108 protein-coding genes (2 of these 108 running past the window's edge) are annotated in these 115,343 nt (G+C 51.9%); 46 read left to right on the plus strand and 62 right to left on the minus strand.

All coding sequences use genetic code 11. From position 1 onward, the window contains the following. Positions 1 to 1,143: the 3' portion of a D-lactate dehydrogenase gene (dld, locus tag ACT6RZ_RS02390; protein ID WP_444700592.1), read on the plus strand. Its footprint begins 558 nt before the window's first position; 1,143 of the gene's 1,701 nt are visible here — the last part of the coding sequence; its start codon lies beyond the left edge, outside the window; its stop codon occupies positions 1,141 to 1,143. An 89-nt stretch (positions 1,144 to 1,232) separates the two neighbouring features. Here the strand turns inward: dld and serA are convergent, their stop codons facing one another. Further along, positions 1,233 to 2,456 (minus strand): phosphoglycerate dehydrogenase, encoded by a 1,224-nt coding sequence (gene serA / locus ACT6RZ_RS02395; protein WP_444700593.1) that lies wholly within the window; start codon positions 2,454 to 2,456, stop codon positions 1,233 to 1,235. Positions 2,457 to 2,745: 289 nt separating this feature from the next. Continuing rightward, positions 2,746 to 2,868 carry a DUF3149 domain-containing protein gene (locus ACT6RZ_RS02400; protein WP_444700594.1) on the minus strand — a complete coding sequence of 41 codons (123 nt, stop codon included), beginning with the start codon at positions 2,866 to 2,868 and terminating at the stop codon, positions 2,746 to 2,748. Positions 2,869 to 3,022: 154 nt separating this feature from the next. On the opposite strand from ACT6RZ_RS02400, the gene ACT6RZ_RS02405 reads away from it, so the two are divergent. Both ACT6RZ_RS02405 and ACT6RZ_RS02410 read left to right on the plus strand, forming a co-directional pair. Continuing rightward, positions 3,023 to 4,039, plus strand: a complete 1,017-nt coding sequence (locus tag ACT6RZ_RS02405; RefSeq protein ID WP_444700595.1) for a quinone-dependent dihydroorotate dehydrogenase — start codon at positions 3,023 to 3,025, stop codon at positions 4,037 to 4,039. Then, on the plus strand, positions 4,039 to 4,653 hold the full coding sequence (locus tag ACT6RZ_RS02410) for a glutathione S-transferase (RefSeq protein ID WP_444700596.1): 615 nt from the start codon (positions 4,039 to 4,041) through the stop codon (positions 4,651 to 4,653). The genes ACT6RZ_RS02405 and ACT6RZ_RS02410 overlap by 1 nt, the downstream gene beginning before the upstream one ends. A 1,107-nt stretch (positions 4,654 to 5,760) precedes the next feature. Here the strand turns inward: ACT6RZ_RS02410 and hemW are convergent. The 3 genes from hemW to ACT6RZ_RS02425 are packed head-to-tail and all read right to left on the minus strand — an operon-like array spanning position 5,761 to position 10,244. Beyond that, positions 5,761 to 6,972, minus strand: coding sequence for a radical SAM family heme chaperone HemW (hemW, locus tag ACT6RZ_RS02415; RefSeq protein WP_444700597.1), 1,212 nt, complete (start codon positions 6,970 to 6,972; stop codon positions 5,761 to 5,763). Positions 6,973 to 7,010: 38 nt separating this feature from the next. Then, positions 7,011 to 9,521, minus strand: coding sequence for an ABC transporter permease (locus tag ACT6RZ_RS02420; protein ID WP_444700598.1), 2,511 nt, complete (start codon positions 9,519 to 9,521; stop codon positions 7,011 to 7,013). After that, entirely contained in the window at positions 9,522 to 10,244 is a 723-nt protein-coding gene (locus ACT6RZ_RS02425) for an ABC transporter ATP-binding protein (protein ID WP_444700599.1), read from the minus strand. A gap of 47 nt (positions 10,245 to 10,291) precedes the next feature. On the opposite strand from ACT6RZ_RS02425, the gene ACT6RZ_RS02430 reads away from it, so the two are divergent. After that, positions 10,292 to 10,894: an arylesterase gene (locus ACT6RZ_RS02430; RefSeq protein ID WP_444700600.1), complete on the plus strand. Its 603-nt coding sequence runs from the start codon at positions 10,292 to 10,294 to the stop codon at positions 10,892 to 10,894. A 21-nt stretch (positions 10,895 to 10,915) separates the two neighbouring features. On the opposite strand, the gene ACT6RZ_RS02435 is transcribed toward ACT6RZ_RS02430, so the two are convergent. From ACT6RZ_RS02435 to ACT6RZ_RS02470, 8 genes are all read right to left on the minus strand, one after another. After that, positions 10,916 to 11,530: a hypothetical protein gene (locus ACT6RZ_RS02435; protein ID WP_444700601.1), complete on the minus strand. Its 615-nt coding sequence runs from the start codon at positions 11,528 to 11,530 to the stop codon at positions 10,916 to 10,918. A gap of 2 nt (positions 11,531 to 11,532) precedes the next feature. Next, positions 11,533 to 12,447 (minus strand): hypothetical protein, encoded by a 915-nt coding sequence (locus tag ACT6RZ_RS02440; RefSeq protein WP_444700602.1) that lies wholly within the window; start codon positions 12,445 to 12,447, stop codon positions 11,533 to 11,535. Between the two features lie 87 nt (positions 12,448 to 12,534). Next, positions 12,535 to 14,361 carry a DNA helicase RecQ gene (recQ, locus tag ACT6RZ_RS02445; RefSeq protein WP_444700603.1) on the minus strand — a complete coding sequence of 609 codons (1,827 nt, stop codon included), beginning with the start codon at positions 14,359 to 14,361 and terminating at the stop codon, positions 12,535 to 12,537. A gap of 10 nt (positions 14,362 to 14,371) precedes the next feature. After that, complete coding sequence (locus ACT6RZ_RS02450) at positions 14,372 to 14,587, minus strand: hypothetical protein (protein ID WP_444700604.1); 216 nt, start codon at positions 14,585 to 14,587, stop codon at positions 14,372 to 14,374. Positions 14,588 to 14,614: 27 nt separating this feature from the next. Further along, on the minus strand, positions 14,615 to 15,235 hold the full coding sequence (gene rdgB, locus ACT6RZ_RS02455) for an RdgB/HAM1 family non-canonical purine NTP pyrophosphatase (protein ID WP_444700605.1): 621 nt from the start codon (positions 15,233 to 15,235) through the stop codon (positions 14,615 to 14,617). 1 nt (position 15,236) lies between these two features. Then, the gene (rph, locus tag ACT6RZ_RS02460) at positions 15,237 to 15,956 is read right to left on the minus strand and encodes a ribonuclease PH (RefSeq protein ID WP_444700606.1); all 720 of its coding nucleotides are present in this window, start codon (positions 15,954 to 15,956) and stop codon (positions 15,237 to 15,239) included. 3 nt (positions 15,957 to 15,959) lie between these two features. Then, positions 15,960 to 16,889: a PP2C family protein-serine/threonine phosphatase gene (locus tag ACT6RZ_RS02465; RefSeq protein ID WP_444700607.1), complete on the minus strand. Its 930-nt coding sequence runs from the start codon at positions 16,887 to 16,889 to the stop codon at positions 15,960 to 15,962. A gap of 25 nt (positions 16,890 to 16,914) precedes the next feature. Next, positions 16,915 to 17,850, minus strand: a complete 936-nt coding sequence (locus ACT6RZ_RS02470) for a serine/threonine protein kinase (protein WP_444700608.1) — start codon at positions 17,848 to 17,850, stop codon at positions 16,915 to 16,917. A 257-nt stretch (positions 17,851 to 18,107) separates the two neighbouring features. Here ACT6RZ_RS02470 and ACT6RZ_RS02475 point away from each other — a divergent pair, with 257 nt between their 5' ends. The 10 genes from ACT6RZ_RS02475 (at position 18,108) to recG (ending at position 29,177) form a co-directional block, all read left to right on the plus strand. Next, complete coding sequence (locus ACT6RZ_RS02475) at positions 18,108 to 19,001, plus strand: YicC/YloC family endoribonuclease (RefSeq protein ID WP_444700609.1); 894 nt, start codon at positions 18,108 to 18,110, stop codon at positions 18,999 to 19,001. A 108-nt stretch (positions 19,002 to 19,109) separates the two neighbouring features. Continuing rightward, complete coding sequence (locus ACT6RZ_RS02480; RefSeq protein WP_444700610.1) at positions 19,110 to 19,628, plus strand: hypothetical protein; 519 nt, start codon at positions 19,110 to 19,112, stop codon at positions 19,626 to 19,628. 182 nt (positions 19,629 to 19,810) lie between these two features. Next, a complete protein-coding gene (locus ACT6RZ_RS02485; RefSeq protein ID WP_444700611.1) occupies positions 19,811 to 21,304 on the plus strand; it encodes a circularly permuted type 2 ATP-grasp protein in 1,494 nt (497 codons plus the stop codon). Beyond that, positions 21,298 to 22,242 (plus strand): alpha-E domain-containing protein, encoded by a 945-nt coding sequence (locus ACT6RZ_RS02490; RefSeq protein WP_444700612.1) that lies wholly within the window; start codon positions 21,298 to 21,300, stop codon positions 22,240 to 22,242. The genes ACT6RZ_RS02485 and ACT6RZ_RS02490 overlap by 7 nt, the downstream gene beginning before the upstream one ends. Positions 22,243 to 22,333: 91 nt before the next feature. After that, entirely contained in the window at positions 22,334 to 23,179 is an 846-nt protein-coding gene (locus ACT6RZ_RS02495) for a transglutaminase family protein (RefSeq protein ID WP_444700613.1), read from the plus strand. A gap of 86 nt (positions 23,180 to 23,265) precedes the next feature. Continuing rightward, positions 23,266 to 24,003: a peptidase gene (locus ACT6RZ_RS02500; protein ID WP_444700614.1), complete on the plus strand. Its 738-nt coding sequence runs from the start codon at positions 23,266 to 23,268 to the stop codon at positions 24,001 to 24,003. Then, a complete protein-coding gene (gene gmk / locus ACT6RZ_RS02505; RefSeq protein WP_444700615.1) occupies positions 24,003 to 24,614 on the plus strand; it encodes a guanylate kinase in 612 nt (203 codons plus the stop codon). The genes ACT6RZ_RS02500 and gmk overlap by 1 nt, the downstream gene beginning before the upstream one ends. Before the next feature lie 52 nt (positions 24,615 to 24,666). After that, entirely contained in the window at positions 24,667 to 24,882 is a 216-nt protein-coding gene (rpoZ, locus tag ACT6RZ_RS02510; RefSeq protein WP_055830603.1) for a DNA-directed RNA polymerase subunit omega, read from the plus strand. A 6-nt stretch (positions 24,883 to 24,888) separates the two neighbouring features. After that, positions 24,889 to 27,105 carry a RelA/SpoT family protein gene (locus ACT6RZ_RS02515; protein WP_444700616.1) on the plus strand — a complete coding sequence of 739 codons (2,217 nt, stop codon included), beginning with the start codon at positions 24,889 to 24,891 and terminating at the stop codon, positions 27,103 to 27,105. Positions 27,106 to 27,125: 20 nt separating this feature from the next. Then, positions 27,126 to 29,177, plus strand: coding sequence for an ATP-dependent DNA helicase RecG (gene recG, locus ACT6RZ_RS02520; protein ID WP_444700617.1), 2,052 nt, complete (start codon positions 27,126 to 27,128; stop codon positions 29,175 to 29,177). Between the two features lie 10 nt (positions 29,178 to 29,187). Here the strand turns inward: recG and ACT6RZ_RS02525 are convergent, their stop codons facing one another. From ACT6RZ_RS02525 to ACT6RZ_RS02535, 3 genes are all read right to left on the minus strand, one after another. After that, on the minus strand, positions 29,188 to 31,125 hold the full coding sequence (locus ACT6RZ_RS02525) for a putative bifunctional diguanylate cyclase/phosphodiesterase (RefSeq protein WP_444700618.1): 1,938 nt from the start codon (positions 31,123 to 31,125) through the stop codon (positions 29,188 to 29,190). A 221-nt stretch (positions 31,126 to 31,346) separates the two neighbouring features. Beyond that, positions 31,347 to 31,922: an antibiotic biosynthesis monooxygenase gene (locus ACT6RZ_RS02530; RefSeq protein ID WP_444700619.1), complete on the minus strand. Its 576-nt coding sequence runs from the start codon at positions 31,920 to 31,922 to the stop codon at positions 31,347 to 31,349. Positions 31,923 to 31,994: 72 nt separating this feature from the next. Beyond that, positions 31,995 to 32,891 carry a LysR family transcriptional regulator gene (locus ACT6RZ_RS02535; RefSeq protein WP_444700620.1) on the minus strand — a complete coding sequence of 299 codons (897 nt, stop codon included), beginning with the start codon at positions 32,889 to 32,891 and terminating at the stop codon, positions 31,995 to 31,997. A gap of 113 nt (positions 32,892 to 33,004) precedes the next feature. Between ACT6RZ_RS02535 and ACT6RZ_RS02540 the strand changes: the two genes are divergently transcribed. The 4 genes from ACT6RZ_RS02540 to ACT6RZ_RS02555 all read left to right on the plus strand — a co-directional run bounded on the left by ACT6RZ_RS02540 (position 33,005) and on the right by ACT6RZ_RS02555 (position 36,394). Further along, positions 33,005 to 33,865: a pirin family protein gene (locus tag ACT6RZ_RS02540; protein WP_444700621.1), complete on the plus strand. Its 861-nt coding sequence runs from the start codon at positions 33,005 to 33,007 to the stop codon at positions 33,863 to 33,865. Positions 33,866 to 33,922: 57 nt separating this feature from the next. Beyond that, complete coding sequence (ycaC, locus tag ACT6RZ_RS02545) at positions 33,923 to 34,549, plus strand: isochorismate family cysteine hydrolase YcaC (protein ID WP_444700622.1); 627 nt, start codon at positions 33,923 to 33,925, stop codon at positions 34,547 to 34,549. Positions 34,550 to 34,928: 379 nt separating this feature from the next. Next, positions 34,929 to 35,084, plus strand: a complete 156-nt coding sequence (locus tag ACT6RZ_RS02550; protein WP_444700623.1) for a hypothetical protein — start codon at positions 34,929 to 34,931, stop codon at positions 35,082 to 35,084. 173 nt (positions 35,085 to 35,257) lie between these two features. Beyond that, entirely contained in the window at positions 35,258 to 36,394 is a 1,137-nt protein-coding gene (locus tag ACT6RZ_RS02555) for a catalase family protein (protein ID WP_444700624.1), read from the plus strand. Between the two features lie 98 nt (positions 36,395 to 36,492). Here ACT6RZ_RS02555 and ACT6RZ_RS02560 read toward each other — a convergent pair whose 3' ends face one another. The 6 genes from ACT6RZ_RS02560 to ACT6RZ_RS02585 are packed head-to-tail and all read right to left on the minus strand — an operon-like array spanning position 36,493 to position 41,984. After that, positions 36,493 to 37,461 (minus strand): vWA domain-containing protein, encoded by a 969-nt coding sequence (locus ACT6RZ_RS02560; protein WP_444700625.1) that lies wholly within the window; start codon positions 37,459 to 37,461, stop codon positions 36,493 to 36,495. After that, on the minus strand, positions 37,458 to 38,021 hold the full coding sequence (locus ACT6RZ_RS02565; RefSeq protein WP_444700626.1) for a hypothetical protein: 564 nt from the start codon (positions 38,019 to 38,021) through the stop codon (positions 37,458 to 37,460). Before ACT6RZ_RS02565 ends, ACT6RZ_RS02560 begins: the two co-directional genes overlap by 4 nt. Beyond that, positions 38,018 to 38,983, minus strand: coding sequence for a vWA domain-containing protein (locus ACT6RZ_RS02570; RefSeq protein ID WP_444700627.1), 966 nt, complete (start codon positions 38,981 to 38,983; stop codon positions 38,018 to 38,020). Before ACT6RZ_RS02570 ends, ACT6RZ_RS02565 begins: the two co-directional genes overlap by 4 nt. Beyond that, positions 38,980 to 39,960 (minus strand): hypothetical protein, encoded by a 981-nt coding sequence (locus ACT6RZ_RS02575; protein ID WP_444700628.1) that lies wholly within the window; start codon positions 39,958 to 39,960, stop codon positions 38,980 to 38,982. Before ACT6RZ_RS02575 ends, ACT6RZ_RS02570 begins: the two co-directional genes overlap by 4 nt. A 59-nt stretch (positions 39,961 to 40,019) precedes the next feature. Continuing rightward, the gene (locus ACT6RZ_RS02580) at positions 40,020 to 40,925 is read right to left on the minus strand and encodes a DUF58 domain-containing protein (protein ID WP_444700629.1); all 906 of its coding nucleotides are present in this window, start codon (positions 40,923 to 40,925) and stop codon (positions 40,020 to 40,022) included. 9 nt (positions 40,926 to 40,934) lie between these two features. After that, positions 40,935 to 41,984, minus strand: a complete 1,050-nt coding sequence (locus tag ACT6RZ_RS02585; RefSeq protein WP_444700630.1) for an AAA family ATPase — start codon at positions 41,982 to 41,984, stop codon at positions 40,935 to 40,937. 205 nt (positions 41,985 to 42,189) lie between these two features. On the opposite strand from ACT6RZ_RS02585, the gene pdxR reads away from it, so the two are divergent. Beyond that, on the plus strand, positions 42,190 to 43,653 hold the full coding sequence (gene pdxR, locus ACT6RZ_RS02590) for a MocR-like pyridoxine biosynthesis transcription factor PdxR (RefSeq protein WP_444700631.1): 1,464 nt from the start codon (positions 42,190 to 42,192) through the stop codon (positions 43,651 to 43,653). A gap of 73 nt (positions 43,654 to 43,726) precedes the next feature. Here pdxR and ACT6RZ_RS02595 read toward each other — a convergent pair whose 3' ends face one another. The 3 genes from ACT6RZ_RS02595 to ACT6RZ_RS02605 form a co-directional block, all read right to left on the minus strand. Continuing rightward, positions 43,727 to 45,160, minus strand: coding sequence for an aminotransferase-like domain-containing protein (locus ACT6RZ_RS02595; RefSeq protein WP_444700632.1), 1,434 nt, complete (start codon positions 45,158 to 45,160; stop codon positions 43,727 to 43,729). A 91-nt stretch (positions 45,161 to 45,251) separates the two neighbouring features. Next, positions 45,252 to 45,584, minus strand: a complete 333-nt coding sequence (locus ACT6RZ_RS02600; protein ID WP_444700633.1) for a hypothetical protein — start codon at positions 45,582 to 45,584, stop codon at positions 45,252 to 45,254. Next, a complete protein-coding gene (locus tag ACT6RZ_RS02605) occupies positions 45,574 to 47,898 on the minus strand; it encodes an FdhF/YdeP family oxidoreductase (protein ID WP_444700634.1) in 2,325 nt (774 codons plus the stop codon). The genes ACT6RZ_RS02600 and ACT6RZ_RS02605 overlap by 11 nt, the downstream gene beginning before the upstream one ends. 341 nt (positions 47,899 to 48,239) lie before the next feature. Between ACT6RZ_RS02605 and ACT6RZ_RS02610 the strand changes: the two genes are divergently transcribed. Then, positions 48,240 to 50,309 carry a sensor domain-containing protein gene (locus ACT6RZ_RS02610; protein ID WP_444700635.1) on the plus strand — a complete coding sequence of 690 codons (2,070 nt, stop codon included), beginning with the start codon at positions 48,240 to 48,242 and terminating at the stop codon, positions 50,307 to 50,309. 6 nt (positions 50,310 to 50,315) lie between these two features. On the opposite strand, the gene ACT6RZ_RS02615 is transcribed toward ACT6RZ_RS02610, so the two are convergent. The 7 genes from ACT6RZ_RS02615 to ACT6RZ_RS02645 form a co-directional block, all read right to left on the minus strand. Beyond that, positions 50,316 to 51,017, minus strand: coding sequence for a M48 family metallopeptidase (locus tag ACT6RZ_RS02615; RefSeq protein WP_444700636.1), 702 nt, complete (start codon positions 51,015 to 51,017; stop codon positions 50,316 to 50,318). After that, a complete protein-coding gene (locus ACT6RZ_RS02620; protein ID WP_444700637.1) occupies positions 51,017 to 54,067 on the minus strand; it encodes a type I restriction endonuclease subunit R in 3,051 nt (1,016 codons plus the stop codon). Before ACT6RZ_RS02620 ends, ACT6RZ_RS02615 begins: the two co-directional genes overlap by 1 nt. Before the next feature lies 1 nt (position 54,068). After that, positions 54,069 to 54,995: an endonuclease NucS domain-containing protein gene (locus ACT6RZ_RS02625; protein ID WP_444700638.1), complete on the minus strand. Its 927-nt coding sequence runs from the start codon at positions 54,993 to 54,995 to the stop codon at positions 54,069 to 54,071. Continuing rightward, complete coding sequence (locus ACT6RZ_RS02630) at positions 54,992 to 56,254, minus strand: restriction endonuclease subunit S (protein ID WP_444700639.1); 1,263 nt, start codon at positions 56,252 to 56,254, stop codon at positions 54,992 to 54,994. Before ACT6RZ_RS02630 ends, ACT6RZ_RS02625 begins: the two co-directional genes overlap by 4 nt. After that, positions 56,245 to 58,650 (minus strand): type I restriction-modification system subunit M, encoded by a 2,406-nt coding sequence (locus ACT6RZ_RS02635; RefSeq protein WP_444700640.1) that lies wholly within the window; start codon positions 58,648 to 58,650, stop codon positions 56,245 to 56,247. The genes ACT6RZ_RS02630 and ACT6RZ_RS02635 overlap by 10 nt, the downstream gene beginning before the upstream one ends. 71 nt (positions 58,651 to 58,721) lie before the next feature. After that, entirely contained in the window at positions 58,722 to 59,168 is a 447-nt protein-coding gene (locus ACT6RZ_RS02640) for a YiiD C-terminal domain-containing protein (RefSeq protein WP_444700641.1), read from the minus strand. Between the two features lie 98 nt (positions 59,169 to 59,266). Continuing rightward, positions 59,267 to 59,455 carry a hypothetical protein gene (locus ACT6RZ_RS02645; protein ID WP_444700642.1) on the minus strand — a complete coding sequence of 63 codons (189 nt, stop codon included), beginning with the start codon at positions 59,453 to 59,455 and terminating at the stop codon, positions 59,267 to 59,269. Between the two features lie 145 nt (positions 59,456 to 59,600). Between ACT6RZ_RS02645 and ACT6RZ_RS02650 the strand changes: the two genes are divergently transcribed. After that, a complete protein-coding gene (locus tag ACT6RZ_RS02650; RefSeq protein WP_444700643.1) occupies positions 59,601 to 60,515 on the plus strand; it encodes a DNA-3-methyladenine glycosylase family protein in 915 nt (304 codons plus the stop codon). A 33-nt stretch (positions 60,516 to 60,548) separates the two neighbouring features. On the opposite strand, the gene ACT6RZ_RS02655 is transcribed toward ACT6RZ_RS02650, so the two are convergent. The 9 genes from ACT6RZ_RS02655 to ACT6RZ_RS02695 all read right to left on the minus strand — a co-directional run bounded on the left by ACT6RZ_RS02655 (position 60,549) and on the right by ACT6RZ_RS02695 (position 69,156). Further along, positions 60,549 to 61,133: a hypothetical protein gene (locus ACT6RZ_RS02655; protein ID WP_444700644.1), complete on the minus strand. Its 585-nt coding sequence runs from the start codon at positions 61,131 to 61,133 to the stop codon at positions 60,549 to 60,551. A 77-nt stretch (positions 61,134 to 61,210) separates the two neighbouring features. Then, entirely contained in the window at positions 61,211 to 61,582 is a 372-nt protein-coding gene (locus tag ACT6RZ_RS02660; protein WP_444700645.1) for a hypothetical protein, read from the minus strand. A 162-nt stretch (positions 61,583 to 61,744) separates the two neighbouring features. Further along, a complete protein-coding gene (locus tag ACT6RZ_RS02665) occupies positions 61,745 to 62,068 on the minus strand; it encodes a thioredoxin family protein (RefSeq protein WP_444700646.1) in 324 nt (107 codons plus the stop codon). Positions 62,069 to 62,096: 28 nt separating this feature from the next. After that, a complete protein-coding gene (locus ACT6RZ_RS02670) occupies positions 62,097 to 62,717 on the minus strand; it encodes a hypothetical protein (RefSeq protein WP_444700647.1) in 621 nt (206 codons plus the stop codon). 2 nt (positions 62,718 to 62,719) lie between these two features. Next, on the minus strand, positions 62,720 to 63,076 hold the full coding sequence (locus ACT6RZ_RS02675; RefSeq protein WP_444700648.1) for a response regulator: 357 nt from the start codon (positions 63,074 to 63,076) through the stop codon (positions 62,720 to 62,722). Next, the gene (locus ACT6RZ_RS02680; RefSeq protein WP_444700649.1) at positions 63,073 to 64,272 is read right to left on the minus strand and encodes a hybrid sensor histidine kinase/response regulator; all 1,200 of its coding nucleotides are present in this window, start codon (positions 64,270 to 64,272) and stop codon (positions 63,073 to 63,075) included. Before ACT6RZ_RS02680 ends, ACT6RZ_RS02675 begins: the two co-directional genes overlap by 4 nt. After that, positions 64,259 to 64,867 (minus strand): chemotaxis protein CheB, encoded by a 609-nt coding sequence (locus ACT6RZ_RS02685; RefSeq protein WP_444700650.1) that lies wholly within the window; start codon positions 64,865 to 64,867, stop codon positions 64,259 to 64,261. Before ACT6RZ_RS02685 ends, ACT6RZ_RS02680 begins: the two co-directional genes overlap by 14 nt. A 3-nt stretch (positions 64,868 to 64,870) precedes the next feature. After that, positions 64,871 to 65,689 carry a CheR family methyltransferase gene (locus ACT6RZ_RS02690; RefSeq protein WP_444700651.1) on the minus strand — a complete coding sequence of 273 codons (819 nt, stop codon included), beginning with the start codon at positions 65,687 to 65,689 and terminating at the stop codon, positions 64,871 to 64,873. Between the two features lie 2 nt (positions 65,690 to 65,691). Continuing rightward, a complete protein-coding gene (locus ACT6RZ_RS02695) occupies positions 65,692 to 69,156 on the minus strand; it encodes a response regulator (protein WP_444700652.1) in 3,465 nt (1,154 codons plus the stop codon). Positions 69,157 to 69,509: 353 nt separating this feature from the next. Here ACT6RZ_RS02695 and ACT6RZ_RS02700 point away from each other — a divergent pair, with 353 nt between their 5' ends. Further along, positions 69,510 to 71,276 (plus strand): monovalent cation:proton antiporter-2 (CPA2) family protein, encoded by a 1,767-nt coding sequence (locus tag ACT6RZ_RS02700; protein ID WP_444700653.1) that lies wholly within the window; start codon positions 69,510 to 69,512, stop codon positions 71,274 to 71,276. A 178-nt stretch (positions 71,277 to 71,454) separates the two neighbouring features. After that, complete coding sequence (locus ACT6RZ_RS02705; RefSeq protein ID WP_444700654.1) at positions 71,455 to 71,685, plus strand: hypothetical protein; 231 nt, start codon at positions 71,455 to 71,457, stop codon at positions 71,683 to 71,685. Between the two features lie 80 nt (positions 71,686 to 71,765). Here ACT6RZ_RS02705 and ACT6RZ_RS02710 read toward each other — a convergent pair whose 3' ends face one another. Together ACT6RZ_RS02710 and ACT6RZ_RS02715 are read right to left on the minus strand one after the other, a co-directional pair. After that, positions 71,766 to 73,283, minus strand: coding sequence for a TIGR03915 family putative DNA repair protein (locus ACT6RZ_RS02710; protein ID WP_444700655.1), 1,518 nt, complete (start codon positions 73,281 to 73,283; stop codon positions 71,766 to 71,768). A 4-nt stretch (positions 73,284 to 73,287) separates the two neighbouring features. Then, positions 73,288 to 74,541: a putative DNA modification/repair radical SAM protein gene (locus tag ACT6RZ_RS02715; RefSeq protein WP_444700656.1), complete on the minus strand. Its 1,254-nt coding sequence runs from the start codon at positions 74,539 to 74,541 to the stop codon at positions 73,288 to 73,290. 137 nt (positions 74,542 to 74,678) lie between these two features. Between ACT6RZ_RS02715 and ACT6RZ_RS02720 the strand changes: the two genes are divergently transcribed. The 8 genes from ACT6RZ_RS02720 (at position 74,679) to ACT6RZ_RS02755 (ending at position 85,939) form a co-directional block, all read left to right on the plus strand. Continuing rightward, positions 74,679 to 75,299 carry a LexA family protein gene (locus ACT6RZ_RS02720; RefSeq protein ID WP_444700657.1) on the plus strand — a complete coding sequence of 207 codons (621 nt, stop codon included), beginning with the start codon at positions 74,679 to 74,681 and terminating at the stop codon, positions 75,297 to 75,299. Between the two features lie 2 nt (positions 75,300 to 75,301). Continuing rightward, the gene (locus ACT6RZ_RS02725; protein ID WP_444700658.1) at positions 75,302 to 76,180 is read left to right on the plus strand and encodes an alpha/beta fold hydrolase; all 879 of its coding nucleotides are present in this window, start codon (positions 75,302 to 75,304) and stop codon (positions 76,178 to 76,180) included. Positions 76,181 to 76,477: 297 nt separating this feature from the next. Beyond that, the gene (locus tag ACT6RZ_RS02730; RefSeq protein WP_444700659.1) at positions 76,478 to 77,575 is read left to right on the plus strand and encodes a porin; all 1,098 of its coding nucleotides are present in this window, start codon (positions 76,478 to 76,480) and stop codon (positions 77,573 to 77,575) included. Between the two features lie 273 nt (positions 77,576 to 77,848). After that, positions 77,849 to 79,639, plus strand: coding sequence for a potassium-transporting ATPase subunit KdpA (kdpA, locus tag ACT6RZ_RS02735; protein WP_444700660.1), 1,791 nt, complete (start codon positions 77,849 to 77,851; stop codon positions 79,637 to 79,639). A gap of 44 nt (positions 79,640 to 79,683) precedes the next feature. Next, positions 79,684 to 81,738: a potassium-transporting ATPase subunit KdpB gene (gene kdpB / locus ACT6RZ_RS02740; RefSeq protein ID WP_444700776.1), complete on the plus strand. Its 2,055-nt coding sequence runs from the start codon at positions 79,684 to 79,686 to the stop codon at positions 81,736 to 81,738. A gap of 36 nt (positions 81,739 to 81,774) precedes the next feature. After that, complete coding sequence (gene kdpC, locus ACT6RZ_RS02745; protein ID WP_444700661.1) at positions 81,775 to 82,356, plus strand: potassium-transporting ATPase subunit KdpC; 582 nt, start codon at positions 81,775 to 81,777, stop codon at positions 82,354 to 82,356. Positions 82,357 to 82,490: 134 nt separating this feature from the next. Beyond that, positions 82,491 to 85,235 (plus strand): DUF4118 domain-containing protein, encoded by a 2,745-nt coding sequence (locus ACT6RZ_RS02750; RefSeq protein WP_444700662.1) that lies wholly within the window; start codon positions 82,491 to 82,493, stop codon positions 85,233 to 85,235. 2 nt (positions 85,236 to 85,237) lie between these two features. Then, positions 85,238 to 85,939 (plus strand): response regulator, encoded by a 702-nt coding sequence (locus ACT6RZ_RS02755; RefSeq protein ID WP_444700663.1) that lies wholly within the window; start codon positions 85,238 to 85,240, stop codon positions 85,937 to 85,939. A gap of 53 nt (positions 85,940 to 85,992) precedes the next feature. On the opposite strand, the gene ACT6RZ_RS02760 is transcribed toward ACT6RZ_RS02755, so the two are convergent. The 11 genes from ACT6RZ_RS02760 to ACT6RZ_RS02810 form a co-directional block, all read right to left on the minus strand. Then, positions 85,993 to 86,340: a c-type cytochrome gene (locus ACT6RZ_RS02760; protein WP_444700664.1), complete on the minus strand. Its 348-nt coding sequence runs from the start codon at positions 86,338 to 86,340 to the stop codon at positions 85,993 to 85,995. A gap of 129 nt (positions 86,341 to 86,469) precedes the next feature. Then, a complete protein-coding gene (napH, locus tag ACT6RZ_RS02765) occupies positions 86,470 to 87,321 on the minus strand; it encodes a quinol dehydrogenase ferredoxin subunit NapH (RefSeq protein WP_444700665.1) in 852 nt (283 codons plus the stop codon). 10 nt (positions 87,322 to 87,331) lie between these two features. Beyond that, positions 87,332 to 88,012, minus strand: a complete 681-nt coding sequence (napG, locus tag ACT6RZ_RS02770) for a ferredoxin-type protein NapG (RefSeq protein ID WP_444700666.1) — start codon at positions 88,010 to 88,012, stop codon at positions 87,332 to 87,334. Then, positions 87,969 to 88,475, minus strand: a complete 507-nt coding sequence (locus tag ACT6RZ_RS02775) for a methylamine utilization protein (protein WP_444700667.1) — start codon at positions 88,473 to 88,475, stop codon at positions 87,969 to 87,971. The genes napG and ACT6RZ_RS02775 overlap by 44 nt, the downstream gene beginning before the upstream one ends. 25 nt (positions 88,476 to 88,500) lie before the next feature. Next, positions 88,501 to 89,469 carry a tryptophan tryptophylquinone biosynthesis enzyme MauG gene (gene mauG / locus ACT6RZ_RS02780; protein ID WP_444700668.1) on the minus strand — a complete coding sequence of 323 codons (969 nt, stop codon included), beginning with the start codon at positions 89,467 to 89,469 and terminating at the stop codon, positions 88,501 to 88,503. Positions 89,470 to 89,550: 81 nt separating this feature from the next. Further along, positions 89,551 to 90,114 carry a methylamine dehydrogenase (amicyanin) small subunit gene (gene mauA / locus ACT6RZ_RS02785; RefSeq protein WP_442585502.1) on the minus strand — a complete coding sequence of 188 codons (564 nt, stop codon included), beginning with the start codon at positions 90,112 to 90,114 and terminating at the stop codon, positions 89,551 to 89,553. 37 nt (positions 90,115 to 90,151) lie between these two features. Next, entirely contained in the window at positions 90,152 to 90,787 is a 636-nt protein-coding gene (gene mauD / locus ACT6RZ_RS02790; protein ID WP_442585501.1) for a methylamine dehydrogenase accessory protein MauD, read from the minus strand. Next, positions 90,780 to 91,352: a MauE/DoxX family redox-associated membrane protein gene (locus ACT6RZ_RS02795; protein WP_444700669.1), complete on the minus strand. Its 573-nt coding sequence runs from the start codon at positions 91,350 to 91,352 to the stop codon at positions 90,780 to 90,782. The genes mauD and ACT6RZ_RS02795 overlap by 8 nt, the downstream gene beginning before the upstream one ends. A gap of 7 nt (positions 91,353 to 91,359) precedes the next feature. Then, positions 91,360 to 92,580 (minus strand): methylamine dehydrogenase (amicyanin) large subunit, encoded by a 1,221-nt coding sequence (mauB, locus tag ACT6RZ_RS02800; RefSeq protein ID WP_444700670.1) that lies wholly within the window; start codon positions 92,578 to 92,580, stop codon positions 91,360 to 91,362. 53 nt (positions 92,581 to 92,633) lie between these two features. After that, on the minus strand, positions 92,634 to 93,542 hold the full coding sequence (locus tag ACT6RZ_RS02805; protein ID WP_444700671.1) for a methylamine utilization protein MauF: 909 nt from the start codon (positions 93,540 to 93,542) through the stop codon (positions 92,634 to 92,636). A 238-nt stretch (positions 93,543 to 93,780) separates the two neighbouring features. Further along, positions 93,781 to 94,620, minus strand: a complete 840-nt coding sequence (locus tag ACT6RZ_RS02810; RefSeq protein ID WP_444700672.1) for a TorF family putative porin — start codon at positions 94,618 to 94,620, stop codon at positions 93,781 to 93,783. 728 nt (positions 94,621 to 95,348) lie between these two features. On the opposite strand from ACT6RZ_RS02810, the gene ACT6RZ_RS02815 reads away from it, so the two are divergent. Next, positions 95,349 to 96,155 (plus strand): helix-turn-helix domain-containing protein, encoded by an 807-nt coding sequence (locus tag ACT6RZ_RS02815; protein WP_444700673.1) that lies wholly within the window; start codon positions 95,349 to 95,351, stop codon positions 96,153 to 96,155. Between the two features lie 3 nt (positions 96,156 to 96,158). Here the strand turns inward: ACT6RZ_RS02815 and tatC are convergent, their stop codons facing one another. From tatC to dnaA, 6 genes are all read right to left on the minus strand, one after another. Next, a complete protein-coding gene (gene tatC / locus ACT6RZ_RS02820; protein WP_444700674.1) occupies positions 96,159 to 96,914 on the minus strand; it encodes a twin-arginine translocase subunit TatC in 756 nt (251 codons plus the stop codon). A gap of 10 nt (positions 96,915 to 96,924) precedes the next feature. After that, entirely contained in the window at positions 96,925 to 97,245 is a 321-nt protein-coding gene (tatB, locus tag ACT6RZ_RS02825) for a Sec-independent protein translocase protein TatB (RefSeq protein WP_444700675.1), read from the minus strand. Continuing rightward, the gene (gene tatA, locus ACT6RZ_RS02830) at positions 97,238 to 97,411 is read right to left on the minus strand and encodes a Sec-independent protein translocase subunit TatA (RefSeq protein ID WP_444700676.1); all 174 of its coding nucleotides are present in this window, start codon (positions 97,409 to 97,411) and stop codon (positions 97,238 to 97,240) included. Before tatA ends, tatB begins: the two co-directional genes overlap by 8 nt. Before the next feature lie 301 nt (positions 97,412 to 97,712). Next, positions 97,713 to 100,118: a DNA topoisomerase (ATP-hydrolyzing) subunit B gene (gene gyrB, locus ACT6RZ_RS02835; protein ID WP_444700677.1), complete on the minus strand. Its 2,406-nt coding sequence runs from the start codon at positions 100,116 to 100,118 to the stop codon at positions 97,713 to 97,715. A 95-nt stretch (positions 100,119 to 100,213) separates the two neighbouring features. After that, positions 100,214 to 101,317, minus strand: a complete 1,104-nt coding sequence (dnaN, locus tag ACT6RZ_RS02840; protein ID WP_444700678.1) for a DNA polymerase III subunit beta — start codon at positions 101,315 to 101,317, stop codon at positions 100,214 to 100,216. A 256-nt stretch (positions 101,318 to 101,573) separates the two neighbouring features. Then, positions 101,574 to 102,998 (minus strand): chromosomal replication initiator protein DnaA, encoded by a 1,425-nt coding sequence (dnaA, locus tag ACT6RZ_RS02845; protein WP_444700679.1) that lies wholly within the window; start codon positions 102,996 to 102,998, stop codon positions 101,574 to 101,576. 341 nt (positions 102,999 to 103,339) lie between these two features. Here dnaA and rpmH point away from each other — a divergent pair, with 341 nt between their 5' ends. From rpmH to mnmE, 5 genes are read left to right on the plus strand one after another with little or no spacing between them, the layout of a single operon-like run. Then, complete coding sequence (gene rpmH / locus ACT6RZ_RS02850) at positions 103,340 to 103,474, plus strand: 50S ribosomal protein L34 (RefSeq protein WP_018987191.1); 135 nt, start codon at positions 103,340 to 103,342, stop codon at positions 103,472 to 103,474. A 25-nt stretch (positions 103,475 to 103,499) separates the two neighbouring features. Then, positions 103,500 to 103,865, plus strand: coding sequence for a ribonuclease P protein component (gene rnpA, locus ACT6RZ_RS02855; protein WP_444700680.1), 366 nt, complete (start codon positions 103,500 to 103,502; stop codon positions 103,863 to 103,865). Positions 103,866 to 103,876: 11 nt separating this feature from the next. After that, on the plus strand, positions 103,877 to 104,080 hold the full coding sequence (gene yidD, locus ACT6RZ_RS02860; protein WP_444700681.1) for a membrane protein insertion efficiency factor YidD: 204 nt from the start codon (positions 103,877 to 103,879) through the stop codon (positions 104,078 to 104,080). Between the two features lie 19 nt (positions 104,081 to 104,099). Then, entirely contained in the window at positions 104,100 to 105,707 is a 1,608-nt protein-coding gene (gene yidC, locus ACT6RZ_RS02865; RefSeq protein WP_444700682.1) for a membrane protein insertase YidC, read from the plus strand. Continuing rightward, positions 105,670 to 107,106, plus strand: coding sequence for a tRNA uridine-5-carboxymethylaminomethyl(34) synthesis GTPase MnmE (gene mnmE / locus ACT6RZ_RS02870; protein ID WP_444700683.1), 1,437 nt, complete (start codon positions 105,670 to 105,672; stop codon positions 107,104 to 107,106). The genes yidC and mnmE overlap by 38 nt, the downstream gene beginning before the upstream one ends. A 9-nt stretch (positions 107,107 to 107,115) precedes the next feature. Here mnmE and ACT6RZ_RS02875 read toward each other — a convergent pair whose 3' ends face one another. Together ACT6RZ_RS02875 and ACT6RZ_RS02880 are read right to left on the minus strand one after the other, a co-directional pair. Beyond that, the gene (locus tag ACT6RZ_RS02875; protein ID WP_444700684.1) at positions 107,116 to 107,703 is read right to left on the minus strand and encodes a cytochrome b/b6 domain-containing protein; all 588 of its coding nucleotides are present in this window, start codon (positions 107,701 to 107,703) and stop codon (positions 107,116 to 107,118) included. Between the two features lie 7 nt (positions 107,704 to 107,710). Beyond that, a complete protein-coding gene (locus ACT6RZ_RS02880; RefSeq protein WP_444700685.1) occupies positions 107,711 to 108,145 on the minus strand; it encodes a DUF1924 domain-containing protein in 435 nt (144 codons plus the stop codon). Between the two features lie 222 nt (positions 108,146 to 108,367). Here ACT6RZ_RS02880 and mnmG point away from each other — a divergent pair, with 222 nt between their 5' ends. From mnmG to ACT6RZ_RS02925, 9 genes are all read left to right on the plus strand, one after another. Further along, positions 108,368 to 110,305, plus strand: coding sequence for a tRNA uridine-5-carboxymethylaminomethyl(34) synthesis enzyme MnmG (gene mnmG / locus ACT6RZ_RS02885; protein ID WP_444700777.1), 1,938 nt, complete (start codon positions 108,368 to 108,370; stop codon positions 110,303 to 110,305). Then, complete coding sequence (gene rsmG / locus ACT6RZ_RS02890; protein WP_444700686.1) at positions 110,302 to 110,928, plus strand: 16S rRNA (guanine(527)-N(7))-methyltransferase RsmG; 627 nt, start codon at positions 110,302 to 110,304, stop codon at positions 110,926 to 110,928. Before mnmG ends, rsmG begins: the two co-directional genes overlap by 4 nt. Continuing rightward, entirely contained in the window at positions 110,928 to 111,686 is a 759-nt protein-coding gene (locus tag ACT6RZ_RS02895; RefSeq protein ID WP_444700687.1) for a ParA family protein, read from the plus strand. The genes rsmG and ACT6RZ_RS02895 overlap by 1 nt, the downstream gene beginning before the upstream one ends. A 49-nt stretch (positions 111,687 to 111,735) precedes the next feature. After that, positions 111,736 to 112,584, plus strand: coding sequence for a ParB/RepB/Spo0J family partition protein (locus tag ACT6RZ_RS02900; RefSeq protein ID WP_444700688.1), 849 nt, complete (start codon positions 111,736 to 111,738; stop codon positions 112,582 to 112,584). Positions 112,585 to 112,680: 96 nt separating this feature from the next. Further along, complete coding sequence (locus ACT6RZ_RS02905; protein ID WP_444700689.1) at positions 112,681 to 113,136, plus strand: ATP synthase subunit I; 456 nt, start codon at positions 112,681 to 112,683, stop codon at positions 113,134 to 113,136. A 28-nt stretch (positions 113,137 to 113,164) separates the two neighbouring features. Beyond that, positions 113,165 to 114,052 (plus strand): F0F1 ATP synthase subunit A, encoded by an 888-nt coding sequence (gene atpB / locus ACT6RZ_RS02910; protein ID WP_444700690.1) that lies wholly within the window; start codon positions 113,165 to 113,167, stop codon positions 114,050 to 114,052. 60 nt (positions 114,053 to 114,112) lie between these two features. Next, positions 114,113 to 114,379, plus strand: coding sequence for a F0F1 ATP synthase subunit C (gene atpE, locus ACT6RZ_RS02915; protein WP_055830697.1), 267 nt, complete (start codon positions 114,113 to 114,115; stop codon positions 114,377 to 114,379). A 65-nt stretch (positions 114,380 to 114,444) separates the two neighbouring features. Beyond that, positions 114,445 to 114,915: a F0F1 ATP synthase subunit B gene (locus ACT6RZ_RS02920; protein WP_444700691.1), complete on the plus strand. Its 471-nt coding sequence runs from the start codon at positions 114,445 to 114,447 to the stop codon at positions 114,913 to 114,915. Positions 114,916 to 114,924: 9 nt separating this feature from the next. Continuing rightward, positions 114,925 to 115,343: the 5' portion of a F0F1 ATP synthase subunit delta gene (locus ACT6RZ_RS02925; RefSeq protein WP_444700692.1), read on the plus strand. Its footprint extends 118 nt past the window's final position; 419 of the gene's 537 nt are visible here — the first part of the coding sequence; it begins with the start codon at positions 114,925 to 114,927; its stop codon lies off the right edge, out of view.

The following is a 115,343-nucleotide window of genomic DNA, read 5'->3' on the forward strand; positions in this document are numbered from 1 at the left end:
CATTTAGGCATACAGTTAGGGGATACCCCTGAACAGATACTCACTAATCTGCAGCACAAGCATTATCGTCAGGCAGATATCGAGCATCCAGACAAGCTGGCCTCGGATAATGTCTATCACGAGCGCGTACGCGAAGTCGATGCCGATACGCCGGCGCGTTTTAACAATGACGGCCGCCGCCTGCATGAATCATCTGGTTGCGCCGGCAAACTGGCGGTATTCGCCGTGCGCCTGGACACATACCCTATCCAAAAACAACAGGTGTTTTATGTAGGCACCAATGATGCGCAAGTGCTGGCGACCATGCGCCGCGAGATACTGACCCAATTCAAGACACTGCCAGTCTCGGGTGAGTACCTGCACCGCGACTGTTATGCAGTGACCAAAAAATACGGCAAAGACACTTTCTGGGTGATCAACACGCTAGGTTCCAAAGTGATCCCCAGCCTGTTCAGCATGAAGCGCACCATAGACCGCTTTGCCAGCAATTTCAGGTTCTTGCCCGCCAAGTTGTCTGAGGTCATCATGCAATGGTTCAGCTACTTGCTGCCCAGCCACCTGCCTAGCCGCATGGAAGCCTATCATCAGCAGTACCAGCACCACTGGATCCTGGAAATGAGCGGTGAAGGCATAGAAGAGGCGCGTGCCTATCTCAAGCAGTTTTTTGCATCACAGCAGGGTGATTACTTCGAATGCACGCAAGAAGAAGGCGATAAAGCCATCTTGCATAGATTTGTCGCCGGTGGAGCGATAGGACGCTATCATGCCTTGCATAAGGAATCGCTGGGCGCGATGATGACGGTGGACGTGGCGCTACGCAGAAACGAAGCCAAGTGGTTTGAAGAGCTGCCGCAAGAGATCGATGACCTGATCTCCGACAAGTTTTATTACGGCCATTTATTCTGCCATGTCATGCACCAGAACTACGTGCTGAAAAAAGGCGTAGATGCCAAAGCTTTAAAGCAGAAGATATTAAGCTCGTTTGATGCGCGTGGCGCGGAATATCCGGCCGAACACAATGTCGGGCACGAATATATCGCCAAAGAGCCGCTGAGGAAATTCTATCGTGTGCTGGACCCGACCAACAGTTTTAACCCCGGCATAGGTAAAACCAGCAAGTTGAAGGGCTGGGCTGAACGCTGATGTTTGCTGGCGTGCATGCGGCGCGCCATCACTAAATAAAAAAAGCCTTGCACGCATGCAAGGCTTTTTTATTATTGCCAGAAAGCTGATTAGTAAAGCAATCTCAAGCGTATGGTACCGGCGACTTTATCCAGTTGCTCAAACGCCAGTTTGGAGTCTACATCAGCCACATCCATGACCAGGTAACCAATATCATTACTTGTCATCAGGCTCTGCGCCACGATGTTGATGTTCTGCTCGGCGAATAATTTGTTGATATTGGACAACACGCCAGGCTGGTTGTGGTGAATATGCAGCAAGCGGTGCGTATTCGGCTGCTGCTGCATGGCGATCTGCGGGAAGTTGACGGCAGAAACCGTGTTACCCGCGCCAGCAAACTGCACGAATTTCTCAGCCACTTCAATGCCGATATTGGCTTGCGCTTCTTCAGTAGAACCACCGACGTGTGGCGTCAAAATCACGTTATCCAGACCGCGCAATGGAGATTCCAGCGGCTCGTCATTGGATTTTGGCTCGGTCGGGAACACATCAATCGCCGCGCCGCGCAGCTTGCCATTTTTCAGGACCACGGCCAGGGCTTCAATATCGACACAAGTACCGCGAGCGGCATTCATAAAGATGGAACCAGGCTTCATTTCGTCAAACTCGGCAGTCGACATCATGTTCTTGGTGGTCTCAAGCTCAGGCACGTGCAAAGACACCACGTCAGACTGGTTGAGCAACTCTTTCATGGTGCCTACCTGGCGCGCATTACCTAACGGCAGTTTGGTGATCACATCAAAGTAGATGACCTTCATGCCCAGGCTTTCCGCCAATACGGATAACTGGGAACCGATACTGCCGTAGCCGACGATACCCAGTGTCTTGCCGCGCGCCTCATTCGAGTTCGCCGCTGTTTTAGGCCATGAGCCCTGATGCACGGCAACACTTTTTCTCGGGATGTCGCGCAGCAATAAAATGATTTGACCAATGATCAATTCAGCCACAGAACGAGTGTTTGAATAAGGAGCATTGAATACCGGGATACCTTTGTCACGTGCAGCGTCCAGGTCGACCTGGTTGGTGCCTATGCAGAAGCAGCCGATCGCGGCCAGCCTGTCGGCAGCTTCCAGTACGCGTTTGGTGATTTGCGTGCGTGAGCGAAGACCGACAAAGCGTGCGCCTTTGATCCTTTCGATCAAGGCATCTTCGTCCAGAGCGGTCTTGACATAGTCAATGTTGGTGTAGCCTGCATTGTTCAGTGTATCAATGGCGTTTTGATGCACACCTTCTAACAATAAAAACCGGGCAGATTCTTTAATATTTGATTCCATACGCTACCTAAAGAAATGAATCAGTGGAGGAAAAATAAGCTCGTGAGTATAGCATAAATGAAATGCTGTTATTGGGTAAAAGCAGGTTAACGCGGCCGATTATTCGCGCTCGGAGGCAAAGGTGGCGGGCATGGCAGATTGTTTGCCAGCGTGCTGTAGAGCGCCAGCATGCTTAGAGGATGCCAGTATCCAGGCGGGCTGCTATAATTCAAATGCAAGCCCTGCAGGTGCAGGGCTTAAAAGCGTTATAAACGACAAGGTGATTGTTTTTATATGTAAAAAAGCCGGATCACTTTCTTGATTTGACGTAAACATATATCCCTGCCCATGTCATGACGATGGTGATGGCAGCAATAACGATCAGGCTCATCAAACCATAGTCAGTAGAAAATAAATCAATCAGAATTTTCATCGTATGTCCTCCTGTAAGTATCAGCATTTGCAAACTACATAGCTGATGATTATTTTGAGCTGTGACATACAGATGGTTTTTGATATAACGCAAACCTTATGCATGCAGCATGCTGTGAAATCATCTTTCACGCGCCGATAACAGGAAATAGTTGATGAATGTGTACCCCTTATTAAAACCGCTACTGTTCAGGCTGGATGCCGAACAAGCGCATGACCTGACGCTGAAATCGCTTAAACGCGCAGAGCAGCTGGGTCTATTGGCGTGGATGGGCGGGCGCCTGCCTGATCAACCCAGGCAAGTGATGGGGCTGCATTTCCCTAACCCGGTAGGGCTGGCCGCTGGTCTGGATAAGAATGCCATGGTAATAGACGGGATGGCTGCGCTAGGTTTTGGCTTTCTTGAGGTCGGCACGGTGACCCCGCGTCCGCAACCCGGCAACCCGCAACCGCGCTTGTTCCGATTGCCCGAGGCCGAAGCCATTATCAACCGTTTTGGCTTTAATAACCTGGGGGTAGACCAGCTGGTGCAGAATGTGAAAGCAGCCAAGTTCAAAGGGGTGCTGGGCATCAATATCGGCAAGAACTTTGATACGCCAAACGAACGTGCGGCAGAGGATTACCTGACCTGCATGCGCAAAGTGTATGCACATGCCAGCTATATCACGGTGAATATCTCATCCCCCAATACCAAGAACCTGCGTGCCTTGCAGGAAAAAGATGCGCTCAGCCAGTTGCTGGCCACCTTAAAGGCCGAGCAGAATATCCTGGCACAAGTGCATGGCAAATATGTGCCGGTCGCATTGAAGATCGCCCCCGATTTAAACAGCGAGCAGGTTGAGGAGATCGCCGGATTGCTGATGCAGCACAGGATAGATGGCGTGATCGCAACCAATACCACCCTGGCGCGTACGGCAGTCGCCGGCCTTGCGCATGCAGACGAAGCCGGTGGCTTATCCGGCACGCCGGTGAGAGATAGTTCTACCCAGGTGATACGCACATTGGCTGCATGCCTGCAAAACAGTTTGCCTATCATAGGCGTAGGCGGCATTCTCAATGGCGAAGACGCCAAACAGAAGATCGCCGCCGGTGCGAGCCTGGTGCAGCTGTACAGTGGCCTGATCTACAAAGGCCCGCAATTGGTTAAGGATTGCCGCAAAGCGCTGCTGTGATGGCGTTGCCTATCCTTTATTCCTACCGCCGCTGCCCTTATGCCATGCGGGCGCGCATGGCCTTGTGGGCCGCTCGAGTCCAGGTCGAACTACGCGAAGTCTCCCTGCGCGAAAAACCGCAGCATCTGTTACAGATATCCCCCAAAGCCACGGTGCCGGTATTGCAATTGCCAGATGGCGCGGTGCTGGAGCAAAGCCTGGATATCATGTATTGGGCCTTGCAGCAGAATGATGCGCAGGGGTGGCTGCAGGCCGATGCACAAGCTGCCAGTGCGCTGATCAGTATGAATGATGGCGAGTTCAAGCAAGCTTTGGATCGCTATAAATACCCTGATCGCTACCCTGAGCGATCACAATTGTTCTACCGCGAGCAGGGAGAGCAGTTTTTGCAAAAACTGGAAACTGCGCTGCTAGCGCAACGCTATCTGCTGGGGGAGGTTGCAAGTATTGCGGATGTGGCTATTTTTCCGTTTATCCGCCAGTTTGCGGCGGTGGATAGTGAGTGGTTTTCGCAGAGTGTTTATGGTAATTTGAGGGTGTGGTTGGCGGGATGGGTGGAGAGTGCTTTGTTTGATGAGGTGATGCAGAAGGTTGCGGCTTATGTTGAGGGGTGAAGATTCAGTGGTAGACGCTACATTCCCCCGTCATTCTGGCGTAGGCCAGAATCCAGGCGAAGTACATACATAGCTTTGTTCCAATAGAGCACAAGTAATGCACTTTCCTGTGAGATTTTAATCGGTATTTCTTTGGGTAGTTCTACGCTCTATTTCACCATTTTATTTCGCCCCTCGGCGAGTGTCTTTTCTTTGCGTGCCCAAAGAAAAGACACCAAAAGAAAGGGCACCCTAGCTTCCGCTTGTTCCCAGCGTTGCTCATCAGCGTGGGCGTCCAACGAAACTCGCCCGAGCGGCGAGCACACAGCGCAAGCCACCGCGGAACTCGAACAGACGCTGGCCGACCCCGCCCACGCTGACTGCGCTACTCGGCGCGACAGATAGGGGCCCGTAAAAACCACACGCGCTCAGTTATGGTGAGACTCGCTGCATTTATTCCCGCACGAACATTTAAATAAAACCAACCAAAAAAACAAAATGAAACAAAACCCACCCACCAACCAAAAGAATTGGTTGGTGGGTGGGGGGGTTAGTCTTGGAAGTTAAGAGGGTCACTAAGCGCCCTGTACAGTTAGAGCTTCACCACTATCTAAACGTGGTGGGTCTAAATGGGCCCCTATCTGACGCGCCGAGTAGCGGAGTCAAAATAAGGAGGAAGGGAGCGACTGTCTGAGCTCCGCGGTGGCCTGCGGGGCGTGCAGGCCGCTAGGGCGAGTTTCGCGACCGCTTATTTTGATGAGCAACGCAGGAAGAAAGCGGAAGCTAGGGTGCCCTTTCTTTTGGTTACTTATTCTTTGGGCAAGCAAAGAAAAGTAACTCGCCTAGAGGCGAAATAAAATGCCGAAACAGACCACTGAACAATTCAAAGAAATACCGATTAAAACTTTATAAGTAAGTGCAGCACCTCTGCTCTACTGCAACCAAGCTAAACATGTACCTTGCCTGGATTCCGGCCTCCGCCGGAATGACGGGCGAATATAGGTCTACCAATTGCGCATAAGCCAACCAAACAGTAACCCGCCTAGTGGAAAAAAGAGCGTTCAAATCATCCAAACAACTACTGACTAGAACCAAGCAGCAGACGCAACATGCGTCAACTGTACACCTCTAATCGGGTAAAAACATCTCCAACAAGGTATTCAAAAACCTCTGCCCCAGCAATGTCGGTCTAATCACTCCCCCAACCTGCTCCAGCAATCCCTTATCTTTCGCCTCCTGCAACTGCGCTTGCATCACCCGCAACGGCAAACCAGTCCGTTGCTGAAACAAGCCCGCTTCAACACCATCCACCAACCGCAACGCATTCATCATGAACTCGAACGCCAGATCCTCGCGCCCTATCTGCCACTCACTATCCACCCCCTGCCCCTGCTTGATAGATTCAAGATATTTCTTGGGATGCTTATGCCGGCTCTGGCGGATGATCTTGTCGTGAAAACTCAGCTTGGAATGCGCGCCTGCACCGATCCCCAGATAATCGCCAAAACCCCAGTAATTCAGGTTGTGCTGACATTGCTGGCCGGGCTGCGCGAAAGCTGAGGTTTCGTAATGCTGGTAGCCGTTGGCTGCCAGTATCTTCTCTATCTCTTCCTGCATGGTGGCACTGGTATCGTCATCCGGCAAGCTGGGCGGTGTGCGGTGAAACGGGGTGTTGGGTTCCAGCGTCAGATGATAGAACGACAGGTGCGCAGGTTTTAACTGGCAGGCGGTCTCGGCATCTTGCAAGGCATGTTCCAGGCTCTGCTCAGGCAGTGCGTACATTACATCGAGATTGACTCTCTCAAAGGTATTCAGCGCCAGCTCGGCCGCCGCCAGCGCCTGCTCGCGGTCATGGATGCGGCCCAGCGCTTTGAGGTATTGCGGCTGAAAACTCTGTATGCCCAGCGAGACACGATTGACCCCCGCTGCGTGATAACCCTTGAAGTTGGCGCTATCGACTGTGCCGGGGTTGGCTTCCAGCGTCACTTCGGCGCCATATTCCAGCGGCGTGAGCATGCGCACATGGCTGAGTATCTTATCTATCGCCTCGGCAGAAAAAATACTCGGCGTGCCGCCGCCAAAAAACACGCTGCGGATCTTGCGGCCCCATACCAGTGGCGTGGCTTGCTCAAGGTCGGCAATCAGCGCATCTACATAGGCTGCTTCCGGGATCTCCTGGCGGGCTTCGTGGGAATTGAAGTCGCAATACGGGCATTTACGCACACACCAGGGGATATGGATATACAGGGAAAGCGGTGGCGGGTTGGTGAGGCCGCTCAGGGTGACGTCGCCTTGCAAAGGCGCGTCACTCAGGGTATTGGCAGGGTAAATCGGGATCATGCGGGTATTTTACCGCGTAACCGTTAAGCAGCACCCGCTTATATGCTTTGCAGCAACACCCGGGGGGGCTGATTAAACTGCTTGCGTGCCACTAGCCATGCTGCAAACGGCACCAGCACTATCGCTGCCAGTAAAGCCTGTAGCGTGAACCAGGCGTTGAACTGGTACTGAATATTGAGTATGAAACCGGCCAGGTAATAGGCAGCAATATTGGTAAAAATATTGGCGACGATACTGGCGAGCACGCCTATACATAAGAACTCGACCAGCATGGCCAGCACCACTTGTTTTGTTGAGGCACCCAGCACCCGCATCAAGGTGCTTTCGCGCACGCGTTCTTCGCGGGTGGCCATCATTGCCGCATACAGCACGGCTACCCCGGCCAGCAGGCTAAAGCCAAACACAAACTCGATCGCGTAACTCATTTTGCTGAGCAGGCCCTGTAGCTGCTCCATCACCGCGGCCACATTGATAATGCTCAAATTGGGGAACTGCCTGACCAACTGGTTCAGCACCTCATCTTTGCCGGCAGGCAGATGAAAGCTGGTGAGGTAGTTGGCGGCATAGTTATCCAGCACTTTGGGCGGCGTCACTGCAAAAAAGTTAACGTGCATGCTGTTCCATTCCACCTTGCGCAAGCTGGTGATGGTGAGGTCCAGTTTGCTGCCGGCCACATCGTACGAAAGTTTATCACCCAGCTTTAAACCTAGCGTCTCTGCCAACCCTTGTTCCAGGGACAATTGAGGGTTACCTGCATCTTCAGCACGCCACCACTGGCCGGCGACCAGCTCGTTATCGGCTTGCATCTGCGCCGCCCACGATAAATTAAATTCCCGCTCGGCCAAGCGCTTGGCGCGGTCATCCTTGTAATCATCCATATTGATGGGTTTGCCATTCACCGCTTGCAGCCGCGCACGCACCATGGGGAAAATATCGGCATGCTGTATGGCATGGGCGCTTAACAGGTCATTGATGCCAGGGATCTGATCTGCCTGTATGTTAATGACAAAGCGATTAGGCGCGTCGGCGGGGAGAGAGGTCTGCCAGTTTTTAAGCAGGTCATTACGCACAAATGCCAGCAACAACAGCGCCATCAGGCCCATGCTTAAGCCGACCACCTGGGCGATGGTCAGGATGGGGCGTCGCCTCAAGCCCATCAGGCCAAGTTTGATGATGCCGAAATTCTGCACCGGGAGCGACCGTATGATACGCAGCCCGGCCAGTGCCAGCAGCCCGGCCACCGCGACCAATGCCACGAGTGCGGCAAATACGATCGCGGCCAGTTTGATATCGCCGGCATGCCAGAACACCAGCCCGGCCAGCACGATGAATGCAGGGATAAACAGCATGGCATTCATACGCACGTCGCCTTCCAGGTCCTGGCGCAAGATGCGTAATGCCGGCACGGCGCGCAAGCGTAACAGCTGCGGCCATACCACGGTGAGCAGGGTCGCAAAGCCGGTCGCCAGGCCCAGCAACACCGGCATCCATCCCGGGGCTGGCAAGGTCTCCACAAACAGGCGTCCGGCCAGTATGGCCAGGCCATATTGCGCGGCAAACCCCAGCACACAACCGATCACACTACCCAGCAAAGCCAGCAGCAAGGTTTGGTAAAGCAGTATCTGCGTGATCAGTTGTTTGCTCGCGCCAAAACAGCGCATCAGCGCATACGCATCCAGACTTTTTTGCACATAGGGAATGCTCGCCAGCAACATGGCCACCATCGCCAGAATCACGCCGACCATAGAAGCGATGCCGAGGAACTGTTGCGCCTTATCCAGCGCATTGCGCATTTCAGGGCGGGCACTGCGGATATCATCCACGCGTTCACCGCGTGCAAGTTGCGGTTTCAGCCATTCGGCATAATTGTCTATCGCTTGCGCCTCTGCATTGTTGTCGCTGGCGACCAGCAACTGATATTTCACGCGGCTGCCGAACTGCAGCAAGCCGGTGGCGGCCACATCGCCGCTATTCATAAACACACGCGGCGCAATGCTGAACATGTCGCCACCGCGCGAAGGCTCCTGCAGTAAAAAGGCCGCGACCTTAAACTGGCTTTCACCCAGGCTGATCTCATCCCCTATCTTCAGCGCGAGTTTTTGCGCCAGGCGCGGCTCTATCCATAACGTGCCTTTAGCCGGTATCTCTGCAGCCAATAGCTGGGCTTTGGCGTTAGTCATTGATTGTTTGCTGATAGTCAGATGCCCGCGCAAAGGAAAGCCAGGCGCCACCGCCTTGACTTCAGCAAGCTCGCTGCCATCACCTTTCACCACCATGCTGGAAAACTCCAGCGCCTGCGTGGTCTGATATTGGCGGCGTTGCGCTTCAGCCAGATAAGCGGCGGGGATGGCATGGTCGGAGTTCACCACCAGGTCGGCCCCCAGCAGCACGTTGCCCTGGGTCTGCATGCTGGCCTTGATACGGTCAGTGAAAAAGCTGACCGATGTGGTCGCCGTCACCGCCAATATCAGCGCAAACAGCAATACCCTGATCTCGCCAGCAGACCACAGGCTGCGCAACTGACGCCAGGCAATAGAGAGCGCCAGCATTTAATGCCCCCCTGCCTGAGCGTCGTCTATCGTGCGCTCGCCAAGGACAATTTCTTGCAATTGGCCGCCCTGCAGATTCAGCACGCGCTGGCAACGCCTGGCCAGCTGCATATCATGCGTGACCAGCACCAGCGTGGTGCCACTCTTTGCGTTTAAATCAAACAGTAATTGAATGATGGCCTCACCCGTGGCGACATCCAGATTCCCGGTGGGCTCATCCGCAAATAAAATGGCCGGCCTGGCCGCAAATGCCCTGGCTATCGCCACCCGTTGCTGTTCGCCGCCCGACAACTGTTTTGGGTAGTGCGTGGCGCGTGGTGCCAGACCTACACTTTCTAGCGCAGCTACCGCCACTGCCTGAGCGTCACGACGACCTGCCAGTTGCAAAGGCAGCATCACATTTTCAAGAGCGGTCAGTGAACCCAGCAGTTGAAACGATTGAAAGACAAAACCCATATGCTGAGCCCGCACAGCTGCACGACCATCTTCATCCATCTGGCCGATATCCTGGCCGGCGATCAGCACTTTTCCGCTACTTGCTATATCCAGCCCCGCCAGCAGACCTAGCAAAGTAGATTTACCAGACCCGGAACTCCCAATGATCGCCAGCCTCTCACCCTTGGCTACCGCAAGATTCAAATGGCTCAAAATGGGGATTGTTGTATTATTACTCACAACAGATTTACTTAAAGACAGCGCTTCAACAGCATAAGGGCTTTGCATTAATGACGTTCCGATTTCTAAAAATATTGATCGTGTTACCTGGTTTATTGTTTAACAACTTAGTTTTTGCAGAGTCTGCATCCAGACCAACCATACTGGTATTTGGCGACAGCTTGTCTGCCGCTTACAGAATCCCCCAGGCACAAGGCTGGGTCAGTCTGCTGGCACAACGAGTGAAAGACAACCAATTACCCTACGAAGTTGCCAACGCCAGCGTCAGTGGTGAAACAACTGCCGGCGGACTCAGCCGCTTGCCGGCGGCACTCAGACAGTTTAAACCCAGTATCGTGGTGATAGAACTGGGCGCAAACGACGGCCTGCGCGGCTTGCCGCTGGATGCCATGAAAAACAACCTGGAAAAAATGATACTCGCCAGCCAGCAAGCGAATGCGCAAGTCGTTCTATTAGGCATGTTTATTCCACCTAATTATGGCCCCAAATACACCAATGGTTTTAAAGCGGTTTACCTGGATTTGTCAGAAAAATACAAAACGCCATTTATCCCGTTTTTTCTGAATGGTATCAGCGGTCACAGCGATCTGGTACTGGAAGATGGACTGCACCCGAATGTGAATGCGCAAAGGAAAATATTGGAGAATGTTTGGCCGACTTTGAAGCCCCTGCTTATAAGTAATATCAACCATAGATAATAGATACAAACTAAAGTAGCTTTATATCTTACCCCCGGAAAGAATTTTCTCTACTAATTCTTCTTCAACGATGCTCCTACTATACCTATATTCATTCTTACCATCTAAAGGACCTAGAACTTTTGGTGGCGAACTAGAAATTTCATTGGTCAAAAGAACTGTGAAAGCAGGATTTCCACTTATGCGCAGAGTCTGATGAAGGACACCCGCTTTAACGCTGTATGACTTACCTGCGTTATAGATATTTCGTTTATCCTCTGAAATTCTCATGATTTCGTCAGTCTTTATCAGAACAGACTGAATATGATCATAATGAGTTTGGTAGATTGCCAAGTCTTTTCCTTCAGCAGCAGCAACATATTCAATATTTTCAACTTCACCCTCTAAAATCCAACTTTTAAAATCAAACAAGTGATCATGGATTAAACAGTGTGCTGACTGTTGCAAACTATTGCTCATCGGCCAGCAGTGCAGTCTAAGTTTATACTTTCCCTGTGTCAGCAGGGTACATGCAATAAAGCCCAACGGGTGAAGTCTGAAAGGGGCCTGAATATGGCGACGTAAAAATAATAAATCTGATAAATTTAAACTTCCCTTTTCAAGCTCACTTTCTAACTCATTTAAAGAAGGCATCATGATTAATAAGGATCTTTTGGAGCATTAATAGAGTTAAGAAGTCTCGATAAATTTAAGTCATTAAGCTTATCCTCTTCGAAAATCCCAGTAACTCTGATCACTTCACGCAATTTATGCTCGTCCACATCGCCAATAAACTCTAAATTTTTGCTAGATGCCATTTCTTGTGACTGTCGTTCAGTTAATCGAACATCATCTTTATATGAGTCATAAAAATATGTATTCACATCCGCACGCAACGCAGAAGCCTCTTTGTCTTCCTTCGTGACAATGACATATTGATCTGCAATATCTAATCTAAATGCCGAGAAATGTTCGACAAAAAATACTCGTATACGCAATTGCGGTGCTGAAAATTGATACTTCAAAGCGGTGACAGCTGTTGCCAATATTTCCTCTTGAACTAGCTGTTTATTCCACTGTTCACCAGAGTTAGACGACTTAAGGCTTCTTCTGTAAATAGCATAAGAGTTACATAGCTCCTCATTCTTTGGATTCAATATACAAATAGTTATATCTCTGCCCAACCCTTCAACTCTGGCAGCATCAGCTAGTTTGGGAATTGTCGTTGCTCGTGTATATCGTCCGCATGCTCCTTTAAATATCCAAGATTTTGTCGAAATAGTGGCAGCTTTAAGAAGAGGATTAATTTGCTTAGGTGGGATTACTTCAATTTGCGAACGTTTTACTATATCTGGGGTAAGCCAAAAGACAAAACACCCCAAGAAAACTGCAACTATCATCGAAATTACGAGATTATCGAGAAAGACACCAAGAAATACTGTCCATGTCTGGCTTTGCTCAGAAGCAAAAATTGGCAATATGAAAAATCGGGTTATTAGTGTTAACAGAACAATAAGTATTACCATCACAAAAAAGGTTCTGCGATAGTATTCTTTAGAAAGAATTACGTCCATTTCCGCTCCAGTTAATTTTTTTAGAATGAATATTATATTTCTTCAATATTTGCCGAATATCGCAAACTAACGAATGAAGTCTCATTTTTACATTGGTTCTTCCAAAACTTGTAAAAACGCATCACCATACTTCTGCAATTTCGCCTGCCCAATCCCGCTGATCTGCCCCATTTCATCCAGGGTCTGTGGCTTGCGGTTGTGGATCTCCAGCAAGGTGCTGTCGTGAAAGATCACATACGGTGGTACGCCCTGTTCTCTTGCCAGTTCCAACCGTTTGGCTTTGAGCGCTTGCCAGAGCGGGTCGTCATTGGCACCGGCGAATGCTTCTTTGGCGCGGGCGCTGCGTTCGGCTTTGCTCATGCGTTTTTCGGGTTCGGCATCGCGGCGTAGCCAGACTTCCTGCTCGCCTTTTAATACTGGTCTGGCGGCTTCGGTCAGTTTTAAGCCGCCGTAGGCTGCCATATCAGCTTCTAGCAATCCGGCAGCGATCAGTTGGCGGTAGACACCGCTCCACTGGCTTTGATTGAGGGTTTTACCTATGCCAAAAGTGCTGACTTTATCGTGATTGAAGCGCTCGACTTGCGCGGTGACTTTGCCGGTGAGCACATCGATCAGGTGGCCGACGCCGAATCTTTGGCCGGTACGGAATACGCAGGATAGCGCCATCTGCGCGACCTGGGTGGCTTGCCAGGTTTCTACCGGGTGCAGGCAGTTATCGCATTGGTCGCAGGCACCGGGGTGGCTTTCGCCAAAGTAGCGCAATATGCTCTGGTGGCGGCAGGCGGTGGATTCACAGTAACCTAGCAAGGCATCCAGCTTTAGGCGTTCCAGCCGTTTGCGCTCTTCTGAGGCTTCGCCGCTATCCAGCATTTGCCGCATGGAGACGACATCGCCCATGCCGTAGACCATCCAGGCATTGGCAGGCAGGCCATCGCGGCCGGCGCGGCCGGTTTCCTGGTAGTAGCCTTCCATGCTTTTTGGCAGGTCTAAATGTGCGACAAAGCGCACGTTGGGTTTGTCTATGCCCATGCCAAAAGCTATCGTCGCCACCATGATGATGCCTTCTTCGCGCAAAAAGCGGCGCTGGTGCAGCTCTCGTAATTGCGCGGGTAAACCGGCATGGTAGGGCAAGGCTGACCAGCCTTTTTCGACCAGCCAGGCAGCGGTTTCTTCGACTTTTCTGCGCGACAGGCAATAAATGATGCCGGCATCGCTGGCATGCTCACGTTCCAGGAATGCCTGCAGTTGCTGGCGCGCGTTGTTTTTAATGCCAACGTGGTAGCGAATGTTAGGCCGGTCAAAACTGGAGACGAACTGACGGGCGTTCTCGAGGTTGAGCTGGCTGATGATCTCGGCACGCGTAGGGGCATCCGCCGTGGCGGTGAGCGCGATGCGTGGCACATCGGGGAAACGGTGATGCAGCACAGTCAGCTGGCGGTATTCCGGCCTGAAATCATGCCCCCATTGCGAGACGCAATGGGCTTCATCGATCGCGAATAGTGCGAGGCCGGTGTGCTGCTGCACTTCATCTAACAGGCTTAAAAAACTGCCGACCATCAGGCGCTCGGGCGCGACATACAGCAGCTTGATCTCACCACTCACCACCTCGCGGGTGATGCGCGCATTATCTTCGGCGCTTAAACTGGAGTTAAGATAGGCGGCGTTGACGCCCAGCTGCTGCAAGGCTTCAACCTGGTCTTGCATGAGGGCGATCAGCGGTGAGACCACAATGGCCAGCCCGTCACGGGCCAGGGCGGGGATCTGGTAACAAAGCGACTTGCCGCCGCCGGTAGGCATCAGCACCAGCGCATCCTGGCCGTCTATCACATGTTCAACAATGGCTTGCTGCTGGTGGCGAAACTGGTTGTAGCCGAATACGTCGTGGAGGATTTGCTGCGGTTCTAGGTTTGCCATGCTGGCAAACCTATAGCTTGTTGTAAGGGTTGATGAGTTGCTCAACCAGCGCATGCAGTGCTGTGCGCATCTGCTCTTCGCTGACTTCCATCAGCAAGCCATCTTCAAGTGCGTCCTGAGCGATCTGTTTGATCTCATCAAAATTTTCAGACATGACTTTGACTTTTTCGGTACACGAAACCACAGTACCATCGTCACGCACCCATTTTGGCCACTCATTTGTCATATGCTTGCTCTTTCACCTGCTGTTGTTTCACTGGCTTGTTTCTAACGCTTGCAGCAATTTTACCAAGGCCTGGCCTCTGTGGCTCATTTTGCTTTTCACTTCCAGCGGTAATTCAGCCACGGTCTTGCGCGTTGCCAGGTCCATAAACAAGGGGTCATAACCAAACCCTTCAGACCCGCGGAACTCGCGCAGGATCTCACCCAGCCAAGAGCCATCGGCAATGATCGGTTGCGGATCGTCTGCTGAGCGCACCAGCACCAGCACACTGTAAAAATAGGCACGGCGGTCACTTTCGCGCGACATCACTGTGAGCAGTTTATCGTTGTTACGTTCATCCTGCGTGAGCAGACTGTTAGCCGGCATGGGGCCCGCATAACGCGCAGAGATTACCCCGGGCGCACCTTGCAAGGCATTCACGCATAAACCTGAATCATCCGCCAGCGCTGGTAAACCAGTATGCTGGCTGGCATGCCGCGCTTTGGCCAGCGCATTTTCAACAAAGGTTTGATACGGCTCCGGGCACTCGGGTACATTGAATTCAGATTGCGACACTATCGCGATATTCAAAGGGGCCAGCACATGTGCGATTTCGCGGATCTTGCCTTTGTTGCCAGAGGCGATCACCAGTTTATTGAAAGCTGATGCCATGTTATTTCGCTAGTGCCTGTTGTTGCAATACGGATAATTCAGCAATGCCTTTGGCTGCCAGGTCCAGCATCTGGTCCATCGCTACACGGCTGAAAGGCTCGCCTTCGGCAGTGCCCTGGATCTCGACAAAACCACCGCTGCCGGTCATGACTACGTTCATATCGGTATCACAGTCGGAGTCTTCAATATAATCCAGATCCAGCACCGGCACGCCCTGATAGACACCGACTGAGATTGCGCCTACCGAGTCCTTGATCGGGCTGGCACTGAGCAGGCCTTTTTGCAACAGGGTATCTACGGCGTCGACCATCGCCACGTAGGCGCCGGTGATGCTGGCCGTGCGTGTGCCGCCATCGGCCTGGATGACGTCACAGTCAAAATGGATGGTACGCTCGCCAAGTTTTTGCATATCGATCACCGCGCGCAGGCTGCGGCCTATCAGGCGCTGTATCTCTTGCGTACGTCCGGTCTGCTTGCCACGCGCGGCTTCCCTGTCCATGCGTGAACCGGTTGAACGTGGCAGCATGCCGTATTCGGCAGTCACCCAGCCCTGGTTTTTGCCTTTGAGAAAACCAGGCACTTTTTCTTCGATACTGGCGGTGCAAATCACATGCGTATCGCCAAATTTGACCAATACCGAACCTTCGGCATGTTTGGTATAGCTGCGTATGATTTCAATATTGCGCAACTGGTCGTTGGCACGTTCGCTCGGTCTGCTCATGGTTCAAGTTTCCTCTTTTTTAATATGTTGCCGGGTTCTGCCCAGTGCGTCCTGTATATCGGCAATCGCCTTTTCAATTTCGTCGTCAGTCAGATCCAGCGCATGCGGGTGTGGCGTAGCGCCGGCATGATTCATCATGGTAGTGGTTACATCGCCCGGCAGATCAAGGGTAGACACCGCCAGCGGCGCGGTGTGGCGTTCGCCCCACTGCATGGCGATCGCGCTCATATTATCGCCGACGGTGATACTTTCGGCATCGGCATCATCCAGCAGGCGCGTGATGCCATCCTGCATATTGGCTGCCAGCATATGCTGCGCCATGCTGATATCCGGCACTTTGTTCCATACGCCATCCGAACATAACAGGATGACGTCGCCTTCACTCAGCGGTAGCGGGTCAGCCAGCTCGACCTGCGGCGGTTTGTCACCACCCAGGCAATTATAGATTTTGTTGCGGTGCGGGTGGCGCTCTATCTGCTCGGCAGTGATGCGGCCTTCACGCAATAGCGACTGCACCACCGAGTGGTCCTGGGTCTGGAATTCTTCCAGCCCGTTGCGGTACAGATACAGGCGCGAATCACCTACGTGCGCACAAAACAATTTATTGTGCTGTACCAGTGCCACCACTATGGTGGTGCGTGGCGATTCAGGCAGTTTTTTGCGCACGCGCACATTTTCGATCACGTCATGCACCTGGGCGATCTGCTCGCGCAAAAACTGCGCCGGCTGCGCAATCATGGGGCTGGATTCGCGCTGAAACGCCTCCACCATGCTTTTAACGGCGATTTCAGCCGCCACATCACCATGCTGGTGGCCGCCCATGCCGTCGGCCAGCACCATCAAAATGGCATGCCTGTGGTATGAGTAGGCCAGCCGGTCCTGATTATAAGGACGCGGCCCCTGACGGCTGCCTTGCGCGATAGAAAACTTCATGGCATCAGGACTTTCGTCAAATGTTTCATAGTGGTTTGGTGAGCACTTTAATAATTTTATCAACCAGCGAGCCACGCGCGTCATCTGCCACGCGCACCTCTATCATTTTTTTCTGTAATGAGAACACACTTTGTGGCCGCATCAGGTAATCGATCTGCATACAGTCATCAATGATAGACAGCAGTTTTTCTGAATAGACCTGCTTGCCCAGCTCTACCGCCGGCACCAGGGTATCTTCATTCAGGCGTATATTGGCAGCCAGCGGTGACGAGCGCTGCAAACAGGCATACATGCTGGCACCTATGCTGTAAATATCACTCCACGGCCCCAGGTGTTTGCGGTCTATATATTGCTCCGGCGGCGCGAAGCCCGGCGTGTAGGTCGGCGCCAGCGTCACCTCAGACAAGGCCTGGCGCGCTGATCCGAAGTCCAGCAACACCGGCGAGCCATCCAGGCGGATATAAATATTGGCTGGCTTGATATCCAGGTGCAGCAACTTGCGTGTATGCACTTCGCGCAGGCCATTCAGCAGCTCGACAAACATACGTATCATGAAATTTTCCGGCACAGGTTGCGACATGGCCATGATGTAATCCTGCAGCGATTTGCCACGCTCGTACTTCATGACCATATAAACGGTGTTATTGGCACGGAAGAAGTTTTTCACGCGCACGATATTCTTGTGCTCTATATTCGCCAGTGCCAGGCCTTCCTCAAAAAAGCATTTCATGCCATGTTTGTAGGCGGCTTCGTTTTTGCCATTGGAACGGATATGTGTCTGGCCATCGCGTTTGGCCAGCGTGACCGGCATGTACTCCTTGATGGCGACGGTGTTTTTCTGTTTATCCTGCGCCAGATAGACGAAGCTGAACCCCCCCAGACTGAGCACCCGCGTAATGGTGTAGTCATGCAGTTCGGTGCCCACAGGCAGGGCGATATCTATTTTATTGGCGAGCTTCACTAAACTTATAACGTACTGATCATGGCTTTAATTGAGGAAAACAGCAAAATTAAGCAATGAAGAATAAGCCTCTATGCAGGTAAATGCTGGCTTGCCCTTTACCCCGCTCAAGGACTTATGCAAAATCTCTTAAACTGTGTTTACTTGTTATAACGCTATTTTCGCATATCGATACTGCATTTGATACAATCATCCGCTTAGCCCAGATTAAGAAAACCCTATAGAAGCAAGGCCCACAGAAGCAAGGTAAGAAAAACATGAGCACAAAAAACAATACCCCCCAGCAAGCTATCCTGAGCATGACCGGCTTTGCCAACAGCGAGACCCGCTTTGCGGCTGGCCTGCTGCTGATAGAACTGCGCGCAGTCAACCACCGCTACCTGGAACTGAACGTTAAAATCGAGGACAGCCTGCGCCAGTTTGAAGCGCAGGTGCGCGAACAGCTGCAAAGCAAGCTGGGCCGCGGCAAGGTAGAGTGCAGGCTGAGCCTGAAGAGCGATAGTGCCAGCTCTAACAAACTGGCATTGAACCCGGCCATGGTCACGCAGATCGCACAGACCTTGCAAGACCTGCACCAGCACTTTCCCGAAGCACAGCCGGTGAATCTGGTGGATATATTCAAGCTACCTGGCGTGTTGCAAACCGAGGCAGTCGATAGCGAGACCCTGGGGCACAGTGTACAGAGCGGGCTGGCGCAGACCATAGATGAGCTGATCGCCGCGCGTCAGCGCGAAGGCGAAAAACTCAAGCAGGTCTTGCTGGACCGCCTGCAAGGCGTACGCGAACAGATCGCCATCGTGAAACCGTTGTTGCCGCAGGTGATACAGCAATATCAGGAAAAACTGACCGCAAAACTGCGTGAAGCCATGCAGGCCGATGATGACCGTGTGCGCCAGGAGATCGTGCTTTATGCGCAGCGCACCGATGTCGATGAGGAGCTGGCGCGCCTGAACTCACATATCACTGAAATGGACCGTATCCTGACTGCTGGCGGCCCGGTGGGTAAAAAACTGGATTTCCTGATGCAGGAAATGAATCGCGAAGCCAATACGCTGGGCTCAAAATCAGTGGCGATAGAAACTACCCAGGTTTCCATGCAGCTGAAAGTGCTGATAGAACAGATGCGGGAACAGATCCAGAATATTGAATAACGCCACAGTGGCGCAAAATTTGCGGGCCTGATGCGCTTGAATCGGCTGTTTATTGCAGGCATGGTGATATAGTCAAGTTACCTCACACTCTCTCATAGGGTCTAGACCATGCATCTGCTCCACTATGTGTTTCGCTATCTACTGGCATTCGCCAGCCTGCTGCCCGTGCCATCCCTTGCTGAGATCACCACCTTAGCTATCCCTGACCAAGGATGGGGGATCACGTTTGATGCGCCTGCACTCAGGCCGGTCAGGGAGGCAGATTCCAATGACCACTATATGTATTCTGCCAATGCGAATAACTTTGCGGTCACCCTGCATGTAGATACCCCCAGCTGCAATGGCGGGGAGTCGCACGAAGAGGTGCTGAACTGTTTTTGGCCCAAGGCCGGCAAAGACCCGCTGATCAATCAGGCCACTGTGGCAAAAAACTGCAACAGCCGCTATTGCAAGATCAGCTATGACTTTGAAAACACTTTCCAGGACGCGGCCATCAAGCAAAAACATGTTTACTATCTGTTTGCAAACCGACTACGGTGGGCGAATGTGCATGTGGCGGTTTCCAACCCCAAACCTGCTGATTTACAGTTGCTTGATAAGTTTGAGCAAACCTTTAGTTATCAATAAGCAACCCTGATGAACAGGGTTTGCACCAAAGTCGGCATGAAATAACGCACCTTTATGGTGCGTTTTGCATTTAATGTTTACCGAGATTTATATAAGCCACTGATTTAAATCACAATTGGTGCCTGGCACACGGCTTGCTCTTATGTAATTGATTTCTATAAGCGATGCAAAGGTCAAGGACCATGACGCAAACGGCCAAACAGTTTTTTGATGAGATGCAGGGGTATGGGGGCGATGTACGTGGTATCTATCTGGCGTATGACCGCTGGCTGGCCGATGTACCCACCCAGCAGTTGGCGGCCAAACGTGCCGAAGCCGAGGTATTGTTCCGCCGCGTGGGCATCACTTTCAATGTGTATGGTGAGGAAGACGGCGCCGAGCGCCTGATCCCTTTCGATGTGATCCCGCGCATGATCTCCGCCAGTGAATGGGCGCATCTGTCCAAAGGTGCCGTGCAACGGGTGCGTGCCCTGAATATGTTCCTGCATGATATTTACCACGACCAGGAAATCATCAAGGCAGGCCTGGTGCCGCACAGCATTCTGACCAATTCGCAATATCGCCCGGAAATGGTAGGCGTGGATGTGCCTAACCAGATTTACGCACACGTCGCCGGCATAGACCTGGTGCGCACCAGTGAATCGCAGTTCTATGTGCTGGAAGATAATCTGCGCACGCCGTCCGGCGTTTCTTACATGCTGGAAGACCGCAAAATGATGATGCGGCTGTTTCCTGACCTGTTCAAGAAATACCCGATCGCGCCGGTCGAGCATTATCCGCATGTGCTGCTCAACAACCTGCGCTCTGTCGCCCAAACCGGGGTCACTGACCCGACCGTGGTACTGCTTTCCCCGGGCGCCTATAACAGCGCCTACTTTGAACATGCCTTCCTCGCCCAGCAGATGGGCATAGAGCTGGTGGAAGGCCAGGATCTGTTTGTCCGCAATAACGCCGTCTATATGCGCACCACGCAAGGCCCGCAAAGGGTGGACGTGATTTACCGCCGCATCGACGACGATTACATAGACCCCCTGGTATTCAAGCCTGATTCCATGTTGGGCGTACCGGGTCTACTCTCCGTCTACCGCAATGGTGGCGTCACATTGGCCAACGCCGTGGGTACCGGCGTCGCTGATGACAAGGCAACCTATATTTATGTGCCGGAGATGATCAAGTTCTACCTGGGTGAGTCTCCCATCCTGCAGAACGTGCCCACGTATCAACTCAGCAAGGAAGATGATCTGGCCTATGTGCTGGATCATCTGCCCGAGCTGGTCGTCAAGGAAGTGCAAGGCTCGGGCGGTTATGGCATGCTGGTCGGCCCTACCGCGAGCAAACAGGAGATAGAAGAATTCAGGTTACGCATCGTTTCGCGGCCGGCCAATTATATCGCGCAGCCTACACTGGCGCTTTCTACCTGCCCGACTCTGGTCGATCAGGGCATCGCACCGCGCCATGTAGACCTGCGCCCATTCGTGCTTTCCGGCAAGACCGTCAGCGTGGTGCCGGGCGGATTATCCCGCGTGGCGCTCAAGGAAGGCTCGCTGGTGGTCAATTCGTCACAAGGCGGCGGCACCAAGGACACCTGGGTGCTGGAACGTGATGATGTGTGTGTAGAACAATCGCAGTCGCAAATGGCTGCCCAACTCCAGCGCCAGGAGGCCGTGATATGTTAAGCAGAACCGCAGATCATTTATATTGGATGGCCCGCTACATAGAGCGTGCCGAAAACGTGGCACGCGTGCTGGAAGTGACTTACAGCATGTCGCTGCTGCCCACGGATGCCAGTAACGAACAAGAGTTGTGGGACACCGTGCTCGAGATCGCCGGTGTACGCGATATTTATGATGCCACCTACCAGGAGATCAGTGCCGCGCATGTGATACAGCACCTGGTGATGGATAGCCAGAACCCTTCCAGCATTTACAGCTCTTTGCGTAGCGCCAGGGAGAATGCGCGCGCTGTGCGCGTGGCCATGACGGTGGAAACCTGGGAAAACATGAACACCTTATGGCTGGAGTTTGGCCAGTATATCAAGCAGGACCTGACCCAGTCTGGCCTGAACGAATTTTGCGAGTGGGTGAAAAGCCGCTCGCATCTGTTCCGTGGCGTGTGTTTTGGCACCATGCTGCGTGACGAAGCCTTCAGCTTTGTGCGGCTGGGCACGTTTATGGAACGCGCCGACAACACCGCACGCCTGCTGGATGTGAAATACGAATTCCTGATCCCCATGCAGGAAGCCAACGAAGGCGCGGTGGATTACTACGAGTGGAGCGCAGTGCTGCGTTCTGTGGCTGCCTTCCAGGCTTATCAGAAAGTCTACCGCGACGCGATCGAGCCGACCAAGGTGTCAGAGTTGCTGATATTGCGCGAAGATATGCCGCGCTCACTGCACGCCTGCTATGCCGAGATCATGCCGATCTTGCGCCAGGTGGCCGGTAGCCGGCAAACCGAAGCCGAACGACTGGCCGGGCAAATGCATGCCAGGCTGCATTACGGCCGCATGCTGGATATCGTCAAGGAAGGTGTGCACCATTTTCTGGATGAATTCATTCTGGCCAACCGCAAACTGGGCGAAGAGATACAGCGCAACTTTTTAAGCGCCACGGCCTGACAGCACTGACCAAGTCGTTAATTAACAAGCCGTGATCAACAATACGCCCGCGTTTTCCACCCTGCAGCCGGTGTCCGGCTGAGCCAGCCCCATGCTGCTGAATATCGAGCACCAGACGCAATATATTTATAGCGAAGCGGTGCAGTACACCATACAGCAGCTACGCCTGACGCCGCGCGACGGTATGGGCCAGCGGGTGAAACACTGGCAGATCAAAGTCAACGGCCAGTGCCACGCATTTGAAGATACCTACGGCAACCTCACGCACACGCTGGTGATAGACCAGCCGCACCATGAATTGCTGATCTCGGTGGCAGGCGAAATAGAAACCGGCGTTGCCAGCCTGCCCTGTGCGCAAGCATTGCCGGTAGCACTATACCTGCGAGAGTCACCGCTGACCCAGGCAGATGCCGCCATGACGGCGTTTGCCAGCCGGTTCGCCAACCATTTTGCCAGCGTCGCGCTGACAGACATGATGCATGCCTTACGCGACAGGATGGAATACCTCAAAGGTGCGACGCAGGTGAATACCCCGGCGGCTGAAGCTTTCAGGCTGGGCAAAGGCGTTTGCCAGGACCATGCGCATGCGTTTATCGGCTGTTGCCGCAGTTTGGGTCTACCCGCCCGCTATGTCAGCGGTTACCTGTTTACCGAAGATGGCAGCCTGATGCAGACCCATGCCTGGGTAGAGGTGTGGCAGGAGCAGCAGTGGCTGGGTCTGGATATCTCGAATGGCAGTTTGACCAACGAACGCCATGTGCGGCTGGCGGTAGGCCTGGATTACCGCAGCGCCAGCCCGGTGACTGGCACCCGCATAGGTGGTGGCATGGAGGGCATGTCCAGCGCAGTCAGTGTCAATCAGACAGCGTTGACGCATGAACAGCGCCAGCGCCATCAAGCACAGCTCTATCAACAGGCAGTTTGCGCGCAGCAATAACCTTCAATGGTGCGGCAGTGGAGTCGTGCTGACGGCCCGTGCTATCATGTCACTTTAGCGACTCCGCTGTTTTCTTCCATACCGTTATGACATATTGTGTAGGCATCCTGCTGGAACAAGGGCTGGTGCTCGCGTCTGACACACGTACTAACGCGGGTGTTGACCAGGTAGCCATCGCCCCGAAAACGCATGTATTCGACCAGGCTGGCGAACGCGTCATTGTGCTGCTCACCGCAGGCAATCTGGCGATCACGCAATCGGTGGTCAATCTGTTGCGTGAGCAGATCAAAGAACCCGAACCGGGGGTCGCCAACCTGAACAGCGTGCACTCCATGTTTGAAGCCGCCACCGTGGTAGGCGCCGCCATGCGCAGCATCTACCATAGAGACGGCGATTCACTCAAGGAACATGGCATAGACTTCACTGCCAGCATACTGGTGGCCGGACAGATCAAGGGCGAGAAACCGCGCCTGTTCAATGTCTATGCAGCTGGCAATTTTATTGAAGCCACTTCAGACACGCCCTACCTGCAGATAGGCGAAACCAAATACGGCAAACCTATCATAGACCGCGTGATCAACTATCAGACCGATATGATGGAAGCCGTCAAATGCGTGCTGATCTCATTCGATTCCACCATACGCAGCAATATCTCTGTCGCCATGCCTATTGATTTAATGATTTACCGAACTGACGCGCTGACCGCTGATTGCCGCCAGCGCCTGACCGAACACGACCCGTATTACGCCAGCGTACATAAAGGCTGGGGCGAAGGCCTGAAAACAGTGTTTTCATCGCTGCCTAACCCGGAATGGGGTGCATGATGAGCCATGGACATCTATTCGTGATCTCTGCCGCCTCCGGCGCCGGTAAAACCAGCCTGGTGCGCGCCATGCTGGCGCAAGACCCCTTAATAAAATTATCGGTCTCGCACACCACCCGCGAACCTCGCCCGGGCGAAGAAAACGGCATTCATTACCATTTTGTGCCTGAAGCAGCCTTCCTGGAGATCCTAGACAGCGGCGGTTTTCTGGAAAGCGCCCATGTGCACAGCGCCCGTTATGGCACCGCGCAAAGCGAAGTGGAAAATGCCCTGGCCGAAGGGCGCGATGTGATACTGGAGATCGACTGGCAGGGCGCGCAGCAGATCCGCACCCTGTTTCCGCAAGCGACTTCTATCTTTATTTTGCCGCCATCCATAGAGGCGCTGTCACACCGGCTGAACAGCCGTGGTCAGGATAGCGAGGCAGTGATCGCGCGCCGTTTGGCTGCAGCGCGTGAGGAGATGCGTCACGTGCATGAGTTTGATTATGTTACAATTAATGACAATTTTGACGTGGCGCTACAGGATTTAATGGCTATCGTGCGTGCCAAGCGCTTGCAGCTTGACCGCCAGGTCGCCTGCCACGCGTCACTGATTCAATTACTCACCTGAAGCCAGCGCAATCCGCCGCTGATCTGTGATTCAATACATGTAAAGGTTTTTTATGGCTCGTATTACCGTCGATGATTGCTTGGACAACATCCCAAATCGTTTTCAATTAACCCTGGTGGCTGCTTATCGCGCCAGACAGATCGCTAACGGTTCCGACCCGCTGGTCGCCGGTTATGCCCAAAAAGACAAACCCACCGTGATCGCCCTGCGTGAGATCGCAGCCGGCAAGATCGGTGTTGAATTACTGGAAAAAAAAGGCCAGGCTTAAGCATTCATGCCGCACACCCAAGGTGACCATGCCTATCGTAAGTCTAAATCACCGCTAGAAGAAACAGACTTACTCCCAGCTGACCGTGAGGATTCCCCCCTCACGCAGCTGATCCGCAAATATCTCAACGACGAAGAAGTACAACTGGTCTGGCAGGCGTATCGTTACGCTGAGCAGGCCCACGCCGGCCAAACGCGCAAGACCGGCGAACCGTACATCACCCACCCGGTTTCTGTCGCCTGCATACTGGCCAGGCTGCATCTGGATCTGCCCACCCTGCTGGCGGCCTTATTGCATGACGTGGTGGAAGACACCGAAGTCAACAGTGCCGAGATCGCTGAAAAATTCGGCAAGCAGGTCGCTGACCTGGTCGATGGCCTGACCAAACTGGACAAAGTCGAGCTGCAAACGGCGACCCAGGCACAGGCAGAAAACTTCCGCAAAATGCTGCTGGCCATGAGCCAGGATGTACGGGTGATCCTGGTCAAGCTGGCCGATCGCCTGCACAACATGCAGACCATGGACGCGATGCGTCCGGAAAAGCAAAAACGCATCGCGCGTGAAACACTGGATATCTATGCCCCTATCGCCAACCGGCTGGGGCTGAACCCTATCTTCCACGAGCTGGAAGATCTGAGCCTGAAGTATCTGTACCCCAATCGTTACCGCGTGATCGATAAAGCCATACGCACCGCGCGAGGCAACCGCAAGGAAGTCATCAGCAAGATACTGGAAGCGATCCAGAACCAGCTTACGCATTATCAGCTGGAGTTCGATGTACAGGGTCGCGAAAAGCACCTTTACAGCATTTATAAGAAAATGAGCGAAAAATCGATGAAGTTGTCGCAAATTGGCGACATTTACGGTTTTCGAGTCATTGTTAAAGATACTGCCGCCTGCTATCTGGCATTAGGCGCATTGCACGCGTTATACAAGCCTATCCCCGGCCGTTTCAAAGACTATATCGCCATCCCCAAAGCCAATGGCTACCAGTCTTTGCACACCACATTGTTTGGCCCGTTCGGCACGCCTATAGAGGTGCAGATCCGCAGCCAGGAGATGCACAATATCGCCGATGCAGGCGTGGCGGCGCACTGGCTGTACAAAACCACAGACGCGCACCTGACCAAACTGCAACAGCAGACCCACCAGTGGCTGCAACGTCTGGTGGAAATCCAGACCGAGAGTGACGACAGTCATGAATTCCTGGAAAACTTCAAAGTCGACCTTTTCCCCGACGAAGTCTACATATTCACGCCTAAAGGCAACATTATGGCGCTACCACGCGGCTCAACCGCTGTGGATTTTGCCTATGCGGTGCACTCTGATGTAGGTAATAGTTGTGTCGCGGTCAAGATCAATAACGAGCTGGCGCCATTGCGTACCGAAATGCGTAACGGCGACCACGTTGAGATCATCACCGCACCGCTGGCCAAGCCTAACCCGGCTTGGCTGAATTATGTGGTTACTGGCAAGGCGCGTTCACATATCCGCCATTACCTGAAAACGGTCAAGGTGGAAGAATCGGCACAGCTGGGCGAGCGTATGCTCAATGTGGCCCTGCGCGCCATGCATATCCAGCCTGGTGATATTTCTGACAAGCAATGGCAAAAAGTCATGAATGACTATGGTGCCAAAACCCGTCAGATCATACTCACCGATATCGGCCTGGGCAAACGCAACAGCCTGATGGTAGCGCACCAGCTGCTGGCGCATCCGGCCGACACTGAAGATAAAACCAGCAAGACACTGGACACCATCACCATACGCGGTTCAGAAGGCATGGCAGTGCAATTCGCGCCATGCTGCCGCCCTATCCCCGGCGACCCTATCCTGGGCTTTATCAATAAAGACAAAGGGCTGGTCATTCATACCCATGATTGCCAGGCCATACGCAAATTCAAGCTGGACCCGGAAAAATGGCTGGATGTGGAATGGGACGCCGACCCGAAAAAACTGTTCAGCGTCAACCTGCGTATCTCGGTGGTGGATGAGCGCGGCATGCTGGCCAAGATCGCAGCTACCATTGCCAATGCAGATGCCAACATTGATAACGTCAGCGTCGAATCCAGTGATGGCAGCCAGTACTCCAACGTGAATTTCACCGTGCAGGTGCATAATCGCGTGCATCTGGCGACCCTGATCCGCAACCTGCGCAAGATCCAGCAAGTCGTGCGTATCAACCGGGTCAAGGGCAACCAGCTGGAACAACGTATCCAGTAAACGGCGGGTGACTGGCCAGCATGCCTTCCTTGAGCGATATCAAAGGTTACACCCCTGCCGTGTGCAGCCAGCTGGCCAAACTGGGCGTACAGTCGCCGCAGGCATTGCTGCTGCATCTACCGCTACGCTACCTGGATGAAACGCATGTCACTGCCATACGCGACCTGAGGCTGGGCGAACAGGCCCAGATCGAAGGCGAGGTGGTGCATAACGAAGTCAGTTACAAACCACGCAAAATGCTCAATGTGCGGGTGCAGGACGACTCCGGCATCATCAATTTACGTTTTATCCACTTTTACCCCAGCCAGATCGCCACCCTGCAGACCGGCACCCGCATACGCGCGTTTGGCGAGGTGCGCCCCGGCTTTTTCGGCTATGAAATGGTGCATCCGCAGCATCGCAAGGTCAAAGAAGATACCCCGGTCAATACCGCACTGACGCCGGTATACCCGACCACCGCCGGACTGAGCCAGAACACCATCAGAAAAGCAGTCAACCTGGTGTTGAACGACGAGCATCTGCAGGAAACGCTGCCAGACTGGGTGTATAGCCCGCTGCAGTTGCCCGACTTTGCCAGCAGCCTGCAACTGCTGCACCAGCCCAGCCCGGAGATCGCTTTATCCACGCTTGAAAACCACAGCCATCCGGCCTGGCAACGGCTGGCCTATGACGAATTGCTGGCGCAGCAATTATCCATGCGTCAGCACTATGCACGACGCAAACAGGGTAGAGCACCGGCATCGCCGCCATCCAAACAGCTGGTGCCGCAACTGCTGGCCAGCCTGCCATTCGCCCTGACCATGGCGCAACAGAAAGTCGTCGCCGAGATCAGCCGCGACCTGGCCCAGCCACACCCTATGCAACGCCTGTTGCTGGGCGACGTTGGCAGTGGCAAAACCATAGTCGCCTGCCTGGCCGCCTTGCAGATGATAGAACAGGGTTGGCAAGTGGCTATCATGGCACCGACCGAGATCCTGGCAGAACAGCATTATAAAAAGCTTAGCGGCTGGCTACAGCCTTTGGGCATAGAGATCGCCTGGCTCACCGGCAGCCAGAACAAGAAAACACGTGAGCACTCACTGGCACGTATCGCCAGTGGTGAGGCCATCCTGGCCATAGGCACGCATGCTTTATTCCAGGAAGAAGTGCAGTTCAAACAACTGGGCCTGGCTATCGTCGATGAACAACACCGTTTTGGTGTACACCAGCGGCTGGCATTGCGCAAAAAGGGCCAGCACAGCAGCCTGGAACCACACCAGCTCATGATGTCGGCGACGCCTATCCCGCGTACGCTGTCCATGAGCTATTACGCTGACCTGGATGTGTCGGTGATCGATGCACTGCCGCCCGGGCGTACGCCAGTGGCGACCAAGCTGGTGGCAGATGACCGTAGGGACGAGATCTTGCAGCGGGTACGCGAGGCCTGCGCCCAGGGCCACCAGGCTTACTGGGTCTGCCCCTTGATCGAAGAATCGGAGACCCTGCAACTGCAGACCGCCAACGACACCTATGCTTATATGCAGCAGGCGTTTCCCGAATTACAGGTGGGCCTGGTGCATGGCCGCATGAAACCGGCGGAAAAGCAGGCGGTGATGCAGGCGTTTGCCGCCAACCAGACCCATCTGCTGGTAGCGACCACGGTGATAGAAGTAGGAGTGGACGTGCCGAATGCCAGCCTGATGGTGATAGAACACGCCGAGCGCATGGGTTTGAGTCAATTGCACCAGTTACGCGGCCGTGTCGGACGCGGCTCGGCAAAAAGTACCTGCATATTGCTTTACAGCAAACAGCAATGTTCACAGCTAGGCCGTGCCAGATTGAAGGTCATCTACGAAAGCAATGATGGGTTTCATATTGCCCAGGCCGACCTGCAGCTGCGTGGCCCGGGTGAATTGCTGGGCACCCGTCAAAGCGGTGTGCCCATGCTGAAGATCGCCGACCTGGAACGCGATCTCGAGTTACTGCAACAGGCCAAGCAGATGGCGGATCAACTGTTACTCAAGGCACCGCAGGCAGTGGCCGCGCACCTGCAACGCTGGCTCAGCCACGGCGACGAGCTGGTAAAGGTTTGAGGTTTAAGCATCAGTGACCGGCGGCCTTGGCGGCCCCTGTGCCCACAGCGATCTCGTTGCCTGGCTGCAGCGTGGCTATTTCAGCTTGCAAACTGCTTTCAAACTGCTCTAAAGGCAGCGGCTTGCTGAATAAATAACCCTGAAAACGATGACAACCCATGGTCTGCAGCAAGGCCTTTTGCGGCTGCATCTCAACCCCTTCTGCGATCACGGTCTGCCCCAGGTTTTTCGCCATATTGATGATGGTTTCTACAATAAAGGTGTCATAGGTGTTGTGCAGGATATCCTTGATAAAGCTTTTATCGATCTTCAGCTCATCCAGCGGCAAGCGTTTGAGCACCGATAATGAAGACTGGCCGGTGCCAAAATCATCCAGCGAAAAAGTCATGCCCAGGGCTTTTAAAGCCTGGATCTTGCCTATGATCTCTTCCACATTGCGCACGATCAGGCTTTCAGTCAGCTCCAGCCGTAGCAAGCGCGGGTCACAACCACTTTGCAACACGGTATCGGTCACCATTTGTACAAAGTCCGGCTGGTTGAACTGCACGGCACTGACGTTGACCGAAAGTTTGAGCGCGCGCGTCAGCGGCGCGCTGGCCCAGCTTCTGAGTTGCTGGCATGCCTGCTGCAACACCCATTGCCCTATAGGCACTATCTCGCCGGTCTCTTCAGAGATAGGGATAAACTGGTCGGGCGGGATCATGCCCAACGCCGGGTGCTGCCAGCGCAGCAATACCTCGGCGCCTATGGGCTGGTGCGTTTCATCCACCTGCACCTGAAAATACAGCAACAGCTGGTTACCCTGCAAAGCAAAGGCGAGGTCGGTTTCGAGCGTAGCGCGTGTCCTGACTGCCGGATGCAGCACTTCATCGTACATCTCTATGCTGTTCAGGTTATCGGATTTTTTTGCCTGGTACATGGCGATATCGGCACGCCGCAATACTTCGGCCTCACTATGATCATCGCCATAAAACAAGCAGATGCCTATACTGGGCGTGGTGCGGTATTTGCTCTGCTGCAACTGGAAAGCCTGCGAAAACACTGCCATCATCTTCTCGGCCGCCACCTGCGCAGACTTGATCGCCTCACTTTTGTCCGCGCCCAGCTCATCCAGCACGGCGATAAACTCATCGCCGCCCATACGCGCGATAGTGTCTTTTTTGCGCAGGCATTGCTGCAGCCTTGAAGCCACCTGCTGCAATAACTCATCCCCGGCCTGGTGACCCTTGCTGTCATTCAGGCCCTTGAAATTATTCAGATCCAGCGATAACACTGCGCCATAGCATTGGTTGCGCGCGCAGCGCGAAAATGCCTGTTGCAAGCGGTCAGACAGCAGGCGGCGATTCGGCAGGTTGGTCAAAAAATCATAATAGGCCAACTGATGGACTTTTTTATTATCCAGATTGGAAGCGATACGCAGAGAGATATTCTCACGCAGGCTTTTCGCCAGCGCATGCCCGGCGACCGTCACATACAGCACATAAACGATGAACAACACCGCCAGTGCGATAGATACCGAGCTGCCATGGGTCAGAAAACGCGGGATCATGAATACCAGGATGCCGCCGGTGAACAGATTGGTGGTGAGACTATCCACCGAATAAATGACTATCCCGGCCCCGGAGACTCCAACCAGCGCAAAGATCAGAAACGCCTGGTGGGCGGGGTCGGCAGCGGGAAACAGTAAGATACCAGCCAGGCCCCAGGCTAAACCGCAGAAGCCAGTAGTGAAACGGAACCATTGCAACCAGCGCGAGCTATGCAGGGCACGTTGCTGATCTTTGTAGTAGAAAAAGGTGAAGTAAGCACGACTGCCGTAGGCACACAGAAAAATAGCCGTCCAGACGACCAGTATGCTGTGGTCTATCAAATGGCGCTGCGTTAACAAAAGCGCACTCATGACCACGATGGCCGCCATCAGTGATCTACGATTATTTGCATATAGCATTTCCACGATCTCTGCGTGTAATGCTGTTGATTCCGCCGCGGTGTTCAACGCCGTACCCCCTGCTATTGTATGTATGCAATATACATCGGTGGTTATACATCCACACTTTAACTAAAGTGTGCACCAAATGCAGGGTAAAAACACTATTCTTAAATCGGTTTTACTGCTTATTTAACAATTACGCCACTATCGTCTAAAAATCGCCGCTTTTAACTGCAAAATCAACGGTGTAACCAGTTACGCACCAGTCTGGTATAGCGTGGCATCACTACATACACCATCAGGCCGACAACGACGCCAGTGATTAAAAAGGTATGCAGCAGATGGTTTTGTGGCAGACCGGCCACATCCATCAGCGGGATCAGCAGCAGCGACACCCCGCTCACCAACGGAAAGATCGCTGACCAGGTCAATAAGAACTGCTTCCAGCGCACCGGCAACGACACCTTGCCGGTTTCGGCGACAAACCAGAAGTCCAGCCCGCTTTTGATCTGGTAACTGTCTTTTTCACTCAACAGGTTTTCGACTTTGGCGATCAGCTGCTGGCGGATATCGGAAGCCATCCATTGTTTCAGGTGTTGTTCGCTGTCGTAGCGTATCACCACCGTATAAGTATCGGTATAGCCGGCAATGGGCCGTATCATATGCCAATCGAGCATGCCTGCTGACGCCTTGCACGCGCCGCTGATCTCCTGCAACCATTGCTCATAAGCGGGTTGCTGCGCGGCATTGACCCGGTGGGTGATCACTGCACTGGCACCATGTTGCAGTTGGCCGGATGTAGGTTGCTGGCTCATATTCGCGGAAGTCCTGTTCTCTTGATGTATACATGCCCAGGCAGGCAGATCGCGCCCGGGTGTCGCGCTATTTTAAGGTGATTCTTTAAATTGTGGTTTTAATTCCGCCAGCGCCAGATCTATAAACGCCCTTAATTTTGGCGGCATAAAGCGTTGCTGCGGGTAGACCAGGTGCACATTATCTGCGCGCCCCAGCCAGGCGGGCAATACCCGCTCCAGTTGCTGGCTGCGTTGCGCCGGCTGGCAGATAAAGGTAGGCAGCAGGGCCACGCCCTGCCCGCTCTCAGTCATGGCTTTGACCACGCCTATGCTGTTGACCAGCGTGCGGCCGCTCATGGGCACGCTGATCTCGCTACTGCCGTTACTCAGCAGCCAATGTTCACGCCCCATGGGGCTGAATTGCAGGCAGGGGTGGGCATGCAGATGTTGCGGTGCCGCTAGTATGGGTGCCTGCTGCAAATAGTGCCGGCTGGCGAACAGTGCCCACTGTATGGTACCCAGAGATTTGGCGATCAGGCTGGAATCCCGCAATTCGCCGGTACGGATAGCCACATCCACGCCCTCTGCGATCAGATCGACATAGCGGTCAGTCAATAACATTTCAACCACCAGTTCAGGAAACTCGCTTTGCACACGCCTGACCAGGCCTGCCAGCAAGGCATCACCCAGGTCAGCAGGCGCGGTGACTTTCAATGTGCCTTGCGGCTGCTGCCTGGCGGCATCCAGTGCGGCTTCGGCTTCCAGTAGATACCCCAGCCCTACCGCTGCCTGCTCGTAATACAAGCTGCCGCTTTCGGTCAGATGCAGGCGCCGCGTAGTGCGTTGCAGCAAGGTCACACCCAGCCGCTTCTCCAGCCTGGCCACGCGGGTACTGATGGTAGATGTCGGCAAGCCTAACTGGCGCGCGGCAGCACTGAAACTGCCGGCCTGTACCACCTTGACGAATACCGCCGCCTCGTTAAAGTCCATGATTATTCATTTAATTGAAAGGTGATTTCACATTTAACCATCTAGTGCGCTAAAAGTCATGTGTTTATAGTGTGAACCATCGCAACACGACATGAATACACAAGGAGCGCATCATGAAAAAACTGGCTTTTATCAAACGCAGCAATGGCAACCACTGGGTAGGCGATGGCTTTCCAGTTCAAAGCATCTTCTCATATCGGGATATCGCTGAAGAAATGTCGCCTTTCCTGCTGATGGATTATGCCGGCCCGGCGCGTTTTGAAGCGACAGAGCAACGCCGTGGCGTAGGCCAGCACCCGCACCGTGGCTTTGAGACCGTGACCATCGTCTATGACGGCCAGGTGTCACATCACGATTCCACCAACGCCGGTGGCACCATAGGCCCCGGTGAAGTGCAATGGATGACAGCTGGCAAAGGCATCATCCACGAGGAATATCATGGTGACGACTATGCCAGGACCGGCGGCCCGTTTGAAATGATACAGCTGTGGGTGAATCTGCCAGCCAAACACAAACTGACCCCGCCTGGCTACCAGGGCATCACCAAGGACCAGATCCCTGAAGTGGCCTTACCTGATGAAGCAGGCCAGGTGCGTGTGATCGCCGGCAACTATGCCGGTCACGCTGGCCCGGCCAGCACCTTCAGTGCCATGAACGTATGGGATGTGCGCCTGAATGCCGGCACCCGCACGGTACTCACTTTGCCGGAAGGTCACACCACTGCGATCTTCGTGCTCAAAGGGGCAGTGAAGACTGGCAGCGTGCATACCATACGCCCTTCCGAGCTGGCGGTCATGCAGCGCGAAGGCACTGAACTGGTATTGCAGGCGCAGCAGGACACTGTGTTGCTGTTATTGAACGGTGAACCGCTGAATGAACCGGTGGTAGGTCATGGCCCGTTCGTGATGAATAGCTGGGAAGAGATAGACCAGGCTATCAATGACTACAACCTGGGCCGTTTCGCGACTGCCTGACGCTAAAGCTTTATTTGATTTTTTTATAACAACACCATACTTTTGAGAGGATTTATCATGAACAACAAACCTTATGTACGCCTGGACCGTGACAACGCAGTGGTATTGCTGGTCGATCACCAGGCCGGATTATTATCGCTGGTACGTGACATTGAACCTGACCGTTTCAAGAACAACGTACTGGCGCTGGCAGATGCGGCCAAGTTCTTCAACCTGCCTACCATACTCACTACCAGCTTTGAGACCGGCCCCAACGGCCCGCTGATGCCGGAGTTGAAAGCCTTGTTCCCGGATGCGCCTTATATCGCCCGCCCTGGCCAGATTAACGCCTGGGATAACGAAGACTTCGTCAAGGCGATCAAAGCCACCGGCAAAAAACAATTGATCATTGCCGGGGTGGTGACCGAAGTATGCGTGGCTTTTCCTGCCCTGTCAGCGATCGCAGAAGGCTTTGAAGTGTTTGTGGTCGGCGATGCTTCCGGCACCTTTAACGAACTGACCCGCGATGCCGCCTGGCGCCGCATGGAAGCCGCCGGTGCGCAGATGATGACCTGGTTCGGCGTTGCCTGCGAACTGCACCGCGACTGGCGCCGCGATATTGAAGGTCTGGGCGCCTTGTGTGCCAACCATATCCCCGATTACCGCAACCTGATGACTGCCTACAATACCCTGCAGGCTGGTTGATCCGCTGTATCACTTATCATGCAAAAGGCCTGCGGGCCTTTTTCTTTTTAACCAACTGCTCGCTCCCACCTGCCTATGCCATTGCAGACGCAGACCTGAAACGACCGCAATCTGGATTGTATGAGCCCATCACTTTATTTTCGCTCAGAAAACCAATGACACCAGACTGGCAGCCGCCTGTGACATAAGCACGGCAAAATAGATAAAGGAATTCCTACAAAACATTAAGAAAAATCCTTATTAAATATTTACAATCTGAGGCGTAAGCTGCAATTGTTGCGTTTGAAATGAATCTTGCATTCGTTCTCACAACAAGACACACGGCAGCCTCAGCGGCTGCCGTTTGCACTCACCTGAATCTGATTAGAGGAGTATTCAAATGCCTAGAGGATCAAGCCCCAAGCGTGAACGTGAATACCAGGCCTTAAAAACGGAATTCAAAAAAGAGCATCGTTATCCGGGCCGCGAAGAAGAAGTGGCAGCCAGGATAGTGAATAAACACAGAAAAAACGCTGGCGAAACTAAACAGTCTTAAGTCAGGTTGTACGCTAAGGTGTGTGGGTCGTTAATAATAGCTTTCAACAACACGACCCGCGCTAAGCCACCCGGTGCAGCTTTTGACGAATGACTTTTATGTTTTATTTGGTATGTAAGTAACAAGTTTGTTTGGTTATTAAACACACTTGCGTTTAGGAAGTGGGGGTTTATATGCAACCGACTGTGAGCAGTGGCATCTCGCCGCTCGAATATCATCCTGGCTATGAGATACTGGATGAAACCGGGATCGCCGAACAGGGGCTGGACCAGAGCAGGATCAGGCGCAAAGATAACCTGCAATCTACCCTGCGCAAGATATCCGAAACCACTAATCACCATTCTGCCTATTCCACGCGTAGCGTACACACCCATAGCCACGGACTGATCTATGCCGAAATGGAGATCTACGATAACCTGCCGGCACATTTCGCACAGGGTATGTTTGCTAGCGCAAAAAAACTGCCACTGGTGATGCGTTTCTCCACTGTGCCTGGCGATATCCTGAATGACAAGCTGTGCACCCCGCGCAGTCTGGCAATCAAGATCCTCGGTGTAGAAGGTGAAAGACTGAGTGGCAGCGAACAGGCGACCACGCAAAATTTCCTGTTTGTGAACGGCTCCAGCTTTTTGTCGTCCAGCGTGCAGCAATTCCTCTCTAACCTGAAACTGCTTGCTAACACCGATAACACGCCGGAATTCAAGCAGTTCCTCGCGCAGATCTTGCAGTCGACCTCTAAACTGATCCAGTCACTCAGCGGTGGCCGTGAAAGGCTGATGAATAACGAAGGCCAGCCGGAAACCAATATTCTGGGTGAGACCTATTTCAGCCAGGACCCTATCCTGTATGGCAATTTCATGGCTAAAGTCGCGTTGGTGCCTATTGCACCTTCGCTGATCGCGCTGACTAACAAACCTATAGACGTCAGTTTTGCTTCTGACAGCCTGAAAAAATCTGTGGTCGATTTTTTCATTACGCACACTGCGGAGTGGGAATTGCGCGTTCAGCTTTGTACCGATATCAATAAAATGCCGATAGAGGATTCTTCTGTGGTCTGGTCTGAAGATGTATCGCCGTATCTGGCGGTGGCCAAGATCACTGCCAAACCGCAGATCGCCTGGAGCCACTACCGTTCGCAAGTGGTGGATAACGGCATGATGTTCTCGCCCTGGCATGGCATCAAATCGCACCGGCCTTTGGGCTCTGTCATGCGTTTGCGCAAAATCACCTATGAAATGTCCAAACACACGAATGCCATGGCTGATGCGAACACCATCGCCGAACCCAAGGATCTGGATGATCTGTGCTGATGAATAAAAAACGGCGACTGTCACAGTCGCCGTTTTTTCTGCCTTAGCATGCTATTTCTAAACAGCGATCGTTATTACTGGCCGTTACCCTGACTCAGCTACCTGACAGCCTTGCGATAGTGCAATCTATAAGCCAGCAGATCCGGGGTATAGGTCGCGATCACCAGCAGTGCCGCCAGTGTCAGGAACAACCATTTCACTGAATAACTGGTGACGAATTTGGCGGCCGGCGTTTGCGATTGCACAAACTCGTAAAATGCCGGCTGGTCCACGCCTTCTATATACTGGCCTTTGATATCCGCGGCCAGCTCTTTCAGGTGCTCTACATCCTGGCTGGATAAATAACGGTCAAATTCGGCATAAGCCACCGGCGGGTCCGGGTCGTCTTTGCTGGCGTCATTGTAATTGACGCCGCCGCCAGCGCTTTCTGCCGCGGCATCGGTGCCCCAGTAACCGACAAACTTGTTATTGGCATTAAAGCGTTTGATCGGTGAGGGTTCGCTGCCGCCTATGCCAACAAAGATCACATTCTTGCCTATGCGCACATCGCTGATATCCAGCTTGTTGATACCGTTGGCTTTGGGTGCTTCATCACCATCGGTGAAAAACAGCATCTGCGCCGGAATATTCAGGTAATCAAAGGTGGCTTCGGCGGCTTTCACGCCAAAAGTCATGCGGCTGTTGCCGCTCCAGGCCATGCGCCATTCCAGGTGATCTATGCTATCGGTGATGATGTCAAAGTTAGCACACACTTCCAGTGGCATAAACAACAGCGCTACATTCTCTGCCGCAAACACCCCGACACTGACATAGGTGCCGCAAGGCGAAGTCTTGACCACCTGTTTCATCAGGTGCTGGGTGTAGGCCAGGCGCGTGACAGGCTTGTCGGCGATCTGTCTGTCTTCGGCATTCATACTCTGCGAGATATCAGCCAGCAACAGGTAGTTATGCACTTCCTGCTTGAGCTGGATCTCAGGCTTGAACAAAGCCAGCAACAGAAAAACCATGGCGCCCAGCAGCAGCGCGGTCTCGTAATTTTCTTTTAACACTAGCACTAAGCGTTTCATGGCAGGCCCTGTGGCAGGTTACTGATTTCCAGCCCGGACGGGTCCTGCGGCACGGTTTTGATATGTTTGGGGATCACGCCATGCAACAGGCTGAGATTAAACTTGGCAGCCTGGTTGTGCGGGTCCAGCTTGAGGGCCTGCTCATAAGAAGCGCGGGCCTGCAGGTAATCGAACTTGGCCTGTTCCTGGATAGAGCCATCGGCTTCAACCAGACGCTGCAAGCCGGAACGGAACAAGTGGTTGCCAATATTGAAATGGATCCTGGATTTCAGTGCCTGGTCAGGTTCGAATACCTGTTCATCCTGCTTTTTTGGTGCTTCCAGCAATTGGCCGAAATTCTGGCTGGCGTGTTTGAAATTGCCGGTCTTACCCTGCTGGTAGGCATCGGCAAATTTGCGGTGAAAAGCGAACTGGTCACCTTCGAGCACCTCGCCGTTTTGCAGAATGCTGTTGGCCGCCGCAATGCGATTGACCTGGAAACCTTCATAAACACTGCCTGCCAGCCCGACCAACAGCAGCAGCCCCAACACCTGGTTTTTGCGCGTTAAATGGTTTTTCATTCATACACCCTTAAATTTTTAATGCCCAGAATCAACAACACCAACACCAGCGCACTGATGACGAATATCTTCGAATAATCAAACCCGGCAATGGTCTCGCTATATTTAATGACCTTTTTCTCACGGGTATCGATGTCATTGATCGCCGATTGCAAAGTCTCAGGATTATCGGCCTCGTAAGCCTTGTACTTCAGGCCCAGTGACTGGAAGTATTTGTGCAGCACTATGGAGTTGGGCGTACGGCCTTCTTCATACTCTTCTTTAGAGAAGATACTGGCTTCGCCGGGTTCGCGCAGCATGATCCAGTAGATACTCAGCTTGCGGCTTTTCAGGCGCTCACTCAGCAAAAACTTCACGCGCGGGCTCAATTTACCTGCGCCATCCGACAGCAGGATAATGGCGCGTGAGCCGGAGTTCTGGATGTTATCGAACAGGCCTACTGCTTCAGTCAGGCCGGCTCCGATATTGGTCTGGTTCAACGAAGGGCTGGTCGCCGCCACGATCGCGGCATGGATAGCATCGCGATTGGTAGTGATCTTGATGCCGTACAGCGCCGAGTTGGTAAAGCCGACCACGCCCATCATGTCATTCGGCCGCGAATCAATGAACTGGGTGATGATGCGTCGCGCGGTGGCAGATTTGATCTCGGCGACATGCCCGGAGGCATCACCGGCAAACGGGTGATCCATACTGACACTACGGTCTATCACCATCACCGTCTGCGCACCCTTGCCCACCCTGGGTACCTGCTCATCCGAACCCCTGGGAGATGCCAGCGCGATCACTATGCTCAGCAGCAGCAGCGACATGATGGCTTTGACTGCCAGGTTGAGCCGGTCAGAAAACAGGTCTTCAGGCACGATATCCAGCCAGCTGTAATGCTGGCCCTGATGGCCTTTTAACCAGAATGGCAGCAGCGCGATCGGCAACAGCGCGAATGCCCATGGGTGCAGAATGATCATGCCACGCCCCGCTCGCAATCACGCAGCTGTTTGCTGAGTTGTAGCAGGTGCTCTATCACCTGGCGGCTATCGCGGGTCTTGACATCGTAGAGTGACTGGTTGGAAGCCTCAAAGAATTGCGTGATTTGCTGTTGCATGCCTTGAAAGCCAGGGCGCAAACGCATAAATTCTTCGATATCCCGCGCAAAAATATTGGCACCATAGTGCTGGTTGAATGCCTGGTGCAGATACACCAGTGCTTTTTTCTCTTCTGCCGCCGTTTTCGGTCTGGATGACTTGGCCAAACGCTTGAGCTGGCGATGTGCACGGGCAAACGCACCGCCCATGAACGGCAGCCAGTGCCCATCGGCATTGATATAAAGCAGTGCCGCCAGGCTGGCGATCAGCAAGGTTAAAAACAGGCCCAGGCGTTGCTGGTCTGCATGGCTATCTATCAGCGGGGTTTTAAATTCCGGCTGCAGATTTTTCTTGGCGGTGGCGGTGCCGCCAGTGACCAGGGGAGAGAACCAGAACCCCCATGCCGGCACCTCTGCCGTGGTGGCTGTCGTGGTGGCTGAGGCTCCGCTGAATGTGAGTTTTTCGGCAGGTAAATGCATCACACTGGGGTAAGTGCTGACAGCAAACACCTGATAGCTGAGTTGCAGGGTGTATTGAGTGTGGTCAGATGCAGACTGGGTCTGTAAAACCACATCGACCAACTCAATGCCGTCATGCTTGCTGCCTTTTTTAGGCAGGGCATTGTCGGCCAGTGTATACGCTGTTGGCGCATAGACCACCACCGTTCTGCTCAGTACATCACCGATATGCACGCCACTGCTAGCTGCCGGATCGGTCACCTTCACGGTGAGCGCCGCAGTGCTGGCGACTGGCTGTGCTTCTTCTGCCATGACAGCAGGGGCACTGCATGACAAGCTGGCGACCAGCAGCAGGCGTTGCAGCGCCCTGAACCTGGTCATGTTTGAGATCTGATTTGGCATGGTTGTATATTTCGCTTATTTAACGGGTTGTCACTATTGGTCTGTACACAGTCGCCTGGTCAAATGGCTTGTTCAAAATAATGCGTCAGCAGCTCGGGCCGGTAGTCACCGTGCATAAACAGCGCCGGGCTGTCAAAGCGCATAAACAGCGCTTCCAGCGCATGCCTGCGCGCATTGAATGCATCCAGGAATCTGGCTTTCACTTCGCTGCGGAAAAACAGGGTGCGATTGAGGCCGGTTTCCAGATCTATCATGGTGCCAAAGCCAAACTTGGGCAGTTTTTTGTATTCCTGCTCGTCCCATAGCACGATAGGGATCACCTTGTGCGCAGACATGGCCAGCAAGGTCTTTTCTATCAGGGCCAGTGGCATGTGAAAGTCCGAGATCCAGAACACCAGCGCCCGGGTCTGACCGAGAAAGTTAGGCACATCCGTTACCCCTTCCACCCCTATACGCAGATGCTGGTAGTCATGCAGCAAGGCCATGGCTGCTTTACTCTGGTGCAGGTTACGGCTCAGCGGCAAGGTATAGTCTTCTATCACCTGCTGGTTGTAGCCGATAAAACCGAACAGATCGCCGGCGTTGTGCGCCGAATTCGCCACCGCGGTCGCGATCTCGATCGCGGTATCCAGCTTGCGCTTGCGCCCTCTGAACTGCATGGAGCTGGAAAGATCACACACGGCATAGATCGGCGTAGTGCTGTCCTGGTTGAATTGTCGCACCTGCACCTGCTCGAACGGGTCGCGTATGGTCTGGCGCAGATCCATGCGCCTGGCGTCCGGGTAATCCACCAGGTTGACTGTGCCTCGGTAATCCGAACCCAGGCCACGCTGGCTACCGGCATGGTCACCCAGTTGTATGCTGTCCGATTTCCAGCCGATCACATACTCGAACGGTCGCGCATAGCTGGCGTCATCTGTATGCGCAGGTGCTTTGTCAGCCTTTTTAATGAAAGAACGTATCATTTTGCTGGCTTAAGCCGCTTTGCTGAATGTCAGGCTGGGCACGGCAACGGTGCTTATGATATTGCTGGTCAGCTCACGCGCCAGTGCCGTCCTGCGGTTCTCATAGGCTGCGTTAAATACCAGCCGGTGTGAGATCACTTCGTGAAACACGGCATGGATATCTTCAGGGTACAGGCTGTCACGGCCGTTCAACCAGGCATTCACGCGGGCCGCCTTCATCAGCATACCCATGCCGCGCGGGCTGGCGCCGGTCTGGATCACACGGCCCACATCCACACTGTCCATGGTCACGCCGAATTTCTCCGGGCTCTGCGTCGCATCCCACAGGTCCATGGTGTACTCTTCCAGCACATCGCTGGATTTGATGTGGTCTTGCAGCTGGTCAGAAAAAGCATTCAACTGGTCGAATTTCAGGATATCGCTCTCTACCTGTTGCGTCAGCTTTTCGGCATGCTGGAACTTGGTATTGAATACCAGAGACTTTTTCAGCTCACGGTCAGACGGTATCTCGATCGGGATCTCCATCATAAAGCGGTCACGCGCGGCAGACGGGATCTCAAATGTCTCGTTCTTTTCCACCTGGTTACGGTCGGCAAACACGATCATGTGCGGCATGCGGTATTCTTTTTTAAACGCGCTGATATGGCGTTCTGCCATCACCCGCAACATCAGGGCGTGCACCTGTGGCCGGGCGCGGTTGATCTCGTTAAAGAAAAACACCGACAAGTCCTCACCGGCACGCAGCAATGGGCCTTCGTCTATCTGCGGCCTGCCATCCGGGCCCAGGAAAGTGTGGTAGATCAGGTCATTAGGCATCAGGTCCACCGTGCCCTCTATGCGCTCATAAGCGCCACCTATCCCGCGTGCGATCGATTGCAGCAAAGTGGTCTTGCCTACACCCACGCCGCCATCAAGCAACACATGGCCGCGCGCAAAAATCGCAATGTTCATTAAACGAATGGCTTTGCTCTGCCCTACGATCACCTGGTTGACCTGTTTCTCCAGGTTAAGAGCATGGTTACGCCAATCTGCCAATTGAATATCTAATGAAGCGGACATGAATCTTTCCTTTAATAGAATGTTTCAAAAATGTAACAGAATGTAACTAGTCCACAATCCTCCAGTTTCGAGAACTTTGCTGGTCCAGTTAATTATGCGATATAGTGAAGGTTACATAGTCCAGATTGGCAGCAAAGAAAAGGGATTTTTTCCCGTTGTTGAGAATTTTCAAGCGCGGTCGGAGAGCTGAGTGGAGAGGTGAAAAATGCTACGTTCGTGGAGTCTTAAATTAACCATTACCGACACCTCGGGTCTGCCGGTCTACCTGCAGATCGCACAACAGATCATGGAGGAGATACAGCGCGGCCGCCTGGCGCCTTCTACCGCCATGCCAGGCACGCGCGAGTTGGCCGAAAAACTGCAGGTGAACCGCAAAACGGTGATCCTGGCCTATGATGAACTGATCGCCCAGGGCTGGCTGGTTTCCGAACAGCGCAGGGGGTCATTTGTTTCTGCCAACCTGCCCAATTTTAATGCGCAACCGCAAGCGGCCAAAACCAGCAAGCAACCCGCCAACGTGGTGGCAGCCACCGATCACCCGCTGCTGAGTTACCAATCGCCGGTAGATGGCGTGGTCGACTTTAACGATGGCATCCCCGATTCGAGGCTGATCCCGTTCAATATCCTGTCGCGCGCATTCCGCCATGCGCTGATAGGCTCCAGCAAAGGCAAAAGCCTGGGATATGGCGACCCGCGCGGCACACTGGCTTTAAGGCAATCTATCGCCACCATGCTCAATATGGAAAGAGGATTGAATGTAGAAATAGCCCAGATCTGTATCGCGCGCGGCAGCCAGATGGGCATCTTCCTGGCGGCGCGGGTACTGACCCGGTCAGGTGACAATATCGTGGTAGAGCAGCTCAGCTATCCGGCGGCCAAAGAAGCATTCAGATCTTGCGGGGCCAACATATTAACCGTCGGCCAGGATAAACACGGAATCGATGTGGTCGCGCTGGAGAAACTCTGCCAGCAACAACCTATACGCGCCATTTATGTCACCCCGCACCACCAGTTTCCCACCACGGTGATCATGACCGCCGAACGGCGGTTAAAACTGCTGATGCTGGCCGAGCAATATGACTTTACGATAGTGGAAGATGATTACGACCATGAGTTCCATTTCTCGCACCACCCGGTGTTTCCGCTGGCCAGCACCAATCATGGGGGTCGCGTCATCTATGTCGGCTCCCTCTCCAAGGTGCTCGCCCCCGGTTTACGCGTAGGTTACCTGGTGGCTACGCCCGGCCTGATAGACCGCTGCGCCAAAGAAGTGATGCTGATAGACCGGCAAGGCAACTCTATCACTGAACTGGCGGTCGCCGAGCTGATGGATTCCGGCGAGATCAAACGCCATATCCGCCGGACGTTCAAAGTCTATAACGAGCGCAGGAACCTGCTGATCGCGCTGATTAAAAAAGAACTGAAAGAATACGTGACCTTTGACGCGCCCGATGGTGGCCTCGCCATCTGGTTACGTTTGAAAGAAGGCATACAGATAGAAAAAGTAGCGGCACAGGCATTCACACACAAAGTGCGTATCCTGCCCGGCACCCTGTTCTCTGAATCAGCCCACAGCGTGCATGCGATCAGGCTGGGCTTTGGCAGCCTGACGACGACCGAACTGGAGAAAGGTGTTCTGGCTTTAAAAACAGCTTTTCAAACCGCGTGATCGCACAAGCTCGCAGCGCTCAGGAATGCGTTTTTACCGCCTGCGCCCGGCCGCCACCAGCAAGCTCTGCGCTTTATGCCTGGTCCGGCTGTGTGGATGAGAGCATCTCGCAGGCCAGCGCTCCCACATCGCGCACCGCCTGCTCTATGGCTAATGTCCACAAGTGGCTGAAATTAAGCCGGATATAGTGGGTGAGGTCTTTTTTGAGGGAAAAGATAGTGCCGGGGGCGACGGTGATGCCGTTGTCTATCGCTGCCCGGTACAGGGTGAGGGCATCCAGCGCGGGTGGCAGCTTGACCCAGATGACGTAGCCGCCTTTGGGGTCAGACAGTTGCGTACCCGGCGGGAAGCTTTGTGCGATCACGTTGCGCATCAGCACATAGTTTGAACGCAGGGTGTGCCGTAATTGTTTGAGATGCTGCTCAAAACTGTCGCGCTGCATGAACTTGGCAATGGCGATCTGCGGTGCAGAAGTCAGCGACAGGCTGTTGAGGAACATCAGCTGTTCCACTTGCTGGCGATAGCGCCCGGCACTGGTCCAGCCTACCCGGTAACCCGGCGCCAGCGATTTGGAGAACGACGAGCAATGCAACACCATGCCGGACCTATCATAGGCTTTGGCCGGCAGCGGTGGCTCATCACTGAAATACAGTTCGCTGTAGACATCGTCTTCAATCAGCGGGATACCCTGCTCTGCCAAAAAAGCCACCAGCGCCTGCTTTTTAGCATCCGGCATCACAAACCCTAGCGGATTCTGGAAGTTGCTGGTGAGGATGACCGCAGCGATACGCACGCTCTCAGTCATGGCACGCAGGGCTTGCAGGTCTATGCCGGCTTCCGGGTCAGTCGCCACTTCGGCCACTTTCATGCCCAGGCGCTCCACCGTATGCGCCAATGCGTAATAACCCGGCGACTCCATGGCAATGATATCGCCTGCTTTGGCCACCGCCTGCAAACACAGGGTGATCGCTTCGGTAGCCCCGTGGGTGATGACAATGTCGTCCGGCGATACATCCATGCCATACGTCAGGTAGCGGCGTGCGATCTGCTGGCGCAGCATTTCGTTGCCGGGCGGCAGGTCACTCAGCACGCCCCACTCGCCCTGGTCATCGGTCAGGGCTTTTTCATACTGGTGGATACGTTTGAGCGGGAACAACTGCGGGTCGGGGAAAGGCGAGCCTAGCGGCACAGTGCCGAATTCGCGTATGGATTTAAGAGTGGTGAGCACCAGCCGGCTGGCATCGACTTCAGACAGGTTGATATCTTTAATCGGTGAGCTTTGTTTTTGCTGCAAGCGTTTACGCAGGGTGACGTAGTAGCCTGATTGCGGATGGCTGCTGATCACGCCTTCCTGTTCCAGCAGCAGGTAGCTGCGCAGCACGGTGCTGATACTGAGGCCGTATTTCTGGCTGGCCTGCCGCACCGAGAATATCCTGTCTCCAGGCCGTAAAACGCCTTCATCTATCATTGCGCGTATGCGGGCAGCAAACGAGACATAAAGCTTCATGGTGGGCCAGGCGCGGGAGGAAAATTCAGGTGTTTTCCATTATACGTCAGCCTGGCCGTGGCTGTAGCACTGCGAATGGAATGTCTGTGGCCTAGGCCGCTTTTAACACCTGGGATATTTCCTCACCATTTGCTGTAAGCGCAGCCACCAGCCTGTCTTTTTGCATGCACACCTGCACCAGCTGCTGCTCTTCGAGTGCTGTCATCAAGCGTTGCACCGTGCTCATGCGTACATCCAGCCGCTTGCAGATCACGGCCAGAGATACCTGCGCGCGGCCTTGTGCATGCTCGGCATACAACAGTTCCAGCATGCTCAGCATCAGCACTGTGCTCCTGTCCAAGGGGGCAAAATCGGCGGCATAATCGGCGGTAAAACCTTCGTTCACCGTCTCCTGCGTGTTCAGATAGTCGTGATCAAGCAGCACGGGCGACCTCGGGTGCGGTGGTTTTTTCCAGGATCACCGGGATAGATTTAGACGTAGGTGTGCGCGAACCGTCGGCCACGCTCTCCAGTGGTACCAGGTTGTTGGTTTCCGGGTAATAGCCACTCAAACAACCCTGCGGAATATCGTAAGACACCACCAGAAACTTGTCTGCCCGGCGCGTGATGCCATCCTGCCAGACGCTGACCAGGTTGACCCAGTCACCCGCTGCCAGCCCCAGACGCGCAATATCGACCGGGTTCATGAACACCACGCGACGCTGGCCGAATACGCCACGATAGCGGTCATCCATGCCATAAATGGTGGTGTTGTACTGGTCGTGCGAGCGGGTGGTCATCAGCACAAATAACTGGTCGCCATATTGCTCACGCGCCAGGTGGATAGGCGACTGCACAGGGATGGCCTGCACGGTGAATTCGGCCTTGCCCGATGGCGTGTTCCAGATACGCTCGCTGGAAGGCACCGGCATGCGGAAACCGCCAGGGGTCTTGATGCGCTCGTTGTAATCCCGGAATGCCACCGGCATGGTGCGCTCTATCATGTCGCGTATCTGGCTGTAATCCTTGATCGCTTCCAGCCAGGGTGTTTTGCTGTTTCTGAGCGTGGCATGCGCCAAACGCGCCACGATGGCCGGCTCTGAGAGCAGCATAGGTGACGCCGGCTTGTTGATGCCATAAGAGACATGCACCATGCTCATGGAGTCTTCAACGGTCACGCCTTGCGGGCCGGTTTCCTGGGTATCGATCTCGGTGCGGCCCAGACATGGCAGGATCAACGCATCCTTGCCATGTACCAGATGGCTGCGATTCAGCTTGGTGGTCACATGCGCGGTCAGGTCGCATTTACGCATGCCTTCCCAGGTGCGGTCGGTATCCGGCGTGGCAATCGAAAAATTGCCGCCCAACCCAAAGAATACTTTACCTTTACCATCTATCATGGCCTGAATGGCCGCCACCGCGTCATAGCCCGGCGTTTTCGGCACCTGGATATCAAACACGCGTTCCAGGCTTTCGAGGAATTCGACCGGCATCTTTTCATAGATACCCACAGTGCGGTTGCCCTGCACATTGCTATGGCCGCGCACCGGGCACAGGCCGGCGCCTTCCTTGCCGATATTGCCACGCAGCAACATCAGGTTGACCAGCGTTTTAATGGTCGCCACGCCATGCTTGTGCTGGGTGATACCCATGCCCCAGGTGGCGATCACGCGGTCGCCGGTGGCATACACACGTGCGATCTCCTCGATCTGCGCCAAAGGCACGCCAGACTCTTCAACGATCAGATCCCAGCTTTCCTCGCGCGCATCTTGCGCGATCGCGGCAAAATTATTGGTGTGCTGCGCGATGAACTCCAGGTCTACCACACGCTCTGCGCCTTGCTTGATCGCTTCGTCATCCCACTGGATCACGAACTTGATCATGCCTTTGACCAGCGCCAGATCACCACCCAGCTTAGGCTGGATAAACAGGTCACTGATCTTGCTGCCCTTGAAAGACAACATATCGAACGGGCTTTGCGGGTCGGCAAAGCGTTCCAAACCACGCTCTTTCAATGGGTTGATGGCCACGATGCGCGCGCCACGCTTGGCCGCTTCGCGCAACTCGCCCAGCATGCGCGGATGGTTGGTCGCCGGGTTCTGGCCGAAGATCAGTATGGTGTCGGCATGCTCAAAATCATGCAAAGTCACCGAGCCCTTGCCTATGCCCACGGTAGGCGGCAAGGCCATACTGGTGGATTCATGGCAAAGGTTGGAACAATCGGGGAAATTATTGGTGCCGAATTCACGCACGAATAACTGGTAGAGAAAAGCCGCCTCATTCGCCGCCCGGCCAGAGGTATAAAAGATCGCCTCATTAGGGTCAGCCAGACCGTTGAGGTGGCTGGCCAGCAGCTCAAACGCACCATCCCATGACACTTCTTCATACTTGTCCGTGGCTGCGTTATAGCGCATAGGGTGAGTCAGCCTGCCTTCATTCTCCAGATCAAAATCGCTCCAGCCCATCAACTCGGTCACGGTGTGTCTGGCAAAAAATGCCGGCGGCACCCGCTTGGCAGTCGCCTCAGCCGCCACCGCCTTGACACCGTTCTCACAAAACTCGAACGTAGAGGTGTGTTCCTTATCCGGCCAGGCACACCCCGGGCAATCAAAGCCATCCGGCTGATTCTGTGCCAGCAAGGTCATGATGCCCTTGACGGGGATCTTCTGCAGCGCGAGTTGCGCGGCCACTTGCTTTAACGCACCCCAACCGGCGGCAGGGTGGTGATAAGGCTTGATGGAAGCTTTTGGTTGCGACATTTTTCCTACTTGCTGGCTAGTAAAGGCTGGGGGCTGGTTAAAGCAGAACAGCGAATGAATACGGAATGAGGATTGCAGCCATCGTAAGCCAGCCAGCGCAAGCAAACCAGATACAGAAACGCGAAATTTTTAGGGTACAGTGCTTGGATATTTCTGGTTTTGCATGCAGCCAAAGGCTCACTTGCGGCCGGGTCAGCGTTATCACCACGCCACGATGCTGATTAGCAACATATTGATATTGAAGAAAAATTAAATATTACCGAAAACAATTTATTAGCAGTCAACTTAATTTATTGTGGGAAGATAGGCATTCATCAAGATTAGAAATATTCGTTCATTTTATGAAAAATATTAAAGATCAACATTTTGAAAGTAATCAATACATCCAGACTCTGATTGATAATTTCCCATTCATGGTCTGGCTGAAAGATGTGAACAGCCGCATCCTGGTGGCGAATACGGCTTATGCCAATATGGTGGGGGTCGCTTCTAGTGCCGAGCTGATAGGCAAGACTGATTTTGATTTCTTTCCGCCGGATCTGGCGCAGGAGTATGTAGATGGCGATAAAAAAGCCATGCTCAGCACCTCACCCAGCGCAGTCACTGTGCCGATTAAAAACGCTGAAGGCGAGTATTACTGGATAGAGTCTTATAAATCCGCCGTGGTGGTCAACGGCAAAGTGGTCGGCTCGCTGGGTTACGCCAGGGATGTCACGGCCAATATCCAGAAAGAGCATGAGTACCGCTCTATCGTAGAAAACTCGTCTAACTGCATCGCCAAATACAATAGCGACTGCCAGCGTATCTTTCTCAATAATGCCAACTCTTCATTTTACGAGGTGGATGCCAGCAGTCTGATAGGCAAAACGCCCTCGCAATATCCCGGCGGCGTCTGCGCATTGGCGCTGGAAGAAAGCATACGCCAGGTGTTTCAAAGCGGCGAGAACCAACATGTCGCCTTCAGGCTGACCACCAAAGATGGCAAGCACAAGATCATGGATACTGTATTGACCGCCGAATTCAATGCCATCCACGAAGTAAAAGCCGTGATCGCCATCGGCCAGGACATGACGCAGTCTTATGAAAACCTGGACCGCATCAATAATCTGGCCTATTTTGACTCCATCACCAAGCTGCCCAATCGCATCTCATTGCTGGAAGTACTGGAGCGCTGCATACAGCAATCGCAACAGTCAGACTCTTCATTTGCGTTTTTAATGCTGGATCTGGATGGCTTCAAGGCAGTCAATGACCTGCTAGGGCACGCCGAAGGTGATTTGCTGCTATATGAGATGGCCAGGCGTATAGAACGCGCTGTGCGCCCGACCGATACGGTCGCCCGCCTGGGCGGAGACGAGTTTGCCATTGTGCTGACAGAAGTCAAAGACCCTAAAAATGCCGGCATCGTCGCCAAAAAGATCCTTGAAGCGATCAAGCAACCTATTCTTATCCGCGGCACAGAACTGTTTATTTCGGCCAGCATAGGCCTGGTAATTTGCCCAGACCACAGCAGTGACGTCAGCGATATTGTGAAATATTCCGATATCGCCATGTACAAGGCTAAAAAACACGGCAGAAACAACTACCAGTTTTATTCATCCGACCTGTCGCAAACCACGATAGAACGCATAGATATAGAACGCTCATTACGCACCGCCCTGCAAAACGATGAGTTCCTGCTGCACTACCAACCGCAAATTGATTTAGAGACAAACAAGATCGTCGGCGTAGAAGCCCTGCTCAGATGGCACCGCAACCACAACGAAATGATCCCACCCAACCGCTTTATCGGCATTGCCGAAGACTCGGGCTTTATCATCGAGATCGGCGAGTGGATCATGCAAACCGCGTTCAAAGACGCCGTCAGGTGGAACACCGGCCGCAAAGACCCCATCAGCGTCGCCATCAACTTATCCAGCCGCCAGTTTATCCATAACAACCTTCTCAACTCCATCAAGCACCTTTTAAAGAAAACCCACTGCAACCCGGCATGGATCACCCTGGAGATCACCGAAAGCCTGCTCCTGAGCGACAGCCTGCACATCAGGAAAACCCTAAAAAGCCTGGATAGCCTGGGCTTCAGAATCTCGCTGGATGATTTCGGCACCGGCTATTCCGCGCTTAGTTATTTAAACAAATTCCCGGTCAGCGAAATCAAGATCGACCAGTCATTCGTGCAAGGGATTGCCGATAACAATGATCACCGGTTGATCGTGCAGGCGATTATTTCAATGGCGAAAAGTTTGGGGAAAGAGCTGGTGGCTGAGGGGGTGGAAACGGCTGAGCAGGCTAAGTATTTACTAGATTACGACTGCAAAGTGGTACAAGGTTTTTACTTTAGCAAGCCTAAGCCGTTTGATGAGATTGATATGCAAGCATCATGTGGAAAATACCAATCAACGCAATATTAGAAATAGTTACCACTGCAGAGGAAGTTGATTGAGCTGATCCCGATATACTTTCCATTTTGGTATAAACTGATTCATCAAAACTATGAATTCGGCATTGTGATTAGGCACCAATAAATGAGATAACTCATGCACAACAACGTATTCAAGACATTCAATTGGCTTTTTTGCCAGTTCACTATTTAGTCGAATATTTGCTGCTACAGGGTTGCAACTTCCCCATTTCGTTTTCATCTTTTGAAGATAAAAATTGTTGACCGATACACCAATTAACTTTTGCCATTTCTTAATCAATCCAGGCACCACAGCTTTTATTTCATCTCGATACCATGCTTCAAGTAATTCCTGCATTTGTGCTTTCTGAGTATTAGGCCGCACATTCATAATTAGCTGGCTGTGTTTCAGCTCAATTTTTGGAGTCGCGTTAACCTCTACTATTTTAAGAAGATAACGCCTACCCCAAACATAATGACTTTCTCGCTCTAGAAATTCGCGCGGCGTTTCTCTAGCTTGCTCTTGCAACTTATTTTGATTGCGTTTTATCCAGGGTAGTTTACTAATTGCATAAACACGAAGTGTTTCTATATTAGAATTTAATGGTGCAGATATACGTACCCTCCCTGTCGGAGGATAAACACTCAAGTGAATATTCTTGATATTTTTCAATATCACATCCACTGTAATATCGCCGATATGTAGTTCTGTAACCATTAGTACTCAGTTTGAGATTTGATAATAATAAATATCCGCTCAACTTCATCTATATCTTTGAGCACCTTTAACAGGGCTGCTTTAATCTCATTTTCTTTGGGTGTTGAGCCTCGCCAATCATTACGTTTAACATTCTTAACAACGGTATCAACCTCCATCGCAAGCGACTCATTCTGGCCAAGATTGTTAAATAATGCTCTTTTGGCCGACGTATCTAAAGTTTTAGGAGTTTCTGTGTCTTGGCCTGCATGTACTGACTTTGCAAGCTCTGCTATTCGCCGTAAATACTCTTCATACTCGATTGCTCTCGATTTTCTTGCTGCAATAATTTCATTCAGTAATACAGACATCTTGTCATAATACGCAGGATCATTTAAATGCTCCTTAATGATCTTACTGCGAACATTATTTTCAATTGTTTCAGCCACCGCTTCTTTATTGCCACGCAACCCCTCAGGCAAATGGCTAATTGCTGCAGCTATCCCTGACTTTATAATCACATCCAGCAATGGCATATCATCAAAAGGTGATATTTTTCTTGGCTCACTGGCTTGAATGTAAGTGTCTAACAGGTGACGCATATCTGCTTCATACGCCTTTAAATCCAAACTCTCTCCACTCGCTTTTCGGATGATTTCACGCAGTTTCAAGTACTCATTCAGTTTCTTTTCTATACGCCTAATATCCTCAGCAGAATAACCAGCCTTGCTTAGCTCATCTGAAATATTGGCATAAGCCCTCACCAATTTAACTGTAGCCACATACAGGGCTGAACGCTGCGGTTCACGTGCTTTTAAATCTTCAGCAATCTCCGTATTGCCACAGAAGTAATGTATGTACTCCAATTCATCTTTAGGTGGCTCAACTGGCTCACAAATTAACGCTACAGCTTCTAGTGCTTCATCAAGACGCTCACTTCCCTTAGCTAAACGTTCTTGCATCATTACGACGGGGTCGACACCGGCATCCTCATGTGCAAGTTCAGAGGTGTAGACTGAGATCGCTTTCTCAACCTTTTTAAATAAGTCTTTGTAGTCGACTATATAACCAAAATCTTTATCCTCACCGTCTAATCGATTGGTCCGGCAAATCGCTTGAAATAATCCATGATCTTGCATGCTTTTATCGATATATAGATAAGTGCAACTTGGAGCATCAAAACCAGTAAGTAATTTGTCCACAACTATTAGCAGCTTCATATTGGCTGGTTGCTCTTTAAAGAGCTTTTTAGCTTGGTCCTCATAGACTTCTGTTTTGGACTGATTGCCAGATGCTTGCACGTTCTGGAGCAAAGCTGTGTAAGTGTTATAAATAAACAACCTATCAGTTTCAGTATTTGCACCAGTGTCTTCTAACGAAGCATCTTTGGTTTGTGGATTGTATGAGGTAACCACCGCACACCGGCCTTTAAACAGGGTTTTGTTAAATAATTCAAAATACTTACAGGCATCATATATGCTCGAGGCTACAAGAATTGCATTACCTTTTTCATTACTTAAACGTGGCTTCACGCTAAAGTCAAAAATAATGTCTTCGACTACCCTATCCATGCGGGAACGCGAACTCAGGACAGCCTGCATAGTGCCCCATTTTTCACGTAATGCCGCTTTTTGCCAATCGTTCAAGGGTTTGGTTTTAATATCAAACCATTGGTCAATTTTCTCTTTCGAGCCAAGGTATTGGTCAATATCCCGCGCTTCATAAATCAAATCTAAAACCACTTCATCTTCAACCGCTTCACTAAATTTATAGGTGTGAATATAACCGCCAAACACCTCTAGGCTGGTCGCTTTATCTTTTTTTAAGAGAGGTGTACCTGTAAAGCCAATAAATACAGCATTTGGCATGATGGCTTTCATGGTGGTGTGTAACTTGCCACTTTGTGTGCGGTGGCACTCGTCCACAAACACAAATAACTCGCCTTGAGTTTTGCTTGGTTGGTTTTTTAAATCCTCAATAAACGCCTCAAAATCATCTACATCACGTTGACCAAACTTGTGGACTAGCGAACAAAGTAAACGAGGTGTAGGACTGGATAATTTCGCCATCAAATCTCTGCCGCTATTGGCGCGTTCCATCTTGTGGCCTGCGTCTACAAACACATCTTTGATTTGCTTATCTAACTCATCCCGGTCAGTTACGATGACTACTCTGGCTTTAGGGTTGAATTCAAGAGTCCACTTAGCCAATAACACCATGACTATGCTTTTGCCGCTGCCCTGAGTGTGCCAAATAATGCCACTCTTATATTCGCGAACATGTTGCTGCGCAGCCTTGATCCCAAAATATTGATGCACGCGTGGCAGTTTTTTCACACCCGCATCAAACAAAACAAAGTCGTATAACAATTCGATCAATCGTGCTTTGTTACACATCTTGAGCAAATATTTATCGAGCTTGAAGCGACTATTGTCTGCTTCGTCTTCTTTCCATTTTAAAAAGTACTTCTCTTCGGTCTTAATAGTCCCGTATTGCAACCCTTCAGAATTGTTACCAGCAATCAGAATTTGTACTGTGCTAAAAAACCACTCGTTAAATATTTTGCTTTGGTTGGAGATTAGTTGGCGAATGCCGTCACCAATGGATACACGACTATTTTTAAGCTCAATCACCCCAATCGCAATTCCATTAATATAAAGGACCAAATCAGGTCTCCGATCGTGACCGCCTCTTAAAGTAACCTCTTCAGCAACCGCGAAATCGTTGAACTCTGGCTTTTGCCAGTTGATTAAAAAAACCGTTTGATTAGGCTCACTAATAGAGGCTTGTACCTGAACTCCATAGCGCAACAAGCTATACACCGCTTTGTTGTTATCGTACAAATTGCGATTAGGATTTCTAGCCTCAACGCGCAGCTTATCTAGTACTCTACTGATTAAAGAAGTGTCATAACCTTGTTTGCTTAAATAGGCTACCAAATGCTTTTCTTCAACATTGCTATTATTTGGGTTATCAGAAAAGTCCCCTAGATAGTGGTAGTTCAACTCATCTAGAAACAGCTTAATTATTCGATTTTGGGTTTGGCGCTCTTTCTGGCCTATCGTTGACATATCAAGCCTTTATTAGTTTGAAATTCACTTCATAGCGATAAAACGAAATATTATCCACAGCAGCTAAGGCCCACTTCAATTTTTGGTCATCCTCTAGTGCAATAATCACACCCTCAACTTTTTGATCTTTTTCTGCAATTTGTTCTTTTATATAGCCCATATAGCGCAGAATTTGCCCCACCACTACGTCAGATGCACGCCCGCGCTTTAGCTCTACTACTAATAGTTTTTTGTTATCTTTGCTAACAGCCAAAATATCAATCTGCCCTGCATCGGTTGAATATTGCTGCCCTACAATTTCACCATCTTCCTGATAAATAGTGTAGTTCTTCGCTAACTCGGTTTGATTCCAATTGGCGACCAAAAAAGCTTCTAAATGCTTTTCCATCGCAAATGCAACAGGATCTTCAATTACAGAATCAGAAGCAATAATCACAGGTATATGCGTGTTAACGATAAAAGTCTCGATCTCAGACGCATAATCACTTACATAGCTTACCGTCCCAATTGAACCTGTTGAATTACGCAAGGCCTCACTCATCGCAGAGCGTGCAATCGAAATATTTAACCAATTAACTTTACGGCGATGTGGCAAATTTTCACCCGCAACATAATAATAATCGCTGTCTATTTCACCAAGATGGTAAAGTCCATTCCCGTCAGGGCAAAGCACAATGTCACCTTTTTTAATCCCCTTGGAGACTGTCCAAACCATACCACAGGCTAATCCAGCGGCAATTTTGCTCTTACCTGGATTCGCTTCCAAAAAATAAGGGATATAGGTTTTGTTAAAATCTCGCCATTTTTCTGGCAACTTGCCAGTAAAGTCTTCATCAAGTCCGAAATACGTACCTACAAAACCACCAGCAAAACATTCGGCTGCATAGATACTTTTTTTACCTAACATTAATCGGTAATAGTTTTTCATATTAAGCGAATTCTCCCTGTGAGAAGTTCTTGCATCATGCCTCGTTTAATTCGATGGGCTTTTGACAACTTAACTTCTAATAAATCGATTTCAGCATCCATATCTGAGAGAGTATCAGCTATTACCGACTGCTCATCGATAGTTGGGGGAAGTTCAATTGGTAAAATACGAATTAACTTTGCTGTATAGCTTTGTTGTTTGGTGCCTTGGCAATACTTTAAAGCTAACTCATCCCCCTTAAAAATATAATAATGAAAGAGATATTTTGTTAGTAATTCAGAAGACGGGTATACAGCCATGCATGATTGATTCGTTGTGGCAGGACTACCCACAATACCACATGAGCCTCTGGTACCAGCTGCTTCAAGCCCTGTAATAGCCATCAAAAAAGTACCTTTGGGATGAGTCTTTAAATTGGTTTTATTTACCGCATCTTCAGAAATATGTTCTACGGTATCGTTAATTTCTCTGTAATTTAACTCACCACTAGTTATCCATTTGATATTGCCATCATAAAAATCAGGCCGCCCTCTGTATGGGGTGGCTCCGCTGCTACAACTCAAAATCACATCACCCCATACTTTCCTTTGCCATTCACCACTAAACCCTGGCAGCCGCTTTTTGCCTGTGAGGAGTTCTTGCATTGCGCCTTTTTTGATTTGACGTTTTTTCTCGATGAGTTTTTCAAGCGATTCCATCAACGCATCCGCATCCCTTAGTACCTGAGCAATTGTTTTTTGCTCCTGGATATCCTGTGGTAGAGGTATATCAAAAAGAAGCATATCGCTAACATTAAGGTGCTTCATAGTTGTACCGATTTCAATTAGTTTTAATCGGGAACGGCCTTGAGCACTGTTTAAATAATATGAGATAAATTCAGGAAAAGCTTTTTTTCTATCAAAGCGTGAAATTATCAGCGCATGACAATTGGAACCAACCAAACTTTCCGTTACGACTGTTGTTAACCCAACATTTCCTGTTTGGACTGTAAGTAAGTCACCTTCTCTTAACGACGACTTAAGATGAGCTTTATGAAATGCCTCAGAAACATATTTGATACCCTTAAAATTAAATGAGTTCTGCTCTACGTTATACCCTTGAATATACAAAACACCATTTTGATTATTGACGTAGTGGCTAGTAGCAACGCCAACAAAACCATTGGTCATCAAGGTAGTTAATTCACCAAGATTTTTTATACCCCAGCTTTCGGGTAAAACTCCAAGCTCTGTTTTCCTGTAGCCGACTCTTACTTCCATGCAAACCCCATTTTTACTAAATGTTGTTGCACTTTACTTTCCAAGTCTATGACGTTTTTTTGTAGTGTTGGTATTGGGATTTCATAACGCTCTGCCAACTCCTTTACCCGCTGAGTGAGTGATTGACTGATTCTATCCATCTCGCCATGTATCAAACTATCAATTGCATTCAACCATTTGTTATCTACCACTAAGGTTTTAATTTCTATCTCGTTGAGTTTGGGGTAATTCTGATAGGCTTTTAAGTCAAGTTCTGCCTCAGCGTCTTTAATAGCTTTTTTTAGTTCGGATTCTTTGGTATTAAGTGACAGCCATTGGTAGAGTGCTTGCGATTCTTCTTTAGCCTCTTCATCGTGTTTAATCTCTTTAAGCCTTGCAGTTATATTGGCTTTGTTGATTTTATCCAGCTCACTAAAAAAACCTTCATTTCCGCTATGCTCTTCTTCTAGCTCAGTGAGTTGCGCGGTAACGCTCTCTAACTCAGCTTTTTGCTCGTTAATGACTTGTTGCTCTTTAGAAAAGTAGGTATCCACAATAATTTGTTTGGGGATTAAGTCACACGCCCAGCCCTTGTCTTTTTCTTTCCCTTTTTTATCTGTTTCGATAATACGGTAGGTTTGAGCCTGCCAGCCATCAGCGGCAATTAAATAGCCATCATCCTGCATGGTTTCTGCCCAATAACTCATGAGGTGTTGGTATATGTCATATTTATCAATGAGCGGTTTGTTGTCATAATGGGCAAGCAGTTGCTCACCTAATTCATGTATAAGTTGTTTGGGATGAAAACCTGTTTGTAGTTGTTTGAGTTGGGCGCCGGTGGCGTCTTGCCATGCTGCAAAGTGCGCATTCATTTGATCAATAAAACCAGAAAATTGCGGGTGTTGATAAATGCTGGATTTAATCTGCTGTTTAGGGATGGCTAAATCAACATAGTTAGTGCGGTTGGGTTTAAAAAGTACCCCTTGCAATTGTGGGCATACCTCCCAATAAGCTTGCAAAGCATCAACATCGCGCTTGGGAATGCCTCCTTTCAAATGGCCTCCAATATCTTGCAGATCTCCAGCCTGTTGGTTATCAATGTAGCGAGGTAAGTTAAGGTTAAATTCGTTTTTCTCGATTTCATTAAAACTCACCATGCGGCTGTATTTGGGTAACTCAATCTTTTTGTTAAAGATATCGACAATTTTGTGCAGGTTTTGCTCACTCAACCGATTTTTAGGACCATCTTTTATGAAGCCACCACTGGCATCAATCATAAAGATACCTTTACGGGCTTGGGCTTCTGCTTTGTCTATCACCACAATACAGGCTGGAATCCCAGTGCCAAAAAACAAATTGGCAGGCAGGCCAATAATGCCTTTGATGTAACCACGGCGAATGAGGTTTTTACGAATTTCTCCTTCTGCATTGCCACGGAATAAAACACCATGCGGCAGAATGCAAGCAGCCTGCCCAGTGCTCTTCAGTGAACGGATGATGTGAAGCAAATAAGCGTAATCGCCTTGCTTTGCGGGCGGAATACCATAATGCTCAAAACGCTGATGCACATCCTTCTCTGGGCTTAAGCCTGTACTCCAGCGCTTATCACTGAATGGCGGATTTGCCACAATATAGTCAAATGTCTTGAGATTACCGCGCTCATCCATAAACACAGGATTAGCCAAAGTGCTATAACCACCCTTGATTTCTGCCGTCGGGTTGTTATGCAAAATCATATTCATGCGAGCCAGGCCAGAGGTGGCAGTGTCTTTCTCTTGCCCATATAAGGTTACGTTCGAAGTGGCTTCATCAGCCACTTTGAGGAGCAGTGACCCCGAGCCGCAGGTCGGATCATAGACAGTGGTTTGATTGGTAGTTTTAGCTTCTTTAATGCCTAAGATTTGCGCCATTACACGACTAACTTCAGCAGGCGTATAAAACTGGCCTTTGCTTTTACCACTTTCGGTTGCGAAGTGACGCATGAGATATTCATAGGCATCTCCTAAAATATCATCGCCATCAGCGCGGTTTTTACTAAAGTCTAATGCTTTATTTTCAAAAATACCGATGAGGTTGGTAAGCCTATCTACAATCTCCTGACCACTCCCTAATTTACTTGGGTCGTTGAAGTCAGGCATATCTGAAAGTTTGTTTGCAATTGCCAGTGGGGCGATAATCCTCTTGTTGATTTGATCACCGATGTCGGGCTTGCCCTTAAGAGCCACCATATCTTCAAAACTTGCTCCTTTAGGCACAGTGATAGGCGCATAAGGCGTATTACCATACTTGTCGCTTACATACTTGATAAACAACATTACCAAAACATAATCTTTGTATTGGCTTGCGTCCATACCACCACGTAATTCGTCGCAACTAGCCCAGAGTGATGAATAGAGTTCAGATTTTTTAATTGCCATTTATTTCTACTTTTAATTTAATTGCTAACCTTTACAGAATTGTAAATGAAAGCCCTTCAACAGCTTATGAATTATCTGTACAAAACAAAAACACCCTGAAATTTCGATGTCGCTTTGGCTTCGCTGATAATCTGAGCTGTGACTGTAATCTTTGCCCTGCCCTTTTCCTGATAAGTCTTTTCAAAACTATCCCAACCATCCGCAGATTGAAAACTCGCCACGCATTCAAAATCTGTTTTCACCGGCAATAGATAATCGATCTCCTGGTGCTTGATCACCAGGTTACCTTTTAGCCCTGCTTGCTCGATTTTAGACTGCACCAGCGACCAGGCCGTGGTGATCGAAATGGCGGCTATACTGCCACCAAACACGATATTGAGGTGGTTTTTGTTCAGTGCGTAATCGCCATGCACAGTGAGCTGATTCTCATCTATCCTGGTGATCTGTATGCCCAGATTTTTGGTTTGCGGGATGAGTTTGAACAAGGTGTTTTGAAAGTTTTGTTCTAGCTGGCTCATGCGTTTACCTTTTAAAGAAAATAATCACGCGTTACCTTAACAAAAAAAGCTCCCTACGGAGCTTTTTAATTTGCCTGAGCGCGGGATCAGTTCAGGGATCAGATGTCATTCTCGCTGCTTAACTCGCCGGGTGATACCTGACCATCTTCAACTTCTACGGCGATCTCGGCCGAGTGTGAGCCGGGTTGTTTGTCTTTGCTGTGCGGGTGTATGGGCGGCAGCAGTGAGGTTTCGTCATAAACTGGTGTTGCGGGTGGGTTAGCATTGTTTTTGGATGCATCTGACATGGGTATCTCCATCGAATATTGAAACAGTGGTTTACTGATAGTCTGACAATGCTGCAGCGTATGTGTTTCAATGAAAGTATAGTCTATAAAAACCCTGCCATGTTTGGCGCATAACGCTGAACGGCTGTTTGAAAGTGAATCTGTTTTGAGCACTCAACAATTTATTGCATTACCTGCCGGGTTCCGGCCGCAGGATTTTCTGACTTTTCATGGACGCGACAAGCTGGCAGTGGCTGAGAAAGTCACGGCAAATGTGCTGGAAAAGGCCATTGTGTGGCAAGGCCACCCTGCCCTGTTGACGCTGACTTTTGGTGCCAATGACGGTAAAGGTGAAGTTGAATATAGCCTGGCGGTGGATGGTGGTGAGCATGCGGTGAGTGCCGACGCGCTTATCGGTAGCGTGCAGCATATGCTGGGGTTGACGCAGGCGATCGCCGGTTTTGAGCAGGCTTATGCCGACCACCCATTGCTGGGCGTGATGATCACGCGCCAGGCAGGTTTGCGCGTGCCGGTGAGCATGAGCCCGTTTGAGGCGCTGACCTGGGCGGTGATAGGCCAGCAGGTCAGTTTGAGCGCGGCGATCTCGATGCGGCGTAAATTCATCCAGCTGGCCGATATCAGGCATTCTTCCGGGTTTTATTGCTACCCGGCACCAGCGCAGGTACTGCGATTATCCGTCGATACATTACGGCAGGCGGGCCTTTCCCAGAGCAAGGCCAATACGCTGCTGAAGGTCAGCGAGCTGGTGTTGTCCGGCGAGTTGCCTATGGATGACTGGTTGCAGCAACAGGTAGCGACCGAGGTGATCGCCACGGCACTGGCGGGCATTAAAGGCATAGGGCCGTGGACTATCAGTTACACCCTGCTGCGCGGCTATGGCTGGCTGGATGGCTCTTTGCATGGCGATGCGGCGGTACGGCGGGTGATCAAGACGCTGATGGCGGTTGAACAGGTCAGCGAGAAAGAAGCGCAACAGTGGTTGCAGGCATTTAGCCCGTGGCGGGCCTTGCTGGCGGCGCATTTATGGGCCTGGCAATCGACCCAGCTTAACGATGCCTAGCCGCCAGATATAGGCATTAAATTAAAGCAGCGACTAGGCCGGGCACGGCATCCCTGCATCTACCCATTGCTTGACGGCGGTGACGGTCTGCGCTTTGGTGAGAGGGGGTAAAGTGCGGTTGCCACCCGGGTTCCAGCCCCAGGCGACCAGTTTGTCATCGGCAAAGTGAGTGATGAGTTTTTGGCCGTCGCGGCCACCGTTGCGGGCCGGGTCTTTCAACACCATGCACAGGTCTTTGGGCGAGAGGCCGATAAACACCATTTTGCTTTCTGGTGGCGGTAGTTGCCAATGTGGCGCACCTGGTGGTGCGTGCATGCCCATCACCGGCGGTGAGTTCTTCTCCTGGTGGCAGGAGCTGCATTCCATCGCTGGCATGCCTTTACCGGCCATGCCACGCTGCACCAGCATGGCATGTGGTTTGCCCTGATCATATTGCAGGGGCTGGTCACCGGGGATATGGCAGTTCTGGCAACGCGGGTGTTGCAGCACCGAGCGTATCGGTTCGAATAGCTGTGCTGGCTCGGCAGCGACCACCACAGCGGCATATAAGCAGCTGTAAACCAGCAGGCATTTTTTCAGCAGGCCAGTTCTTGCGTTGATGGGCTGGGGATGTTGCATAGCGTCTGCTCCTTGCCGGTTGCTGGTACTACCAAGTGCAAAGGCCAGTCTGATGTGCCAGACCGGCCAGTTGATCCTCAAGCGAATGACAGCTCATGCCAGATGGATTTATCATTGGCCGCCACCGGCTCATCAAAGCCGTTCTGATAGGATTTGATCTTTTCATTCTCGACGGAAAAAGTCAGTTCGAAGCGGCTGATGACAGGCAGGGTCTGAAATGGGCCGGAAGGATCGAACGAGCGGTAGTTCAGGCACAGGTAAATACCCGATTCAAGCACCAGGTCAAAGCGTTGGCCGTAGGCAGACGGGGTAGAGACATCGGTCTGCTTGAAACCGTAAGCCAGCGCATCCCGTTTGACATGATACCAATCCTGCTCATTGCATGCTTGATTGATAGAGAAACTCAATACTTCAAAGATCTGTTCTGCAAATTCTTTCGGGCTACGCATGATGTTCAACCTGTAATTAATGACCGTTTGGCGCTGAAGAGAATGACGTCAGTGCAACAATGGCGCTAGTGTAGGTTGAATCACGCAGGTGCAATACTGGCGAAAATCTGATTTTGCTGTCAGATTAATCTGGCAAAAGTGCTATGTGTGACAAGCGGGAATTCAGGCGGTGGTGATCAGTTGCAGGGCATCGTTTAAGGGTTGCGTGGCGATCTGGCGCACCAGGCGTTGCAGCTCGACGCCATCTTTTAGAAAGATAAGCGTAGGCCATAATTTCACCTGGAAAGACCTGCCCAGCCTGCGGCCTTTGCCATCTTCTATTTTGATATGCTTTACCTGCGGAAACTGCGCGAGCGCGGCTGTGATCGTTGTTTGCGCTGCCTGACAGTGACCGCACCAGCTGGCACCGAACTCAACGACCGTGGCGCCTGCCAGGCTATCCAGCTCGGCACGGGTAGGTTCAGTAGTGGCTGTAACTGCTGTCATAAAGTGTCGCGCTTATACCTAACCAGGCTCAGGCGGCAGCCTGAAAATTGAACTGCATGCCGGAATCTATCTGTTCGATCTGGCAGCGGGGTGAAATATCCGTGATCCAATCCCAGTTGCGCAGCATGCCGGGATTATTAGAGGCAGCGCTGGTGCAGGCCTGGTTCCATTTAAACTGGATCTCGTTGCCGGTCGCCCTGATCTCCAGTGTCTTCTCCTCTGCCTGCTTGTCTGCCAGCAGTATGATGCCGGCACAGATCAGCACCCTGGCTTCCAGCGCGGGCAGTGGTTGCCTGGAGGTGACATGATTGCTGATGATGAGGTGGTTGCTGTAACACTCCATTTTGAGCAGGTCTACGCACTCGCTCAGCAGCTCATCCACCGGCAGTTGCACCGGAGCATCGAGTGCTACCCAGGTAAACAGGTTTTGCGTGGCGGCGGTGACCAAGCGTGCATTGAGTTTGATCTCATCGACCTGGGTTTGCACATAAGCCTGATCGGCGCTGCCCAGAGACAACTTTCTGCTCAGCACCTGTGACAGCAAAGTCACCGGCTGCAATTTACCCAGCATCTTGTGGCGCAGGCCAGGCATCACGCGGTTAAGCACTTCGTTGCGTAGTTTTTCAAAAGCCTCTGAGTGCGCCGGCATGCTCACTGGTTCACTCCCGAAAACCGCTCGACCACTTGCAGAAAAACATCCATTTCCAGCGGTTTCTGTATCCAGGTGACAGTGAAAGGCAGCGCCTCGAACTGTTGCTCGCCGTAGCCGGAGCAGATCAGGATGGCGATGGCAGGATGCGCCGTATTGGCCGCGCGGGCCAGCTCTATGCCGGACATGCCAGGCAGGCTGATATCGGTGATCAGCAGCTCGATATCGGCTTGCTGGTGCATAGCCGCCAGGGCCTGCTGTGCCTCGCAGGCAGTGACGATGTCATGGCCATGCATTTGCAGCATTTCGACCAGGATCTCGCGCGTATCGACATCATCTTCTACCAGCAGGATCTTCATGCCGCGACACTCTTGAGCGGCAGGCGCAATATAAAGGTGCTGCCGCGGTTCTTCTGGCTGATGACGCTGATCTCGCCGGCGTGCGCTTCGGCCAGTTTTCTGGAAATATACAGGCCCAGGCCCAAACCGGCTTTCACTTCGTTGTCACCGCTGCGTTCAAAGGCTTCGAATATCTTTTTCTGCTCATGCTCGTCTATGCCTACGCCCTGGTCTGCCACCTTGATCACGGCATGCCCGCCCTCCATGGTCAGCGAGACATGCACAGGCTTGCCCTTGCCGTAACGCACAGCGTTGGTGAGCAAGTTGATGATGATCTGCTCTATGCGGAAAGCATCCCAGTGGCCTTCGACTTCGCTGTCTATCTGCAGCACGAACTCTACCTCAGCCTCTTTGGCGAACGGCGTCAGGTCTTCAGCCAGTTGCCTGACCAGCAGCGACAGATTGGCGCCCTGCGGCTGTATGGAAAGTTTGCCATTCTTGATACGCGAAACATCCAGCATATCCTCTATCAGGCGCATCATGCTTTTGAGCTGACGCTCGCTACGGCCCAGCATCTTCTGCAGATTCTCGGGCGTGAATATGGCTAAATTATTTTTCGCCAGTTGCGATAGCCTGACCTGCACTTCAAGAAACAGGGTGTTCAGCGGGGTCCTCATCTCGTGCGCCACCAGCGACATAAACTCCTCACGCATATTCAGTGAATGTTGCAATTCTGCCTGTGTCGCCTGCAGCTGCTGCAGCAGACATTCCTGCTCTTTGCGGCTTTCTTCCAGCGCCCTGACCTGGTTTTCAAACGCGGTGCGATGGCGGAACAGCTCGACAAACACATTGGCCTTGCTTTTGACTGCGTTGATATCCAGAGGTTTATACAAGACATCGACCGCGCCGGCGCCATAGCCCTTGAAAGCGTAGTTGAGTTCCATGCCGGCCGCAGTGACAAACACGATAGGGACATGCTTGGTTTTTTCGGTGCCCCGCATCAGTTCGGCCAGCTGAAAGCCGTCCATCTCCGGCATTTCAACATCGACCATCGCCAGGGCAAAGTCATGTTCCAGCAACAGTTCCAGTGCATCCAGGCCAGAGCGGGCCTGCATGATCACCCGGTCGGGCGCGCGCAAAATGGCATCCAGCGCCCGCAGGTTCTCGCTCAGGTCATCAACGATCAACACTTTTATTTTTTCGTTACTGTATGGCATGCATATCCCCAAGTCGCAGCAACATGTTCTTAATTTCGGTCAATCCTTGAATCAAGTCCGGCGTTTGTAATTTTATGGCTTCCTTCGGCATAGTACCCGATTTTGCTTCTAGCGGCGCCTGCACTATGGTGACGCCGCCATGCTGCTTGATGCTCTTCATACCCAGCGCGCCATCGAGGTTGGCCCCGGTGAGCAGTATGCCCAGCAAGCCACTGCCATAAGCCTGGGCAGCGGTTTGCATCATCAGGTCTATCGATGGCCGCGAGTAATTGACCGGCATCTCGCAACTGAGCGAGAAGGTCGCATCCTGTTCAACCAGCAAGTGGTAGCCGGCCGGGGCAAAATACAGGCTGCCCGGCTGTATGGCCGCCTTGTCTTCGGCATCCTGCACCTTGATGCGCGTCCATTGCTGAAATACTTCTGCCAGGTGGCTGTCATGGTTATCCGGCATATGGATGACGCAGATGATAGGCAAGGGGTAATCAGGCGGCAGCGGGCAGAATATATGCATCATGGCTTCTATGCCACCGGCAGAGGTGCCAACGACGATGGCCTGGATAGCCTGTAACCTTTCATCTGCCAGTGGCTGGTTCATTATTCACAGCTTCCTGAACAGTTTGTCTTTTTTCACCACTGCTTCAAACAGGTGTGAACAGGTAGAAAAATCCAGGCTTTCTTTATGACCCAGCCCGAGAAAACCACGCCGGCACAAGGACTCGTAAAACAGATTGTAGGCGCGACCCTGCAATGCCTTGTTGAAATAGATCACCACGTTGCGGCAAGAGACAAAATGCGTTTCGGAAAACACCGAATCTGTGGCCAGACTGTGGTCAGAGAAGGTGATCTTTTCGGCCAGGCCTTTATCGAACAGCGCGCCGCCATAAGCGCCGGTGTAATAATGTTCCAGCGAGCGTTTGCCGCCGGCTGCCTGGTAGTTGTCGCCATATAGCGCCATGCGTTCCAGCGGGAACACGCCTTTTTTGGCTTTTTCCAGCGACACCGGGTTGATGTCGGTGGCGTAAATGATACTGCGCTCCAGCAGGCCTTCTTCCTGCAGCAATATCGCCAGCGAATAGGCTTCTTCGCCAGTGCTGCAGCCTGCCACCCAGATTTTCAGCGAAGGATAGGTCTTGAGCACCGGCACCACCTGCTCGCGTATGGACAGGAAGTAGGACGGGTCACGGAACATTTCACTGACCGGGATAGTGAGGTATTGCAGCAACTGCATGAACACGGCCGGGTCATGCAGCACCTGCGACTGCAACTCGGAAATAGTCTGGCATTTCAGCGCCGTGATGCCCTGCTCTATACGGCGTTTTTGCGAGGCTTTGGAGTAATCCCTGAAGTCGTAGTTGTACTTGAGATAGATGGCATCTATCAGCAACTTGACCTCTATTTCGGCGTCTTGCAACTGCATGTTTACAGGCGCTCCAGGTTAGGCATCCAGATGCGCAACAGCGATTGCAGGCGGTCTATATCCACCGGTTTGGCCAGGTAATCACTGGCACCCGCTTTCATACACAGTTCCTGGTCGTCTTTCATGGCTTTGGCGGTGAGCGCGATGATAGGCAAACGCGTGTATCTGGCATCTTTTCTGATCTCGCGCATGGCTTCGTAGCCATCCATTTCCGGCATCATGATATCCATGAGTACCAGGTCTATATCATCCAGCGCCTGCAATTTTTCTATCGCTTCACGGCCATTGCGCGCGATATCCACATTAAGGCCCTTGTGTTCCAGCACCTTGGTCAGGGCGAATATATTGCGCACATCATCATCCACCAGCAGTATTTTGCGGCCCTCAAACACGCGGTCGCGGCTGCGTATGGTTTTGAGCATGGACTGGTGCTCGGCCGACAGTTGCGACTCGACCTTGTGCAGGAACAGCGTGACTTCGTCCAGCAGGCGTTCTGGCGACCTGGCGCCTTTGATGATGATGGAGTTGGAGTATTTGCGTAGCTCCATCTCTTCTTCACGGGTCAGGTTGCGGCCGGTATAAACGATGACAGGCGGGAAAGAAAGGATATGTTCGCTGGACATGCGCTGTAACAGCTGGTTGCCTTTCATGTCCGGCAGTTTCAGGTCTATGATCATGCAGTCGAACACCTGCTGGTGCAGTTGCTGCAAAGCCTGTTCGCCAAGCTCAACGGCGACGATCTCTATATCTTCATCAGACAGCAACTGGATCACACTCTGCCGCTGTCTGGCATCGTCTTCCACCACCAGCACACGTTTGATCTGCTGGGTATATTTTTCTTCCAGTTTGAGGAATACTTCTTTTAACTCATCGCGCGATTTCGGTTTCACCGCATAGCCGATGGCGCCCAGTTGCAGCGCGGCATCCTGCTGCTCGGTCGCCGACAGCGCATGCACCGGGATATGCCTGGTTTCAGGGTCTTCTTTCAACTGCTGTAACACGGTCAGGCCTGAGGCATCCGGCAGGCGGATATCCAGCAGGATAGCCTGTGGCTTGAACGCTTTTGCCAGCCGCAAGCCCTGCGCGGCGGTGTGCGCCACCAGGCAGCTATATTGCATCTCATGCGAGATGTCATACAGTATCCTGGCGAAATCGGTCTCGTCTTCTATGATGAGCACCAGTCGGTTGGCATGCTGGATATTGTCCCTGTCATCAGCAAACGCCGGCGTAGCCAACGCTTCTGGTTCCTGCAGTTTAGGCGGCGCAGCTGGCGGCATGACCACTGGCCTGATCTCGACGGCTGGCTCCTGCGTTGCGATCACGGCGCTGATTTCCAGCGGACAGGTCAGGGTGAATATGCTGCCAGTGCCTGGTGTGCTTTCCACTGTCAGCTCACCACCCAGCAATCTGGCCAGGTCACGCGAGATAGACAGGCCCAGCCCGGTACCGCCATATTTGCGGCTGATGGAGCCATCGGCCTGGTGGAAGGCTTCAAAGATGTTTTCCAGCTGATCGCTGTTTATGCCTATGCCGCTGTCCCGCACGCTGAAAGCGATCTGGCCGTTGGCTGCGGCGTCTATAGAAAACGCGACTTCGCCGGCCTGGGTGAATTTGAAAGCATTGGAGAGCAGGTTTTTCAATATCTGCTCCAGCCTGAATTTATCGGTGGTGATATGCGCAGGCGCCTGCTTGCCGACGGCGATGTTGAACTGTAATTTCTTTTCCCTCGCCTGTGCGTCAAAACTCATTTTCATGGCATCAGCGATGCTCTGCACACTGACCGGCAACAGGTTGAGCTCCAGCTTGCCTGCCTCGACCTTGGAAATATCCAGGATATCGTTGATCAGGTTGAGCAGGTCATTGCCGGAAGCATAGATGGTCTCCGCAAACGAGACCTGCTCCTGGTCCAGGTTACCCTGGGCGTTATCCGCCAGCAGTTTGGAAAGGATGAGCGCGCTGTTCAGCGGCGTGCGCAGCTCGTGCGACATATTGGCCAGGAACTCGGATTTGTACTGGCTGGATTTCTGCAATTCCTGGGCTTTTTTCTCCAGAGCCTGCTGCGCCAGCATCAGCGAATCATTACGCTGGTCTATCAGCATCGCCTGATGCGCCAGTTGCTCATTGGTCTGTTCCAGTTCGGCTTTCTGGTTTTCCAGCATGGAGTGCGATTCTTCGAGGATGGTGGACTGCTCTTCCAGCTCCTCATTCGCGGTTTTGAGTTCTTCCTGCTGTACCTGCAACTCTTCGTTGAGCTGCTGCACTTCGGCATAGGCACTTTGCAGTTTTTGCTTGGCGATGGTGGCCTCTATCGCCGAGCCCAGGTTGCTGGCAATAAACTCCAGCAAGGCCATGTCTTTGGCCGGGATAGCGTCGATAAAGCCCAGTTCCATCACCGAATTGACGTGTCCTTCGCTTTTGAGCGGGATGATGGCCACACCGTTGGCGCGGGCCGAACCGAGCGCAGAACTGATACTGAGGTAGGTTTCCGGCAGGTCGGTCAGCTGCATGATCTTGCCGCTCAGCGCTGCCTGGCCGGCCAGGCCTTCGTGTTTGGGCAGGTGGCGCTGCAGGTGGTCGGGATTATCTTTATAGCCATAGGTGGCGAACAGGCTCAGCGTGCCATCTTCCTTGTATTCGTAAATGGCGCCGACCTGCATATTCACATATCTGGACAGGATAGCCAGCGCAGCGTTGCCCAGCTCAGGCAAGGCCAGCTGGCCCAGGCCGCTTTGCACGATCTCTGCCTGCCCTTCGCGCATGCGCGATTGCTCCTGCAGATACTGGCCGTGCTCTTCCTGCTTTTTGAGGATGGCGTTATAGTTGCCGGAAAGCCCCATCAGGTCTCTGCGCCCCAGCAATGCCAGTAACGCACTCACCAGCAGGCTGATCACCAGGAAGGCGATCACACTGGTGGTCGTGGTACTGATGGCCTTGTCGTTCCTTTCCTGTAGTAGGCGTTGCTCGGTTTCCAGCGCCAGGCTCAGCTCTTTCCTTAATTCGTCGAACTGCATCTTGCCGCGTTGCGACCTGACTGAGGATAAATAATCCTGCTTGCTCCGGCGCATCTCTATCATGTTTTGCGCATACTCATCCCACTGCGTGATCTGGCTCTTGAGCTTGCGGACACGATTCACCTGGTAATCGTTATCCGACACCAGGCCGACCAGGCTATCCAGTTCAGCCTGCACCAGCGGCCGCGCCACCTGGTAGGGCGTCAGAAAGCTCTCATCGCCGGTGAGCAGGTAGCCGCGCATGCCAGACTCCATATCGGTAGACAGTTTGGCCGATTCATTGAGCTTGCCTATGACTTTCTGCGTGTGTTCCACCCAGTTTAGCGCAGCCAGCAGGTTGTATATCAACACCACGAAGATCAGCGCGCTCAGCACACCCAGTGCCAAAGGTAAGGTGACATTGCGGGTCAGTATCCTGCGAAAACCGATTTGATCTACTTGCTGCTGGTCAGTCATTACTATCCCTGAAAATTTGTCTGCTAAACCTGATAAAGATACCGTAGATAACCGGGGATGGCTAGACCAAGCCAGCATTTGGCTGGTAAAGATTGGTTTGCTGGCGGTTATGCAAGGATAATGGTAAGTTCCTCCTACAAAACAGCTGCTGGGCGGGCAGACTGGCGGTAGCCCGCTGGCCGTTGTTGCTGCTCTCGCCGTAAGATGTTGACAGCAACGCTATCTATGGTAATTTCCACTTAGCCACTGCAGCTATTTGCAAGTGTTGCAGGCTGCCAGCGCATCTGCGGCAGGCAACCACCCAACCCCAGATAAAGCAACTCTATATAAAACAACCATAGATAAAGGTTTTAATGAATACCTCGCACTTTCTTTTCCAGGCCGCCATCTACCTGTCGGCCGCCATTATCCTGGTGCCGCTGTTCAAGCGGCTGGGCCTGGGCTCGGTGCTGGGCTACCTGATCGCCGGCATACTGATAGGCCCTTCAGCTTTAAAACTGATCGCCGACCCTGAGCATGTGCTGCACTTTGCCGAGTTTGGCGTGGTGCTGATGCTGTTCCTGATCGGCCTGGAGCTGGAATCACAAAAAGTATGGGAGTTACGCAAGTTGTTATTTGGCCTGGGTGGCATACAGGTCACGCTGACCATACTGCTGGTGACAGTAATCGCTCACACTCTGGCTTTCAGCTGGAGCGAGGCGCTGATCATAGGCATGGGTGTCGCCATGTCATCCACCGCCATCGGCCTCACCGCGCTGATCGAAAAAAAGCAGTTGCATACTTCTGGCGGGCAAGCCGCATTCGCCACCCTGCTGTTTCAGGATCTGTCGGTGATCCCGCTGTTCATGCTGCTGGCTTTTCTGGCGCCTAACCGTTCTGCCTCCAGCTTTGACTTGCTGGCCGTGACTGAGGCGATTGCCGTGATCGTTGCCATCGTGCTGGCCAGCCGCACCATACTGCGGCCTATCATGCGCATGATCGCGCAAACCGGCGTGCGCGAGATCTTTGTCGCTTTTTCCCTGCTGCTGGTGATAGGCATCTCGCTGGCCATGGAATCGGTGGGTTTATCCATGGCACTGGGTACTTTTCTCGCTGGCGTACTGTTGGCCGATTCGGAATATCGCTATGAGTTGCGCCTGGACATAGAGCCGGTCAAAGGCCTGTTATTAGGGCTGTTTTTTATCGCCGTCGGCATGACAGTGGACCTGAACCTGGTCGCCAACCAGCCGCTGCTGATCTTCGGCTTTGCCCTGCTGATCGTCGCCATCAAGATAGCGGTGCTGATGGGCCTGGGCTGGCTGTTCAAATACCCGTTGCGCGACAAACTGTTGTTCGGCGTTTCCATCTCGCAGATAGGCGAATTCGCTTTTGTCATCTTTGGCCTGGCCCTGGCGCAGGGTTCTATCCCGCGCGAGACCTACAATATCCTCAACGCCATCGTGGCGGTCTCCATGCTGACCACGCCTATACTGCTGTTGCTGTATGAGCGTTTTCTCAGCCTGCAATGCAGTGAACGGCCCAAAGATGCCATCCCGGAGAATAATGCTGTCATCATTGCCGGCTTCGGCCGTTTCGGCCAGATCGTTGGCCGGGTGCTGGTCGCCAAAGGTATCACGCCTACCCTGATCGATAACGACCCCAATCAGGTCGACCTTATGCGCGAGTTTGGCTGGCGTTGTTATTACGGTGATGCGTCGCGACTGGATCTGCTCGAAGAAGCAGGCATCGCCGAGGCCAAGCTGCTGGTGATCGCCGTCAATGACTCTGCCGCTGCGCTGGAAATGGCAAAACTGGTCAAAGAGCGCTGGCCTGGCGTGGCCATGGTCGCACGCGCCAGAAGCAGGACCGACGCCTTTGACTTGCGTGAGCTGGATCTGAACCCGATACGGGAAACCTTTTATTCTTCACTCGAAGCGGCCAGGCAGTCATTGCTGGCCATAGGTGAAACCGCCAGTTCGGCGGCAAAGATAGTCGCGCAATTTGAAAAGCACGATCTGGATCAACTGGAAGCCACGTTGAAGATACGCCACGACCGCAAAGCGATCTCCAGCCTGATGGAACAGGGCCGCCAGGATCTGAAAACCTTGCTCGAGCTGGAAAGCCCCAACCCCGAGGCGTAAGAATATTCCTACAAACTAAATCGTATCTGCCCTATAAATTTATTCATTTAATGCCGTTAACCTTCATATATAGCGCATAGGCCAAACACTGATCATTCGGTTTTGGCCTGCCGGAAAAGAACAGTGGCTGTTACGGCAGCCATTCCTTTTGTCTCCTATCCCGAAGTAAGGCCTGAGCATGAAAATAGAATTTAAAAGATCAGAAGCGCAATCCAGCCTGGATTTTGTCTATATCAACAATGTATTCGCAGGCGAATTTATTTCGGATGAGGTCAATGCATCGTTTCTGTTTGTGCCTGCCGAGGGCGACCGCATACTGCTTTCACGTATTGCTTACGACCAGGCCTGCAAGCTTTTGAGCAGTGAATTGTCACAGATGTATAAATATCGTGGCGCCCTGGCAGCCTGACCCTGCTGTTTTTATTTCAGCAAAACCGCGCACTGCCTGTGCGCGCTGCAATCACAGATAAGCAGCTTGCTTATGCATGATCAGGCGCGCGTCAGCTCCCTGACCGCCAGTGTCAGGTCTGCCACCAGCTGCGCATAAGCCGGCTGTCTGCTGGCCTTGTCTGTTGTTTCAAATGCAGCGTCATCTACCACCAGTAACTGCACTCCCCCAGCCAATGGCAACCGTTCGCCGCGCCTGGCCTGCATATCCAACGCCATGCCTGTGAGCGCATGCGCGGCCACCCCACCCAAAGCGACTATCAGCTCAGGCTGCACAATGTTTATCTCGGCTTGCAACCACGGCAAGTAGGGGTCGATATCCTGCATGCCAGGCACGCCAGACACACGCCGCCTGCCTGCCAGCCTGAACTTGTAATGCTTGAGCACATGCGTGACATACACCTGGTCACGGGCGATGCCCGCGTCCTGTAATGCCTGGGTTAGCAAGCGATCTGCCGCGCCGGTAAAGGGCTGGCCGCTTAAATCATCCTGCTCGCCCGGTTGTGCCGCCACCAGCATCAGTCTGGCGGGGGCGAACCCGCTACCGAATACCGCTTGCGTGGCCTGTAGCGCCAGCGGCAGGTCAGTTTCAGCCAGCATGTGCTGGTTAAGCTGATGCAGAGCAGCAGCGGCTGCGCTGGCAGCTGGCGGCGGCAACACAGCAGCTGCGACATATTTGATGACCTTGCGTTGCGCTGTGGTCGGCTGAGCTACTATCATCTTTTCCATACGTTGCGAAGAACCCGCGATCAGCCCGGCGATCAGCGGTGCCTCTGGCAAATTGCGCCAGTATTTTTTCGGCATTTGCGCCAGCATGGCCGATACCTTGAGCCGTGCCGGGTTGAATATGCTGCGGTAGTACGAACGCCATAGATCCTCGCCTGCATCTTCAGTCGGTGCATCCGCCTTGCTGGCGCCCGGGCCGTAGCTGAGCGTTTCGCCATCCCAGTGCATGCAGATCGCCGGGGTGAGTATGGACCAGCGCATATTGGTAAAGCGCTCGGTGAAAAAGGCGGCCGACGCCTGCACGATATGCTGGCTGGGCTCGAACCAGGCAATGAATTCGGGTTCTCCGTTTTGCATTTCTATCTCGCGGAAGCGCACGAATGCTTTCATTTTATGCAGGTCACGGCGTACTGCTTTGACCATGGCTTGCGCCTTTGCCACATCAGGGTCAAATGCGATCTGTAACAGTTTTGGCTGCTGATTTAAACGCCACAACAGGCGATACAACAAGGCAAAGCGCGCTGGGTCACTATGCAGGATAGCCTTGCTGCACAGCGCGATAAATTCGCGCGGCACCTTGACTTGTGGTGTGAGGAATTGGGGTGTAGCGAGGAATTGGGGTGTGGCGAGTGACTGGGAAATAGCGTGACCTGGGTCTTTGCTGGATGGCTGGCTTTGCGCCGGCGCAAACTCGGGCAGATCAAACAGACCGCTGCTGTGTTCGCCTACCCGCCATTCGAGATTTTCAGGCGCGACCCCCTGTACCAGCAAAGCGCGCGCCGCAAGGCGCCAGCCTTCGAAATCAGTTTCATGTGCCAGGCGGACGGTCTGCATCTGGCTAAACCGGCTCAAACAAGCCGAACTGTTGTGGAGCGACCAGCGGCGGCGTATGCACCTGCTGTATGTGCTGCTTGAGATCTTGGTGGTCCAGGCTGCGTCCGGGGTGGTAGTCAGGCAGCATGACGAAAGGCAGCACCTTGTTCATAGACACGCGCAGGCGGGCCAGGTCGTCATGCCGTATGGCGCGCACCCTGCGGGCAGAGAGTATGCGGGCGACGCTGGTCACCCCCAGCCCCGGCACCCGCAACAGCATGGCTTTGGGTGCGCGGTTGAGGTCCACCGGGAACTGTTCTCTATGCTGTAGCGCCCAGGCCATTTTAGGGTCCAGGTCCAGATCCAGCATGCCATCCTGCCCGGTCACGATCTCGTCGGCCGCAAAACCATAAAAACGAAACAGCCAGTCGGCCTGGTATAACCGGTGCTCGCGCACCAACGGCGGCGCTTTCAGTGGCAGCATCTTGCTGGCATCGGGGATAGGACTGAAAGCCGAATAATAAACGCGGCGTAACTTGTAGGCGCCGTAAAGGTTGGCGCTGGTATGCAGAATGGCGCGGTCATCGGTGGCATCCGCGCCCACTATCATCTGCGTGCTCTGGCCGCCAGGCGCGAAACGCGGCGGCTTTTTACCAGTGAGCGTCTTGTCCTTGCTTTCGTCTATCCTCAGCCGCAGATGGCCCATGGAACGGCGTATGGCCTGGCCGTCCTTCTCCGGCGCCAGAGTGTGCAGGCTGGCAATGGTGGGCAACTCGACGTTGATACTGAGGCGGTCGGCATACAGGCCGGCCCGCGCCATCAGTTCCGGGCTGGCGTCGGGGATGGTCTTGAGATGGATGTAGCCACGGAAATCATGCACTTGACGCAGCAAGCGCGCGACTTCCACCACCTGCTCCATGGTGTAATCGGGGTTGCGGATGATGCCCGAACTCAGGAACAGCCCTTCAATATAATTGCGGCGGTAAAAGCTCAGGGTAAGGTCGACCACTTCCTGCACATTGAAGCGCGCGCGCGGCACATTGCTGCTGACGCGATTAACGCAATAGATGCAGTCATAAACGCAGAAATTGGTCAACAGTATCTTCAGCAGCGAGATACAGCGCCCGTCCGGCGCATAGCTGTGGCATATGCCCATGCCGGTGGTCGAGCCTATGCCTTTGCCGTCGCTGGAAGTGCGTTTGTCAGTCCCGCTGGAAGCGCATGAAGCATCATATTTGGCGGCATCAGCCAGTATTTCGAGTTTCTGCTTGAGTTGCATGTAGGTCTTTTAAAGTGTCTTTATATCGGCTACTTTGTGAATCGGCATCTAGAGAAATTGAGAGCACTGAAAGAAGGATCTCAAAAATATTTATTTATTGTAACAATAAAATTATTATTTTTGTTACAATAAAAATTATGAAAAAAGACGAATTGAAAATAGCAGGTAGAAAACCAGGTTCAGGTCGCAAAGTGGGGTCAGGTACTTTCCGCGAAGAGACCTCTGTTATCCGTGTGCCCAATAGCCAAAAGGCGGTCATTGCCGACTTTCTGGAAGCCTATGCCAGGAAACAGCGCCTGCATGAGCTAAAAGATAATCTGGATTCGGTGGATGCATTCGCGCAACCTTTATTAGCCGCTGAAAGCATCAGCCTGCCCTTGTATCAATCCAAGGTGCCGGCCGGTCTGCCCTCAGCGGCTGACAGTGATATCGAAGAACAGCTGGACCTCTACCAATACCTGATCTCCAATACAGACGACACCTTTTTCATCACCATACAGGGTGAGTCCATGATAGAAGTCGGCCTGATGCCTGGCGATAAAGCCATCGTACAAAAGCGCAAGCAGCCGGCTCTGGGCGATATCGTGCTGGCCATGATAGATGGCGAATTCACCGTGAAAACCCTGGCCAAACAAGCTAACGGCCTGCCCAAACTATTACCTGCGAACTCTTCCGGCAAATACAGCCCCATCCTGATACTAAGCAGGATGGAGTTTCAAATCTGGGGTGTAGTCACAGGCTCTTTCAGGAAATTTTGATCATGACACGTAAAAACATCATCTCGACCAGCTGGGCCAATGGCGTTTGCCGCGCCAACGATATCAACATCAATTACCTGAGGACAGGCGGCAACAAGCCTCCTCTGATCGCCCTGCATGGCCTGGCAGGCAGTGGCGCCTGCTGGTCACAACTGGCGCGTGCACTGGAGAAAGATTACGACGTCATCATGCCGGACGCCAGAGGCCATGGCTTATCCAGCGCGCCAGCGCATGGCTATACCTATCAGGACCATGCCAATGATGTCATCGCACTTATCCGCACCCTGGGCATTAAATCGCCGTATCTGCTGGGGCACTCCATGGGTGGCATGACTGCGGCCATGGTCGCGAGCCGTCTTGGCTTTGCCATCAGCGGCATCATCCTGGCAGACCCGACCTTTATCAGCCCGGAATGGCAGGATGAAGTGTATGAAAGTGGTGTGGTTGAACAACACCAGCAGATATTGAGCTCGACCAAGGAAGCCTTGTTTAAGGAAGCCAAAGCAAAATACCGCTATCGCTCGTCCGAGCTGCTGGAACATATCATCCAGGCAAGGCTACAAACCAGCGTTAAGGCGTTTGATGTGCTGATCCCGCCTAACCCCGAGTTTGATGAGCTGATCCGCAATATCTATGTACCGACCTTGCTGGTGCTGGGCAGCGAAGGCATAGTCTCTACCGACACCGCGCTGGAGTTACATAAACTCAACCCTGAGCTGCAGTATAAATTGATCCCGGATGCCGGGCACGGGCTGCCCTATGATGAACCGGCACGCCTGGCTGCCGCTGTGGATGCTTTCCTGCGGCCGGTGGCAGCGTCTGCGCAACGCTTTACCAGCCGCCGCAACGTGAGCAGCTTTACAGCTTCTTATTCCTATTAGTGCGAACCCCGAGCAGGCAGCCTGAGCGCCTGCTCAGGGGTGCTGCGCTAGCAGTCACAGTCTGAAATATTGCGATATAAGTTGACTGGCCTCTATCAGTCACTGCCTCTGCGCTGCCAGCCTGGTAGCCGTTAAGAATGGGATCGCTGCTGCCACCTATCCCGCCAAAAAACCTCATCACTAGCCCGGTTTTTATATTTCATTTACAGCTGGCAGATGAAATCTATGCAAAAAATTTACCTTTTTTCTTGAACAATGCACACTTCAAATAGTGATTCATATGTTTAAGGGTATCGCGTGTATAAATCCATCATTCATTGTTGTGTACTGGTGCTGCCATGTCTGGCGAATGTGAGCTACGCGGAAGAGCTGCAGGACTTCAGAGCCGCCAGCTTCAAGGTCAGTGGTTATCTGGAGTCTTATTACAGCAAGGACTTCAATGATCCTGCTCGGCAAAAAAGGCCCTCATTTATCTACAGCTATAACCAGGATGACAGCCTGCAGATCAACCTCGCCCTGATCCGGGCTGATTTCAGCAGCAGCCATTTCAGGGCGCACCTGGGTGTTGCCTCCGGCACTTATATGCAGGCTAACTATGCAGCCGAGACACGCCGTTTGCAGCATCTGTATGAAGCCAATGTCGGGGTTAAACTTTCAGACCAGCATGATGTTTGGCTGGATGTAGGTGTGATGCCTGCGCATATTGGTTTTGAGAGTGCTATTGGTGCTGAAAACTGGACTTTGACCCGTAGCATGATGGCAGACAACTCGCCCTATTTCGAAACGGGTGCCCGGCTTGCTTACACCAGCACAGATGGCAAGTGGTACGTCAGCGGTCTGTTGCTGAATGGCTGGCAAAGGATACACAGGCCGGATGGCAATACCACGCCGGCGCTGGGCCACCAGATCACCTACCGGCCAAACGAAAGATTGACTATCAATAGCAGCTCATTCATAGGCAATGACAAATCAGATGCTGATCGCCAGATGCGTTATTTCCATAATCTTTATGCACAACTACAACTGAATGACGACTGGTCTATGCTGGCAGCCCTGGATGTAGGCGCGGAACAAAGACTGGATGACAGGGGCCGCTACAATGTCTGGTATTCGCCTAATCTGATCTTCAGGTATCGTTATTCCGATCGATTGAGTTTTGCTGCCCGCGCCGAGTACTATCAGGACAAGCAAGGGGTGATTGTCAGCACGGAGACGCCTGATGGCTTCAAGACCCAGGGCTATTCAGTCAATATGGATTATCAACTCTATCATTCAGTACTACTCAGAACTGAGCTACGCCAGTTCATCAGCAGCGAGCGCATTTTTCTCAAACATGATAATGACTTTTCCAGCCGCAGCCTGATGGCCACCACTGCCCTCGCTATCAGTTTCTAAGCAAACCCTCCCTACTCCCCCGGTTTTTGCGGCTGACGTATTTATAACTTTTTTATACGTCAGCTTTTTTTCATTACGACTTCTTTATTTCTCCAAGCGTAAGCTGAGTGCTAGGAAAAAGTGTGTTCCATGACGCATTTTACTTAGTCGCATTTTTTACTTTCTATGGCATTTCTGAGGCACTGAACATGATTTATTTAATCAGCGGATCGATAGCAGGATTTCTGTTCGTATATCTGGTGTATGCACTTATCAAAGCGGAGCATTTTTAACATGACTGCAGACGGATTTATGCAACTGGGCTTGTACATGCTGGTATTGGTGCTACTGACCAAACCAGTGGGATTCCTGATCTATAAAGTGATGGAAACACCGTGGGCCACTCACTGTCAGTGGCTAGGCGCCCCGGAGCGCCTGATCTATCGCTGGGCCGGTATCACACCGCAACAGCAGATGGACTGGAAGACCTATGCCTGGGCATTGCTGGCTTTTAATATCAGCGGCTTGGTATTTCTGTTCTTGTTACAACTGGTGCAGTTCTGGCTGCCACTAAACCCTGAGCAACTCGCCAATATCTCTGTCGATTCCGCATTCAATACCGCGGTCAGTTTTGTCACCAACACCAACTGGCAAGGCTATGCCGGTGAATCGACCATGAGCTATTTCACGCAGATGCTGGGTCTGAGCGTGCAGAACTTTGTGTCTGCTGCTACCGGCATCGCCGTGGTGATGGCCTTGATCCGTGGCTTTGCCCGCCACTCCAGCAGCGGCCTGGGCAACTTCTGGGTAGACCTGACGCGCAGCACACTGTATCTGTTGCTGCCTGGTTCACTGTTATTAGCCACCCTGTTCATGCAACAAGGGGTGATACAGAATCTCAACCCTTATGTGGATGCACACACCCTGGAAACCACCAGCTATTCAGTCGCGGCACAAAATACACAAGGCCAGCCGCCAGTCACCAGCGCCAGCACGCAAACCCAGCATATCCCTATGGGTGCGGTGGCTTCGCAAGAGGCGATCAAAATGCTGGGCACCAATGGCGGTGGTTACTTTAACGCCAACTCTGCGCACCCGTTTGAGAACCCCACTCCGTTGACCAACTTTTTGCAGATGCTGGCTATTTTCCTGATCCCGGCGGCGCTGTGTTATGCCTTCGGTCTGATGGTGGGTGACCGCAGGCAAGGCTGGGCGATATTCAGCGCGATGGCGCTATTGTTCGTCGTCCTGGCCACGGTCGTCATATGGGCAGAGCAAGCCGGTAATCCCATGCTGTCGCATCTGGGTGCAGATACCTCTGCATCGGCCTTGCAAGCTGGCGGCAATATGGAAGGCAAGGAAACACGCTTTGGTATCAACAGTTCAGCATTGTTCGCGACGATCACCACAGCCGCTTCTTGTGGCGCAGTCAATGCCATGCACGATTCACTCACCCCGATTGGCGGCATGATCCCGCTGTGGCTGATGCAGCTGGGTGAAGTGGTGTTTGGCGGCGTAGGTTCCGGCTTGTATACCATGCTGATCTACGCCGTGATCGCGGTTTTCGTGGCCGGCCTGATGATAGGCCGCACACCAGAATACCTGGGTAAAAAAATAGAGATCTTCGAGATGAAGATGTCAGCGCTGATCATCCTGGTCACGCCAGTGCTGGTGCTGGCCGGTACGGCTATTTCTGTGCTGCTCGCACCAGGCCTGGCAGGCATCGCCAACCCCGGCGCGCATGGCCTGAGTGAGATTTTGTATGCTTATTCGTCCGCAGCCAACAATAACGGTAGTGCGTTTGCCGGCTTATCGGCCAACACTCCTTTCTATAACTACATGCTATCAGCGGCCATGTGCTTAGGACGCTTCGGCATCATTATCCCGATACTGGCGATTGCCGGCTCGCTGGCAGGCAAAAAGAGAATCACGGCTGGCTTGGGTACTTTACCTACCCATGGCCCGCTGTTTATAGGCTTGCTGATAGCGACTGTCATTTTAGTCGCTGCCCTGACCTATATCCCGGCATTGGCGCTGGGGCCAGGCATAGAGCATCTGTTGATGACGGCCGCACCCCGGATGTAAAGCTAACAGAAGATTATTGGAGAGTATTCATGGTGAAAAGATCAATGGCCGCTTTACTGCCGCTGGACCAGTTTAAAGCTGCTTTCATTCAATCCCTTATGCGCCTGGCACCGCAGGCACAATGGCGTAACCCGGTGATGTTTGTGGTGTATCTGGGCAGCATACTGACCTTGCTATTGTTTGCTTATGCCTGTGTCGTGCAGGGCGCAGAATCTGTCAAGTTCATAGGCATGATCACGTTGTGGCTGTGGTCTACCGTGGTGTTTGCCAACTTTTCCGAGGCGATCGCCGAAGGCAGGAGCAAGGCGCAGGCGGCCAGTTTGCGCAGCTCTAAAAAGAACGTGCCTGCCAAGAAATTAAACGGCCCCACCAGATCAGCCAGCATCAGTGTGGCTGACAGCCTTTCGCTGCGTAAAGGCGATATCGTGCTGGTTGAAGCAGGCGACGTGATCCCGGCGGACGGTGAAGTGATAGAAGGCATAGCCTCTGTCAACGAGGCGGCCATTACTGGAGAATCTGCGCCTGTGATCCGCGAGTCTGGCGGGGATTTCAGCGCTGTCACCGGCGGTACACAGGTGTTGTCGGACTGGATAGTCGTGCGCATCACCGCCAATCCGGGCGAAGCATTTCTGGACCGTATGATCGCCATGGTGGAAGGCGCAAAACGCCAGAAAACGCCTAACGAGATCGCGCTCACCATTTTGCTGGTGTCACTGACTCTCGTATTTCTGCTGGCCACTGTCACCCTGCTGCCGTTCTCTATCTTCAGCGTCAATGTCAGCGGTGCAGGCGAGCCAGTCTCTGTCGTGGTGCTGGTCGCGCTACTGGTGTGCCTGATCCCGACCACCATTGCCGGATTGCTGTCTGCCATAGGCGTGGCTGGCATGAGCCGCATGATGCAGGCCAATGTGATCGCGGTTTCCGGCAGAGCGGTGGAAGCCGCCGGCGATGTGGATGTGCTGCTGCTGGACAAAACCGGCACCATCACCCTGGGTAATCGTCAGGCTTCTGCCTTCTACCCGGTCACGGGTATCAGCGAGGAAGCGCTGGCCGATGTGGCGCAATTGTCGTCGCTGGCGGACGAGACCCCGGAAGGCCGTAGCATAGTGGTGCTGGCAAAAAACAGATTCTCCATCCGCGAGCGCGACATGCGATCGCTAGGTGCGGTGTTCGTGCCTTTCTCGGCGCATAGCAAAATGAGCGGCATCAACTTGCAGCACAGAGTCATACGCAAGGGCGCAGCCAGTGCCATCCGGCAACACATACAGAGCCTGGGCGGCATCTTCCCCGAAGAACTCAATCGCATTGTCGATGATATCTCCAGGCGCGGCAGTACCCCGCTGGTGGTCGCGGATGAAGCCAGGGTACTTGGCGCCATCGAACTGAAAGACATCGTTAAAGGTGGCATCAAAGAGCGCTTTGCCGAATTGCGCAATATGGGCATCAAAACCATCATGATCACCGGCGACAACCGGCTCACTGCCGCCTCTATCGCTGCCGAAGCAGGGGTGGATGATTTTCTGGCAGAGGCGACGCCGGAAGCCAAGCTGAGTCTGATCCGCTCGTATCAGGCAGAGGGCAAACTGGTGGCCATGACTGGTGATGGCACCAACGATGCCCCTGCTTTGGCGCAGGCCGATGTGGCGGTGGCCATGAACACCGGCACCCAGGCGGCCAAAGAAGCCGGCAATATGGTGGACCTGGATTCCAACCCGACCAAGCTGATAGAGATCGTGGAGATAGGCAAGCAGATGCTGATGACACGCGGCTCGCTGACGACCTTCAGCATAGCCAACGATATCGCCAAGTACTTCGCCATCATTCCGGCTGCGTTCGCCAGCACTTATCCGGCACTGGCGGCATTGAATATCATGCAGCTGGCGACACCGCAGTCGGCCATCCTGTCAGCTGTGATCTTTAATGCCCTGATCATTATTGTGCTGATCCCGCTGGCGCTCAAAGGCGTGGCCTACCGCGCGATAGGCGCTGCGGCATTATTGCGGCGCAATATGCTGGTCTATGGCCTGGGCGGCATAGTGGTGCCGTTCATAGGCATCAAACTGATAGATCTGATTTTGGTGGCACTGGGCCTGGTCTGACCAGGCACCCATTAAGACATAGAAAAGAGGCAATATATGAAACAGATTCTACGCGCATCACTAGTCATGTTTATGTGCCTGACAGTGATCACCGGGGTGTTGTATCCTTTACTGGTGACTGGCATAGGCAACAGCCTGTTCCCCGCCCAGGTCGCCGGCTCGCTGATCAAAAAACAAGGTGTAGTGATAGGCTCTGCATTGATAGGACAGGACTTCCATAGCCCGCACTATTTCTGGGGGCGCCCGTCTGCGACTAGCCCATATCCGAATAACGCCGCGGCCTCTGCTGGCTCTAACCTGGGGCCACTGAACCCGGCGCTGGCGGATGCGGTAGTCGCCAGATACCAGCAATATCAGACGGCAGACAGTGCGCCACAGTCGGTGCCGGTGGAGTTGCTAACCGCTTCGGCCAGCGGCCTGGACCCTGACATCAGCCCTGCTGCAGCGCTGTACCAGGTGGCTAGAGTCGCTGCAGCCAGGCATATGGATAGCGCGCAGTTAAAAACCCTGATCGCCAACAACACCATTCCGCGGCAGTTTGGCGTGTTGGGAGAGCCACGCTTGAATGTGCTAGGCCTGAACCTGGCGCTGGATGAAATGGCCAGCAGGCAAAAATAGGCGCTGACCATAGCAGACTGTGTATGCGGCAGACAGCGGCGCAAAGCGTGTCGCCCAAGATTATTCTTGCCCTGGCAAATGACTGCCTATATTGTCTTAAACAGCAACATTATTGTGAGCAGAATCGATATTGAATGAGCTTATCCACGCCACGGCCTGACCCTGACCAGCTGCTGATGCAGTTGCATCTGGAAGATAAGAAAAGCCTGCGCGGCAAGCTGAAAGTGTTTTTTGGCAGCTCGGCAGGGGTAGGCAAAACGTATGCGATGTTACAGGCCGCGCATGCGCTGATGCGCGAACACGTGCATGTGCTGGTAGGTGTGATTGAAACGCATGGCCGCGCCGAGACTGAATCCATGCTGCAAGGCCTGACTGTGCTGCCGCTCAGACAGATCACCTACCGGGATAAGACGCTGACAGAGTTCGATATCGATGCCGCGCTGAAATTACACCCCAGTGTGATCCTGGTCGACGAGCTGGCGCATTCCAATGTAGAAGGTTGCCGGCACAAAAAACGCTGGCAGGACGTGGAAGAATTACTTTCTTCCGGCATCGACGTTTACACCACGGTGAACGTGCAGCATATAGAAAGCCTGAATGATATCGTGGCCCAGATCACTGGTATCAAAGTGCACGAAACCATACCCGACCGCGTGTTTGACCTGGCCGACGAAGTATTACTGGTCGATCTGCCGCCTGAAGCACTGTTGCAGCGGCTGCAGGAGGGCAGAGTGTATATCGCGGAACAGGCAGAAAAAGCGACCAGCCATTTTTTCCGCAAGGGTAATCTGATCGCGCTGCGCGAGCTGGCCCTGCGCAGAACCGCCGACCGTGTCGATGCCCAGATGCAGGAATACCGCCAGCATCAGTCTATACACCAGGTGTGGCAGACCCACGAACGGATACTGGTGGGCATAGGCCCGGGCAGGGGTTCCGAGAACCTGATACGCACGGCCGCCAGGCTGGCCTATAGCCTCAAGGCAGAATGGCTGGCGGTGTTTATTGAAACACCGGCCGCCCATGAGATGGGTGTGGAACAGCGCAAGCAGGTGACCGAGCTATTGCGCCTGGCGCAAAGCCTGGGTGCCACCACTGCCAACCTGAATGGCGATTCTGTCACCGACACCCTGCTGCAATATGCGCTAGGCCACAATGTATCGCGCATTGTGCTAGGCAAGCCGACGCGGTCGCTGCTGGCGCGGGTGTTTCACCCCAGTGTCAGTGACCAGATCGCCAGCATGAAAAGCGATATCGATGTGCATATCGTGATGAAAAGCCAGAACCCGGCCAGCAAGGCAAAAAAACCAGCGCTGGCTGCCGGTGAGCTTTCATCGCACTTTAGCCGGCAAAAGCAGCGCGGCTATTTGTGGGCCCTGATCATCAGCGCCATCACCTCTGCGGTGGCCAGTATGTTGCTGCCATATTTTGAGCTGGCCAATATCATCATGCTGTATCTGCTGGGGGTGATGCTGATCTCCATGCGCTATGGCAAAGGCCCTGGCATAGTCGCCTCCCTGCTCAGCGTCTCTACCTTTGATTTCTTTTTTGTGCCGCCGCGTTTTTCATTCACGGTGTCTGATACGCAATATGTGATGACGTTCGCCATCATGCTGTCAGTGGCACTGGTGATCAGCAACCTGACGGCTATTTTAAGAAGGCAGGCCCTGATGGCCAGTGCGCGTGAAAAGCGCAGCTTTGCCTTGTATGAGATAGGCAAGGAGCTCGCTTCGGCCATGACGACTACACATATCGTCGAGGTCAGCATCCACCATGTTTCAAGAATGTTTGATTCCAGTGTCGCCATTCTGGCGCCGGGAGCGGATGAGCAGTTGCAAGTGGTGCATATGTCAGGCACGCGTAAATACCTGGATCTTCCCGCTGCGCAACTGGAAGGCGTGGATATAGGCATCGCACAATGGACTTATGATCACCAGCAGCAGGCTGGCCTAGGCACAGACACCCTGCCTTCAAGCAAGATACTGTATATCCCGCTGAAAGCGCCCATGCGCACCCGCGGCGTGCTGGCCATCTTGCCGGAGAATATTCAGGATATCCTGCTGCCCGAGCAACGGCAGCTGCTGGATACTTTTGCCGCGCAGATAGGGCTGGCGCTGGAGCGTAAACATTATGTGGAGGTGGCCAGGGACGCCCTGATCTCCATGGAAACTGAGCACCTGCGTAACTCCTTGCTCAGTGCTATCTCGCACGACCTGCGCACACCGCTGACCAGCATCATAGGCAGCACCAGCCAACTGAAAGACAGCCTCAAGCCAGGCTCGGCCGAGTATGAACTAGTGACGGCCCTGCATGAGCAGGCTTACCGCATGCAAAGCCTGGTGCTCAATTTGCTGGATATGGCCAGGCTGCAGTCCGGCACGGTCAAACTCAACAGCGACTGGCAGGTGCTGGAAGAGATCGTCGGCTCGGCCATCAATGGCTTGCGCATGGTGTTGCAGCAGCATCACATCATCGTCAGGCCCATGGAAGCTATCCCGCTGTTATTTGTGGATGCGGTGTTGATAGAACGTGTGTTGAGTAACTTGCTGGATAATGCCTGTAAATACAGTGCGGCTGGTTCCAGGATCATGATCGCTGCCAATTGCGATAACAGCCAGGTGTTCGTGTCGGTGGCCGATGAAGGCCAGGGCCTGCCGCCAGGCATGCAAGACAGTATTTTCCAGAAATTTACCCGCGGGCGCAGTGAATCGGCTACCCCCGGTGTCGGCCTGGGCCTGTCAATCTGCAAGTCCATCATAGAGGCACATGGCGGCAGTATCTGGGCAGAGAAAAACCAGGAAAAAGGAGCCACTTTTATGTTTAGCCTGCCGCTCAAACCACAGCCCCTGCCACACCCACCGATAGATGAACTGGAAACCTGACCATGAGTGAAAGCGCAAAATTCTGTATCGTGGTGGTGGAGGATGAGGAGCAGATACGCCGGCTGATCTCCATGATACTGGAAGCCGAGGACTTTATCGTCTACACCGCTGACAGCGGCAAGCGCGGCCTGATCGAGGTCGGCACCCGCAAGCCCGATATCGCCATCATAGACCTGGGGCTGCCAGATATGGACGGTGTAGACCTGATCCAGGATATCCGCGTCTGGGGCAGCCTGCCTATCATAGTGCTCTCAGCCAGGACTAACGAGGTGGAGAAGGTGCGCGCGCTTGATGCCGGCGCGGATGACTATATCACCAAGCCATTCGGCTCGGCCGAGCTATTAGCCAGGGTAAGGGCGCATTTAAGAAGGCGCGACAGCAACCCTAACGCGCAGCAAAGCCAGATCACCTTCGGCGAAGTCAAAGTAGACTTTATCAAACGCCAGGTTTTCCGTAATGAAGTGCCGGTATCACTGACGCCTTTAGAATACCGCCTGTTAACCGCCCTGTTGAGATCGGCCGGCTGTGTACTCACGCAACGCGCCTTGCTGAATGAAGTATGGGGCCCCTCCTACGTCGAACATGCGCATTACTTGCGCATCTATATGGGCCACCTGCGTAACAAGCTGGAACGTGACCCGGCGCAACCGCGGCACCTGATCACCGAGATCGCGGTAGGCTACAGGATAGTGCTGGAGCCTTAAGCCTGGCTGGAAAAAGCCGGACTGGATGATGGTTGCCTGCACAAGAGCATCATTTACAAGCTGGTGATCCACTGCACCACTTGCTTGAACTCTTCGTCGCTTAGCTTGCCGGCATTAGGTGGCATGGGTAACACGCCCCAGGTGCCACGCCCGCCGGTCTTGATCTTTTCGATCAGCGTCGCTTGTATATCCTGGTCTTTATATTTGGCAGAGACATCCTTGAAGGCCGGGCCGACTTTACGTGAATCGACATTATGGCAGGCCATACAGCCAGCTTTGTCAGCCAGTGCAGCGCCATCTGCCAGTGCTTCTTGCGCCGTAAAACCAAGCGTGGCAGCAACCAGCAGCGCCGCCATGCACTGTGAGATGCGGGCAAATGAATGTAGTGATTGGGTACGCATATTGAATCCTGTGAATATGTGAGTGATTGCAGTGATGGGATTTTAATTGCCGCCGAGGAAGATCAATGGCAAGAATCGGCAGTAGCGAGAAGCGCGGATAGTAAAAAACGGCAAGACTATAAAAGCTGATCAGTCCTGGCTAATAACGGGGATACCTTTAAAGGTGGTGGCTTTTTTCAGATTCAGGCTCATGGATAACGCGCCGCTAGCGCATTGGTCCAGGCAAGCACCGCAGCGTGTGCAATCGCCATTGGTCACATAGTCCGCTTTTTTGGCAACTACTGGCGCAAGCACATGCGGCTCGGGACAGACTTTGATACACGCTGAGCAGCCATTACATGCCCCGGCTGTTGTCGCTTTGACGCGTAGTTTGCCATAGTGACCGAGTACTGAATAAAACGCGCCTACCGGGCATAAATGGCTGCACCAGCCTCTACGGGTGACAAAGATATCGAACAGGAAAATACTGGCCAATACCAGCATGCCAGCCCGGGAGCTCCACATCAGTTCGCGTTGCAGCATGGTGATGGGGTTCACTGCCTCCCACGCCAAAGTACCGCCTATCAATGACAGGATAAGTGACAGGGCCAATATTGAGACACGGATATCTTTGGAGAGGGTGAAATTGTTTTTGATGTTCAATTTCTGGCGTATCCAGTAAGACAAATCCGTCAGCAAGTTTATCGGGCACACCCAGCTGCAATAAATGCGGCCACCAAACAACGCATATACACCGGCCACGATCAGCATGCCTATCAATGCGCTTTTACCTAAGGGTGCGCCTGCCAGTAGGGATTGCAACCAGATATAGGGGTCGGTTAAACCTATACCGAACCAGACACTGGAGGATAAATTACCCTGCGCAAAATAGCCGCCCTCAGGCAGCTCCACTGCAAATGCCAGAATGATGAGTATCTGCAACACTCGCCGGCTGAAAAGCCAGCGATTGCGATAGAGCATGGCATGCAAACGGCGCATCATGGATGTCTGCTTACCAGCGCCCCACCGATTGCGCACCCGACACACCCAGGCCCAGCTCACGTGGCAGGACACGGATCGCCGCTTCAGATAACACGCAGTGTTTCTCACAGGTGCCGCAACCAGTGCATTTGGTGCTATCCACAGTGGGGATCTGCAATAACCCGCGCTCATTTTTAATCGGCTTTAACGAGATCGCCTCACCAATGACAGGGCACACGCGCACACAGATACTGCAGGTCAGGCCTTTGTAATTAAGACAGGTCTCATGTCCTACCAGCACCGCCACGCCCATATCGGCTTTTTTGATATCTGTCAGTAAAGGGCTCAATGCGCCGGTCGGGCATGCGCGTGCGCAAGGGATATCCGTGCACATGCGGCAAGGGTCATCGCGGCCGACAAAATAAGGGGTGCCAGTGGGTGCCGGATCGCTCCAGGTCGCCAGGTGCAAAATGTCATACGGGCAGGCTTCAACACATAAGCCACAGCGAATACAGGCTGCATTGAATTCCAGCTCTGGTAACGCGCCTGGCGGCCTTAATACAGTGGCCGCACGTGCCGGGCGTGACTCCAGAATGGCCTTGCCAAATACCGTGATCACGGTGGCAGCGCCTAACTTGCGGAATACCTTGCGTAAGACTTTACGTCTTTCAGGTTCGGCTATTTCTGCTGGTACAGATATTTTGTCTGCCATTGAAAATCTCCTGGTTGCTAAGACCTGTTGAAACAATTGAAGACGCTGAAACCGAGGAAGAAACATTAGCCACATTAACGAACAGTCTTGCGCGTATGATAGGGTGTATCCAGCATTGCAGCAGATACTCTCCCTGAGCATCGCTGGGCACCATCCAGCTCACCGTGGTGCCCGGTGTTTGTACGCCCAGGTTCACCATGGAACCATCCGGGTAGGTCACGTAAATACTATGCGAAATGTCAGAGCGGTTAATGATCAACACCTGGTCGCCCGGCTTGGGAACAAAAGCGATAGGCGCAAACTCATGGTCTGACAGAGTCATGGTATGCGCGACAGTATTGCCGTGCTTTACACTGGCACAGCTGACCAGAAATAAGGCGGCTCCCATCAGCACAACGTACAACACTACCCACGCCGACAAGGTGCGGGTTAAGCCTGAAAATATTGAACGACGTTTTCTCATCTATTGCTAACCATCCATCAGCCTGCTATTGCGGCATTGCCGGTGCCTGAATATTCAAGGCACCGCCATCCAGACTTTTAATAAACGCGATCAGGTCATTTTCTTCCAGCGCTGATAACTCAAACTGGCGCATATCTTTGGAAAGGCTGGGGCGCTGTATCGCCTCACTCTTGTAATGCCTGATCACTGTCTTCAGGTTATGCATGGAACCGTCATGCATATACGGGCCTTCTATCGATAAATCGCGCAATGACGGTGTTTTAAAGGCATATTGCATCAAGGTGATCCCGGCTGGCACTTTAGCACCACGGCCCGGGTCATTGCCTGATAAACCAATGTCGTGAAAGCTGTCATCTGTGAAACGCCATGAGCTATGGCAGGCCACACAATTGGCTTTATCCTTGTCATTAAACAAGGCAAAACCACGTTTGGCATCCTCGCCTATCGCCTGTTCATCTCCGTTGACCCATAGATCAAACGGCGCTTGATTAGAAACCAGCGTGCGCTGAAAGCTTGCCAGGGCCTGCGTCACTCTTTCCTGATTGATGGACGCATCAGCAAACGCTTGCAGAAACAGCGGCCTGTAACCCTGGATCTGGTTTAAACGACTCACCAGACTGGCAAGATCAAAATTCATTTCGTGTGCAGTGGTGATAGGCAGTACTGCCTGCGCTTCGAGTGAGCTGGCTCTGCCATCCCACATCAGCGCGCTTAACCAGGCACTATTTAATACGCTAGGTGTGCGGCGGGCATTTTTCACGCCGTCGGCCAGCAAAGGGAGGGCGCGTGCATCACTCCAGCGCTTATCCGGTGCGTGACAAGTCGCACAAGCCATCTCCCCCGACCTGGAAAGGCGCACATCGAAAAACAGGGTTTTACCCAGCGCGGCTTTTTCTAATGTCAGGGGATTGGACAGGGGCGCCGGTATACTGTCCGGCCGCTTGAATTTTTCCCTGACAGGAAGTTCAGCGGCACAGACAGTAGCCATCGCCATCAGCGTGCTTGCGATTAGAACCAGGCATCTAAACAACATACTGATTTTTCTTCTACAACTAGACTGTTTGCTTATCAGCAATCAGCTTGCTTTACCAACGATAGGTGAAATGGTGCAGTGATAGGTCATTGCATCATTATCAGCACCGAAACACCACACGATGTCGTTGTTGAACTCTGGACGGTAAACCGGCAACTCACCTTGTGTGTTCACGCAGTTACAACGGCCGCAAGTTTGTTTACCACAGCAATCGCGGTAAGCGATCAGGTAAGTCTGCTGATCACCAGGGTTAAAGCAACTGGCCACCCAGGAACTTGGAGACAAGCTGCTGCCTGGCGGGCAAGAAGTCAAGGTACCGCCGCAGCAGTCACACAAGTTGCCGTCTATCGTACAATGGCGCCAGTAGTCACACGCCCTGGGATCTTTATCCTGTGGTTTAAAACCAGCTCTGGTCAGGTTACCCGTTGTTGCCGCCTGCACTTCACCACCCAAACGGGAGCGGCGATCTACCGGCAGCAGCGGTAATAAAGTTGAACCAGCGATAAAGGCGCCCAGGCGGCCAATAAAACTACGTCTTCCTGTCTTGCTGGCCGTACCACGTGCCAGCTTCTCAATTTTTGAGTCAAACCCAGTGTTGTTTTTCATTTCGATTACTCTCTCCGTATTGATCGCGAATAGGTGATTAATGCACTTTGTTCGCGGTTACTTTTTTGAATTTGGTCGCGGTGGAATCATCTTTAAGATAATTCTGCAACGTTGAGTGACCATGACGAATGGTTTCAAACAGGCTCTCTACATGCTCTCTGGTGTTGCACAGCCCTTTTGCCAGAATCTTGCCATCCTGATCCAGCAGCACGCCGTAAGGCACTTTGGAAACCTGGTAACGCATACCGATTTCTGCGGAAACAACATACAGCTCGCCATCTAATGGATGGTCTTGCAGGAACTGGCGATGCTCAGCCTGGGTACCATCACTGATCAGCACCACATCGGTTTCCTCAATGCCGGCTACTGAGCGGATGATAGGCAACAGCTTCTGGCAGATAGGGCATGACGGGCCGGTAAACATCAGTAAGCTAGGACGGCCCGGGGTGATAGAACGGCCAACCATGACAGACTCACCATCAAAGGTATTTGCATTAAAGACTGGTGAACGCTCGCCGACATCAGGTCCGTTATCAATCATCATTGCACCTAATGGCGCAGATCTTTCATGCAGTAAACCGATCTGACGGATGACTCCCAGCATTAACGCGGCCAGTGCCAAAAAAGAACCCCATAACAGTACATTTGAAGCAATCAAGATTCCGTTACTCATTTGTATTTCCTTTATAAATATCTAAATTGTTTTTTGCAGTTGGAAAACCAACGATCATGTCAGCGCCCAGATAGAGCAAAGACAGCATGACCGCCGATACCAGGCCGATCAGGCCAGTTTCAAGCGTGATGCCAGTTGCTTGCAGTGGCACAGCGACCGCATACAGGCTGACTCCAGACAGCGCCAGTGCGCGCAAGACATGGAACATGCCTATACGGCTCATGCTGGTCGGACGTCTGACGCAACCGCAATCAATATGCGTACGTCCCCTGCCGACATTGATGGCGATCGCAATCGCAAACATCATGAACAAGCCAGCAGCTACGCTGGCAGCGACCGGGCGCAGTGCAGGCACCAGCAAGGCGATTGCGCAGCCCAGTTCCACCCATGGCAATAACTTTGCAAAGGGTGCAACCAGAAAGCCAGGCAACAGTTTGTAGTTCGCCACCACGCCCAGGAACTCATCCTGGCTGCGAAGCTTGGGAATTGCTGCCGCTGCGAGGATCAACGCCAGAAACAGTGACGCAAATATCGCAACCGTAGGATCATTCAGCATAGCGTCCATAGCGATCTCACTTATCCGCAATGAAAATCATGGAAGGTGCGCGACCCAGCTCATCCAGGCTAGACAATGGCTTGCCGTTGACTGCGTCAAAGGTGAACAATGTTTTCGCCTCTTCAGACACAGCGTACAAGTACGGCTTGTCATCCTGGCTCACGGCGATAGAGTTGATCTCATGCTTCAACTCGATGCGGCGCAAACGTTTACCTGAAGTGGCATCAACCACGAACACAAAACGGCTAGGCAGCTTGTGTGTCCACTTTTCGCGCTGGTCTGCCAACAAGTACAACTCGTTGCGTGCCTTGTGGAAAGCAATGGTCTGCCAGCCGCCCGGACGCCACTTATCGGCTTTTTCCTTATCGGTGAACACTTCTATGGTTTTCAGGAATTCAGCGCCAGATTCAGACAATTTGGCCTGGAAGATCTTGCCTTCATAGGTAGGCCATGCCAGGTGATTGTTTGAATTAGAGTAATAAGGGTTATTCAGCAGATACTCTTTTTCGGCGTGGAACACCTTGGTTGGTTTCTGCTTGGTAGTGCCCTTGTTGTCATAGGTGAATTGCATCAGGGAACCATCACGACAGTGCATGAAGAAGTTCTGATTCGCAGTCGGGAAAATATGGTAACAATCAGGCACGTTCATGATCTTCACAAAGGCCTTTTGTTGCAGATCGACCAAACCCACCCCTGGAGAAGGTGAGAATTGCTGGAACAACAGGTGCTTGTTATCTACACTCAAACCAGCCGTACGCTCAAACACACCGGTCAGGAAACGACCTTCAGGAATGTCGATATCAGCGATGGGCTGATGCGTCTGGGTGTCTATCAACTCCAGATAGTCATCACGTTTACCACGCGCCACGCGCGAGTACATGGTGTTCGCGATAGCCAGAAACTTGCCATCTGAAGCCACCATGACGTTTGGCAATTTACCGGCATCGGTCATGCCGAGTAATTTGCTGGATTTGCCATCTACCGTGTAAACAGTAGAAGTCATATGGAAATTGCCCGGGTCCAGCACATAGACACGCTTGGCATCGCTAGGGGGTGCTATCGCGATCGAAGTCTCGTCCTGTAACTTAGCGGTGATTTCAGAGCCTAACTGGTTGGGTGTTGCATCGGCCATGGCCAAACCGCTGGATAACATGAGTGCTGCCAGTACAAGTCCTCCTGCGAAGCCTGCCGCCTGCTTCGATTGACGAATCATCGACGGATGATCGAGTGTTGTCATAAATCCTCCTGATATTTTTAAAATGGATGACATCTTCTGATTTCCAGTCCGGCTTATAGCGCCAACAGCATCAATGCTGCGGAACCAGTTGCCAACAACAGGAAACCATCGATTTCTACTGCGCTTTCCTGCCAACGGGCCAACCAGGCTTGAACTGATTGATCCTTAACAGGTAAGAAGTTAACTGCCACTGGCAAACAGCGGCCGATATTGAATATGGCAATAGCCACGATGGCTGCTTTTACGCCGCCACTGAATAGAGCCACACCAGTGACGATGTAGAGCATCGGGGTTTGAACGTAAGTGAGGTAGTTCATCCCTAGCGAGAAGCCATATAGCAAACCAATCACTGATGAGCGGAAACGGAAACGCGCGTCATGTGGCACCTGTGCGCGACGTTGCGGGTAAGGCATGCTCAGAAAACCGAACTGGTGTGCGCCGTAGGCGATGGCCAATAGCGCCAAGCCTGAGATTGAATATTGGCTTGGTATTTCAGAGAACAGCAGCCAGCCTGAAAAGCCCAGCATGCTGCCCAAGATCACGGCCCCGATCGCATAGCCCACTGCGTGTGTGAAAAAGGTCGGCGCCCAGCGTAAAACAGAGCCTAGTGAATAACGACCGGCAGGTCTTAACAGGCTCAGACTGGAATAACCACAAGGTGACCAGGTAGATAACAGGCCACCTACAAATGCCAGCAATACAAACATTGAAGTGAATGCCGTCTGCATAGGCAGGGTGCCATGCATGAGTTTTCCGGCAAATAAACCTGTCACCACCGCGATGCCCATCATGACAAATCTGGTGCCTGCTGATTGCGACTTTGAAAAATGATATGCATCAGGGACACAGGTCTCAGCTGCATACGTTTGTGATGGCCGGCTATTAGCAACGGTTGCCCCCATATTCATACTCATATTTCCTCCTACGGCCTGTTGGCCTGGCAATGTTTTTAAATGAAGCATGAATATAGCGAGCTTGATGAGCGCGCTTTAGCAATAATCGGCATATCCCCTTTTGTAGCTAGCCAACAGGGCCAAGTCATGCCAGTTTTTGCTATCTGGGAAAAAAAGCCCCTTTCCAAGTGAAGGAATTTTGCAGATGAAAGGGGCTTATAAATCGAGTTCTGATTGAGATGAAATTTCGAGGAATGTCATCCACGCCTATGGCTAAGCAATGGATGACCGCGTGCAGGCAGGTGGTTTACATATTCAGGCGGATATAGCCAAAGAACTTATTCTCGGCAGTTTTATAGCCATCACTCGCCACATACCAGTCATTGTCCGCATCCAGTACGACATAACTGATACCGGCATTCCATCCTTTTAAACTGGCAATGCTGAAGTCTTTGTTGAGGCCTATCGAATAATCGGTGTAATCAGCGATGTGGTAATTCTTAACCGCTTGATGGCCCACATGAATGACACAGTTGATATTGGTATTCGGTAGTTGTGTGGTGTAGGTACCCTCCAGATAGTAACTACCTTTAGAATCACCCTCGCCCATCTCATGGCTACCTATCATGCCGTGCCCCATAGACACGGTGTTGACGCCGAACCAGTCTGTCAATGAATGCGAGTATTTAACATTGAACTGGCGATAATCAATGGCAAGATTTAGTTCGGCCACGTGCGGATGCTGCCCGACATAATGGTTATTTTGCGGATAGTAGTAGGTGATAAACCCCGCTGTCACCGTCAGGTCTTTGGCAAATGCTTTCTTGAATCCTGCATAAATATCTGTTTCATAGGTATTGCCATAAATGGCGTCTTTATCCACATTGGTATAGCCTAAGCCTATAAACAGCCCATCATCATTTGAGTAATCAATGGCAGCCTGAAATGCGCCCCTGCCCCTGCCGTATGAAATGCCCCTGAACAAGTAATCGCTGTAAATACCAACATTGCCATTGATATGGTGTATTGATGGGCTTACTTCAGTGGCAGCCTTTGCCTCCAGCGCACCGCCCTCCTCAGCCTGTATAAGCGAGGCGGCTCCTAATAGACATATCGATGCCAGCAGGCATCCTGTTTTTTGTGTCATACAAACCCTCTCAAATCGTTATATATGTTTTAAGTCATCTATAACCAGGCCAGCTTGAAAGGTGCGGAATATAAGCGTGGATGACGCTCAATCGCAGCGGGTGGATCACATTAAAACTTTAAATCCTGCATGCTGCAGACATTCACTCCCCGATACTTGAAATCCATCCACACTACCCTTAAACCCCACACCCAGATGCTTGCGTCTGGGCTATAAATAAGAATTGAAGCGATGCGACAATAACTTTGTTCACAAAGGGGGTGTAGCAAGAATTGGCAAACCCATGTTTTCGATTGAAAAATATAGATTGGTTATGCCATTTATTGCTATTCATCAGGATATTTCAGGACTAAAGTAGGATTAGGATCAAAATTTTCAGAAAAAAACATAAATCTGAATAAAAACGGGCACATAAAAGTCCGAAAAAATAATAAAAACATCAAATCAGTCCAGTAAAGCTGTCAGAAATGGACTTTTGAGAGGTATTACCACAACAAGTTGATGGGAATATCAGGAGCGATAACATGGGGTTTAGAGAAATATTATTAGGGTTAGACTCGTCGGTCAGCCCTGGCTTTCATTTGGTTAGACGAGATACCACAGACGTACTTGAGCAGGCTGACGCCGTGCCTTTTTGGTCACAGGACTATACACAATTGGCCAAAGGAACATTTTCCGGATCGGTCAACAGTATCAGTTATAACGGGATCCAGATATTTACGGAAAAGATGAATCGAGCGGTGGATCAGATCGCCAGTGCGCCGCAGGACTGTTATGTGATCGGCCTGCCGACCATTATTGAAGGTGAGGCGAGCTGGGGTTTACTACCTGTCAGGGCGCACTCCTTGATCACGCTGGATAAAAATGCCGAGCTTTATTTCAAAACATCGATGATTTCAGAGATCACGGTGGCGGTTATTCCGGCCAAACGCCTGGAGGAATATGCAGAAAAGGTAGACTGGATAGACTTTCGTATGGTCATGAATACGATCAAGCCGGTCGAGTCGCTTAACCCTCACGTGGCCAAGCTGCTGCTTACCACCCTGTTGTACGGGATGGAGTTCGACACCAGCAATGCGCAGGATATCAATCTGAAAGAAAAGTGGGAAAGCTTTGAAGATGATCTGATGTCGGCCTGTTTGCATGCACTATTCCATGCCAGTGAAAATACGCATCCACATTTTGACCATCGCATCCCGCGCTATATCGTGAATCGCGTCAGAAGCTCGACCCTGACCAATGCCGCCTTTCCGCTTTCTATCGAAGAGCTGTGTAAGGTCTTGAAAGTGAGTCGCAGGACACTCAACCACGCTTTTATCAGGGTACTTGGCATTACGCCTGTCACCTATATGCGTAACGTGCGTTTACAGCGCATCAGACTGGAGTTGATGAGTGCACCCAGGGATTTCTCCAGTATCGCGCATGTGGCCTCAAAATGGGGTTTCTGGCACATGAGCCTATTCTCGCGTTATTACCGTGAACTGTTCGGTGAATGCCCTATCGATACCCTGCAACGGGCAAAGAGCCTGAAATGACTTTTAGTGATCGGGCAATGCTGAACCTATGGCTTTATCCCGCTGGTGTATGAGTAAGCTGGCAATCAATAGCCCAAGCTCATAAAGCAGCCACAGCGGGATAGCCAGCATGAACTGCGAGATGATATCCGGCGGCGTAAAAATAGCGCCTATGACAAACGCAGCAACGATCACATAACTCCTGCTTTCTTTGAGCGTTTTGACTTCAACCACCCCCATATAGGCGATAGCGACAACAATGATGGGGGTTTGAAACGAGATGCCGAAGGCCAGCGTGATCGATACCAGGAAATCCAAATAATTACCGATCTCTGTCATCACCGCCACGCCAGCTGGCGCACTGCCTATAATGAATTTAAAGATCACCGGGATCACAATATAAAAGGCAAAACTGGCGCCTGCAACCAATAATACGATACTGGACAAAACACCCACCAGACTGATGAGCCTTTCCTTTGGATACAGGCCAGGTTGCACAAATTTCCAGAGTTGATACAAGGTATTAGGCAGGCTTAGCGCGATTGCCACATACAGTGCGATTTTAAGGGGGATCAAAAAGGGGGCAGTCACTGAAGTGGCGATCATTTGCCCGCCAGCTGGCAACTGGCTAAGTAACGGCCTGACAAAGAATTGATGTAGCTGGTTGGCAAATGGCAGCGTCATTCCTAACGCGAGCAGCAAGCCTATGACTATCCATATGCACCTGGTTCTTAATTCATAAAAATGACTGAGCGTATCGCTTTTTTGCTGTTGTTCCATGATGGCTCACTCACTGCACTGTTTCTGGCGTCTGTGCTAATGCATTCGCCTCTTGCTGCGGTAGTTCTGAAACAAGCTCAGCCTCACCTTCCAAAGTGACCATCCTGGATTGGAATGCCAGCAGTTTCTGCTGCGCCTCAGCGGTGGCTTTTTTCATATGGTCTAGTGCCACTTCACGTTCCATGTCCTGCTTGATGTCCGACACATAGCGTTGCACCCGGCCATAAAGCAAGCCATAGGTCCTTGCCAGCTTGGGCAGCTTTTCCGGGCCAATGACGATCAATGCGACAACTACAATCACAATGATCTCAGAGAAGCCGACCTCAAACATTCCTGGAGTTATCCTCTATCGCAGCGGGTTGCTCATTCATGGCTTGTTTGAAGTTTTTAACTGCGCCGCCAACGTCGCTACCTATATTACGCAGGCGCTTGGTACCAAAGACCATAGCAACAACCAGCAATACGATTAACCAGTGCCAAATACTCAAGCTTCCCATTTGTTTATCTCCATTTTCATGGTTGTCATCATGCGCTTAATAGATGCATGCAGTTAGCAAAAAATGGCAGGACTTAAACCTATCAAACTGCATATCTTTCTGGGCAGGCATTCACGCTATCCATCTCTCTAAAACCAATGGCTGGACTGCAACTTCAGATCAAAGGCCTGCAGCTAGATCGCCTCTATCTTCAGACTGGAAATAAAAAAGCTCCCGTCAGGGAGCTTTGAGTTTATTTTGTAACCCTAGGGATTTTTTAAACCACCGGGATTTTTAATACTATCTCCGGCTCTGCCTGCGTTTAAATATCCAGCGAACTCACACTCAGTGCGTTGCTTTCAATAAAGGCGCGGCGTGGTTCTACGTTGTCGCCCATCAGGGTAGTGAAAATTTCATCAGCGCTGATCGCGTCATCAATTTGCACTTTGAGCAGACGACGTACTTTTGGGTCCATGGTGGTTTCCCACAACTGCTCCGGGTTCATCTCGCCCAAACCTTTATAGCGCTGAATATTCAGGTTATGTCTGGCTTCGCCCAACAACCAGTCCAGTGCCTGTTTAAAGGTACTGACTTTTTGCTCTTTCTCGCCACGTTTGATCAAAGCCCCATCACCCAGCAGGTTGTTGACCAATTGCGAGGTGCGGTTGATCTGGCGGTAATCGCCACTGCTGAGGAATTCAGCATCGATGACGCAGCTTTGCAGGTTGCCGTGTACAAATTTATTCACTTCCAGACGGTAGGCGCTGGTTTCGGTATCTTGCGCGACTATCACTTCAGAACCGATCGCACCCAGGATAGGACGCAGTTTTTCAGCAGCTGCATTGGCTGCGGCTTCGGTATTCAGTTCCAGGTCGCCCAGGTCTTGAATCGCACGTAACACGCTTTCGTCATACAGATTGGCGATACGGCGGATCACGGCTTCAGTCAGCACCATTTGTTTGGCGATGTTGTTCAGGGAGTCATCCTTCAATGTATCACCCCCTTCACGTGTCAGCAGTTCTGCACCCTTTAATGCTGAATTCAACAGGTACTCATCCAGCTCGTGTTCATCTTTGAGGTAACGCTCGTCGCGACCCTGTTTGACTTTGTACAGCGGTGGTTGCGCAATGTAGATATGGCCACGTTCGACCAGTTCAGGCATCTGACGGTAGAAGAAAGTCAGCAGTAAAGTACGGATGTGGGCGCCATCGACGTCGGCATCGGTCATGATGATGATGCGGTGATAACGCAGTTTTTCTACATTAAAATCCGCTTTGCCTATGCTAGTGCCTAATGCAGTGATCAGCGTCGCAATTTCTTGCGAGCCTAGCAGTTTGTCGAAACGCGCTTTTTCCACGTTGAGGATCTTACCTTTAAGTGGCAGGATAGCCTGGTTTTTACGGTCACGGCCTTGTTTGGCTGAACCGCCGGCGGAGTCACCCTCGACCAGGTAGATTTCACACAGTGCCGGGTCTTTTTCCTGGCAATCAGCCAGCTTGCCTGGCAGGCCCATGGTGTCCATCACGCCTTTACGACGTGTGATTTCACGTGCCTTGCGCGCGGCTTCACGCGCACGGGCTGCTTCTACGATTTTGCCACAGACGATTTTGGCGTCTATCGGGTTTTCAGCCAGAAACTCGGCCAGTTTTGCCGATACGATCTCTGACACCACTGGTTGTACTTCACTGGAAACCAGTTTGTCTTTGGTCTGTGAAGAGAATTTGGGATCTGGTACCTTGACCGACAGCACGCAGGTGATGCCTTCGCGCATGTCGTCGCCTGTGGTTTCCACTTTGGCTTTTTTGGCGAATTCGTTCTGTTCTATGTACTGGTTCAGGGTACGTGTCATTGCCGTGCGCAAACCGGTTAAATGCGTACCGCCATCACGTTGCGGGATATTGTTGGTGAAACACTGTACGGTTTCTGAATAACTGTCGTTCCATTGCATGGCAACTTCGACTGTCATATTGTCTTTTTCGCTGACCGCGTAGAACACTTTCGGGTGCAATACGGTCTTGCTGCGGTTCATGTATTCGACAAAACCTTTGATACCGCCGCTGAAAGCAAAGTTTTCAGATTTGCCGGTGCGCTGGTCTATCAATTCGATCTTGACGCCGTTATTCAGGAAAGACAGCTCACGGATACGTTTGGCCAGGATCTCAAAGTGATATTCAACCAGCACAAAGGTATCCACAGAAGCCAGAAAATGCACTTCAGTGCCTTTTTTATCAGTCGTTCCAGTGACGGCTAAAGGCGCTTGTGGCACGCCTCTATGGAATTCCATCTGGTGAACCTGGCCTTTGCGGTAGATTTTCAGTCTCAGCCAGTCGGACAAGGCATTCACCACAGACACGCCCACGCCATGCAAGCCGCCAGACACCTTGTAGGAGTTCTGGTCGAACTTGCCGCCAGCATGCAACTCTGTCATCACGATTTCAGCCGCTGAACGCTTTGGTTCGTGTTTATCGTCGTCTTTGATATCGGTAGGAATGCCACGGCCGTTATCTGAGATGCTGATGGAATTATCCGGGTGGATGATCACTTTGATGTCATCACAATGCCCTGCCAGCGCTTCGTCGATCGCATTATCCAGTACTTCGAACACCATGTGGTGCAAGCCGGAACCGTCTGACGTGTCACCGATATACATGCCTGGACGCTTACGTACCGCATCCAAACCTTCTAAAATCTTGATACTGTCTGAGTTATATTCTTGTGGCTGTGCCATAACGAAAGTTTCTTTAATGTGATTAAAAGACGATTGAAACCAACAGCGCCCGTGTTTCACGTGAAACACGCAAAGCCCTTATTGGCAACCATGCATTATATGCGCATTGGCATCACAACGTATTTATAGTTGATATCGCTGGCGGTAGTGATCAGACAACTACTGTTGGCATCAGCAAAGGCAAACTGGATGTTTTCATCGCCCAGGTTATTGAGTACATCGATCAGGTAGGTGACATTAAAGCCTATATCCAGCGAGGCTTTGTTGTAGTTGATATCCAGTTCTTCTTCGGCTTCTTCCTGCTCGGTATTGGTACTGATCAGCTTGAGCTGGCCATCGGTGATCACCATGCGGATACTGCGATATTTCTCGTTGGATAAGATAGAAGCGCGTTGCAATGCGCTCAGTATCTCCTGGCGGTTCACCTCAAAGGTGTTCTGGTGGCCATTCGGGATCACGCGGTTGTAATCAGGGAATTTACCGTCTATCACCTTGCTGATCAGCTGGATATCACCGAATTCAAAACTGATCTGGCCATTGAGCAAGTCTATCACCACCGGTGAGTCAGACTGGTCATCCAGCAACTTGGTCAACTCCAGCACGGTCTTGCGTGGCAGGATCACTTCTGTTTTTTCAAACTCCTGATCCAGCGTAGTGTTTGTATAGCTCAACCTGTGGCCATCAGTGCCGACTACATGCAACTGGTTGCCTTGTACTTCGAGCAGCAAGCCATTCAGATAGTAGCGTATATCCTGTTGCGCCATGGCGAACTCAACCTGTTTCAGCAGGCGTTTCAACTCGGATTGTGACAGGCTGAAACTGATGTTCTGGCCGCTGGCTTTGCTCATCAACGGGTAATCGGCTGACGGCAGTGTTTGCAGGTTGAAGCGGCTCTTGCCTGCTTTCAGCGTGATGCGGTTATCCTGGTTGTTCATTTCTATCGCCGTGTTCTCGGGCAATGAACGACAGATATCCAGTAACTTTTTGGCAGAAATCGTCGTGCTCAGTTCACCTTCTACACCACTGTTCACTTTCAGTGATATCTGCATTTCCAGATCGGTGGCAGTCAAATGCATTTCCTGCTGTTTGATGTTGATCAACAGATTGGAAAGGATAGGTAACGTATGTCTGCGTTCTACGATGCCGGTGACATTGTTAAGTGGTTTAAGCAATACTTCACGACTGATTTTGATTTGCATGGCCTGACCTGATTAATAACTTTATTTCAATATATAAAAGATAAGATTAATAGTAATGTTGCATTTATTTGTGGGTAACTCTAAAAGCCATTTAAATTCAATGGTTTGTTACCAATTTAGCTTGTGTATAAATTGCGGTTTAAACATGCATAGTTTGTGGCTGATATTGTAAACCGATTTTATCCTGTCTATACGCAATATTTAAACACACTTCATTCGCACCTTATCCACAGCTTTTGTTTTGTAAACTGTTGTACTAATCTCTGATCACCTGGGTTAAAAAACCGATATCGCGTGCCAGTGTCTGGTCATTCAAGCGCAATTGCTCTATTTCATCACAGGCATGCATCACGGTGGTATGGTGTCTTCCGCCAAAGGCTTCGCCGATTTCAGGAAAGCTGTGATTGGTTAATTCCCTGGCCAGGGACATCGCCACCTGGCGTGGTCTGGCCACATTGCGCGAACGCTTTTTACTGAACATATCGCTGACTTTTATCTTGTAATAATCAGCAACGGTTTTCTGGATATTCTCTATCGTGATCTGGCGGCCGCGCACGGCGATCAGGTCACGCAAGGCATCTTTGGCCAGATGTACATCAATGGCATGGCCGGTAAAGTTGGCCATGGCGATGATACGGTTAAGGGCGCCTTCAAGCTCGCGCACACTGGAACGGATCTGCTTGGCAACAAAAAATGCCACATCTTCATGCAGGTTGATCTTCAGTGTCTCGGCCTTTTTACGCAGGATAGCGACGCGCATCTCCAGTTCCGGCGGCTCAACTGCAACCGTCAGCCCCCAGCTAAAGCGTGTACGCAAGCGCTCATCCATATCCACGATCTCTTTAGGATAGGTATCACAGGTGATGACGATCTGTTTTTTCTCTTCTATCAGTGTATTAAAGGCATAGAAGAACTCTTCTTGTGTACGTGTCTTCTTGGCAAAGAATTGAATATCATCGATCAGCAGCAGGTCTAGTGAGTGATATTGCTGTTTAAACTCGTCAAACGCCTTGTTTTCATAGGCTTTCACCACGTCCGACACATAGCGTTCGGCATGCAGGTAACGGATATTGGCTTCCGGCTTGATTTTTTTCAGCTCATTGCCTATCGCCTGCAGTAAATGTGTTTTGCCCAGTCCCACGCCACCATAAATGAACAAAGGGTTATAGGCCTGGCCTGGATTACCGGCAACCTGTATCGCCGCTGCGCGCGCGAGCTGGTTGGCGCGGCCAGTGACGTAATTATCAAACAGAAAACTGTTATTGAGGCCGCTGCTTTTTTCAGCTTTGATACTTTTAACCGGCGCCCGGCTGGGAAAAGGTTTCTTCTCTTGCGGCGTTTCAATCTGCCTGGGCTGGCTCTTTGCCGCCGGTGTTTCACTAGCGGTTGCAGTGGGACCATTGCTGGCCGCTGCAGTATTCACTAGCGCAGGTTCGGTTTGCAGTATGCTGCTGTCTACGATGAGCTCAACCACCACGCTGTTGGATAACTCATGGGCAATGGTTTCAATACGGTTAAAAAACTTGCTTTTTACCCATTGCATGACAAACTTGTTAGGCGCAACGATTTGCACAGCCTGACCATTCACGCGTGCACGCAGGGGTTTAATCCAGGTATTGTATTGTTGTGCGGATAGTTCCTGTTCGAACTTCAGCAGACAATGCGCCCAAAAGTTTTCCATTGCTCCAGTATTTTTCAATCTATGCAAAAAAGCTTACCCCGGCGTATGCGCCTGAGAGTAGTTTGCTGTTGTTTATTCGTTATGTGCCAGGAAAGAGTGGCAGAAGTGGGAATCAAAGCTGTTTATAAGGCCGATTCACTGAGGACATTCTAAACGTTTTAACTGGAGTTATCCACAGCCCGAGAATATAAAAATATAAAAAAAATCATTGACATAGTTAGCTGAATTCATGTTTAATTAAGGGTTTTTGAAATCGGCAAATTTCAGCTGCGAAATCAGCGATGCCGAAACAGATTTTAATTGTCGGGATTTACTTCCCTACTTGGCGCAGGAGCTAAATAATGAAACGTACCTATCAACCATCTAAAACCCGTCGTGCCCGTACCCATGGCTTTCTTGTTCGCATGAAAACCAAAGGTGGCCGTGCAGTGATCGCTGCCCGTCGCGCTAAAGGCCGTAAACGCCTGGGTCTGTAATCCCGGTGCTGCATTGCTTTAGGCTATGCATGACATTGCAGCAGCCATGACATTGTATAAGCTTAGAAAAACGGATGAATTTTCATCCGTTTTTACTTTCAGGAAACGCTTATATGGCGAGTGGTTGCTTGCCAATATCAAACCTAACCAGCAGGCGCTCAATCGGTATGGTCTGGTGGTGCCCAAGAAAATCGCCAAACTGGCGGTCAGCCGTAATTATATGAAGCGTGTACTGCGTGAATTGTTAAGAAATCAACCATCTTCAACCACAAGCGGTTATGATGTTGTGCTTCAGGTTCGCAAGACTTTTCAGCAGGCAGATTTTCAGGCAGTACAACGTGATCTGTCGGTCATACTGAGCAAGCTTAAAAAAACCTCTACAGTTTCCTAATACTGATGAAAATGGTACTGATTACTTTGATAAAGTGTTACCAGTGGGGCTTGAGTCCCTGGCTGGGCCGTCAATGCCGTTTCCATCCTACCTGTTCACACTATGCGATCGAAGCCTTGCAACGCTATGGCGTTGTTAAAGGCTCATGGCTGGCTTTGGCCCGTATCGGTCGCTGCCATCCCTGGCATCCCGGTGGTGTGGACCCTCTTCCTTGACTTGTAAAAACGAAACCTTATGGATACTCGCCGTTTAATTCTGTTCGTCATTTTTTCTTTTTCCATCATGTTGTTGTGGGATGCCTGGCAAAAAGAACACGCCCCTGAGACGCCAGTCGCGCAGACTGCGACCACCCCAGCAGGCACCCCTGCTGATAAACCGCAGGAGAGTGGCGCTTTCAGCCTGAAAAAAGGTGAGCGTATCACTGTCAAAACAGACCGCTATGCGGCAGTGATCGATACCGTGGGCGGCGACCTGCGTCAGTTATCCCTGCTTGAGCATAAAGCCGACGACAGCTCAGGCCCGTATGAGCTGATGAGTGATGCCAGTGCCGATAAACTCTATGTGGCGCAGACTGGCCTTAAGGGTGATGGCCTGCCTACCCATTACCAGACCTTTACCAGCACCCAGACCAGCTATGTGTTGCAGGAAGGCCAGGATACTTTGGAAGTACGCTTATCCGCACCTGAAGAAAAGGGTTTCAGCGTAGATAAAGTCTATGTGTTCCATCGTGGCCAGTATCTGATAGATGTCAGATACGAGATTAAAAACAATAGTGAAAAAACGATTTCTCCATCTGTCTACTATCAGATCATTCACGATAAAGAGTCGAATCAGGGCTCCAAGATGATGCCGACTTTCACCGGCGGTGCTTATTACAACGAGACTGACCACTTCACCAAGATCAAATTTGATGAGATGGCAAAGAAAGATGTTTCTATCAGCACTAAAGATGGCTGGATAGGCCTGGTGCAGCATTACTTTGTCAGCGCATGGATCCCGGCCGGCAATGCAGAACGTAAATTCTATACCACCAAATTGACCGAGCAGGATTTCTCTGTAGGCACCATGGTGCCTGTGGGCGAGATCGCCCCGGGAACCACTAAAACTGTAGATGCCAAATTATTCAGCGGTCCACAAGTGCCGGCTGAATTGGAAGCAGCTGCGCCTGGTCTGGACCTAGTGGTTGATTATGGCATTTTGACTGTGATCGCTAAACCCTTGATGTGGCTGTTGACGCATATCTATGAGCTGGTGAAAAACTGGGGTATCGCCATCATTGTGCTGACCATTTTGATCAAGGCCGCTTTCTTCAAACTGTCTGCTTCCGGCTACCGCAATATGGCGCATCTGCGCGAAATGGCGCCACGTATGCAAGCGCTTAAAGACAAGTTTGGCGATGACAAACAAAAGCTGCAACAAGCCATGATGGAGATGTACCGTACCGAAAAAATCAACCCTATGGGTGGCTGCCTGCCTATCCTGGTGCAGATCCCGGTATTTATTTCCCTGTATTGGGTGTTGCTGGGTTCAGTTGAGCTTAGACACGCACCATTCTTTGGCTGGATCCAGGATTTGTCTGCCACAGACCCGTACTTTATTCTGCCTATCCTGATGGGCGCTACCATGATCATTCAGACCACCCTGAATCCGCCGCCTACCGACCCGATTCAGGCCAAGGTCATGAAGATCATGCCGGTGCTGTTCAGCGTATTCTTCTTCTTCTTCCCGGCTGGCCTGGTGCTGTACTGGCTGGTGAACAACATTCTTTCTATCTGGCAGCAATGGGCGATCAACCGCATGATACATGCTGAAACCGTCGCCAAAAAAGGGAATGGCAAATAATCAGCAACCGGCAGTCAGCAGTCCGACTGATCTTGTGCACAACCCTGCTGCACCGGGCGGTCTGACTGCTGAGACCATAGCCGCGATAGCCACCGCACCTGGTGCCGGTGGTATAGGCGTAGTCAGGGTGTCCGGCCCGCTCGCGCCACAGATCGCCGCGCAGCTGCTAGGCCACTGCCCTGCCCCGCGCCACGCAGCTTACCTGCCTTTCTACCAGGCAGATGGCAGCCTGATCGATAGAGGCATCGCCATTTATTTTCCCAACCCGCACTCTTACACTGGTGAAGATGTACTGGAGTTGCAGGCGCATGGCGGTACTGCGCTGATGCAGATACTGCTGGCACGTTGTATTGATGCTGGTGCCCGGCATGCGGTCGCCGGTGAGTTCACGCAACGTGCCTACCTTAACGATAAACTGGATCTGGCGCAGGCTGAAGCGGTCGCCGACCTGATCAATGCCTCTACGGCAGAAGCCGCGCGCAGTGCGGTCCGTTCCTTGTCGGGCGAATTTTCCAACGCTATCCAGACCTTATTGCAGCAGTTGATAGACCTGCGTATGTATGTCGAAGCCTGCCTGGATTTTCCTGAGGAAGACATTGATTTTATCAGCCAGGGTCGCGTACTCGAGAAGCTGCAAGCTAATCAGCAAACCCTGCAGACGATTTACCAGCGCGCAAAACAGGGTGCCCTGCTGCGTGAGGGTATGAATGTGGTTTTGATCGGCCAGCCCAATGTCGGTAAATCCAGTTTGCTCAATGCACTGTCAGGCGAAGATGTAGCGATAGTGACGCCTATCGCCGGCACTACGCGGGATACGATTAAAAGTGTCATTCAGATCGAAGGTGTGCCCCTGCATATCATTGATACCGCTGGTTTGCGTGAGACTGAGGATGTAGTCGAACAAGTCGGTATAGCACGTACCTGGAAGGCCATAGAGACCGCACAGGTGGCCTTATTGTTGGTAGATAGCCAGCATGGTATCGGGCCATATGAAACAGGTATCTTGCAGCAATTACCGTCGCAGATAGAAAAAATCTGGGTGCATAACAAGATCGATGTTTCACGTGAAACATCGCGCATCGAAATTCGCGTAAAAGAGACGCACTTGTTTTTATCTGCCAAGACAGGCCTTGGTATCGACGCCCTGCAAAAAACGCTTCTGCAAATTGTGGGTTATCAGCCGGGTAATGAGGGGATTTTTATGGCGCGTGCCCGTCACTTGCAGGCATTGCAACTGGTGGACTCGCATTTACAGCAGGCCAGCGGGCAGATGCATGCCGCTGAATTGATTGCCGAGGAATTACGCAGCGCTCAGGAGGCGCTCGCTTCTATCACGGGCGAATTCACCCCTGATGATTTGCTCGGCGAGATCTTCAGCCGCTTTTGTATAGGCAAATAAAAACCCGCATCAGCGGGCTTTTTTTTGTCTGGGAAACGGTGTGTTGCGTTGACTGAAGCGTTCATCAATACTGCACACGCGTTTGCTACCTGTGATCATGGCCCAGATCAGGTTGTCGTGGTGGATAAAACTTTCAAACAGCACCCCGAGCACATGCACTACCACTACCGCCAGCCATCCCCAGGTCACATAGTGATGAATGACCTGGCTCATATCCGCATCAATAAAGCCCCAGCCACTGTTATAGACGATGCAGCCTGAACCTACCGCGATGATGCCCAGCCCCAGCATGGCATAGATCGCCAGTGAGCCTATCGGGTTATGGCCTATATAATGCCTGGCCGTGCCTTTTAGTAATTTGAAAAAGTACTTGAAGGCCCAGATCGGGTTCAGGGGAAAGCGCTGAAAGTTGGCGTAACCTGTCGCTACTATGCCCCAGATGATACGCGCTACGATCAGGGTCCCCGCTACATAGCCTGCATACGCATGGTGCAGGCGGTCCCACATGGAACTATGGGTGTAAAAAGCGTAGCTGAAGGCTGCCACCAGTGACCAGTGGAAGATCCTGATAAACGGGTCCCAAACGTAGCGCAGCATCCTGTGCTTATTTGCTTGACTTGGTTTCAGTCAGCAGATATGCGATAAAGTTGGCTTTTTCTGCTGGCGCACAATCGGCACCTAAAATATCGTTGCAGTGCTTGGTGAACTCTTCTTCTACTTTATCCAGGTCGGTAAAGCGCTTGGTATTCACGCGTGGCGCCAAAGGTGGAATATCCTTGTTGGTGACGATGTTCTTACCAGTGTTGGCCGGGTTGTTGGTGTGGCAGGATGCGCAAGCTGCTTCTTTGCCGCTAGGTGTTTGAAACTTGCGGTTGAAGAATATCTTGCCGTCAGTGATGGATGGTGCTTTAAAAGCCGGGTTCACCGACTGTGCGATATTGGTATATTTGTATACCAGTTTTTCAGCATTGGTAACGTCTGCCAGTGCGTGTGCAGAAAAAAGTACCCCGAATACAGCAATCATTGTTTTCATTTTCATGGTAAGAGCTCCTTGGTTATTATTGAGTCAAATTTTAGTATTTTTATGTTAAATAAATATGGCCTCGGTGTAATTGATTTGTATTAAACCGTTATTAATTTGTATTAAAACACGCCTCAAGTGTAACTAAGATGTGATTAAGCACTGAATTAAAATGACCATCAGCCTAGTTTACGCTAAAATCACAACTCTTTTTAAATCAAACAGTTCAATCACTTTATGATGGATTTCCCTGATAAGTTCGATGTCATCGTTGTCGGTGGTGGCCATGCCGGCACCGAGGCGGCGCTGGCGGCTGCGCGCATGGGGCAAAAAACCCTGTTGCTGACCCACAACATCGAAACTTTGGGGCAAATGTCGTGTAACCCTTCTATCGGTGGCATAGGTAAGGGGCATTTGGTTAAAGAGGTGGATGCACTCGGCGGCGCCATGGCTGCAGCCACCGATGAAGGTGGTATCCAGTTTCGTATCCTGAACTCAAGCAAAGGCCCGGCAGTGCGTGCGACACGTGCGCAGGCTGATCGCATTTTGTATAAAGCCGCCATACGCCAGCGCCTGGAAAATCAGGCCAACCTGTGGCTGTTCCAGCAGGCGGTGGACGATATCATCCTCGAAGGCGAAAAAGCGGTCGGGGTGGTGACACAGATAGGGCTGCGCTTTCACTCCAGGTCTGTAGTGTTGACGGCGGGTACTTTCCTTGGTGGTCGGGTACATGTGGGTTTGCAGAACTATAGTGCAGGGCGCGCCGGCGACCCGCCAGCTATTTCACTGGCGGCCCGGCTACGTGAGATCGGTCTCCCGGCCGGCCGGCTTAAAACCGGCACTCCACCGCGCATTGATGGCCGCACTATCAACTACAGTGTGATGACAGAGCAGCCTGGTGATACACCAGTGCCGGTGTTCTCATTTTTGGGCAATGTGGCACAACATCCGCAACAATTGCCTTGCTGGATCACGCACACCAACCAGCAGACACATGACATCATACGCAGCGGCCTGGATCGCTCACCCATGTATACCGGCGTGATCGAAGGTGTGGGCCCGCGTTATTGCCCGTCGGTTGAAGACAAGATACACCGCTTTGCAGATAAAGAATCACACCAGGTTTTTCTGGAGCCTGAAGGGTTGACCACACATGAGATCTACCCTAACGGTATCTCAACCAGTTTGCCGTTTGATATCCAGTTGGCGCTGGTGCGTTCTATCCGTGGTTTGGAGAATGCGCACATCCTGCGCCCCGGATACGCCATAGAATATGACTACTACGACCCCAGAGGCTTAAAATCGACTCTGGAAACCAAGACGGTACAAGGCCTGTTCTTTGCCGGGCAGATTAATGGTACTACCGGTTATGAAGAGGCGGCGGCGCAAGGATTGCTGGCAGGGGCAAATGCAGCCTTGTATGCACAGGATAAAGAAGGCTGGTGCCCTTCCCGCGAACAAGCCTATCTGGGTGTGCTGGTTGATGACCTCATCACGACTGGTGTCAATGAGCCTTACCGTATGTTTACCAGCCGCGCTGAATACCGCCTGCAGTTGCGTGAAGATAATGCTGATATGCGGCTGACCGAGATCGGACGCAAATTGGGTTTGGTGGATGATGCCCGTTGGGAAGCTTTCAGCAAAAAGCAGGAAATGGTAGCGCGCGAGCAGGCCAGACTCAAACGCACCTATCTGCAGCCAGATGGCGGTCAGGTGAATAGCAACAGTCAAAACAAAATTGTTTCACGTGAAACACAACTGGCTGTTTTCGGTAAGGCGCTGGAGCATGAGTATTCCCTGTTTGAATTATTGCGTCGCCCGGAAATCAGTTATCAATCACTGCTGGATATAGTACCTTCGCCGGAAGCGCTGGCGGATGATGTGCTTGAACAGGTGGAGATCGCTGCCAAATACCAGGGCTATATAGACAGGCAGAAAGAAGAGATCGCACGCCAGAAAAACAGTGAGCAGATAAAGCTGGGCGGCTTGATTGATTATAACGATGTGCATGGCTTAAGTAATGAAGCGCGCCAGAAACTGTTGCAGCAACAGCCTGAGACCATAGGCCAGGCCAGTCGCATCCAGGGTATTACGCCAGCCACCATTTCTTTATTGCTGGTTTATCTCAAGCGTAAACAGAAAAAGCAAAGTCACTCGGGCGATATCGCAGCAGCATGACAGTATTGGCAGCACAATTGGCCGCCGGTGTTGAGGCGCTGGGTCTGGCAGCGGTTGTTTCAGCAGAGATGCAGGAAAAATGCCTGGCATATATTGCCCTGCTGCAAAAATGGAATAAGGTATACAACCTGACCGCGGTACGAGACCCACAGGAAATGCTGAGCCTGCATATACTGGATAGTCTGAGTGTATTGCCGCATATACGATCCGGGCGTTTGCTGGATGTAGGTAGTGGCGGTGGTTTGCCGGGGTTGATCATTGCCATCACCCGCCCCGATGTGCAGGTGACCACCATAGATACGGTGCAGAAAAAAGCCATTTTTATGCGCCAGGTGAAAGCGGAATTAGGTTTGAGCAATGTAGAAGTGGTACATGGGCGGGTTGAAGCCTATCAGCCGCCCTCGCCTTTCGACCAGGTTATTTCCCGGGCATTCTCGGATATTGCTTTATTCAGGCGCCTGACCATGCACCTGATCGTTGACCATGGCCGCTGGCTGGCCATGAAGGGTGTGGTGCCAGCCGACGAGTTGCAGCTGGCGAGTGTCATCCCTACAGAAATTATTCGTTTGCAAGTGCCAAGCCTGCAAGCGGAAAGACATTTAATCGTGTTTGAGAATTCATAATGAAAATAATCGCGATCACCAACCAAAAAGGCGGCGTGGGCAAAACCACTACCTGCGTCAATCTGGCTGCCAGTCTGGCCGAGCAGGGAAAAAAAGTGTTGTTGGTCGATCTTGATCCGCAAGGCAATGCCAGCACTGGTAGCGGCATAGACAAAGCCCATCTCAAGGATAGTATCTATCAGGTGCTGATAGGCAATAAGACCTTGCAGGAAGTGATCGTGCATGCGGAAGCGGCCAAATTCGACGTAGCGCCATCCAATCGCGATCTGGCTGGTGCCGAGGTCGAACTGGTCAATGAAATGGCGCGCGAGACACGTTTGAAAAATGCGCTGCTAAAACTCGGTGACAGCTATGAGTATGCCCTGCTCGACTGCCCGCCTTCGCTCAATCTGGTGACGGTGAACGCCCTGACCGCGGCAGATTCGGTGATGATCCCCATGCAGTGTGAATACTACGCGCTGGAAGGTTTGTCAGACCTGGTCAACACCATCAAGAAAGTGCGCGCTCACTTAAACCCGGTGCTGGAAATCGAAGGCCTGCTGCGTACCATGTTTGATAACCGCAATATGCTGGCGCAACAGGTGTCGGCACAACTGGTCAGCCATTTCGGTAAAAAAGTCTACCAGACCATCATTCCGCGCAATGTGCGGCTGGCAGAAGCGCCCAGTTATGGCATGCCGGTGCTGCTCTATGACCGTGCCTCCAAGGGCGCGCAGGCATACCTGGAGCTGGCGCAGGAACTGATACAGAAGAACTGATCTTTCATCGCAAAATTTTTACAGACATTCAACACAAGGAATCAGCAGTATGGTTAAGCTCAAAGGATTAGGACGCGGACTCGATGCATTGTTATCCGGTGATGTGGAAACCATCGCGCAATCGGACACGTTACGTACGCTGCATGTCAGCCAGCTCCAGCCGGGCAAGTATCAGCCACGTTCATATATGAATGAGGAAGCCCTGCAAACGCTGGCCGACTCCATACGTGCGCAAGGCATCATGCAACCTATTCTGGTACGTGAGATCGCAGAAGAAAAATTTGAGATCATCGCCGGTGAACGCCGCTGGCGTGCATCGCAAAAAGCCGGCCTGACCGAAGTGCCGGTGCTGGTGCGCGAGATCGCCGATGAAGCCGCCCTGGCGATGGCCCTGATCGAGAACATACAGCGCGAGAACCTGAACCCGCTGGAAGAAGCCATGGGTATCAAACGTCTGATCGACGAGTTTGATATGACGCATGAAAAAGCCGCGGAAGCCGTTGGCCGTTCACGTGTGGCGGTCTCCAACCTGTTACGCCTGCTGACGCTGACACCTATGGTGCAGGATATGCTGCTGGATAACCAGATCGATATGGGCCATGCCCGGGCATTGGTCGGAGTTGAGCCGGCCCAGCAGATCTTGTTAGCCAATAAAGTGGTGCAAGACGGTCTGTCAGTGCGTGAGATAGAGCGCCTGATGCAACAGGCGCCTGGCAGTAAAAAACAAGCCAGGGCAGCTGAGCAGCCGGATATCGCTACGCTGCAAACAGAATTGAGTGAGCAATTGGGCGCGGGCGTGAATATCAGTGCTAAAACCAATGGTTCCGGCGTATTGAAACTGAGCTATGCGAATTTAGACCAGCTGGATGATTGGATAGCAAAACTCACGGGCAAATAAGCAAAAGTTCCGGCAAAAAGCAAAAAATTAGACTGGTGTGGGATTTTTCCAGCACATTCAGGCAGTTATGTCGTGCTGAAAGCTTGACTTAACACGGTGAATAATTCAAAATCTCGCGTCTTTGTAGCAATTTGCCTTGATTTTTTGCAGTTAAACCCCATGACCACACCGGACACCAGCCTCTCCGACGCACAAATGTATCGCAATATGCTGCGTTGGCAAGTGATGGCAACGGCAGCTGTGACCATAGCAGCGGCTTTGATCTCCGGGTTTCCCGCAGGTATTTCAGCCTTGTTTGGGGGTACGGCGGTTATCATTGGTGCCTGGTTCGCGGCAAGAATCGCAGCAAAAAGCCAGTCCAAGACGCAAGCAACAGATGTATTGTTGAATCTGCTCAAGGCTGAAGCAGTGAAAGTCCTGATTATCGCGATCATCTTATTGGCGGTATTCAAGTTGTATCAATCGTTGGTGCCGTTTGCGCTGATAGCCGGTCTGGCGGCCGCTGCCCTGTTTTCGGGTGCTGCCCTGGCTAAATCGCAAACCCCTGTGTAGACACGTTTATTTAAAATAGTTTGAGAATATGACAACCGAACACGTACAGCAAGCAGAGCGCACACCTGCAGATTATATTGGCCACCATTTGAGCTTTAATGCGCAGGGTGTTAACGGTAATACGGCATCCGAGGGTTTTTGGGTACTGCATTACGATACGTTATTGACTTCCGTGGTGCTGGGTTTGCTGGTGATGGGTTTGATTTGGTGGGTTGCACGTGGCGCAACTGCTGGTGTACCGACCAAGCGTCAAGCCTTTGTGGAGTTAGTGTTCGGTTTTATTGATGATCAAGTCAAAAATATTTTCCACGGTGATCGTCATAGTTTTATCGCCCCAACAGCCTTGACTGTTTTTATGTGGGTGCTGGCAATGAACTCGATGGACTTTTTACCAGTTGACTGGGTAGCAGCTATCGTTAGCTTTTTTGGTGGTGAGCATGCTAAATGGCGTATCGTCCCAACCTCAGATATCAACACCACATTCGCATTGGCACTGGCAGTCTGGTTCCTGATGATATTCTTCTCCATCAAGGCCAAAGGCCTGGGCGGCTGGATCCACGAGTTGTTCTGTGCACCTTTCGGTTCAGCCAAATTCTTCAAACCAAAAACGGCCCTTGGCTTTATTGGTCTCGTTTTAAGCCCTTTGCTGTTCGTCGCAAACTTCGCTTTCAACCTCATCGAATACGTTTCAAAACCGCTTTCCCACTCACTGCGTCTGTTCGGCAACATGTATGCCGGTGAAGTGATCTTCCTGTTGCTGGGTCTGTGGGCAGCCACTGGTATCACCGGGACGATTGCAGGTGCAGTATTGGGTGCTGGCTGGTCTATCTTCCACATCCTGATTGTGGCCTTGCAAGCCTTTATTTTCATGATGCTGACTGTGGTGTACCTGGCCATGGCGCATGAATCGCACTAGTTTTAATTTTTTTAGTTTGTAGTTGTTTTTATTTCTTTACATAAGAGAGGGTAATACATAATGGAAGCTTTAGCATTGATTCAGGCCTACACAGGCATTGGCATCGGTTTGATCATCGGTTTGGGTGCTGCAGGTGCCTGTATCGGTATTGGTATTATGTGTGCAAGTTTCCTGGAAGGTGCTGCACGTCAACCAGAAATGATCCCAGCTTTGCAAGGTAAAGTATTCCTGCTGTTGGGTTTGATCGACGCGTCCTTCATTATCGGTGTTGGTTTGGCCATGATGTTTGCATTCGCAAACCCATTGTTGAGCGTTGTTGCACAGTAATTAACGCCAGGTAGGGTTTAAGTAGTGACTTAAACCTTTCAACAACCCAGTAAGATGGATCAAAAATGAATATTAATTTCACACTCATCGCGCAAGCTATCGCATTTGCAGTGTTGATTTGGTTCACAGTGAAATTCGTTTGGCCGCCGCTGTTAAAAGCGATAGAAGCGCGCCAAAAGGAGATCGCAGATGGTTTGGCGGCTGCTCAAGAAGGTAGAAGTGCCTTGGAAGTAGCGGCTAAGAAATCTGACGCGACACTGAATGAAGCAAAACAAAAAGCAAGTGAGATCATTGGGCAAGCTGAAAAACGCGCTGCACAAATCATCGATGAAGCCAAGGGTAATGCCAAGGCTGAAGGTGATCGCATCATTGCTGGTGCCAAAGCCGAAATCGATCAGGAAGTGAACCGCGCTAAAGAAGGCCTGCGCGCTCAAGTTTCTACACTGGCTGTGGCCGGCGCAGAAAAAATCCTGCGTAAAGAGATCGACGCCAAAGCACATAGCGAGATGTTGTCTAAACTTGCTGCGGAACTATAAGGATAAAACATGGCTGAACTCTCAACCATTGCAAGGCCTTATGCCGTTGCCGCCTACAAGTTAGGCAAAGAAAACAAGGCATTGGCAAAATGGTCCGAAATGCTGGCATTTGCTGCGGCAGTTGCTACCGATGCGCACATGAAAGCCCTGATTGATAGCCCGACACTGAATGCTGCCGATATTGAAGCAGCCTTCCTTAAAGTGAGCGGCGACAATCTGGATGCTCATGGGCAGAATTTAATCAAGATCTTGGTTGAATACGGCCGTTTATCCTTATTGCCTGCCATTGCTGAAGCTTTTGAGGCTTTGAAAGCGCAAGATGAAGGCACGCTGGACGCTCAAATTATCGCTGCTGCAAAACTGACAGCTGCGCAGTCTAAAGATTTGGTCAAACGTCTGGAAGCCAAGTTCGGCAAGAAAATTGAAGC

Source organism: Methylophilus sp. (assembly GCF_052437885.1).
GTDB lineage: Bacteria > Pseudomonadota > Gammaproteobacteria > Burkholderiales > Methylophilaceae > Methylophilus.

Bases quoted from the DNA above. Each gene is read 5' to 3' on its own strand.
- serA (WP_444700593.1), bottom strand. From the start codon at position 2,456: ATGGAATCAAATATTAAAGAATCTGCCCGGTTTTTATTGTTAGAAGGT.
- ACT6RZ_RS02400 (WP_444700594.1), bottom strand. From the start codon at position 2,868: ATGAAAATTCTGATTGATTTATTTTCTACTGACTATGGTTTGATGAGC.
- ACT6RZ_RS02405 (WP_444700595.1), top strand. From the start codon at position 3,023: ATGAATGTGTACCCCTTATTAAAACCGCTACTGTTCAGGCTGGATGCC.
- ACT6RZ_RS02410 (WP_444700596.1), top strand. From the start codon at position 4,039: ATGGCGTTGCCTATCCTTTATTCCTACCGCCGCTGCCCTTATGCCATG.
- hemW (WP_444700597.1), bottom strand. From the start codon at position 6,972: ATGATCCCGATTTACCCTGCCAATACCCTGAGTGACGCGCCTTTGCAA.
- ACT6RZ_RS02420 (WP_444700598.1), bottom strand. From the start codon at position 9,521: ATGCTGGCGCTCTCTATTGCCTGGCGTCAGTTGCGCAGCCTGTGGTCT.
- ACT6RZ_RS02425 (WP_444700599.1), bottom strand. From the start codon at position 10,244: ATGCAAAGCCCTTATGCTGTTGAAGCGCTGTCTTTAAGTAAATCTGTT.
- ACT6RZ_RS02435 (WP_444700601.1), bottom strand. From the start codon at position 11,530: ATGATGCCTTCTTTAAATGAGTTAGAAAGTGAGCTTGAAAAGGGAAGT.
- ACT6RZ_RS02440 (WP_444700602.1), bottom strand. From the start codon at position 12,447: ATGGACGTAATTCTTTCTAAAGAATACTATCGCAGAACCTTTTTTGTG.
- recQ (WP_444700603.1), bottom strand. From the start codon at position 14,361: ATGGCAAACCTAGAACCGCAGCAAATCCTCCACGACGTATTCGGCTAC.
- ACT6RZ_RS02450 (WP_444700604.1), bottom strand. From the start codon at position 14,587: ATGACAAATGAGTGGCCAAAATGGGTGCGTGACGATGGTACTGTGGTT.
- rdgB (WP_444700605.1), bottom strand. From the start codon at position 15,235: ATGGCATCAGCTTTCAATAAACTGGTGATCGCCTCTGGCAACAAAGGC.
- rph (WP_444700606.1), bottom strand. From the start codon at position 15,956: ATGAGCAGACCGAGCGAACGTGCCAACGACCAGTTGCGCAATATTGAA.
- ACT6RZ_RS02465 (WP_444700607.1), bottom strand. From the start codon at position 16,889: ATGAAGTTTTCTATCGCGCAAGGCAGCCGTCAGGGGCCGCGTCCTTAT.
- ACT6RZ_RS02475 (WP_444700609.1), top strand. From the start codon at position 18,108: ATGAGCACAAAAAACAATACCCCCCAGCAAGCTATCCTGAGCATGACC.
- ACT6RZ_RS02480 (WP_444700610.1), top strand. From the start codon at position 19,110: ATGCATCTGCTCCACTATGTGTTTCGCTATCTACTGGCATTCGCCAGC.
- ACT6RZ_RS02485 (WP_444700611.1), top strand. From the start codon at position 19,811: ATGACGCAAACGGCCAAACAGTTTTTTGATGAGATGCAGGGGTATGGG.
- ACT6RZ_RS02490 (WP_444700612.1), top strand. From the start codon at position 21,298: ATGTTAAGCAGAACCGCAGATCATTTATATTGGATGGCCCGCTACATA.
- ACT6RZ_RS02495 (WP_444700613.1), top strand. From the start codon at position 22,334: ATGCTGCTGAATATCGAGCACCAGACGCAATATATTTATAGCGAAGCG.
- ACT6RZ_RS02500 (WP_444700614.1), top strand. From the start codon at position 23,266: ATGACATATTGTGTAGGCATCCTGCTGGAACAAGGGCTGGTGCTCGCG.
- gmk (WP_444700615.1), top strand. From the start codon at position 24,003: ATGAGCCATGGACATCTATTCGTGATCTCTGCCGCCTCCGGCGCCGGT.
- rpoZ (WP_055830603.1), top strand. From the start codon at position 24,667: ATGGCTCGTATTACCGTCGATGATTGCTTGGACAACATCCCAAATCGT.
- ACT6RZ_RS02515 (WP_444700616.1), top strand. From the start codon at position 24,889: ATGCCGCACACCCAAGGTGACCATGCCTATCGTAAGTCTAAATCACCG.
- recG (WP_444700617.1), top strand. From the start codon at position 27,126: ATGCCTTCCTTGAGCGATATCAAAGGTTACACCCCTGCCGTGTGCAGC.
- ACT6RZ_RS02525 (WP_444700618.1), bottom strand. From the start codon at position 31,125: ATGCTATATGCAAATAATCGTAGATCACTGATGGCGGCCATCGTGGTC.
- ACT6RZ_RS02530 (WP_444700619.1), bottom strand. From the start codon at position 31,922: ATGAGCCAGCAACCTACATCCGGCCAACTGCAACATGGTGCCAGTGCA.
- ACT6RZ_RS02535 (WP_444700620.1), bottom strand. From the start codon at position 32,891: ATGGACTTTAACGAGGCGGCGGTATTCGTCAAGGTGGTACAGGCCGGC.
- ACT6RZ_RS02540 (WP_444700621.1), top strand. From the start codon at position 33,005: ATGAAAAAACTGGCTTTTATCAAACGCAGCAATGGCAACCACTGGGTA.
- ycaC (WP_444700622.1), top strand. From the start codon at position 33,923: ATGAACAACAAACCTTATGTACGCCTGGACCGTGACAACGCAGTGGTA.
- ACT6RZ_RS02550 (WP_444700623.1), top strand. From the start codon at position 34,929: ATGCCTAGAGGATCAAGCCCCAAGCGTGAACGTGAATACCAGGCCTTA.
- ACT6RZ_RS02555 (WP_444700624.1), top strand. From the start codon at position 35,258: ATGCAACCGACTGTGAGCAGTGGCATCTCGCCGCTCGAATATCATCCT.
- ACT6RZ_RS02560 (WP_444700625.1), bottom strand. From the start codon at position 37,461: ATGAAACGCTTAGTGCTAGTGTTAAAAGAAAATTACGAGACCGCGCTG.
- ACT6RZ_RS02565 (WP_444700626.1), bottom strand. From the start codon at position 38,021: ATGAAAAACCATTTAACGCGCAAAAACCAGGTGTTGGGGCTGCTGCTG.
- ACT6RZ_RS02570 (WP_444700627.1), bottom strand. From the start codon at position 38,983: ATGATCATTCTGCACCCATGGGCATTCGCGCTGTTGCCGATCGCGCTG.
- ACT6RZ_RS02575 (WP_444700628.1), bottom strand. From the start codon at position 39,960: ATGCCAAATCAGATCTCAAACATGACCAGGTTCAGGGCGCTGCAACGC.
- ACT6RZ_RS02580 (WP_444700629.1), bottom strand. From the start codon at position 40,925: ATGATACGTTCTTTCATTAAAAAGGCTGACAAAGCACCTGCGCATACA.
- ACT6RZ_RS02585 (WP_444700630.1), bottom strand. From the start codon at position 41,984: ATGTCCGCTTCATTAGATATTCAATTGGCAGATTGGCGTAACCATGCT.
- pdxR (WP_444700631.1), top strand. From the start codon at position 42,190: ATGCTACGTTCGTGGAGTCTTAAATTAACCATTACCGACACCTCGGGT.
- ACT6RZ_RS02595 (WP_444700632.1), bottom strand. From the start codon at position 45,160: ATGAAGCTTTATGTCTCGTTTGCTGCCCGCATACGCGCAATGATAGAT.
- ACT6RZ_RS02605 (WP_444700634.1), bottom strand. From the start codon at position 47,898: ATGTCGCAACCAAAAGCTTCCATCAAGCCTTATCACCACCCTGCCGCC.
- ACT6RZ_RS02610 (WP_444700635.1), top strand. From the start codon at position 48,240: ATGAAAAATATTAAAGATCAACATTTTGAAAGTAATCAATACATCCAG.
- ACT6RZ_RS02615 (WP_444700636.1), bottom strand. From the start codon at position 51,017: ATGGTTACAGAACTACATATCGGCGATATTACAGTGGATGTGATATTG.
- ACT6RZ_RS02620 (WP_444700637.1), bottom strand. From the start codon at position 54,067: ATGTCAACGATAGGCCAGAAAGAGCGCCAAACCCAAAATCGAATAATT.
- ACT6RZ_RS02625 (WP_444700638.1), bottom strand. From the start codon at position 54,995: ATGAAAAACTATTACCGATTAATGTTAGGTAAAAAAAGTATCTATGCA.
- ACT6RZ_RS02630 (WP_444700639.1), bottom strand. From the start codon at position 56,254: ATGGAAGTAAGAGTCGGCTACAGGAAAACAGAGCTTGGAGTTTTACCC.
- ACT6RZ_RS02635 (WP_444700640.1), bottom strand. From the start codon at position 58,650: ATGGCAATTAAAAAATCTGAACTCTATTCATCACTCTGGGCTAGTTGC.
- ACT6RZ_RS02640 (WP_444700641.1), bottom strand. From the start codon at position 59,168: ATGAGCCAGCTAGAACAAAACTTTCAAAACACCTTGTTCAAACTCATC.
- ACT6RZ_RS02645 (WP_444700642.1), bottom strand. From the start codon at position 59,455: ATGTCAGATGCATCCAAAAACAATGCTAACCCACCCGCAACACCAGTT.
- ACT6RZ_RS02655 (WP_444700644.1), bottom strand. From the start codon at position 61,133: ATGCAACATCCCCAGCCCATCAACGCAAGAACTGGCCTGCTGAAAAAA.
- ACT6RZ_RS02660 (WP_444700645.1), bottom strand. From the start codon at position 61,582: ATGCGTAGCCCGAAAGAATTTGCAGAACAGATCTTTGAAGTATTGAGT.
- ACT6RZ_RS02665 (WP_444700646.1), bottom strand. From the start codon at position 62,068: ATGACAGCAGTTACAGCCACTACTGAACCTACCCGTGCCGAGCTGGAT.
- ACT6RZ_RS02670 (WP_444700647.1), bottom strand. From the start codon at position 62,717: ATGCCGGCGCACTCAGAGGCTTTTGAAAAACTACGCAACGAAGTGCTT.
- ACT6RZ_RS02675 (WP_444700648.1), bottom strand. From the start codon at position 63,076: ATGAAGATCCTGCTGGTAGAAGATGATGTCGATACGCGCGAGATCCTG.
- ACT6RZ_RS02680 (WP_444700649.1), bottom strand. From the start codon at position 64,272: ATGCCATACAGTAACGAAAAAATAAAAGTGTTGATCGTTGATGACCTG.
- ACT6RZ_RS02685 (WP_444700650.1), bottom strand. From the start codon at position 64,867: ATGAACCAGCCACTGGCAGATGAAAGGTTACAGGCTATCCAGGCCATC.
- ACT6RZ_RS02690 (WP_444700651.1), bottom strand. From the start codon at position 65,689: ATGCAGTTGCAAGACGCCGAAATAGAGGTCAAGTTGCTGATAGATGCC.
- ACT6RZ_RS02695 (WP_444700652.1), bottom strand. From the start codon at position 69,156: ATGACTGACCAGCAGCAAGTAGATCAAATCGGTTTTCGCAGGATACTG.
- ACT6RZ_RS02700 (WP_444700653.1), top strand. From the start codon at position 69,510: ATGAATACCTCGCACTTTCTTTTCCAGGCCGCCATCTACCTGTCGGCC.
- ACT6RZ_RS02705 (WP_444700654.1), top strand. From the start codon at position 71,455: ATGAAAATAGAATTTAAAAGATCAGAAGCGCAATCCAGCCTGGATTTT.
- ACT6RZ_RS02710 (WP_444700655.1), bottom strand. From the start codon at position 73,283: ATGCAGACCGTCCGCCTGGCACATGAAACTGATTTCGAAGGCTGGCGC.
- ACT6RZ_RS02715 (WP_444700656.1), bottom strand. From the start codon at position 74,541: ATGCAACTCAAGCAGAAACTCGAAATACTGGCTGATGCCGCCAAATAT.
- ACT6RZ_RS02720 (WP_444700657.1), top strand. From the start codon at position 74,679: ATGAAAAAAGACGAATTGAAAATAGCAGGTAGAAAACCAGGTTCAGGT.
- ACT6RZ_RS02725 (WP_444700658.1), top strand. From the start codon at position 75,302: ATGACACGTAAAAACATCATCTCGACCAGCTGGGCCAATGGCGTTTGC.
- kdpA (WP_444700660.1), top strand. From the start codon at position 77,849: ATGACTGCAGACGGATTTATGCAACTGGGCTTGTACATGCTGGTATTG.
- kdpB (WP_444700776.1), top strand. From the start codon at position 79,684: ATGGCCGCTTTACTGCCGCTGGACCAGTTTAAAGCTGCTTTCATTCAA.
- kdpC (WP_444700661.1), top strand. From the start codon at position 81,775: ATGAAACAGATTCTACGCGCATCACTAGTCATGTTTATGTGCCTGACA.
- ACT6RZ_RS02750 (WP_444700662.1), top strand. From the start codon at position 82,491: ATGAGCTTATCCACGCCACGGCCTGACCCTGACCAGCTGCTGATGCAG.
- ACT6RZ_RS02755 (WP_444700663.1), top strand. From the start codon at position 85,238: ATGAGTGAAAGCGCAAAATTCTGTATCGTGGTGGTGGAGGATGAGGAG.
- ACT6RZ_RS02760 (WP_444700664.1), bottom strand. From the start codon at position 86,340: ATGCGTACCCAATCACTACATTCATTTGCCCGCATCTCACAGTGCATG.
- napH (WP_444700665.1), bottom strand. From the start codon at position 87,321: ATGATGCGCCGTTTGCATGCCATGCTCTATCGCAATCGCTGGCTTTTC.
- napG (WP_444700666.1), bottom strand. From the start codon at position 88,012: ATGGCAGACAAAATATCTGTACCAGCAGAAATAGCCGAACCTGAAAGA.
- ACT6RZ_RS02775 (WP_444700667.1), bottom strand. From the start codon at position 88,475: ATGAGAAAACGTCGTTCAATATTTTCAGGCTTAACCCGCACCTTGTCG.
- mauG (WP_444700668.1), bottom strand. From the start codon at position 89,469: ATGGCGATGGCTACTGTCTGTGCCGCTGAACTTCCTGTCAGGGAAAAA.
- mauA (WP_442585502.1), bottom strand. From the start codon at position 90,114: ATGAAAAACAACACTGGGTTTGACTCAAAAATTGAGAAGCTGGCACGT.
- mauD (WP_442585501.1), bottom strand. From the start codon at position 90,787: ATGAGTAACGGAATCTTGATTGCTTCAAATGTACTGTTATGGGGTTCT.
- ACT6RZ_RS02795 (WP_444700669.1), bottom strand. From the start codon at position 91,352: ATGGACGCTATGCTGAATGATCCTACGGTTGCGATATTTGCGTCACTG.
- mauB (WP_444700670.1), bottom strand. From the start codon at position 92,580: ATGACAACACTCGATCATCCGTCGATGATTCGTCAATCGAAGCAGGCG.
- ACT6RZ_RS02805 (WP_444700671.1), bottom strand. From the start codon at position 93,542: ATGCTTCATTTAAAAACATTGCCAGGCCAACAGGCCGTAGGAGGAAAT.
- ACT6RZ_RS02810 (WP_444700672.1), bottom strand. From the start codon at position 94,620: ATGACACAAAAAACAGGATGCCTGCTGGCATCGATATGTCTATTAGGA.
- ACT6RZ_RS02815 (WP_444700673.1), top strand. From the start codon at position 95,349: ATGAATCGAGCGGTGGATCAGATCGCCAGTGCGCCGCAGGACTGTTAT.
- tatC (WP_444700674.1), bottom strand. From the start codon at position 96,914: ATGGAACAACAGCAAAAAAGCGATACGCTCAGTCATTTTTATGAATTA.
- tatB (WP_444700675.1), bottom strand. From the start codon at position 97,245: ATGTTTGAGGTCGGCTTCTCTGAGATCATTGTGATTGTAGTTGTCGCA.
- tatA (WP_444700676.1), bottom strand. From the start codon at position 97,411: ATGGGAAGCTTGAGTATTTGGCACTGGTTAATCGTATTGCTGGTTGTT.
- gyrB (WP_444700677.1), bottom strand. From the start codon at position 100,118: ATGGCACAGCCACAAGAATATAACTCAGACAGTATCAAGATTTTAGAA.
- dnaN (WP_444700678.1), bottom strand. From the start codon at position 101,317: ATGCAAATCAAAATCAGTCGTGAAGTATTGCTTAAACCACTTAACAAT.
- dnaA (WP_444700679.1), bottom strand. From the start codon at position 102,998: ATGGAAAACTTTTGGGCGCATTGTCTGCTGAAGTTCGAACAGGAACTA.
- rpmH (WP_018987191.1), top strand. From the start codon at position 103,340: ATGAAACGTACCTATCAACCATCTAAAACCCGTCGTGCCCGTACCCAT.
- rnpA (WP_444700680.1), top strand. From the start codon at position 103,500: ATGCATGACATTGCAGCAGCCATGACATTGTATAAGCTTAGAAAAACG.
- yidD (WP_444700681.1), top strand. From the start codon at position 103,877: ATGGTACTGATTACTTTGATAAAGTGTTACCAGTGGGGCTTGAGTCCC.
- yidC (WP_444700682.1), top strand. From the start codon at position 104,100: ATGGATACTCGCCGTTTAATTCTGTTCGTCATTTTTTCTTTTTCCATC.
- mnmE (WP_444700683.1), top strand. From the start codon at position 105,670: ATGCTGAAACCGTCGCCAAAAAAGGGAATGGCAAATAATCAGCAACCG.
- ACT6RZ_RS02875 (WP_444700684.1), bottom strand. From the start codon at position 107,703: ATGCTGCGCTACGTTTGGGACCCGTTTATCAGGATCTTCCACTGGTCA.
- ACT6RZ_RS02880 (WP_444700685.1), bottom strand. From the start codon at position 108,145: ATGAAAATGAAAACAATGATTGCTGTATTCGGGGTACTTTTTTCTGCA.
- mnmG (WP_444700777.1), top strand. From the start codon at position 108,368: ATGGATTTCCCTGATAAGTTCGATGTCATCGTTGTCGGTGGTGGCCAT.
- rsmG (WP_444700686.1), top strand. From the start codon at position 110,302: ATGACAGTATTGGCAGCACAATTGGCCGCCGGTGTTGAGGCGCTGGGT.
- ACT6RZ_RS02895 (WP_444700687.1), top strand. From the start codon at position 110,928: ATGAAAATAATCGCGATCACCAACCAAAAAGGCGGCGTGGGCAAAACC.
- ACT6RZ_RS02900 (WP_444700688.1), top strand. From the start codon at position 111,736: ATGGTTAAGCTCAAAGGATTAGGACGCGGACTCGATGCATTGTTATCC.
- atpB (WP_444700690.1), top strand. From the start codon at position 113,165: ATGACAACCGAACACGTACAGCAAGCAGAGCGCACACCTGCAGATTAT.
- atpE (WP_055830697.1), top strand. From the start codon at position 114,113: ATGGAAGCTTTAGCATTGATTCAGGCCTACACAGGCATTGGCATCGGT.
- ACT6RZ_RS02920 (WP_444700691.1), top strand. From the start codon at position 114,445: ATGAATATTAATTTCACACTCATCGCGCAAGCTATCGCATTTGCAGTG.